This window comes from Nonomuraea sp. KM90, assembly GCF_052246675.1.
Taxonomy (GTDB): Bacteria; Actinomycetota; Actinomycetes; order Streptosporangiales; family Streptosporangiaceae; genus Nonomuraea.
On record NZ_JBQQCB010000038.1, the window covers coordinates 1 to 86,652 of the forward strand.

76 protein-coding genes and 1 pseudogene are annotated in these 86,652 nt (G+C 72.7%); 43 read left to right on the forward strand and 34 right to left on the reverse strand.

Features of this window, described 5'->3' with window-relative positions; translation table 11 throughout:
* The 3 genes from ACTWPW_RS30790 to ACTWPW_RS30800 all read left to right on the forward strand — a co-directional run.
* Nucleotides 1-1,931, forward strand: a 1,931-nt coding sequence (locus ACTWPW_RS30790; RefSeq protein WP_443170680.1) for an NB-ARC domain-containing protein, incomplete at its 5' end; no start/stop codon positions are given.
* Between the two features lie 73 nt (nt 1,932-2,004).
* Nucleotides 2,005-2,604, forward strand: coding sequence for a hypothetical protein (locus ACTWPW_RS30795; protein ID WP_375112867.1), 600 nt, complete (start codon nt 2,005-2,007; stop codon nt 2,602-2,604).
* Nucleotides 2,588-3,130, forward strand: a complete 543-nt coding sequence (locus ACTWPW_RS30800; RefSeq protein ID WP_375112868.1) for an OmpA family protein — start codon at nt 2,588-2,590, stop codon at nt 3,128-3,130. The genes ACTWPW_RS30795 and ACTWPW_RS30800 overlap by 17 nt, the downstream gene beginning before the upstream one ends.
* A gap of 46 nt (nt 3,131-3,176) precedes the next feature.
* On the opposite strand, the gene ACTWPW_RS30805 is transcribed toward ACTWPW_RS30800, so the two are convergent.
* Together ACTWPW_RS30805 and ACTWPW_RS30810 are read right to left on the reverse strand one after the other, a co-directional pair.
* Entirely contained in the window at nt 3,177-4,298 is a 1,122-nt protein-coding gene (locus ACTWPW_RS30805) for a S1C family serine protease (protein WP_375112869.1), read from the reverse strand.
* Nucleotides 4,299-4,316: 18 nt separating this feature from the next.
* Nucleotides 4,317-5,747, reverse strand: coding sequence for an AMP-binding protein (locus tag ACTWPW_RS30810; RefSeq protein WP_443170681.1), 1,431 nt, complete (start codon nt 5,745-5,747; stop codon nt 4,317-4,319).
* 599 nt (nt 5,748-6,346) lie between these two features.
* On the opposite strand from ACTWPW_RS30810, the gene ACTWPW_RS30815 reads away from it, so the two are divergent.
* The 8 genes from ACTWPW_RS30815 to ACTWPW_RS30850 all read left to right on the forward strand — a co-directional run bounded on the left by ACTWPW_RS30815 (nt 6,347) and on the right by ACTWPW_RS30850 (nt 19,526).
* Complete coding sequence (locus ACTWPW_RS30815; RefSeq protein WP_375112872.1) at nt 6,347-7,195, forward strand: hypothetical protein; 849 nt, start codon at nt 6,347-6,349, stop codon at nt 7,193-7,195.
* A gap of 74 nt (nt 7,196-7,269) precedes the next feature.
* Nucleotides 7,270-9,447 carry an acyl-CoA dehydrogenase gene (locus tag ACTWPW_RS30820; RefSeq protein ID WP_443170682.1) on the forward strand — a complete coding sequence of 726 codons (2,178 nt, stop codon included), beginning with the start codon at nt 7,270-7,272 and terminating at the stop codon, nt 9,445-9,447.
* A gap of 65 nt (nt 9,448-9,512) precedes the next feature.
* Nucleotides 9,513-11,006, forward strand: coding sequence for a hypothetical protein (locus ACTWPW_RS30825; RefSeq protein ID WP_443170683.1), 1,494 nt, complete (start codon nt 9,513-9,515; stop codon nt 11,004-11,006).
* A gap of 125 nt (nt 11,007-11,131) precedes the next feature.
* Entirely contained in the window at nt 11,132-11,263 is a 132-nt protein-coding gene (locus ACTWPW_RS30830; protein WP_260477562.1) for a hypothetical protein, read from the forward strand.
* 85 nt (nt 11,264-11,348) lie between these two features.
* On the forward strand, nt 11,349-12,569 hold the full coding sequence (locus ACTWPW_RS30835) for a glycosyltransferase family 4 protein (protein WP_443170684.1): 1,221 nt from the start codon (nt 11,349-11,351) through the stop codon (nt 12,567-12,569).
* Complete coding sequence (locus ACTWPW_RS30840; protein ID WP_443170685.1) at nt 12,566-16,705, forward strand: alpha-(1->3)-arabinofuranosyltransferase domain-containing protein; 4,140 nt, start codon at nt 12,566-12,568, stop codon at nt 16,703-16,705. Before ACTWPW_RS30835 ends, ACTWPW_RS30840 begins: the two co-directional genes overlap by 4 nt.
* Nucleotides 16,702-18,552: a hypothetical protein gene (locus ACTWPW_RS30845; RefSeq protein WP_443170686.1), complete on the forward strand. Its 1,851-nt coding sequence runs from the start codon at nt 16,702-16,704 to the stop codon at nt 18,550-18,552. The genes ACTWPW_RS30840 and ACTWPW_RS30845 overlap by 4 nt, the downstream gene beginning before the upstream one ends.
* Before the next feature lie 5 nt (nt 18,553-18,557).
* Nucleotides 18,558-19,526 (forward strand): DUF3068 domain-containing protein, encoded by a 969-nt coding sequence (locus ACTWPW_RS30850; RefSeq protein WP_443170687.1) that lies wholly within the window; start codon nt 18,558-18,560, stop codon nt 19,524-19,526.
* Here ACTWPW_RS30850 and ACTWPW_RS30855 read toward each other — a convergent pair.
* Nucleotides 19,467-20,207 carry a class I SAM-dependent methyltransferase gene (locus ACTWPW_RS30855; RefSeq protein WP_375112879.1) on the reverse strand — a complete coding sequence of 247 codons (741 nt, stop codon included), beginning with the start codon at nt 20,205-20,207 and terminating at the stop codon, nt 19,467-19,469. The two genes, ACTWPW_RS30850 and ACTWPW_RS30855, sit on opposite strands and share 60 nt — an antisense overlap.
* A 34-nt stretch (nt 20,208-20,241) precedes the next feature.
* Here ACTWPW_RS30855 and ACTWPW_RS30860 point away from each other — a divergent pair, with 34 nt between their 5' ends.
* The gene (locus ACTWPW_RS30860; RefSeq protein ID WP_375112880.1) at nt 20,242-22,071 is read left to right on the forward strand and encodes an ArnT family glycosyltransferase; all 1,830 of its coding nucleotides are present in this window, start codon (nt 20,242-20,244) and stop codon (nt 22,069-22,071) included.
* Here ACTWPW_RS30860 and ACTWPW_RS30865 read toward each other — a convergent pair.
* Complete coding sequence (locus ACTWPW_RS30865) at nt 22,008-23,252, reverse strand: acyltransferase family protein (protein ID WP_364119252.1); 1,245 nt, start codon at nt 23,250-23,252, stop codon at nt 22,008-22,010. The genes ACTWPW_RS30860 and ACTWPW_RS30865 overlap by 64 nt on opposite strands.
* A gap of 95 nt (nt 23,253-23,347) precedes the next feature.
* On the opposite strand from ACTWPW_RS30865, the gene ACTWPW_RS30870 reads away from it, so the two are divergent.
* The 5 genes from ACTWPW_RS30870 to ACTWPW_RS30890 all read left to right on the forward strand — a co-directional run bounded on the left by ACTWPW_RS30870 (nt 23,348) and on the right by ACTWPW_RS30890 (nt 28,387).
* Complete coding sequence (locus tag ACTWPW_RS30870; protein ID WP_443170688.1) at nt 23,348-24,265, forward strand: DUF3068 domain-containing protein; 918 nt, start codon at nt 23,348-23,350, stop codon at nt 24,263-24,265.
* Nucleotides 24,262-25,149 carry a decaprenyl-phosphate phosphoribosyltransferase gene (locus ACTWPW_RS30875; RefSeq protein WP_443170689.1) on the forward strand — a complete coding sequence of 296 codons (888 nt, stop codon included), beginning with the start codon at nt 24,262-24,264 and terminating at the stop codon, nt 25,147-25,149. Before ACTWPW_RS30870 ends, ACTWPW_RS30875 begins: the two co-directional genes overlap by 4 nt.
* Nucleotides 25,146-26,462 carry an FAD-binding protein gene (locus ACTWPW_RS30880; RefSeq protein ID WP_443170690.1) on the forward strand — a complete coding sequence of 439 codons (1,317 nt, stop codon included), beginning with the start codon at nt 25,146-25,148 and terminating at the stop codon, nt 26,460-26,462. Before ACTWPW_RS30875 ends, ACTWPW_RS30880 begins: the two co-directional genes overlap by 4 nt.
* Nucleotides 26,459-27,196, forward strand: coding sequence for an SDR family NAD(P)-dependent oxidoreductase (locus ACTWPW_RS30885; RefSeq protein WP_443170691.1), 738 nt, complete (start codon nt 26,459-26,461; stop codon nt 27,194-27,196). The genes ACTWPW_RS30880 and ACTWPW_RS30885 overlap by 4 nt, the downstream gene beginning before the upstream one ends.
* 84 nt (nt 27,197-27,280) lie before the next feature.
* Entirely contained in the window at nt 27,281-28,387 is a 1,107-nt protein-coding gene (locus ACTWPW_RS30890) for an NAD(P)H-dependent flavin oxidoreductase (protein WP_375112884.1), read from the forward strand.
* Between the two features lie 94 nt (nt 28,388-28,481).
* On the opposite strand, the gene ACTWPW_RS30895 is transcribed toward ACTWPW_RS30890, so the two are convergent.
* On the reverse strand, nt 28,482-29,291 hold the full coding sequence (locus ACTWPW_RS30895; protein ID WP_375112885.1) for a crotonase/enoyl-CoA hydratase family protein: 810 nt from the start codon (nt 29,289-29,291) through the stop codon (nt 28,482-28,484).
* Between the two features lie 153 nt (nt 29,292-29,444).
* On the opposite strand from ACTWPW_RS30895, the pseudogene ACTWPW_RS30900 reads away from it, so the two are divergent.
* From ACTWPW_RS30900 to ACTWPW_RS30920, 5 genes and pseudogenes are all read left to right on the forward strand, one after another.
* Nucleotides 29,445-30,991, forward strand: a pseudogene (locus ACTWPW_RS30900) (acyl-CoA synthetase).
* The gene (locus ACTWPW_RS30905) at nt 30,981-31,877 is read left to right on the forward strand and encodes a Zn-ribbon domain-containing OB-fold protein (RefSeq protein ID WP_375112887.1); all 897 of its coding nucleotides are present in this window, start codon (nt 30,981-30,983) and stop codon (nt 31,875-31,877) included. The pseudogene ACTWPW_RS30900 and the gene ACTWPW_RS30905 overlap by 11 nt, the downstream one beginning before the upstream one ends.
* Complete coding sequence (locus ACTWPW_RS30910; RefSeq protein WP_443170692.1) at nt 31,877-32,896, forward strand: thiolase domain-containing protein; 1,020 nt, start codon at nt 31,877-31,879, stop codon at nt 32,894-32,896. Before ACTWPW_RS30905 ends, ACTWPW_RS30910 begins: the two co-directional genes overlap by 1 nt.
* Nucleotides 32,897-32,899: 3 nt before the next feature.
* Nucleotides 32,900-34,048, forward strand: a complete 1,149-nt coding sequence (locus tag ACTWPW_RS30915) for a thiolase domain-containing protein (protein WP_364119225.1) — start codon at nt 32,900-32,902, stop codon at nt 34,046-34,048.
* Complete coding sequence (locus ACTWPW_RS30920) at nt 34,048-35,637, forward strand: acyl-CoA synthetase (RefSeq protein WP_443170693.1); 1,590 nt, start codon at nt 34,048-34,050, stop codon at nt 35,635-35,637. Before ACTWPW_RS30915 ends, ACTWPW_RS30920 begins: the two co-directional genes overlap by 1 nt.
* 15 nt (nt 35,638-35,652) lie before the next feature.
* Here the strand turns inward: ACTWPW_RS30920 and ACTWPW_RS30925 are convergent, their stop codons facing one another.
* The 3 genes from ACTWPW_RS30925 to ACTWPW_RS30935 all read right to left on the reverse strand — a co-directional run bounded on the left by ACTWPW_RS30925 (nt 35,653) and on the right by ACTWPW_RS30935 (nt 43,463).
* Complete coding sequence (locus ACTWPW_RS30925; RefSeq protein WP_443170694.1) at nt 35,653-41,856, reverse strand: hypothetical protein; 6,204 nt, start codon at nt 41,854-41,856, stop codon at nt 35,653-35,655.
* Between the two features lie 98 nt (nt 41,857-41,954).
* The gene (locus ACTWPW_RS30930; RefSeq protein ID WP_443170695.1) at nt 41,955-42,581 is read right to left on the reverse strand and encodes a LysE family translocator; all 627 of its coding nucleotides are present in this window, start codon (nt 42,579-42,581) and stop codon (nt 41,955-41,957) included.
* A 21-nt stretch (nt 42,582-42,602) separates the two neighbouring features.
* A complete protein-coding gene (locus ACTWPW_RS30935) occupies nt 42,603-43,463 on the reverse strand; it encodes a LysR family transcriptional regulator (protein WP_375112893.1) in 861 nt (286 codons plus the stop codon).
* Nucleotides 43,464-43,573: 110 nt separating this feature from the next.
* Between ACTWPW_RS30935 and ACTWPW_RS30940 the strand changes: the two genes are divergently transcribed.
* Nucleotides 43,574-44,104 carry a cysteine dioxygenase family protein gene (locus ACTWPW_RS30940; RefSeq protein ID WP_375112894.1) on the forward strand — a complete coding sequence of 177 codons (531 nt, stop codon included), beginning with the start codon at nt 43,574-43,576 and terminating at the stop codon, nt 44,102-44,104.
* Here ACTWPW_RS30940 and ACTWPW_RS30945 read toward each other — a convergent pair.
* On the reverse strand, nt 44,083-44,730 hold the full coding sequence (locus ACTWPW_RS30945) for an alpha/beta fold hydrolase (protein WP_375112895.1): 648 nt from the start codon (nt 44,728-44,730) through the stop codon (nt 44,083-44,085). The two genes, ACTWPW_RS30940 and ACTWPW_RS30945, sit on opposite strands and share 22 nt — an antisense overlap.
* A 107-nt stretch (nt 44,731-44,837) precedes the next feature.
* Between ACTWPW_RS30945 and ACTWPW_RS30950 the strand changes: the two genes are divergently transcribed.
* The 3 genes from ACTWPW_RS30950 (at nt 44,838) to ACTWPW_RS30960 (ending at nt 46,633) form a co-directional block, all read left to right on the forward strand.
* On the forward strand, nt 44,838-45,338 hold the full coding sequence (locus tag ACTWPW_RS30950) for a pyridoxamine 5'-phosphate oxidase family protein (protein WP_443170696.1): 501 nt from the start codon (nt 44,838-44,840) through the stop codon (nt 45,336-45,338).
* 486 nt (nt 45,339-45,824) lie between these two features.
* Nucleotides 45,825-46,415 carry an ArsR/SmtB family transcription factor gene (locus tag ACTWPW_RS30955; protein WP_443170697.1) on the forward strand — a complete coding sequence of 197 codons (591 nt, stop codon included), beginning with the start codon at nt 45,825-45,827 and terminating at the stop codon, nt 46,413-46,415.
* Nucleotides 46,416-46,441: 26 nt separating this feature from the next.
* Nucleotides 46,442-46,633: a hypothetical protein gene (locus tag ACTWPW_RS30960; protein ID WP_375112898.1), complete on the forward strand. Its 192-nt coding sequence runs from the start codon at nt 46,442-46,444 to the stop codon at nt 46,631-46,633.
* Here the strand turns inward: ACTWPW_RS30960 and ACTWPW_RS30965 are convergent.
* Complete coding sequence (locus ACTWPW_RS30965; RefSeq protein WP_443170698.1) at nt 46,627-47,028, reverse strand: ester cyclase; 402 nt, start codon at nt 47,026-47,028, stop codon at nt 46,627-46,629. The genes ACTWPW_RS30960 and ACTWPW_RS30965 overlap by 7 nt on opposite strands.
* Nucleotides 47,029-47,117: 89 nt before the next feature.
* Between ACTWPW_RS30965 and ACTWPW_RS30970 the strand changes: the two genes are divergently transcribed.
* On the forward strand, nt 47,118-47,651 hold the full coding sequence (locus tag ACTWPW_RS30970; protein WP_375112899.1) for a TetR/AcrR family transcriptional regulator: 534 nt from the start codon (nt 47,118-47,120) through the stop codon (nt 47,649-47,651).
* Here the strand turns inward: ACTWPW_RS30970 and ACTWPW_RS30975 are convergent, their stop codons facing one another.
* Complete coding sequence (locus tag ACTWPW_RS30975) at nt 47,652-47,858, reverse strand: hypothetical protein (protein ID WP_375112900.1); 207 nt, start codon at nt 47,856-47,858, stop codon at nt 47,652-47,654.
* Nucleotides 47,859-48,215: 357 nt separating this feature from the next.
* Nucleotides 48,216-49,571 carry a dipeptidase gene (locus tag ACTWPW_RS30980; protein WP_375112901.1) on the reverse strand — a complete coding sequence of 452 codons (1,356 nt, stop codon included), beginning with the start codon at nt 49,569-49,571 and terminating at the stop codon, nt 48,216-48,218.
* Nucleotides 49,572-49,842: 271 nt separating this feature from the next.
* Here ACTWPW_RS30980 and ACTWPW_RS30985 point away from each other — a divergent pair, with 271 nt between their 5' ends.
* From ACTWPW_RS30985 to ACTWPW_RS30995, 3 genes are all read left to right on the forward strand, one after another.
* Nucleotides 49,843-51,225, forward strand: a complete 1,383-nt coding sequence (locus ACTWPW_RS30985) for an aspartate aminotransferase family protein (protein ID WP_375112902.1) — start codon at nt 49,843-49,845, stop codon at nt 51,223-51,225.
* 67 nt (nt 51,226-51,292) lie between these two features.
* Nucleotides 51,293-52,402 (forward strand): alanine dehydrogenase, encoded by a 1,110-nt coding sequence (gene ald / locus ACTWPW_RS30990; RefSeq protein ID WP_364119182.1) that lies wholly within the window; start codon nt 51,293-51,295, stop codon nt 52,400-52,402.
* 61 nt (nt 52,403-52,463) lie between these two features.
* The gene (locus ACTWPW_RS30995; protein ID WP_375112903.1) at nt 52,464-52,832 is read left to right on the forward strand and encodes a VOC family protein; all 369 of its coding nucleotides are present in this window, start codon (nt 52,464-52,466) and stop codon (nt 52,830-52,832) included.
* Here ACTWPW_RS30995 and ACTWPW_RS31000 read toward each other — a convergent pair.
* From ACTWPW_RS31000 to ACTWPW_RS31030, 7 genes are all read right to left on the reverse strand, one after another.
* Nucleotides 52,829-54,214, reverse strand: a complete 1,386-nt coding sequence (locus ACTWPW_RS31000; RefSeq protein WP_443170699.1) for a tetratricopeptide repeat protein — start codon at nt 54,212-54,214, stop codon at nt 52,829-52,831. The two genes, ACTWPW_RS30995 and ACTWPW_RS31000, sit on opposite strands and share 4 nt — an antisense overlap.
* A 55-nt stretch (nt 54,215-54,269) precedes the next feature.
* Entirely contained in the window at nt 54,270-55,160 is an 891-nt protein-coding gene (locus tag ACTWPW_RS31005; RefSeq protein WP_443170715.1) for an urease accessory protein UreH domain-containing protein, read from the reverse strand.
* Complete coding sequence (locus tag ACTWPW_RS31010) at nt 55,157-55,282, reverse strand: hypothetical protein (RefSeq protein WP_375112905.1); 126 nt, start codon at nt 55,280-55,282, stop codon at nt 55,157-55,159. The genes ACTWPW_RS31005 and ACTWPW_RS31010 overlap by 4 nt, the downstream gene beginning before the upstream one ends.
* A 90-nt stretch (nt 55,283-55,372) precedes the next feature.
* Entirely contained in the window at nt 55,373-55,663 is a 291-nt protein-coding gene (locus ACTWPW_RS31015; protein ID WP_375112906.1) for a hypothetical protein, read from the reverse strand.
* A 166-nt stretch (nt 55,664-55,829) separates the two neighbouring features.
* Entirely contained in the window at nt 55,830-56,201 is a 372-nt protein-coding gene (locus tag ACTWPW_RS31020) for a VOC family protein (RefSeq protein WP_364119168.1), read from the reverse strand.
* Nucleotides 56,202-56,305: 104 nt separating this feature from the next.
* A complete protein-coding gene (locus tag ACTWPW_RS31025) occupies nt 56,306-56,761 on the reverse strand; it encodes a Clp protease N-terminal domain-containing protein (protein ID WP_375112907.1) in 456 nt (151 codons plus the stop codon).
* 10 nt (nt 56,762-56,771) lie between these two features.
* Nucleotides 56,772-56,975, reverse strand: coding sequence for a hypothetical protein (locus ACTWPW_RS31030; RefSeq protein WP_375112908.1), 204 nt, complete (start codon nt 56,973-56,975; stop codon nt 56,772-56,774).
* A gap of 51 nt (nt 56,976-57,026) precedes the next feature.
* On the opposite strand from ACTWPW_RS31030, the gene ACTWPW_RS31035 reads away from it, so the two are divergent.
* The gene (locus tag ACTWPW_RS31035; RefSeq protein WP_375112909.1) at nt 57,027-58,529 is read left to right on the forward strand and encodes an FAD-dependent monooxygenase; all 1,503 of its coding nucleotides are present in this window, start codon (nt 57,027-57,029) and stop codon (nt 58,527-58,529) included.
* Between the two features lie 20 nt (nt 58,530-58,549).
* Here the strand turns inward: ACTWPW_RS31035 and ACTWPW_RS31040 are convergent, their stop codons facing one another.
* A complete protein-coding gene (locus ACTWPW_RS31040; RefSeq protein WP_185109860.1) occupies nt 58,550-59,197 on the reverse strand; it encodes a response regulator in 648 nt (215 codons plus the stop codon).
* Nucleotides 59,194-60,300, reverse strand: a complete 1,107-nt coding sequence (locus ACTWPW_RS31045; RefSeq protein ID WP_364119158.1) for a sensor histidine kinase — start codon at nt 60,298-60,300, stop codon at nt 59,194-59,196. Before ACTWPW_RS31045 ends, ACTWPW_RS31040 begins: the two co-directional genes overlap by 4 nt.
* A gap of 94 nt (nt 60,301-60,394) precedes the next feature.
* Here ACTWPW_RS31045 and ACTWPW_RS31050 point away from each other — a divergent pair, with 94 nt between their 5' ends.
* Nucleotides 60,395-62,122 carry a gamma-glutamyltransferase family protein gene (locus tag ACTWPW_RS31050; RefSeq protein WP_443170700.1) on the forward strand — a complete coding sequence of 576 codons (1,728 nt, stop codon included), beginning with the start codon at nt 60,395-60,397 and terminating at the stop codon, nt 62,120-62,122.
* Here the strand turns inward: ACTWPW_RS31050 and ACTWPW_RS31055 are convergent.
* Together ACTWPW_RS31055 and ACTWPW_RS31060 are read right to left on the reverse strand one after the other, a co-directional pair.
* Nucleotides 62,112-63,566 carry a flavin-containing monooxygenase gene (locus ACTWPW_RS31055; RefSeq protein WP_375112911.1) on the reverse strand — a complete coding sequence of 485 codons (1,455 nt, stop codon included), beginning with the start codon at nt 63,564-63,566 and terminating at the stop codon, nt 62,112-62,114. The two genes, ACTWPW_RS31050 and ACTWPW_RS31055, sit on opposite strands and share 11 nt — an antisense overlap.
* 153 nt (nt 63,567-63,719) lie before the next feature.
* On the reverse strand, nt 63,720-63,893 hold the full coding sequence (locus ACTWPW_RS31060) for a hypothetical protein (RefSeq protein ID WP_375112912.1): 174 nt from the start codon (nt 63,891-63,893) through the stop codon (nt 63,720-63,722).
* 105 nt (nt 63,894-63,998) lie between these two features.
* Here ACTWPW_RS31060 and ACTWPW_RS31065 point away from each other — a divergent pair, with 105 nt between their 5' ends.
* Nucleotides 63,999-64,784: an SURF1 family protein gene (locus tag ACTWPW_RS31065; RefSeq protein ID WP_443170701.1), complete on the forward strand. Its 786-nt coding sequence runs from the start codon at nt 63,999-64,001 to the stop codon at nt 64,782-64,784.
* A 2-nt stretch (nt 64,785-64,786) separates the two neighbouring features.
* Nucleotides 64,787-65,098, forward strand: coding sequence for a DUF3817 domain-containing protein (locus ACTWPW_RS31070; RefSeq protein WP_364119145.1), 312 nt, complete (start codon nt 64,787-64,789; stop codon nt 65,096-65,098).
* A gap of 25 nt (nt 65,099-65,123) precedes the next feature.
* Here the strand turns inward: ACTWPW_RS31070 and ACTWPW_RS31075 are convergent, their stop codons facing one another.
* The 3 genes from ACTWPW_RS31075 to ACTWPW_RS31085 form a co-directional block, all read right to left on the reverse strand.
* Nucleotides 65,124-65,315: a hypothetical protein gene (locus ACTWPW_RS31075; protein ID WP_364119142.1), complete on the reverse strand. Its 192-nt coding sequence runs from the start codon at nt 65,313-65,315 to the stop codon at nt 65,124-65,126.
* 123 nt (nt 65,316-65,438) lie between these two features.
* Nucleotides 65,439-66,506: a protein kinase domain-containing protein gene (locus tag ACTWPW_RS31080; protein WP_443170702.1), complete on the reverse strand. Its 1,068-nt coding sequence runs from the start codon at nt 66,504-66,506 to the stop codon at nt 65,439-65,441.
* Nucleotides 66,507-66,546: 40 nt separating this feature from the next.
* Nucleotides 66,547-67,401, reverse strand: a complete 855-nt coding sequence (locus ACTWPW_RS31085; protein WP_375112915.1) for an arylamine N-acetyltransferase family protein — start codon at nt 67,399-67,401, stop codon at nt 66,547-66,549.
* A 72-nt stretch (nt 67,402-67,473) separates the two neighbouring features.
* Between ACTWPW_RS31085 and ACTWPW_RS31090 the strand changes: the two genes are divergently transcribed.
* Genes ACTWPW_RS31090 through ACTWPW_RS31115 form a run of 6 tightly spaced genes read left to right on the forward strand, consistent with a single transcriptional unit; the run spans nt 67,474 to nt 75,992 of the window.
* Complete coding sequence (locus ACTWPW_RS31090; RefSeq protein WP_375112916.1) at nt 67,474-68,157, forward strand: response regulator transcription factor; 684 nt, start codon at nt 67,474-67,476, stop codon at nt 68,155-68,157.
* Nucleotides 68,154-71,729: a DUF4153 domain-containing protein gene (locus tag ACTWPW_RS31095; protein ID WP_443170703.1), complete on the forward strand. Its 3,576-nt coding sequence runs from the start codon at nt 68,154-68,156 to the stop codon at nt 71,727-71,729. The genes ACTWPW_RS31090 and ACTWPW_RS31095 overlap by 4 nt, the downstream gene beginning before the upstream one ends.
* A gap of 8 nt (nt 71,730-71,737) precedes the next feature.
* The gene (locus tag ACTWPW_RS31100) at nt 71,738-73,264 is read left to right on the forward strand and encodes an N-acyl-D-amino-acid deacylase family protein (RefSeq protein ID WP_443170704.1); all 1,527 of its coding nucleotides are present in this window, start codon (nt 71,738-71,740) and stop codon (nt 73,262-73,264) included.
* A 55-nt stretch (nt 73,265-73,319) separates the two neighbouring features.
* Nucleotides 73,320-74,396 carry an alanine racemase gene (locus tag ACTWPW_RS31105; RefSeq protein ID WP_443170705.1) on the forward strand — a complete coding sequence of 359 codons (1,077 nt, stop codon included), beginning with the start codon at nt 73,320-73,322 and terminating at the stop codon, nt 74,394-74,396.
* Nucleotides 74,397-74,405: 9 nt separating this feature from the next.
* Nucleotides 74,406-74,786 carry a RidA family protein gene (locus ACTWPW_RS31110; RefSeq protein ID WP_375112920.1) on the forward strand — a complete coding sequence of 127 codons (381 nt, stop codon included), beginning with the start codon at nt 74,406-74,408 and terminating at the stop codon, nt 74,784-74,786.
* Between the two features lie 9 nt (nt 74,787-74,795).
* Complete coding sequence (locus ACTWPW_RS31115) at nt 74,796-75,992, forward strand: hypothetical protein (protein WP_375112921.1); 1,197 nt, start codon at nt 74,796-74,798, stop codon at nt 75,990-75,992.
* On the opposite strand, the gene ACTWPW_RS31120 is transcribed toward ACTWPW_RS31115, so the two are convergent.
* From ACTWPW_RS31120 to ACTWPW_RS31130, 3 genes are all read right to left on the reverse strand, one after another.
* Nucleotides 75,989-76,834, reverse strand: a complete 846-nt coding sequence (locus ACTWPW_RS31120; protein ID WP_443170706.1) for a poly(ethylene terephthalate) hydrolase family protein — start codon at nt 76,832-76,834, stop codon at nt 75,989-75,991. The genes ACTWPW_RS31115 and ACTWPW_RS31120 overlap by 4 nt on opposite strands.
* 124 nt (nt 76,835-76,958) lie before the next feature.
* On the reverse strand, nt 76,959-77,498 hold the full coding sequence (locus tag ACTWPW_RS31125; protein WP_364119115.1) for a TetR/AcrR family transcriptional regulator: 540 nt from the start codon (nt 77,496-77,498) through the stop codon (nt 76,959-76,961).
* 5 nt (nt 77,499-77,503) lie between these two features.
* On the reverse strand, nt 77,504-78,088 hold the full coding sequence (locus ACTWPW_RS31130) for a LysE family translocator (RefSeq protein ID WP_443170707.1): 585 nt from the start codon (nt 78,086-78,088) through the stop codon (nt 77,504-77,506).
* A 132-nt stretch (nt 78,089-78,220) separates the two neighbouring features.
* Here ACTWPW_RS31130 and ACTWPW_RS31135 point away from each other — a divergent pair, with 132 nt between their 5' ends.
* Entirely contained in the window at nt 78,221-81,136 is a 2,916-nt protein-coding gene (locus ACTWPW_RS31135) for a helix-turn-helix transcriptional regulator (protein WP_443170708.1), read from the forward strand.
* A 22-nt stretch (nt 81,137-81,158) separates the two neighbouring features.
* On the opposite strand, the gene ACTWPW_RS31140 is transcribed toward ACTWPW_RS31135, so the two are convergent.
* From ACTWPW_RS31140 to ACTWPW_RS31160, 5 genes are all read right to left on the reverse strand, one after another.
* The gene (locus ACTWPW_RS31140; protein ID WP_443170709.1) at nt 81,159-81,533 is read right to left on the reverse strand and encodes a hypothetical protein; all 375 of its coding nucleotides are present in this window, start codon (nt 81,531-81,533) and stop codon (nt 81,159-81,161) included.
* Between the two features lie 32 nt (nt 81,534-81,565).
* Nucleotides 81,566-82,195 carry a 3-oxo-tetronate 4-phosphate decarboxylase gene (gene otnC / locus ACTWPW_RS31145; protein WP_443170710.1) on the reverse strand — a complete coding sequence of 210 codons (630 nt, stop codon included), beginning with the start codon at nt 82,193-82,195 and terminating at the stop codon, nt 81,566-81,568.
* Nucleotides 82,196-82,259: 64 nt separating this feature from the next.
* Nucleotides 82,260-83,492, reverse strand: coding sequence for a 3-oxo-tetronate kinase (gene otnK / locus ACTWPW_RS31150; RefSeq protein ID WP_443170711.1), 1,233 nt, complete (start codon nt 83,490-83,492; stop codon nt 82,260-82,262).
* Complete coding sequence (locus ACTWPW_RS31155) at nt 83,489-83,686, reverse strand: hypothetical protein (RefSeq protein WP_375112928.1); 198 nt, start codon at nt 83,684-83,686, stop codon at nt 83,489-83,491. Before ACTWPW_RS31155 ends, otnK begins: the two co-directional genes overlap by 4 nt.
* Nucleotides 83,687-83,691: 5 nt before the next feature.
* A complete protein-coding gene (locus tag ACTWPW_RS31160) occupies nt 83,692-84,867 on the reverse strand; it encodes a hypothetical protein (RefSeq protein WP_443170712.1) in 1,176 nt (391 codons plus the stop codon).
* A gap of 148 nt (nt 84,868-85,015) precedes the next feature.
* Here ACTWPW_RS31160 and ACTWPW_RS31165 point away from each other — a divergent pair, with 148 nt between their 5' ends.
* Nucleotides 85,016-86,164: a DUF418 domain-containing protein gene (locus ACTWPW_RS31165; RefSeq protein ID WP_443170713.1), complete on the forward strand. Its 1,149-nt coding sequence runs from the start codon at nt 85,016-85,018 to the stop codon at nt 86,162-86,164.
* An 88-nt stretch (nt 86,165-86,252) separates the two neighbouring features.
* A partial coding sequence (locus tag ACTWPW_RS31170) for a hypothetical protein (RefSeq protein WP_443170714.1) occupies nt 86,253-86,652 on the forward strand: 400 nt, incomplete at its 3' end.

Here is an 86,652-nt window from a genome sequence, read left to right on the forward strand (position 1 = left end):
GTGCGGTGCCGCCCGCGCTGGACGACCGGGTACGCCTCTACCGCAGCACGACGGCCCGCAAGCGGCTGCTCGTCGTGCTGGACGACGCCGCCGACGAGGCCCAGGTGCGCCCCCTGCTGCCCACCGGGCCCGGCAGCCTCACCCTGGTGACGAGCCGGTCGCCGCTGGCCGGGCTGGAGGCGGCGCGGGCGTACGAGCTGGGGCTGCTCGACGAGGACGAGGCCGTGGCCCTGCTCGGCGGGGTGGCCGGGCACGAGCGGGTACGCGCCGAGCCCGAGGCCGCCCTGCGCATCGTCCGGCTCTGCGGTCACCTGCCGCTGGCCCTGCGCATCGCCGGGTCCCGGCTGGCCAGGAAGCCCGGCTGGACGCTCGACCACCTCGCGGGGCGGCTGGGGGACGAGCGGCGCCGGCTCGACGAGCTCAGCGCCGGCGACCTGGCCGTGCGGGGCAGCCTCGCGCTCGGCTACCGGGGCCTGCCGGAGGCGGAGCGGCTGCTGCTGCGCGGGCTCGGCGCGCTGTCCGCGCCCGACTTCGCGCCCTGGGTGTTCGGGGCGGACCTGGAGCCGCTGGCCGAGGCGGGGCTGCTCCAGTCGCGCGGCCTGGACGAGGCGGGTCAGGAACGCTACGGGTGGCACGACCTGACCCGGCTCTACGCCGCCGAACGGCTGGCCGAGGAGGACGGCGGTTCGGCCGGCGTGCTGGCGGCCAGGGCGGGCGAGATCCTCGACCGGGCCCGGCGGGGCTGGGCGTCCCTCCTCCCCGCCGAACCCGGCACGGGCCGCACCGAGGTCCACCCGCCCGAACCCGCCTCCGACCCGGACGGGCTCTGGCGGGAGGCGACGGGGGCGGGTCCCGGGCTGGAGACGGGGTGGCTGCGGCAGGAGGCGCGGTGGCTGGGCGCCGAGCGCCGGTTCCTCGTCGCCACCGTCGCGGACTTCTTCCGGGCCCGGCTGTACGAGGCCGCGTGGCGGCTGGCCTTCTACCTGACCCCGCTCCTCGAACTGGGCGCCCACCACGACGACTGGCACGCCACGACGGCGACCGGGCTGGACGCGGCCAGGGCGGCGGGGCACCGGCACGGGGAGGCGCTCCTGCTGCGCGGCCTGGCCGACCTGCACCGGGCCGAGGGCCGTCTTGAGGCCGCCGCCGCCGCGTTGAGAGCGGCCCAGCCGCTGGTGGAGGGGCTGGAGCTGGCCCGCATCACGCTCCGCCTGGGCCTGGTCCAGGCCGCGACGGCCACCGGCCCGCACGCCCGGGAGACGACCGGCCCTCACCGGGAGTGGGCCACGGGGCCGGGCGCGGGCGATGCACGGGCGGGTACGGGGGGTGTGCGGTCGGGGCGGGTGCGGGAGGCTGAGCGGGCGTTCGTGCGGGCCTTGCGGGTTTTCGAGGAGGCCGGGGACCGGCGCGGGCGGGCGGACGCCCTGCGTGCGCTCGGCGCGTTGCTCGGCGACGAGGGCCCGCTGAGCGAGAGCCTGGCCGCCTACCAGGACCTGGGCGACCCGCGAGGCGAGGCGGAAGCGCTGCTGGAGCTGGCCAGGCTGCACCTCGCCGCCCGCCGCCACACCCAGGCCCGCGAGTGCGCGGAGCGCCGCCTGCGCATCAACCGCCGCCTCGGCGACCGGTTGCCGGAGGCGGTGGCGTTGCTCGTACTGGCCGAGATCGCCGGGCTGGAAGGCGCCCCCGAGGCGGCCGAAGGGGCGGCGCGGGCGGCGCTGGAGACGTTCACCGCGTACGGCGACCGCAGGAGCGCGGCGCGAGCCCGGCTGGCGCTCGCCCGGGCCGCACTCGACCTCGATCACCTAGATCGGGCGGTTGAGACCCTGATGCGAGCTATGGGAGAGTTTGACGGCCTCGGCGACGAACACGGCAAGGCCGAGGCCGAACGGCTCGTGCGGGAAGTCGATAGGCGGCGTGGTCAGCGGATATAGCGGACTATGCACATCCTGAAGGTCGCTTCCGTACGGTGAGGGACACATTCCCGACGACGAAGGTGACCACATAATGCGAAAGACGATCGCGCTGGCTGTCGCGGCCGTCGCGCTGACGGGATGCGGCATGATGCCCGGCCAGCAGGGCGGAGGCGGCGAGGAGCGGCAGTCGCAGGCCGCCGCGGCGACGGAGGGTCAGCCGGCCGACCAGCAGACCACCGCCCCGGCGGAGCAGCAGCAGACCGCGCCCCCGCAGGACACCAAGGTGATCGCCAGCCGCGAGGTCAAGGCCGGCTCGGGCGACACGTACGGCAAGGCGAAGGTGGAGATCACCGCCCTCAAGCGCCAGGGGCGCACGGTCAGCCTCAACTGGACCGTCACCGCGACCGACGGCAAGGTCAACATGCACAACGGCATGGGCAGTGCCGTCCTGGACTTCACCGTCTCGGGCGTCTCCCTGATCGACCCGGTCAACGCCAAGCGCTACCGGGTGGCCCGCAACGGCACCGGACAGGACGCGGAGTGCGTCTGCTCCGGCACGCAGGGGCAGTTCCTGGAGTCGGGGGAGGCGGTCACGCTGTACGCGGTGTTCGCGGCGCCACCGGCGGACGTCACGAAGATCAATGTCGAGATGCCGATGATCGGCGTGCTCACCGATGTTCCGATCTCTTAGCGTCGCGCTGACCCTCGTCCTGTCCCCGACCCCCGTGCCGTCCGCGCCCTCCGACGCGACGGGCGCGGTGGAGAACCTGGTGCTGCCCGTCGAGGACATCATCGGCGAGGTCGAGTCGATGGACGGCACCGAGAGCGAGACCAAGCAGGGGCGGCAGGTGACGGTGGCGGTGACCAGCGACGTGCTGTTCGCGCTGGACAAGTGGCAGCTCACCGCCAAGGCCCGGCAGCGGCTGGCGAAGGTGGCCGCGAAGGTCGAGGCCGAGGCCGCGGGCGGGGTCGTCAAGATCGAGGGGCACACCGACGACCAGGGCACCGACGCCTACAACGTCACGCTGTCGCAGCGGCGCGCGCAGGCCGTGCAGACGGTCATGCGGGGGTTGCTGACGACCGCGGGCGTGACCCTGGAGGCGAGCGGGTACGGCGAGAGCCGGCCCAAGTGGCCCAACACGGTCGAGGGCAAGCCGGTGGAGAAGAACCGGGCCAAGAACCGCCGCGTCGAGATTGTCTTCACCGCCAAGCAGTGAGCCCGCCAGGCGGCGGGCCCCTGAGCGGTGAGCGCCCCGCCGGGCGTCAGTCGCCCTGCAACTGCCCCAGCCGTACGTTGATCGTCTGTGTCGTCCCGTCCGACCGGAGGACCCCCACCCGGGCCCGGTCTCCCGGCCTCAGGGTCGTGATGGTCTCGGCCAGGAGTGCCATCGTCGGCGTCTTCGTGCCGTTGATCGAGACGATCACGTCACCGGGCCGGATCCCGGCCTTCGCGGCGCCGCTGCCCGCCTCGACCGTGACCACCCCGACCCCGCTCGGCTGCCCGTCAGAGCCGATGACCGTGCTGCCGCGGATGCCCAGCGCGGCCCGGTGGCTGTTGGTGACCTTGCCATCCTTGACGATCTGGCGGGCGATGTCGGTGGCGGTGTTGCTCGGGATCGCGAAGCCGATGCCCGGTGCGGCGCCCCCGCCCAGGTCGGGGTCGGTGGCCGCGAGCGTCGGGATGCCGATCACCTGCCCCGACAGGTCCACGAGGGCTCCGCCGCTGTTGCCCGGGTTGATCGCGGCCGAGGTCTGGATCGCTCCGGCGATGGTGGCGCCGGGAGAGCCGGGGTTCTGCGGTTCGGTGACCGTACGGCCGAGGGCCGAGACGATGCCGTTCGTCACGCTGCCCGACAGGCCCAGCGGGTTGCCCATGGCGAGCACGATCTGCCCCACCCGCAGTTTGGACGAGTCGCCGAACCGCGCGGGACGCAGCCCGTCGGGCCGCTCCACTTTGATCACCGCCAGGTCCCCGGCGGCGAAGGACTTGACCAGCCGGGCCGGTCGAGGGGCGCCGCCGGTGGCGATGGTGACGTTCATCTCCTTGGCCTGGCCGACCACGTGCGCGTTGGTGACGATGTGGCCCTTGGAGTCGAACACGATGCCGGAGCCCAGCCCCACCTTCGTGGTGATCTGCACGATGGACGGCAGGACATCCGTGATGACCCGCTCGAACGCCGCCTCCAGCGCCTGAGGGGAGGCCGTCGGTGAGGCCGGCGGCGTCGTGCCCGGGGTGGCGGGCCCCGTGGTGGTGGGCCCCGTGGCAGTCGGACTCGTGGCGGTGGGCACGGGGGACGGCGTGGCGGTGCCGGTGGACGTGGGAGGAGGCCCGCAGCCCGCGACCAGTACGGCTGCGGCGGCCAGTCCCGCGACGATCTCCCTCATGGGAGATGACTGCCCAGCTCAGCTCGAAAGATACGTTTCCCGGACGTTTCGCCTGCTCAGCTTGCCTGTCGGCGTACGGGGCAGGGTCTCCCGGTACTCGATCACCCGCGGATGTTTCAGCCTGGCCAGCCGGGGCGCGCAGTGCCGCAGCAGCTCGGCCGTGAGCTCCTCCCCGCCCGAGATCCCGGCCGCCGGCTGGACGAGGGCCACGACCTTGTGTCCCCACTCGGGATCGGGTACGCCGATCACCGCGACGTCGGCCACGGAGGGATGTTCGAGCAGGGCGGCCTCGATCTCGGCCGGATAGATGTTGACCCCGCCGGAGATGATCAGGTCGGTCCGCCGGTCCAGCAGGTACAGGTAGCCGTCGTCGTCGAGGTAGCCGATGTCGCCGGGCGTGTAGTCGCGGCCGCGCATGGCGGCCGCCGTCTTGCCGGGGTCGCCGTGGTACTCGAAGCGGTTGATCCCGCCGATGTACACGAGCCCGGGCGCGCCGGGCGCGACCTCCTCGCCGTCCTCCCCGACGATCGTGAACGACATCCCGTCCAGCGCCTTGCCGACCGTGCCCGGCCGGTCCAGCCACTCCTGGGACGACACCATGGTGGCCACCGCCGCCTCCGTGGAGCCGTAGTACTCCCACACCACGGGACCCAGCCAGTCGATCATCGCCTGCTTGGTGGCCGGCGGGCAGGGGGCGGCACCGTGGTAGAGGTGGGTGAGGGAGGACAGGTCGTACCTCTCCCGGTCCGGCACCGCCAGCAACCGGTGGAACATCGTGGGCACCATGAACGCGTTCGTCACCCGATACCGCTCGATCAGCTCCAGCGCGGCGGCGGCCTCGAACCGGTCGGGCGCCACGATCGAGTGCCCGAACTGCAGCGCCATCATGGCCTGCCCGTACGGCGCCGAGTGGTAGAGCTGCGAGCACACCAGGTGCACCCCGCCCATCGGCAGCCCGAAGTGCCGCCAGCTCTTGCGCATCAGGATCGGGTAGAGCTCCTCCGGCGTCAGGTCCAGCAGCCGCCGGCGTACCCCCTTGGGGCGGCCGGTGGTGCCGGAGGTGTAGAGCATCATCGACCCGGCCCGCCGGTGGCCGGGCGCGGTGGCGGGCTGGTCCGCGACGAGCTCGCCGACCGTGAGAGCGTCCGGGGAGATCACCACCTTGGCCCCGCAGTCGGCCACGATGTACTCGATCTCCTCGGCGGTGAAGTGCCAGTTGACGGGGACCAGGTAGACCCCGATCTGGTACGTGGCCAGCATCATGGTGAGGGCGTCGAGCCCGTTCTTCAGCACGGTCACCACGCAGTCACCGGGACCGGCTCCGCGCGAGGTCAGGCCGTTGGAGGCCCGGTTCACCCGGTCGAGCAGCGCTCCGTACGTCGTGCCCTCGTCACCGAGGAGGGCGGGGCGTTCAGGGTCGTTGGTCGCGATCTCATAGAAACCCCTCATGTTGGCAGACCTTACAGAATTAGATTCTGCTGGGGGAATAGAGGAATTATCCCGCTCCTTCGTGACGTAACCTCAAGGCCATGGCGGACGACGGCGACCAGAGACGAACGTATGAATCACCCACCACTCCGTTCCGCAAGATCGTCCTGCCCGCGGAGGAGACGGTCAAGATCACCCGTCCGCCCGCGCCGGAGTCGTCCAGCCCGGTAAAGCCGCAGAGCAAGGGCTCGGCTCAGTCGCCGACGCAGCCGCCGGCCCAGTCACCGGCCCAGTCACCGGCCCAGTCACCGGCCCAGCCGTCGGCCCAGTCGCCGACGCAGTCACCGGCCAAGTCGCCCGCTCAGCCGTCGAAGCAGCCTCCGGCCAAGGCTCCGGGGCAGGGTCCCGTCCAGGGCGCGGGTTCGGGTCCGAACTCCGGCCCGCAGTCAGGACCCAAACCGGGGTCGAACCCGGGGCCGAACCCGGGCCCGGGCCCGACGCAGACCGCGGGCCCCGGCGCGGGGCCGGGGCAGGGCGCGAGACCCGGGCAGGGCTCGGGGCCGGGACAAGGTGCGGGGCCTGGGAACGGCGCGGGGCACGGTATGGGGCCTGGGAACGGCTTGGGGCAAGGTGCGGGGCCTGGGCTGCCGCAGCAGCAGTTCGGGCAGCCCCCGTCGCGGACCATGGCGCCGCTGCCGCCCCCGCCGCCGCCGCGCCGCCTCGGCGACATCCCGATCAAGGCCGTCTACCTCCTCGGCGCCATCCTCGCCACGGTGCTGGCCGTGCTGCTGGTCTTCGTGGTGTTCTCCGGCGACGTGCCGACCCGGCAGCAGGCGGACGAGCAGGTGGTCCCGGTCGCGCCGGTGCCCAGCAGCTCGGCGGCCCCCACGCCGTCGGTCAGCCCGACCCCCACCGAGAGCCCGATCGTGCTGCCCCCGGTGCCGGCGAGCAAGAAGTACGCGACGCTGTCCGGCACGGCGTCCCTCGTCACCGGTGTCATCACCGACAAGACCGTCGGCATCACCTATCCGAGGCTGGGCTCGCCGTGGAAGGCCAAGTCGTTCCCGCCGTTCTCGATCGCGCAGCGGATCGGCAAGGTGGCCATCCCGCACACCGTGATCGCCTCGGCGATGTACCCCGGCGAGTCGCCCGAGAAGAAGCCCAGCTCGAACGCCGACTACCGCGACATCGCCACCCAGGCCGCCCGCTGGTCGATCCGCACCCAGTACCCCAAGGGCGCCACCCTCCAGTGGACCGCCTCGCAGAAGATCCCGGTCGGCAAGGGCTGGACGCTCGGCTACAAGGTCACCTACACCTTCGGCGGCAAGGAGCAGGAGGCCCAGGCGATGGTGACGATCATCGAGGTCGGCAAGACCAAGCCGGCGATGCTCATGGCCTCGATCCCCGAGACGAACAAGACCCGCTGGCGCGACCTGAACACCCTCGTGCAACAGGTTCGTCCGCTCTAACCGGCCACTATGCCAGAAGCATCCTCTAGAATATGGTTCTGGGCATGCACCCAGACCTGGCTGGAGGATGAGCAATGGCTATCGGGTTGAGCGAGGAGCACGAGGCGCTCCGCGAGTCGGTGAGCGGCTGGGCCGAGCGGAACATTCCCTCGGAGTCGCTGCGCGCCGGAGTTGAGGGGCGCCCCGCGTTCTGGTCCGGCCTCGCCGAGCAGGGGCTGCTCGGCCTGCACGTGCCCGAGGAGTACGGCGGCTCCGGCTACGGGCTGCTGGAGGCGGCCGTGGCCGTCGAGGCACTGGCCGAGCGCATGGCCCCCGGGCCGTACGTGCCGACCGTGCTGGCCAGCGCCGTGATCAACGCCTCCAAGCGCCCCGAGCACCTGGAGTCGTTCGCCGACGGCACCCTGACCGGCGCCGTCGCGCTGACCGGCGCGCTGACCGGCACCCGCACGGAGGACGGCTCCCTGATCGTCTCCGGCACGGCCGAGCCCGTGCTCGGCGGCTCGCTGGCCGACTCGCTGGTGCTGCCGGTCGCCACGGCCGACGGCGAGGAGTGGGTCCTCGTCGACGCCTCCTCGGCCACCGTCACCGAGGTGAAGTCGCTCGACCTCACCAGGCCGGTGGCGAAGGTGGAGCTGTCGGACGTGGTCGTCCCCGCCGAGGGCATCCTGGGCGGCGTCGAGAGCACCGACGTGCGCAACATCGCCGCGATCCTGCTCGGCGCCGAGGCGGCGGGCCTGGCCTCGTGGTGCGTCACGGCCGCCGCCGACTACGCCAAGGTACGCGTCCAGTTCGGCCGCCCGATCGGCCAGTTCCAGGGCATCAAGCACAAGCTCTCCCGCATGCTCGTGGCCCTTGAGCAGGCCGGGGCCACCGTGTGGGACGCCACCCGCGCCCAGGGCAAGGAGCTGGAGTTCGCCGCCGCCGTGGCCGGGGTCATGGCGCCCGACGCCGCCGTGCAGTGCGCCAAGGACGCCATCCAGACCTTCGGCGGCATCGGCTACACCTTCGAGCACGACGTACACCTCTACTATCGCCGCGCGCTCACCCTGCGCGCCCTGCTCGGCTCCTCCGCCGAGTGGGCCGCCACCGTGACCGCGCTGTCCCTGCAGGGCGTCTCCCGCGAGATGGAGATCGACCTGCCCGAGGACGCCGAGGAGCTGCGCGAGTCGCTCCGCGCCGAGATCGCGGAGATCGCCCAGCTGGAGGGCAAGGAGCAGAAGCGGGCGCTGGCCGGCCGCGGGTTCGTCATGTCCCACCTGCCCAAGCCGTGGGGCCGCGACGCCAAGCCGCTGGAGCAGGTGCTGATCGCGCAGGAGCTCAAGGCCGCCAAGGTGCGCCTGCCGGCCATGATCATCGGTGCCTGGGTGGTGCCGTCCATCGCCATGTACGGCACGCCCGAGCAGCAGGAGCGCTTCCTGCCCAAGACGCTCAGCGGCGAGATGATCTGGTGCCAGCTCTTCTCCGAGCCCGGCGCCGGCTCCGACCTGGCCTCGCTGCAGATGAAGGCGGAGAAGGTCGAGGGCGGCTGGCGGCTCAACGGCCAGAAGATCTGGACCTCCGTCGCCCATGTCGCCGAGTGGGGCATCTGCATCGCCCGCAACTCGAACGAGGGCTCCAAGCACGAGGGCATCACGTACTTCCTGGTCGACATGAAGGCCCCCGGCGTCACCGTCAGGCCGCTGACCGAGATGACCGGCGAGAACCTGTTCAACGAGGTCTTCCTCGACGACGTCTTCGTGCCGGACGACCTGGTCGTGGGCGAGGTCGGCGAGGGCTGGAAGGTCGCCCGCAACACGCTGTCGAACGAGCGCGTCTCGCTGTCGTCCGGCTCGGGCGGCACCGGCGCGTCGGTGCCCGACCTGCTGGGCCTGGTCGGCCGGCTGGGGCGGGAGCTGACGCCGGTGGAGGCGCAGCAGGTGGCCGAGGTGGTCTGCGAGGGCCACTCGATCAACGCGCTGTCGCTGCGGGTGACGCTCAAGCAGCTCGCCGGGGGCGAGCCGGGCGCGGACGCCTCCGTACGCAAGCTGCTGTCCACCTCCCACGCCCAGCACGTCTCCGAGACCGCGGTGGACCTGCTCGGCCCGGCCGCCGTGATCGCCGCGGACATGAAGCTCGGCGACGCCGGCTACTGGAACCGGGCGGTGCTCGCGACCAGGGCGATGACCATCTACGGCGGCACCACGGAGGTGCAGCTCAACATCATCGGCGAGCGCATGCTGGGCCTGCCCAGGGACCCCGAGCCCGGCAAGTAACACATGTGACCCCGCGGCGGCTACTCTCCCCTGTGCCTGGAATGTCCGGGAGCAGGGGAGAGGCGGTGTTCGTGACCCGCGGGAGGGAGTGGCTCGCGCGGCTGGCCCCCGCGCTCCTGGGCGCCGGCCTGGCGGCGCTGGCGCTGGGGCCCGCCCTGGGCTGGGGGCTGGTGCTCCGCTACGACCTGCTCTTCGTGCCCAGTGCCCCGCTGCTGCCGGACCGGGGTGGCTTTCCCCGTGCCGTGCCCAGTGACCTGGTCGTGGCGCTGCTGTCGCGGGTGCTGCCCGTGGAGATCGTGCAGAAGGGGTTCCTGGTCGCGATCTTCATGCTGGCCGCGTCCGGCGCGGCGGCGCTGGTGCCGCCGGAGCGCCGGCTCGCGCGGCTGGTCGCCGCCGCCTGCTATGCCTGGAACCTCTATCTCGCGCAGCGGCTCATGCTCGGCCAGTGGGCGCTGCTGCTCGGCGTGGCCGGCCTGCCGTGGGCGGTGCGGGCCGCCGGCCGGGGCCCGGCCCGGCTGCTCCTCGCGCTGATCCCGGCCGCGATCGGCGGGTTCCAGGCGATGCTGGTCTCGGCGCTCACCCTGCTGCCGGTCGCCGTCGCCCGGCGCAGGACGCTCGTGACGGCCGGGGTCCTGGTCCTGCTCAGCCTGCCCTGGGCGATCCCCGCGCTCGGCTCGGGGGCGGTCACGGACCCGGCCGGGGTGGACGCGTTCGCCGCCCGGGCCGACGGGCCGTTCGGCGCGCTCGGCAGCCTGCTCTCCCTGGGCGGCATCTGGAGCGCCGACGCCGGGCTGCCCGGCCAGGAGACCTGGTGGACGGCCACCGCGCGGCTGCTCCTCGTGGCCGCGGGCCTCTACGGGTACGCGAGGCTCCGGTCAGAGCGGCCGGAGTGGTGGGGCGGGCTCGCCGTGGCCGCCGCGGGCGGGTTCTGCGTGGCCGCGCTGGGGGCGTTCCCGGCGGGGCGAGCGGCGCTCAGGTGGCTCATCACGCTGTGGCCGGGGTTCGGGCCGCTGCGCGACGGCCAGGTCTACCTCGCGCCACTGGCCCTGCTGGTCGCGGTCGGCCTGGCCGGCGTCCTGCGGTCGGGCGCGTCCGCCGTGGTGGGGATCCTGGCGCCGGTGCTGGTGCTGCCCACGCTGGCGTTCGGGGCGTTCGGCCGGCTGGCGGCGGTCACGTACCCGCCGGACTGGGTGGCCGTGCAGCGGATCGTCAACGGCGATCCCGCGCCCGGAGCGCTGCTGTCGCTGCCGTGGGGCGCGCACCGGTCCTTCGCCTGGAACGGCGGGCGGATCGTGCTCGACCCGGCCACCAAGCTCTTCGAGCGACGGGTGCTCTGGGACGACACGCTCTACGTCGGGCTGCCGGACGGCGGGCGGTTGCGGGTGCGCGGCGAGGCCCCGCTCAACCGGCGCGCGGGCGACCTCCTGGCCGCGGGCGACTACGCGCGGCTCCCGGCCCGGTACGTGCTGATGCCGGCAAGTCAGAACGGGTTCCTACTCGTTCAGGCAGGCTGGAAGACCATTTTCCGCGGAAAAGAGCTCCACTTGCTGCGGCGTTGACCGGCTGTTTTGTGATATACCGGAGAGTAACTTGCTTTATCACGGTTTGACCAATGTTATGGATTCGAGCCGGAACACGTTCTAGTCTCGGCACACTGCGCCACTGATCGGAAGGGAGTGCTCTGTTGTTGCGACTTCTCGTGGCCCTGGCCATCGGAGCTCTGCTGGCGGTCGGAGCCTCCGTCGCGGTGGTCAACGTGGCATCGCCCTCTCTGACCCCGCCGAACCAGCCGTTGTACAACTACGGCACCAGGTGATCCTTCCCGCTTAAGGGGCCATCCCAGCTCGACAGCACGGAGGGTGGCTCCGCCATGCCCGCATGCTCGCTGACGAGGAGTGACGGTGGTCTTTACCGGTGAGCACCGGGGGGAGGCGGCCCAGCTGGCCGCGCCGCGCACCCGCGGCGAAGAGGGGGGCGAACGCCCGCTCACGGGCGTCCGCATCGCGATGCTCAACTTCCGCGAGCCCCGGCAGTCCACCGCCGGCGGCGCGGAGGAGTACGCCTGGCAGGTCAGCCGGCACCTGCTGGCCCAGGGGGCCTCGGTCGTCTTCGTGACCGGCCGCCAGCGGGGGCAGCGCCGCGCCGAGGTCCTGGAGGACATCGAGCTGCGCAGGATGGGCAACCCCTATCTGGTCTACCTGCTGGTGCCGCTCTGGCTGCTGTTCCACCGGCGCAGCGTCGACGCCGTGATCGACACGATGAACGGCATCCCGTTCTTCTCCCCCCTGGTCGTACGCCGCCACACTCCCGTGCTCTGCCTCGTGCACCACGTGCACAACCGGCAGTTCCACGCCTTCCTGCCCCGGTGGCTGGCCAGGATCGGCTGTTTCGTCGAGGGGCCGGTCGCCCGGCTGCTCTACCGCCGCTGCCTGACGATCACGGTGTCCGAGTCGTCCGCCCTTGAGCTGCGCCGCAAGCTGCGCTGGCTCGCCCCGATCACGGTCGTGCCCAACGGCTGCGTCGAGCCCGTGCGGTCCGCGCGGGAGTCCGGCCAGGACGGGCCGTCGATCGTGTACGCCGGCCGCCTGGTCGGTCACAAGCGCATCGAGCGCGTCGTCGACCTGGCCGCCGAGCTGGGCGAAGCGTGGCCCGGGCTGCGGGTGCACGTCGTCGGGCGCGGCCCCGAGCACGGCCCGCTGGCCCGGCGGATCGCGGCCATGGAGCTGGGCGGGCGGGTCGAGCTGCACGGGTTCCTGCCGGAGGCGCGCAAGAACGCGCTGCTCGGCGCCGCGCGGCTGAACGTGACGGCCTCGGAGTTCGAGGGGTGGGGGCTCACCGTGATGGAGGCGGCCGCGCTCGGGGTGCCGACCGTGGCCTACGACGTGGCGGGGCTGCGCGACTCCGTACGCGACGGCGTCACCGGCTGGCTGGTGCGCGACGGGGAGAGCCTGGCGGACGTGGTCGAACGTGCGCTGAAGGAACTGGCGGACCCGGACCGCAGGGCCGCGATGGCCGGCGCCTGCCGGGCCTGGGCGGCCGAATTTACGTGGAACCGAACTGGAGCTAGCATAACCGGACTTATCCTGGCGAAACTCCAAGATCGCGGCGGAGCCTATCAGTGACCCAAGCCTCGTCTGGACTCCGGGGGGAGCTCGCGGAGTCCACAGCCGAGAGCTACGAGGCACGGATCAGACACAGGCTGCGACTGCTCGCCTCCTGCCTCCTGCTCGGGGCCATCGCGTTCAACACCTCGACCGAGAAGATCATCCCCGAGACCAAGCTCGACATGGCGGTCAACCCGCTGGGCTTCCTCGGCCGGGCCCTGCACCTCTGGGACGGCGCCTACTTCGGCCACCTGCAGAACCAGGCGTACGGCTACCTGTTCCCGATGGGACCGTTCTACGCGCTGTTCCTCAAGCTCGGCATGGAGTCGTGGGCGGTGCAGCGGCTGTGGATGTCGCTGGTGCTGTGCACCGCGTTCCTCGGCGTGGTCCAGCTCGCCCGCGCGTTCGGCATCGGCGGCCCGTACGGCCGGGTGATCGCCGGCTTCGTGTACGCCCTCGCCCCGCACGCGCAGGCGCTGATCGGCATCAACTCCTCGGAGTTCCTGCCCAGCGCCGTCCTGCCGTGGATCGTTCTCCCCCTGGTCAAAGGGGCCCGGCACGAGCTGCCCGCGTACCGGGCGGCGGCGCTGTCCGCGCTCGCCTTCCTGTTCTGCGGCGGCGTCAACGCGGTGGCCGAGGCCGCCGTGCTCGTCGTCCCGCTGCTCTACCTGCTGACCAGGAGATCAGGGGCCGGCAAACGCCGGCTGATCGCCTGGTGGCTGCCGCTCATCGCGCTCGCCTCGCTGTGGTGGGCCGCGCCGCTGCTGACGCTCGGCGGCTACATCTTCTCCTTCCTGCCCTTCATCGAGACCGCCAGCGCGACGACCGGCGTGACCTCGCTGGTCAACGCCCTGCGCGGCACGTCGAGCTGGCTCAGCTTCCTGACCGTGGACGGGCAGACCTGGCTGCCCGACGCCCACCAGCAGGCCACGGTCCCCTGGCTGGTCGTGGTCACCGCGGCCGTGTCGGCGCTCGGTTTCGCCGGCCTGACCCTGCGCAGGATGCCGGAGCGGCCCTTTCTCCTGATCAGCCTGCTGTGCGGGCTGGCCGTCATCACGACCGGCCATCCGGGCACCCCCCACCACGAGCTCATGGTGGACCTGCTGGACGGGCCGCTGGCGGCCTTCCGCAACCTGCACAAGTTCGACGCCCTGATCAGGCTGCCCGTGGCGCTCGGCGTCGCCGGGCTGCTCTCCCTGGCCCACCTGCGCTGGCGCAGACCGCTGACCGTCGCCGCGGCCGGGCTCATGACCCTGTCGAGCCTGCCGATCCTCTACGCGGGGCTCGCGCCCACCGGTGGCTTCACCGCGATCCCCGACTACTGGAAGCAGGCCATCTCCTGGCTGGGGAACAACGCCGGGAACGGGATGGTGCTGGCCGTGCCCGGGGCCAAACGCGGCGAGTATCTCTGGGGACGCCCCCTGGACGAGCCGCTGCAGGCGCTCTCGCAGACCCGCTGGGCCACGCACACCATCGTGCCGTGGGGGTCGGCCGGCATCTCGCGGGTCATGGCCGCCATCGACGAGCGGCTGTCCACCGGCAAGGGCTCCGCGGGGCTCACCGCCACGCTGCGCCGGATGGGGGTGTCGTACCTGGTCGTGCGCAACGACCTGGACCGCGCCACGATCGGCACCGCCTGGCCGGCCCGCGTGCACCAGGCGCTGGAGGACTCGCCCGGCATCTCGCTCGCGGCCCAGATGGGGCCCGGCGTGGGCATCGGCCGGTACGGCAGGGCCGCCGCCTGGCTGGACCAGCCGTACCACGCGATCGAGATCTACCAGGTGGCCGGCGCCGCGCCGCTGGTGGGCACCGTCGACGCCACCCGCCCGCTGCGCGTGGGCGGCGCCCCCGAGGCCGTGCTCGACCTGGCCGAGCAGGGCCTCGTGGACGACGACCGCCCGGTCCTGCTCAACGACGACTCCGGCCAGGTCGAGGTGCCCGCGCACGACACGGTGCTGACCGACACGCTGCGCCGCCGCGAGCTCTCCTACCCCGACCTGCGCCGCAACGCCAGCGCCACGCTCACGGCCGGCGAGCCGTTCAGAGGCTCCTCGCCGTCGAACGACATTTTCGACCCCTCGTGGACGAAATACCTGGCCACGGCGGGCTTCACCGGGATCGCGAACGTCACCGCGTCCACCTCGGAGGCGGACGTCACGGCGGCGCCCGGGAGCAGGGAGCCCGGCCACCAGCCGTTCGCCGCGCTCGACGGCGACCGGCGGACGAGCTGGCGCTCCACCGGCTGGAACGGCGCGGAGGGCGAATGGCTGGAGGTCACCTTCAGCTCGCCCCTGACGGTCCCCACGATCCACGTGGCCTTCGAGAACTCGCCGATCGGCCCCGCGCCCACCGAGGTGGCGGTGGAGACGGACACCGGCTCGCTGCGCCAGCGCGTACGCGCCACCTCGGACCCCCAGGAGCTGGTCGTGCCGAAGGGCCCGATCAGCCGGCTGCGGCTGGAGGTGCTCGCCACCGCCGGCGAGCAGCCGGGCAGGCTCGGCGGCCGGGTCGGGATCACCGAGCTGACCGTCCCCGGCGTGCAGGCCGGCCGCACGATCACCGTGCCCGACCCCCAAGCGGGCGCGGCCGAGCCGGCCACGATCTCGGTCGGCCGGACCGGCGACGTCCCCGGCTGCGTCAAGGGCTCGGTGGCCTGGAGCTGCGCCCAGGGCCACGAGGTCCTGGGCGACGACGGCAACGGCTTCGACCGCACGTTCACCGTCAGGAAGGATGGCTCCTACGACGTCTCCGGCCGTACGGTGCTCACCGACCGCACCGCCATGGAGCGGCTCAGCGCGCTGCCCGGCGACTCCATGAAGGTGGCGGCGTCCTCGACCTCCGTGCAGCACGGCGCGGCCGGCGGCCGGTGGGCGTTCGACGGCGACCCGAAGACCGCCTGGTTCGCCGACCCGCTCGATCCCCGGCCCACGCTGAGCGTCGACCTCGCCCGCAGGACGCGGCTGTCGCAGATCCGCGTCGTCACGCCCGACTCCTACGTCGGCGCCCCGCCCATCCGGGTGACGATCCGGGCCGAAGGCGGGGTCAGGCAGAGCTGGGTCGGCAAGGACGGCCTCATCCGCTTCCCCGCCATGACCGCCCGGAAGGTCAGGCTGGAGTTCGGGGCGTCGGGCGGCCGGGCCGTCGAGATCAGCGACGTCGCCTTCCCCGGGGTCCGCCCGCTCGGCGCGCTGACCGGCTTCCCGCTCAGGCTGCCCTGCGGGTACGGCCCGACGCTCACCGTGAACGGCCAGGCCGTGCACACCGAGGTCGTCGACGGCACGCTCAACGACGTGGTCACCGGCAAGCCCGTCGCGTTCACGAGCTGCGAGCCGCTGCGGCTGGAGGCCGGCCCGGGCCGGATCACGGTGCGGACGGGAGACGCCTACCGGATCGAGTCCGCGGTCGTCGGCCCGAGCTCCGACGCCCGTCAGGCGGCGCCCGTGGAGATGCGCGAGGTGTCCGTGGACTCGTGGGAGGCCGGCGAGCGGGTGGTCAAGGTCGGCGTCACCGACGACTCCTACCTCGTCGTCAACGAGAACTTCAACACCGGGTGGCGGGCCAGCATCGGGACCACCGAGCTGAAGCCGGTCCGGCTGGACGGGTGGCGGCAGGCATGGTTCCTGCCCTCGTACACGGCCGGCACCGTCACCCTGACCTACGAGCCCGACGAGTCCTACCGCGCCCGCCTGGCGGCGGGTGGCGGGCTCGCGCTGCTGGTCGCCGTGCTCGCCCTGGTCAGGACGGGCCCGCCCGCGCGGCACCTCGCGCCGGTGCGGCCGGCCCGCCTGCGCGCGGGCGCCGTCCTGCCCTTCGCCGTCGCCCTGGGGTTCTGGACCGGCGGGGTGGCGGGCGCGGTGGTCGTCGGCGCGGTCTGCGCCCTGGGATCGTGGCTGCGTCCGCTGCGCGGGGCCGAGCACGCGCGCGTCGGCCCCCGCGTACGGCTGCTGCTCGGCCCCCAGGCCGGAATCGTCCTCTACCTGGTGGCGGCGGCCTGCGTGGCGGCCGGCATGGACGGCCTGTGGCCGCAGCTCCTCTGCCTGCCCCTGCTCGCGCACCTGCTCGCCGAGATCCCCGCCCGGCGGGCCCCGCGCAGGCAGGCCCCGGCTCCCGTCCCCGTCGCCGCCGGCGGCCCGACCATGACGAGTGTCCCGTGACCGAGACGACCAAGCCGCGCACCGGGATGGTCCTGACCGTCCCGGCCCCGATGGCGCGCCTGGCCGGGGCCGTGTCCCGGTGGGCGCGCGGGCGCGGCGTCCTGCTGGCCGCGCTGGTGCTCATCGCCGCGAGCCTGGCGTGGAAGGCGGCCATCGTCTCGTCCTCCTACTTCAAGGAGGACGACTTCGAGTTCGTGGCCAGGGCGATGGAGAGCGAGCTCTCCTTCGACTACCTGACCCGCATCCACTTCGGCCAGTTCATGCCGGGCGGCTTCCTGCTCGCCTGGCTCACGGCCCGGCTGGAGCCCTTCGGCTGGGGATACGCGGCGGGCGGGATCCTGGTGCTGCACGCCTTCGCCGCCCTCGCCGTGCTGCGCATGCTGCGCGTGGTGTTCGGCCGGCGGCCGGCCATCCTCGCACCGCTGCTGATCTTCCTCGTCGCGCCGATCGCCGTGCCCGCGCTCGTGTGGTGGGCGGCGGCGCTCAACACCGTCTTCCTGCAGATCGCCCTGCCGATGGCGATCGCCTCGCACTGGCACCACCTGCGTACCGGGCGGATGCGGCACGCCCTGGCGGCGGCGTTCTGGGTGCTGTTCGGGCTGCTGGGGTTCGTCAAGGGCTTCGCGCTGCCGCTGCTGCTGCTCGCCCTCACCGCGATCTACCACGGCGGCCTGCGTACGGCGCTGCGCAGACACCTGCCGGCCTGGGCCGCGTACGTGACCGTCGTCCTCGCCTTCGGGGCGCTCTACGTGCAGCGCTCGCTCTCCGCGCCCAACACCGGCGGGCTGCCGATCTTCGACCAGGCCACCGGCTTCCTGTGGGAGCTGCTCGGCAAGACGTTCGCCACCACCGTGCTCGGCGGCCCGTGGCGGTGGTTCGCGGGCGGCGACTGGGGGGTGGCCTCGCCACCCCTGGCGGTGGTGATCGCCTCGCTCGTCACGCTCGCGGCCGTGGTGCTGGTCACCTCGCACTACCGCAGGCGGGCCGGGGCGGCCTGGGCGATGCTGCTGGGATACGTCCTCGTCGCCGATGCCCTGCCCGTGTTGTGGGGGCGGGTCCACCTGCTGGGCTCGTTCGTCGGCACCGACACCCGGTACGTCGCCGACGCCGTCCCGCTGATCGCCCTGGTGGCGGGCCTCGTGCTGCTGCCGGTGGAGGGCGAGGCGGAGCCGTACCGCAGGGCACTGCCCGCCAGGGAGCGGGTGAGCGGGGTCCTCGGCGCGGCGCTCGGGCTGTTCGTGGGGGCGTCGCTGGTGTCGGTCACGCTCTTCGCCGGCTATCTGGGCGCGGACCGCCGTCACCGCTACATCGAGACGGCGAGGGCCGAGCTGGCGAGGACGCCGCCCGACGCCGTGATCTACGACCGGCTGGTGCCGTCCGAGGTGCTGCCGAACAGCTACCGTACCTACAGCCTGACCTCCAGGGTGCTGGGCGCGATGGCCTCCCCGCGGCTCAGGGCCAGGATGCAGGCGCCGCCCGCGGCGCTCGACGGCCTGGTCTTCGACGAGCGGGGCCGCCTGCGGCCGGTGGACGTGCAGGGCGTCCCGCTCGCCCCCACCACGAAGGACCGCTGCTGGCCGGTCACCGGCGGGACCGTGCAGGTGCCGCTGGACAACCGGGCCCGCCGCGTCGAGGGCACCCTGGTCCGGCTCGGGTACGCGGCCCGCACGGACGCGGAGGTCACGCTGTGGATGGGCGAGCGCGCCACTGACGTGCGGCTGCGCGCGGGCCTGGGCCAGGTGTTCCTGCTCGCGGTGCCGGGCGCCGACCGCATCGTGGTCCAGGACGTGCCGACGGGCGTGTGCTTCGGCGACGTCACGCCGGGTCAGGCGGTGCCGCGACCATGAACGTCATGAGCCGCAGGAACCTGGCGCTGCTGCTGGCCGGCGTGGGCGCCTTCCTGCTGACGCTCATCCCCCTGACCCGCCTGTACGTGTCCGCCCAGGTGCTCAAGACGCCGCTGGAGCAGCAGAGCATGACCAGGTCCGTGGCGGAGTCGGCGACCTACCTGGACCCGGCCACGATGCGACCGGCGGTGGGGGACCTGGTGCAGACCCGGTGGCTGTTCGGCGACGTGCTGGCCGGTGACGACGACCGCGCGGTGTGGGGCGAGTCGATCTCCGTGTCCACGCGCGAGGACGAGCGGCTGGACTATCACGAGCGGCGGCTGGCCTTCGACCGGCGCACCGGGGCCATCATCAACTGCTGCGGCGAGTACCTCGACGAGGACGCCTCGATCAAGCAGTCGGGGCTGGCGTTCCGCTGGCCGTTCAATGCCCAGCGCCGCGACTACACCCTGTTCGACCTGCGGCTGCGCCAGCCGGTCACGGCCGCCTTCGACGGCGTGGAGCGGGTGCGGGGGGTCGAGACCTACCGCTACGTGCAGCGCACGCCACGCCGGCTGGTGCCGGGGGAGACGCCGCCGCTGCCGCGCGCCCTCGTCGGGCTGCCGGGCAAGGGCGACGTGGGCCTGGCCAGGCACGCCGAGATCCGGCGTACGTACTGGGTCGAGCCGGTCAGCGGCCAGCCGGTCAAGACGGTGGACGAGGTCAAGGAGACGCTGGTCACGGCCGACGGGCGGGGACGGCTGACCGCCCTGGACGCCAGGTTCACCACCACGGAGGCCGACGTCGCCGCGGCGCTGAACACGGCCTCCGCCTACAGCCGCTGGATCCTGCTGCTGGGCACCGTGGCCCCGATCGCCGGCGGGGTGCTCGGAGCGGCCTGCGTGGTGACCGCCCTCGGGCTCATGCGACGGCGCTCACCTGCGGCGCAGGACGAGCAGCAGGTTCCAGGTGACCAGCTCGCGGATGCCAGGTAGGTGGACGACATGGCGGGCCCAGCGCGGCAGGTAGCGGGGGATCGCGTCCAGGACCTCCGCGTCCCGGCACCGCCGGGCCCAGGCCAGCGGCTTGGCCACGCTCGCGGCGTACATGCTCTCGCCGTAGACGTTCTTGGGCTGCCTGCCATGCCTGCGCGCGTAGCGGCGGGCGGCGTAGTGGCCGCCCAGGTAGTGCCAGGGAGAGGTCTCGTGGCCGCCCCAGGGCCCCAGCCAGATCGTGTACGACAGGTAGACGATCCCGCCGGGCCGGGTGACGCGGACCATCTCGTCCGCCATCCTGAGCGGGTCGGGCACGTGTTCCAGCACGTTCGACGAGAAGCACACGTCCACCGAGCCCGTGGCCAGCGGCAGGTCGAGCGCGCTGCCCAATATCGCGTCGCGCGGCGCCACGCCGTCGCGCAGGCGCATCTCCCCGGCGTCGCAGTCCACGCACACCGAGCGCGCCCCGGCGGCGCGCAGCGCGTCGGCGAAATAGCCGGGACCACCCCCCACGTCGGCCACCGTGGCGCCGGCCAGGTCCGTGTAGGTCGCCAGCTGGGCGACCGTGTCCCTGGCCAGGGTGCCGTAGAAGAAGTCCGGATCGCTCTGCTCGACGCGGAAAGCGCGCAGCAGCCGGACGGATCTGCTCAGATCCGCTCGGAACGGTTCGGGGGTGTCCACGGCGCGGAGCTTACTGCAGCGGAAGGAGACCGCGATGGTTGAAGACGTCAAGCGCTCCGAGCCCTTACAGATCACGCTGCCCGCCCTGCGCGGCGGGCCGATCATGGGTGTCGGCCTGCTGCTCATCCTGGTGTCGCTGGTCTTCAGGGCCGGGATCCTCAGCAAGGCGTACTTCGTGGAGGACGACTTCCTCTTCGTGGCCGGCGCCGGTGACAGCGGGCTCACCTGGGAATACCTGACCCGGGTGCACAAGGGGCACCTCATGCCCGGCGCGCTGGCCCTGGTGTGGCTGCTCACGTCGGTGGCGCCGTACAACTGGGCGCTGGTCTCCTTCGTGACCGTCGCCCTCCAGGCGGCGGCCTCGGTGGTTTTCCTCGTGCTGCTGCGGCGGCTGTTCGGCGACCGCGCCGGGGTGCTGGCCGCGCTGGCCGTCTTCGTCTTCTCGCCGCTCACCGTGCCCGCCATGAGCTGGTGGTCGGCCGCGCTCAACGCGGTCCCGCTGCAGCTCGCCCTGGTCGCCGCGCTGGCCGCGCACATCAGGTACGTACGCGAGGGCAAGGGCCGCTGGCACGCCCTGATCTGGACCGCCGTCGGCATGGCCTTCTCCACCAAGGGGGTGTTCATCCCCTTCGTGATCCTCGGGGTCACCAGCGCCTACCTCGGCAAGGGCCCCTGGCTCCGCGCGGTGCTGACCGAGCTGCGCCGGCCCGGCTGGTGGGCGCAGGGCCTGCTGCTGGCCGGGTACGCCGTGCTCTACCTGCTGCGCCGCGACACCGCCGGCTCCGACGCGCTGACCGGGCCGAAGGCGGAGGTGGTCCCCGGGCTCGTCCGCAGGCTGCTGGGCGAGACCTTCCCCACCGGCGCCGTCGGCGGCCCGCTGCGCTGGGGCGGGGTCACCACGACCGGCGGCCTGGCCGACCCGGCCCCGGCCACCGTGATCGCGTCATGGGTGGTGATCGCGCTGCTGGTCGTGGTCACGTGCGCGTACCGCAGGCGGGCCTGGCGGGCGTGGGCGATCCTGGCGGCCTACGTCGTGGTGGCCGACGCGGTGCCCACCGTGATCGCGCGGGCCACGGCCTGGGACCTCGTGGGCGCGGAGACCAGGTACGTGGCCGACGCCGCGGTGCTGTTCGCCCTCTGCCTGGCGCTGGCGTGGCTGCCGGCGCAGGGGGAGGAGGACGTCGTGCGCCGGCCCGTGCCGGGCGGGCTGTCGCTGGCCGCGGGCACGCTGACCGCCGCCTTCGTGGCGGTGTCGCTGGTCTCCATCAACGCCTTCGGCAACACGCTCAGCGGAGACCGGGTCCGGACTTATCTGGACAACGCCCGTGACTCGCTGGCCACGGCGGCGCCGGGCGCCGACATCTACGCCCGGCCGGTGCCGCCGGAGATCGTCCTGCCCTGGAACGGGCCGCGCCGGCTCACCTCGTACGTGCTGGCGCCGCTGGCCGACGCCGAGACCCGGGAGCGCATGCGCAACCCGCGCCCCACGGCCGAACCGTACGTCTTCGACGCCACCGGCAAGCTCGTCCTGGTGGGCCGGGTGACCCCGTTCTTCGACGCGGTCAAGGGCGCCAAGTGCTATCCGGCGGGCAAGTCGTTCCCGGTCGAGTCCTACGGGGGGCCCGGCATGGTGGTGGCCATGGCCTACACCAGCCCCCGGCCCGTACAGGTCGTGCTGGACCTGGGCGAGGTCCAGCGGGCGGCCACCCTGCCCGCGACCGGTGCCATGGGGGCGCTGTACTACGTCCCGCACGACGGGGCCGGCAAGGGGATGCGCATCACCGCGGCGGGCGGCCAGGGTCAGGCGTTCTGCCTCAGGGCGGTGGCGTTCGGCGAGCCGGGACCGGCCCCGCCGGCCCTTTGAGGCACGAACCGGATCAGCCGCCTGGCGGGCTCCTCCACGTAGCGGTGGGTGAGCCCGGCCAGCCCGACCGTCAGCGCGCTGACCGCGACCAGGTTGAGCGGCAGGTTGCCGGTCCACGGCTGCTGGCCGGTGAAGTCGTACCAGAGGTAGAGGACCACGAACTGCCACAGGAAGACGCCGTAGGAGATCTGGCCGAGATAGCTCATGAGCCGCCCGCCGAGCAGCGTGTGCACCCGCTCGCTCCCCAGGGCGGCGGGCGCGACCAGGCAGAAGGCGATGAGCGTGTAGAGGGCCTGCTCGGAGAAGGCGGTCCAGATGCTGCCCAGCCCGACCAGGCGCGGCCCGGTCAGCGGCGTGGAGGCGATCAGGTACGCCAGCCCGGCGATGAGCCACAGCGAGCCCCACGACGACGCCAGGGCGGCGCACAGCCGCCGGACGCGGCCGTCCTCCTCCCTGGCCCAGACGGTCAGGACGGCCAGCGCCATGCCCGGCACGAAGAACGTCCAGGAGCGCGGCAGCCACACGTTCATCCACGGCCGGAACTCGGGGAAGTACTCGACGATCGTGTACGCGTACGACACGGCGCCGAAGGCCGCCAGCCCGATCAGCAGCCGCCTGGCCCTGGCCCGCAGGTCGGGTCCGGCGCGCAGCGCGAACCACCGCAGCACGGCCGCCATCAGCGGGAGCGTGAGGTAGAAGCTCAGCTCGACCGCCAGGCTCCACATCTGGCCGAGCCCCTTCGGCCCGAGCCCGAACCACCACGGGTTCGTGTCGTAGGTGTGCACCAGGAACAACATCTGCGCCCACGTCCACGGGTCAGACGCGTGCGCCTCGCCCCACAGCAGCAGCGCCACCGCCACCACCAGCCAGTACGCCGGGATGATGCGGAAGAAGCGCCGCCACAGGTAGCGGCGCGTGTCCGGGGTCCGCTCGCCGGTCAGCACCTCCGCCGCCCACGGGCGGTACAGCAGCAGCCCCGACAGCGTGAAGAAGATCGGCACGCCGATCTCGCCCCGGGCCAGCACGCCGCCCAGGAACCCGGGCTCCAGCGCCGTCCCGGTCTCCATCGAGACGTGGAACAGCAGCACGGCGAAGGCGGCCACGGCCCGGATCCCGTCGAGGGAGGTCTGGTGGCCCGACACGACCGGCACGGCCGCCGATGTAGAACCTGTTTCGGTCACGTTTCCGCATCCCTGGTGACGTTGGTCACTCACCGCAATAACATTACCGGCGAGTAGAACTAGTTCCAGTCACAGTCACCCAGCATGGAGGGTCCATGAACCGGGTCGTCGTTGGCAGCGTCCTGATCGCCGCCGGGGCATTCCTCATTGTTCTGGCACCCCTGCTGAGATTCCAAGTGGCACCCGCGCTCAGCGCCGCCGCGGGCGACTACTACGGGATCACCAAGCTGCGGGCGGCCGGCGCACAATACTTCAGCGTCCCCGACGGCAGAGTGCTCACCGCCGACCTCGACATCATCGTCACCACCCGTGGTGACGTGAAGGAGGCCGCCGGCGACCGCGTCGTGTGGGACGAGTTCACCGCCGTGAACGACGTCACCAACAGCAAGGCCGGCATCGACTTCACCGAGCGGCGCAGCGCCTTCGACAAGCGCTCCGGCGTCGGGCTCAACTGCTGCGGCGTCAACATCGACAAGGCTCCGGTGCAGCTCCAGGGGCAGATCTACAAGTTCCCGTTCGACGCCGAGAAGAAGACCTACCTGGTCTTCAACTCCAGCACCGGCAAGGCGTACGAGGCCAGGTTCGTCGGCGAGGAGAAGGTGAACGGCCTCGACACCTACAAGTTCGAGCAGGCCGTCCCCGAGACCAAGACGCAGACGCTGAACGCCCCCGCCGCCTGGTTCGGCATGGGCACCTCGGGCGACGTGCAGCTCGACCGCTACTACTCCGGCACCGTCACGTACTGGGTCGAGCCCACCACCGGCGCGCCCGTGCGCCAGGAGCAGCAGCGCAACGAGGTGCTCAAGAGCCAGGACGGCGTCGAGCGCTCCAAGGCGTTCGTGGCCACGGCCAAGATGACCGATGACACCGTGCAGAGGCTCGTGGACAGCGCCAGGGACGGCAAGAGCCAGATCACGCTGATCAGGACCACGGTGCCGATCGTGGTGGGCGTCGTCGGCCTCGTGCTGGTCGTGGTGGGCCTCCTGACCCTGCGCGGGCGCAGGACCGCATGAGCCAGGGGGTGGCCGCGCGGTCCCGTCCGGCCACACCCGTGCTGGCCCTCCTCAAGGCGGCCAGGCCACGCCAGTGGCTGAAGAACCTGCTGGTCCTGGCCGCCCCCATGGCCGCCGGGGTGCTCGGCGAGCCGCGCAGCCTGCTCGCGGCGCTGCTGGTCTTCGCCGCGTTCTGCCTGGCCGCCAGCGGCTCCTACCTGATCAACGACGCCTCCGACGTGGAGGCCGACCGGCTGCACCCGCGCAAGCGGCGGCGCGCGGTCGCGTCGGGGGCGGTGTCCGTGCGGGCGGCCCGGACGACGGGTGTCGTCCTGCTGGTCCTGGCGCCCGCGGTCGCCGGGCTCACCGGGAGCTGGCAGCCGGCCGCCGTGGTGGCCGGGTACGTCGCGCTGACGCTGTCGTACACGCTGTGGCTCAAGCACCAGGAGGTCGTGGACCTCATCGCGGTCGCCGGGTGCCACGTGATCAGGGCCTACGCCGGGGCCGTGGCGGTGGACGTGCCGGTGACCGGCTGGTTCCTGATGGTCGTCTCGCTCGCCGCGCTGCAGCTGGTGGCGGGCAAGCGCGAGGTGGAGCTGCGGGCGCAGGGCGTGAGCGGGACGCGGGCCACGCTGGCCGCCTACCCGCCCGGCTACCTGACCCAGGTCCGGGTCATGTGCTCGGGCGCGATGATCGTGACGTACTGCCTGTGGGCGCTCAACGCGCACGACGACCTGTTCTACGGGCTCAGCATCATCCCGTTCCTGCTGCTCGTGCTCCGGCACAACCTGCTGGTGAACCGGGGTGAGGGCGAGGAGCCGGAGGAGCTGGCCGTACGCGACCGGCCGACGCTGGTCTTCACCGCCGGGCTGGTCGTGCTGCTGGGCCTGGGGATCTACGCATGACGACGTTCCTGACCGGCTGGGGGCGTACGGCGCCCACCCCGGCCACGCTCGCCCGCCCCCGCACCCTCGACGAGCTGCGGGAGGCGGTCGAGGACGCTCCCCGGCGCGGCGTGGTGGCGCGCGGCCTGGGCAGGTCGTACGGCGACGCCGCCCAGAACGCCGGCGGCCTCGTCCTCGACTGCACCGGCCTGGACACCTGGACGTTCGACGAGGCCTCCGGCCTGGTCACCGCCTCGGGCGGCGTGAGCCTGCACGAGCTCATGACCGAGCTCGTCCCCCGCGGGTGGTTCCTCCCCGTCAGCCCCGGCACCCGGTACGTCACCGTCGGCGGCGCCGTCGCGGCCGACGTGCACGGCAAGAACCACCACCGCGACTCCTCCTTCGGCGCCCACGTCCGCTCGCTCACCCTGGTGACCGCCGGCGGGACGGCCCGCGTCCTGCGCCCCGGCGAGCCGCTCTTCCACGCCACCGTCGGCGGCATGGGGCTGACCGGGGTGATCGCCGAGGCGACCTTCGCCTGCGTCCCCGTCGAGAGCGCGCGGATGCGGGTGGACGTGGAGCGCACCGGCGACCTGGACGAGACGCTGGCGGTCATGGCCGCCACCGACGACCGCTACCGCTACACGGTGGCCTGGATCGACCTGCTCGCCCGGGGGCGCCGGATGGGGCGCAGCGTGCTCACCAGGGGCGACCACGCCGGACGTACCGAGAAGAGGGAGCCCGGCTTCGCGCCCGGCCCGATCGTGCGGGCGCCCGCGTGGGTGCCCGGCGGGCTGCTCAACGGGCTGAGCGTGCGCGCCTTCAACGAGGTCTGGTACCGCAGGGCCCCGCGCCGCCGGACCGTCGTGCAGGACCTCGCGCCGTTCTTCCACCCGCTCGACGCCGTCGAGGGCTGGAACCGCGTGTACGGCCCGCGCGGCTTCGTCCAGTACCAGTTCGTGGTGCCCTTCGGCGCGGAGGAGACGCTGCGTGGCATCGTCGGGTCGCTGTCGGCGCACGGCACCGTGTCGTTCCTGACCGTGCTCAAGAGGTTCGGGCCCGGCTCCGGCGGGCTGCTGTCGTTCCCCATGCCCGGCTGGACCCTCGCCCTGGACATCCCGGCCGGGCAGCGCGGGCTGGGCGGCCTGCTGCGCGGTTTCGACCGGCGGGTGGCCGCGGCCGGGGGACGGGTCTACCTCGCCAAGGACTCGCGGCTGCGCGCTGACATGATGGCGGCGATGTATCCCGAGCTGGAGCGGTGGCGGCGGATCAGGGACGAGGCCGATCCCGCCGGCCTGTTCCGCTCCGACCTGGCCAGGAGGCTTCGGCTGTGAAGAACGCGCTCGGCGCCGTCGACACCGTGCTGCTGCTCGGCGGGCGCAGCGAGATCGGCATGGAGATCGTCCGGCTGCTCGTGGGGCTCGGCGCGAGCCGGGTGGTGCTGGCCGCGCGGGAGGACTTCGTCCCGCCCTCGCTCGGCGTGGAGGTCCACGTCGTGCCGTTCGACGCGCTGGACGTGCACGCGCACGGCGCGGTCCTGACCAAGGCGGTGGAGCTGGTCGGCGACCTCGACGTGGTGATCTCGGCGTTCGGGGTGCTGGGGGCCCAGGCGGACTACGACGCCGATCCGGCGGCCGCCGCGCGGGACGTCACCGTCAACTACACCGCCCACGTGTCGGTGGGGCTGCACGCCGCGAGGGTGCTGCGCGCGCAGGGACACGGCACGCTCGTGGTGCTGTCGTCGGTGGCGGGCGCGCGGGTGCGCAGGGCCAACTTCGTGTACGGCTCCGCCAAGGCCGGGCTCGACGGGTTCGCCCAGGGGCTCGGCGACTCCCTGCACGGGACCGGCGCCCGGGTGCTGATCGTCCGGCCCGGCTTCGTGATCGGGCGGATGACGAGGGGCCTCGTCCCCGCCCCGCTGTCCTCGACCCCCCGGCAGGTGGCGCTGGCCACGGTGGGCGCGCTGCGCGACGGCGCCTCCTCGGTCTGGGTGCCGCGCGCGCTCGGGCCCGCCTTCGGCGCGCTGCGGCTGCTGCCCAGGGCCCTCTGGCGCAGGCTGCCGCGATAGAACTCGTTCCATTCAGCTGACCGAGCAAAGGTTCTAGAGTAGAACGCGTTGCAGTTTGGCAGCCGGGCGTCTTATGGTCGGGGCATGCGGACACGTGTCACGGACATGTTCGGAATCGAGCTCCCGATCTTCGCGTTCAGCCACTGCAGGGACGTGGTCGCCGCCGTCAGCAGGGCCGGCGGCATGGGGGTGCTCGGTGCGCTCTACTTCACGCCCGAAGAGCTCGAGATGGAGCTCAAGTGGATCGACGACCACGTGGACGGCCGGCCCTACGGGGTCGACGTGGTCATGCCGGCCTCGTACGAGGGCGCGGAGTTCGCCCCCGAGGAGCTGGTCGGCCGCCTGCAGTCGATGATCCCCGACGGCCACCGGGCCTTCGTCGAGGACCTCCTGGCCAAGCACGGGGTGCCGCCGCTGTCGGCGGACGCGGACGCCGGGCGGGTGCTGCTCGGCTGGACCGACGCCACCGCGCGCCCCCAGGTGGAGGTCGCGCTGCGCCACCCGATCGCGCTCCTGGCCAACGCGCTGGGCCCGCCACCCGCCGACGTCGTGGACCTCGCCCACGCGCACGGCGTCAAGGTCGCCGCCCTCGCCTCGACCCCGCGCCACGCGCTCAAGCAGGTGGAGGTCGGGGTGGACGTCGTCGTCGCCCAGGGCACCGAGGCCGGCGGGCACACCGGTGAGATCTCGACCATGGTGCTCATCCCGCAGGTGGTGGACGCCGTGGACGTGCCCGTGCTGGCCGCCGGCGGGATCGGCAACGGCCGCCAGATGGCCGCCGGCATGGCGCTGGGCGCCGAGGGCGTCTGGACCGGCTCCATCTGGCTCACGGTCGAGGAGGCGGACACGCCGGAGATGGCCAGGCGCCGCATCCTGGAGGCCACCTCCCGGGACACCGTCCGCTCGCGCAGCTGGACCGGCAAGCCCGCGCGGCTGCTCAGGAACGAGTGGACGGAGGCGTGGGAGTCGGAGGAGTCGCCGGGGACGCTGCCGATGCCGATGCAGTTCATGCTGGTGTCGGACGCGCTGCGCCGCATCGGCCGCTCGGACGCCTCGGAGCTGGCGACGTTCCCCGCCGGCCAGATCATCGGGATGATGAACCAGGTCAAGCCGGCCAAGGACGTGGTGTTCGGGCTGGTGGAGGAGTACGCGGAGGCCCTGGAACGCCTGCAGCGCCTCACGGGCGACTGAGACGTCCGCGTCTCGAAGGGCGCACCGGCCTCGCTCGCGCGGGGCCGGTGCGTCAGTGGTTCCCGGTCGGCGGCCCTCGGTCGGCGGTCCTCGGTCAGCGGCCCTCGTACGCCGCGGGGCGCTTCTCGCGGAAGGCGCGGGTGCCCTCCTTGGCGTCCTCCGAGCCGATCACCGGCCAGCCCAGCTCGTCCGACACCTTCAGCGCCGCCACCTCCGGCATGCCCAGCGTGTCCCGGTAGGTCCGCAGGATCGCCTGCACCGCGAGCGGGCCCGAACCGGCCACGTCGTCGGCCAGTTCGCGGGCCGCCGCCAGCGCCTGGCCGTCCGGGACCACGCGGTTGACCAGGCCCATCGACAGGGCCTCCGCCGCCGTGATCGCGCGGCCGGTGAGGAGCAGGTCCATGGCGTGGCAGTACGGGATCTGGCGGGGCAGCCGTACGGCGCTGCCGCCCATGGGGAACAGCGCCCGCTTGGCCTCGAACAGGCCAAGCGTGGCCGACTCCGCCACCACCCGCAGGTCCGTGCCCACCAGCAGCTCCGTGCCGCCGGCGACCGCGTAGCCCTCCACCGCGCAGATGATCGGCTTGGTGGGCAGGTCCTCGCGCAGCAGCCCCTTCCAGTGGAAGTTGGGCATCTGGGCGGCCCTGGCCTGGACCTCCGGGTCCGTCGACGCCTGGCCCATGGCCTTGAGGTCGGCGCCGGAGCAGAACGTGCCCTCCGCGCCCGTCAGGATCGCCACCCGGACGCCGGGCTCCGCCGACGCGTACGCCCATGCCGAGGCCAGGCCGATCAGCATGTCCGAGGACAGCGCGTTGCGGGCCTCCGGGCGGTTCATGGTGACGGTCAGGACGTGGCCGTCGCGTTCGATCCGGCAGTGCGGGGTGCTGATCGGCAGGAGCTCCACGGATGCCTCCGAAGTCGCTGTATCAAGCGCTTGTTAGGCCGCGATCATACCTCGCGGATCAAGCGCTTGCTCAGGGCTTCGCTCCCGGGATACGCTCCCACCAGCAAACGAGAACAGGTTCCTGTTTTGCTCGCCCTGAGCTGAGGAGATCAGATGGGCACGCTCGGTTTCTGGAGGCTCGCGCAGGCGGATCCCGAGTGGATCGCGGCCGTGGACCCGGACGGCACGCAATACCGCGCGGGCGACCTCCTCGCCCGCTCGAACCGCCTCGTGCACGGGCTGCGCGCGCTCGGCCTCCAGCCCGGCGACGGCATCTGCGGCCTGGTCCCGAACGGCGCCGACGGCCTGGTCCTCTACTGGCCGCCCTGCAGGCCGGCTGGTACTACACCCCGATCAACTGGCACCTGACCGGCCCCGAGATCGCCTACATCGTCTCCGACAGCGAGGCCAAGGCCTTCTTCGTGCACCCGCGCTTCCTGGCCGAGGGCACCCGCGGGGCCCAGGCCATCGCGCCCGAGCGCCGCTTCCGCATGGGCGGCACGGCGGAGGAGTTCCGGCCCCTGGCGGAGCTCCTCGACGGGCAGCCCGACACGACCCCCGCCGACCGCACCGCCGGGGCCACCATGCACTACACCTCGGGCACCACCGGCAAGCCCAAAGGCGTCCGGCGGCAGCTCAGCGGCCTGGACCCGGACGACGCCGCCGAGCTGATGACCTTCCTGCTCGGGCTGTTCGGCATCACCCCCGGCCGCCCGAACGCGCACCTCGTGACCTCGCCGAGCTACCACACGGCGGTGACCCAGTTCGGCGGCACGGCGCTGCACATGGGTCACACGCTCGTCTACATGGACAGGTGGGACGCCGAGGAGATGCTCGCGCTCTGCGAGCGCCACCGCGTCACCAACTCGCACCTCGTCCCGACCCACTTCAAGCGGCTGCTCGCCCTGCCGGAGCAGACCCGCTCCAAGTACGACCTCTCCTCCCTGAAATGGATGATCCACGCCGCCGCCCCCTGTCCGATCCCGGTCAAGTGGGCCATGCTCGAGTGGTGGGGCGACTGCGTGTACGAGTACTACGCGGCCACCGAGGGCGGCGGCACCCTCGCCACGCCCGAGGGCTGGAAGGCCCACCCGGGCACGGTCGGCTCGGCGTGGCCGATCAGCGAGCTGCTCATCGCGGACGACCAGGGCGAGCCGGTGCCCACCGGGACCCCCGGGACGATCTACATGAAGATGATGGGCGTCCCGTTCGAGTACAAGGGCGACCCCGCCAAGACCGCCGCGAACCGCCTCAAGGACTACTTCACCGTCGGCGACATCGGATACCTGGACGAGGACGGCTTCCTCTACCTGTGCGACCGCAAGGCCGACATGATCATCTCTGGCGGGACGAACATCTACCCGGCCGAGATCGAGAACGAGCTCATGATTCACCCGAAGGTGGCCGACGTGGCCGTGTTCGGCATCCCGGACGAGGAGTGGGGCGAGCAGATCAAGGCCGTCGTCGAGCCCGCGCCGGGCACCGAGCCGGGGCCCGAGCTGGCCGCCGAGCTGCTGGCCTCGCTGGAGGGGCGGCTGGCCAGGATGAAGTGGCCCAAGAGCATCGACTTCATCGCCGAGATGCCCCGCGAGCCCAACGGCAAGCTGCTCAAACGCAAGCTCCGCGCCCCGTACTGGGAGGGACACGACCGTGCCATCTGATCCGCTGGTCGCTCAGCACGTCCTGGAGTTCCCCGGCGGCTACACGCGTACGACGGGACCGGTGGTCGGCCGGTTCCTGAGCGAGTTACGCGCTCGCCGCATCGTCGGGGTACGGACGGCGGAGGGCCGGGTGCTCGTCCCGCCCCTCGAGTACGACCCCGCGACCGGCGAGCCCGTCACCGGCGAGTACGTCGAGGTCGGCCCGGCGGGCACGGTCACGACGTGGGCATGGGTGGACGAGCCGCTCGAAGGTCACCCGCTCGACCGCCCCTTCGCCTGGGCGCTGATCGAGCTCGACGGCGCGGACACCGCCCTGCTGCACGCGGTGGAGGCCGAGAACCCCAAGGCGATCGGGGCCGGCACGCGCGTCTGGCCCGTCTGGCGCGACCGGCCCACCGGCCACATCACCGACATCTCCCATTTCGCCCCCGAGGTCACGAAGATCGTGTCCAACGTGCGCGCCGAATACCGCCTCCAGGCGGGCGGCGCGCTGCGCGTCTTCCTGGAGGGCGTCGAGCGCGGCGTCCTCCTCGGCGGCCGGTGCGGGAGCTGCGGCAAGGTGTACGTGCCCTACCGGGCGGCCTGTCCCGAATGCGGAAGCGCCATCCCGGAGACGCTCGAACTCCCCGACACCGGCACGATCACCACGTACGCCATCAACAACCTGCCGGATCCCCGGGCTCCGCAGGTGCCGTTCGTGTCGGCGTACATCCTGCTCGACGGCGCCGACGTCCCCATGATCGCCCTGATGGGCGACGTACCCGCACACGAGGTGCGCCAGGGCATGCGCGTCAAGGCCGTCTGGGTCCCGGAGGGCGAGCGGACGGCGTCCATGACGAACATCCGCTGGTTCGCCCCCACCGGCGAGCCGGACGTGGAGCTGTGATGAGAGACGTAGCGATCGTCGCATTCGCCCAGACGCGGCACACCGGCCAGGACACCGGCCTGACCGAGCCCGAGCTGATCCTGCCCGTGATCAACGAGGTCAAGGAGCGGACCGGGCTCAAGCGGTTCGGCTTCACCTGCTCGGGGAGCTGCGACTACCTGGCCGGGGCGCCGTTCTCGTTCGTGTCGGCGCTCGACGCGCTGGCCGCCTGGCCGCCGATCTCCGAGAGCCACGTCGAGATGGACGGCGCCTGGGCGCTGTACGAGGCGTGGGTGCGCCTCCAGCACGGCGACATCGACTCGGCCCTGGTCTACGGCTTCGGCAAGTCGTCGCTCGGCGACCTGCGCACGATCATGACGCTCCAGCTCGACCCGTACTACCTGGCCCCGCTCGGGCTCGACCAGCTCTCCTACGCCGCCCTCCAGGCCAACGCGGTCGGCGCGGACCGGCGGGAGCTCGACGAGATCGTCCGGCGCAGCCGCGCGGACGGCAGGAGCAACCCGTACGCGCTCGATCTGCCCGACCCGGACGGTGAGGACTTCGCCGTGCAACCGCTCAGGAAGACGGACGTGCCGCCCATCACGGACGGCGCGGCGGCGATCGTGCTCGCGACCAGGGACCTGGCCGCCCGGCTGTGCCCGAATCCCGCCTACATCAGGGGAATCGCGCACCGCATCGAGCCGCACTACCTGGGCCTGCGCGACCTGGCCCGGTCGGTCTCCGCGGCCGACGCCGCGCGGGCCGCGGGGGTCGGGAAGGGGCCCGTCGAGGTGGCCGAGCTGCACGCCCAGTTCCCGCACGAGGAGATCGTCCTGCGGGAGGCGCTCGAACTGGGCGGCGACACCGTGATCAACCCGTCGGGCGGCCCGCTGGCCGCCAACCCCGTCATGGCCACGGGCCTCATCCGCATCGGCGAGGCCGCGCGGCGCATCCACGACGGCGACGCGAGCCGCACGGTCGCGCACGCCGCGAGCGGCCCCTGCCTGCAGCAGAACCTCGTCACCGTCCTGGAGGCATGAACAATGGGCAACCGGTGCGCGGTCATCGGCGTCGGGCAGACGCACTACACGACCAAGCGGCGCGACGTCTCGATCGCCGGGCTGGTGCGCGAGGCGGCGCTGCGGGCGCTGGCGGACGCCGGGCTGACGTTCAAGGACATCGACGCCGTGGTCATCGGCAAGGCGCCGGACCTGTTCGAGGGCGTGATGATGCCGGAGGCGTACCTGGCGGACGCGCTCGGCGCGGCGGGCAAGCCCATGATGCGCGTGCACACGGCGGGCAGCGTGGGCGGCTCCACCGCCCTGGTCGGCGCCTCGCTGATCCAGGGCGGGGTGCACGAGCGGGTGCTCGTGGTCGCGTTCGAGAAGCAGTCGGAGTCCAACGCCACCTGGGCGCTGTCCACGCACCTGCCGTTCAACGCGTCGCTGGTGGTGGGCGCGGGCGGGTACTTCGCCCCGCACATCCGCGAGTACATGCGCAGGTCCGGCGCCCCCGGCCACATCGGCACGCTGGTGGCGGTCAAGGACCGGCTGAACGCGCTGAAGAACCCGTACGCGCACCTCAAGATCCCCGGCATCGACCAGAAGATGGTCGAGTCCACGCCCATGCTCTGGGAGCCGATCCGCTACCTGGAGACCTGCCCGTCCAGCGACGGCGCCTGCGCGCTGGTGCTGTCGTCGGAGTCGGCCGTCACCGGCACCCCGGCCTGGGTGCACGGGACGGCCATGCGCTCCGAGCCGATCTTCCGTGCCGCCCGCGACACGGTCAGCCCGCAGGCCGGCAAGGACTGCGCCGCCGACGTCTACCAGCAGGCCGGCATCACCGACCCGCGGCGGCAGATCGACGTGGCCGAGGTGTACGTCCCGTTCTCCTGGTACGAGCCGATGTGGCTGGAGAACCTGGGGTTCGCGGCGGAAGGGGAGGGATGGAAGCTCACCGAGTCGGGCGCCACGGCACTCGACGGTGACACCCCCTGGAACGCCTCGGGCGGGGTGCTGTCGAGCAATCCGATCGGGGCGTCGGGGCTGATCAGGTTCGCCGAGGCCGCGCTGCAGGTGCGCGGGATGGCCGGCGAGCACCAGGTGGACGGCGCCCGTACGGCGCTCGGCCACGCCTATGGCGGGGGAGCCCAGTTCTTCGCGATGTGGATCCTCGGACGGGAGAGACCCTGATGGAGTTCAACCACGCTGACCTGTACGAAGGGCTCGCGGACACGATCGGGGACAGGACGGCCGTCGTCTGCGGCCAGGAAAGGCGCACCTACGCCGAGCTGGAGGCCGAGTCGAACCGGCTCGCCCACTACCTCATGGACCTCGGCGTCCAGCCGGGCCAGCACGTCGGCCTGCACCTCTACAACGGCATCGAGTACGTCGCCGGCCTGCTGGCCGCCCTCAAGATCAGGGCCGTGCCGATCAACGTCAACTACCGGTACGTCGAGGCCGAGCTGCTCTACCTCTACCGGGACGCCGACCTCCGGGCACTGCTCTACGACGTGGAGTTCGAGCCCAGGGTGGCCGCCGTGGCCGGCGACGCGCCGCTGCTGGAGCACCTGATCGCGGTGGGCGGGCAACCGTCGCTCGGCTCGGCGGTGCCGTACGCGACGGCCCTGGAACACGGCAAGCCGGAGCGGGGCTTCCCGCCGCGCTCGGGCCAGGACGTGTACATCATCTACACCGGCGGCACCACCGGCATGCCCAAGGGCGCGATGTGGCACGTCGAGGACCTGTTCATGGGCTTCGGCGGCGGCAACCCGTACGGCGAGCCGCGCGCCACCCCGCAGGAGGTCATCGACGAGGCGATCAAGGCCACCCCCATGGTCATGATGGCCGCGCCGCCGCTCATGCACGGGGCCGCGCAGATGGCCACGTTCATCTGCTGGTGCATGGGCTCGACCATCGTGTACGTGCGCAAGTTCGAGGCCGCGGAGGTCTGGCGGGCGATCGAGCGGGAGCGCGTCGCCACCCTGAACATCACCGGAGACGCCATGGCCAGGCCCCTTGCCGAGGCGCTGGAGAAGGGCTCGTACGACGTCTCCTCGCTGTTCGTGATCAGCTCGACCGGGGCCATCCTGTCCGGCGCGGTCCGCGACCGCCTCCAGGAGCTGCTCCCGAACGTCATGATCCTGGACAGTTTCGGCTCCACCGAGTCCGGCTACACGGCCTCCGGCGTGGCCGGCTCCTCGCCCGAGACGGGCCTGCGCTACCAGCCGAACGCCGTGGTCAAGCTGGCCGTGCTCGACGAGCGGAACCGCCCGGTCGAACCCGGCTCGGGGCAGATGGGGACGGTGGCGCGGTCGGGGCGGGTGGCGTTCGGCTACTACAACGACCCGGACAAGACGGCCCGCACGTTCGTCACCGACGAGGCGGGCACCCGGTGGCTGCTGACCGGTGACCTGGCCACGGTGGACCCCGACGGCACCGTGAACGTGTTCGGCCGGGGCTCGCAGTGCATCAACACCGGCGGGGAGAAGGTGTTCCCCGAGGAGGTCGAGGCGGTGCTCAAGGGGCATCCCTCGGTGTTCGACGCGGTGGTGACCGGGGTGCCGGACGAGCGGTGGGGCAACCGGGTGGCCGCCGTGATCGAGCCGCGGCCCGGCATCGAGGTCACGGCCGACGAGCTGGACGGGCACTGCCGGCGGCTTCTGTCCGGGTACAAGGTGCCTCGTACGTACGCGTTCGTGACGGAGATGGTGCGCTCGCCGGCGGGCAAGGCCGACTACCGGTGGGCCCGCGAGACGGTCGAGAACACCGCCACGGACTGAGGCAGCCGATCGGGGTCAGGTCGGGCGGCGCTGGGAGCTCAGCCGGCGCAGCTCGGCCTCGACCGCCCTCGCCTCCTCACCCCTGCCCCCGGCCGTCTCCAGCAGCTTCAGCCGCCCGATCAGCACGTCCCGGAGCAGCCCCTGCCCGCCCTCGGCCGCGGGCAGCTCGCGCAGCAGGTCCGCGGAGACCCGCAGGGCGGCCTCCGCGGCGTCGTCCCGGCCCAGCTCCCACTGGCAGAAGCCCAGGCGGGCGTGCGCCACGGCCCTGGCCAGCGCGTCCCGCGTCACCTGGGTGCTCCGGTGGAAGACGAGCCCGGCCTCCAGCGCCCGCCCCGCCTCCATCAGCGCGTCCCCCAGCATGAGCATCGCCTGGGACAGCAGCCCCGACTGCATCGGATTGTCCGGCGAGAACCGCTCCAGCGCCGCCACCGCCTCCCGCAGCGGCTGGATCGCCTCGGCCGCCAGCTCCCGCATCCTGAGCGCGGAGGCCAGGGTGAGGCAGGCGCCGGCGCGGCTGGTGTGCAGGGCGTGCGCGTTCATGCCCGCGGCCAGCAGCTCGTCGTAGATCGCGATGGCCTCGCGCGCCCTGGCCTCGGCCTCCGCGCCGCCGTCCAGCCGCAGCAGGGGGAGCAGCTCCGAGCTCTGCGCCAGGGAGTCGGCCAGGATCGCCCGGTAGGTCGGATCGTCCGGTGCCCGCCGGGCCAGCGGGATCAGGCCCTCCACGAGCGCGTTGGCCTCGCCGAGCTCGCCGAGCATCATGTGACACCTGGCCAGCCGCTGGGTGGCCAGGGCGTGCTTCACGGTGCCCGGTTCGTGGCCGGTCGTGGCGATCCGTGCGTACTCGGCGGCCTCCTGCGGGCGCCCGTCGGCCAGGAGATCGTCGGCGATCAGCGCGGCGGTCTCGGCGGCGGCCAGCGGCTCCGCCAGCCCGCCGAACAGCCGCAGGGCCTCCACCAGGTGCGCCATCGCCTCCTGCCCCCGGCCGAACGCCCGCAGCACCCGCCCCCGCACCTGAACCGCCCGCGCCCGCACCCGCGGCAGCTCCCGCCCCGCCTCCTCGGCCCGGTCCAGCTCGGCCAGCGACCAGGCGATCGCCTCCAGCGCGGCCTGCGAGCGGTCCAGCGCGGCCAGGGTGGAGCCGAGCTGGGCGTAGGTGACGGCGGCGACGGCCGGGTCGTCCAGCTCGTCACAGAGGTCGGCGGCCCGCTCGCAGTGGGCCAGCGCCTCGACGGGGCGGCCCTGGGCGAGCAGCTCGGCGGCGTACCGGTTGAGGGCCTCGGCCAGCGTACGGTCCTCGCGCTCGCCGAGCAGCACGATGGCCTGCTCGACGACGGCAAGCCCCCCGCCCGGCCCGCCCTCGGCCTCCCGGGAACCCAGCGCGGACAGCCGGGCCAGGGCGGATCCGAGGTGCTCCCGATAGACCCCTGAAACGGCGGCGAGCCCCCGGTAGACGCGCACGGCCAGCTCCGCACCCGCCACGGCGCTCGCGGTGTCACCCGCCTCCGCCGCCGCGGCACTGAACGCGGCCAGGCACCGGCCGTACCGGTCATACGTCTCGGGCGCGCCCGTCAGCGGCACCTCCCGCTCCAGCTCCTCCGTGAACGCCGTGAGCGGCCCCACCAGCTCGGCCGCCGCTCCCTCCACCGCGCCGGCGAGCTCCTCGACGAGGGCATCGAGCTCATCCGTCCCGGGAAGGGGCCGCAGGTCCAGGATCTGCGCGTACAGATCGGTTCCGGCGGCGGGGCCCTCCTCCTCCACCCGCAACCTGGCCAGCCGGACCAGCGCCAGCAGGTGCACGCCGGCCAGATCGTGGGGGACGGGCTGCCCGAGCCGCGCCATCGCCGAGGTGCCCGCGGCCAGCCGCGTCCGGGCCGCCTCGCTCTCGTGCTGCTCGGCCAGGCAGAGCCCCCCGAGCTCCAGGCAGGTGGCGGCGACCAGCCGGTCCCTGTCGCCGGGCGGCGAGGGGGTGAAGTCGAGCGCGCGGGTGACGGACCGCAGCGCGCCTTCGGGGTCCTGCCGGGTGAACCGGATGCCGCCCTGCAGGCGCAGCGCCCCGGCCAGGGCGACGGGACGTTCGAGACCCTCCGCCACGAGCTTGGCGTACAGCTCGACCAGCCGGTCGGCCGCCGCCTCCGCGTCGGACGGGCAGGCGGCGCGGGACAGGGCGACCGTCTCGAGGATCATCAGCTCCGCCAGCTCGGTACGGAACTCGGCGCTCGTCTGGGCGTGCGGCTCGTAGGACTCGATGGCGGTGAGCAGGTGAGGGATGGCCTCCTTGTGGCGCCCCAGCACCACCAGCGAGCGGCCGAGGGCAGCGGCGACCATGCCGACGGCGATCGCGTGCGGCCCGTCGGGCGCGGCGTGCCGCTCCAGCAGCTCGGCCGCCCGCATCGCCAGCGCGAACCCTTCCCCGGCCCGCCCGGCATCCGCCCAGGCCCGGGCGAGCACGGCCTGCGCCGACAGGTACGCGTGAATCTGCTCGATCCCCGGCGTACCGGCTCCCTCGACGGCCTCCCGGCACTCCGCCAGCCGCCGCTCAGCCCGCCCGACGGCCCCCTCGTGCCCGCCCGCCGCGTCCGAGCGCCTCATGACCAGATCCAGCAGCCACGGCTGCCCGTCGGCGGCTTCCTCCCCGGCGGCCGGGCCGGCTTCCAGCCTCCTGCGCAACCTGGCCCGCACCTCGGACCGATGGGCCTCCTCGGCACCCAGCACGTCGTACAGCTCGGCGGCGATCTCCAGCTGCGCCAGGCCGTCGGCGGTCCGGCCCAGCTCGTCCAGGCAGAGGCCGAGCAGCCGCCTGCCCGTGGCCTGTGCCGCCGTGTCCCGCTCGGCCGCCACGGTCATGGCCTCCTGCAGCGGCCCGAGCGCCTCTTCCGGCCGGTCGTCGATCAGCAGCAGCTCGCCGAGATCGAGCAGTTGCCCGGCCAGGGCGGGGCGGTGCTCGTCGGGTTCGAGCGTGACGAGGGCCCGCAGGCTCCGTACCGCCTCGGCGGCGGACCGTACGGCGGCGTCCAGGTCTTCCAGGCCGGCGTGCAGCCTGGAGAGCACGGCCGCGGCGGAGGCCAGCATGGCCCGCAGGCCGGGCTCCTCCCGCGCCAGCGCCCGCAGCCGGGAGACGGCCTCGGCGGCCGGGGCGAGGGCTTCGGCCGGCCTGCCGTGTGTCTCCAGCCAGCCGGCGAGCAGATGCAGGCGGTGGGCGAGGTCCCTGTCGGTCGGGGCGACGCCCTTGGCGGCGGACGTGGCGGCGACGGCCAGGCAGGCGGCCAGCTCGGGCAGCGCCGCGCCGGCCCCGATCCCCTCGAACGGCGTCAGCGGCTCCGGCACCTGTACGGCGAGCGGCTCCGGCACCTCGCCGAAGACCGCCGCCACACCCCGCTCGGACGCCTGGACGGAACCCGCGGCCGCCGCCCGGCCCGGCGGTGGCCGCCACGGCTCGAACACTGAGCCCGCCCCGCCGGCGAACGCCCGCGCGCCGGTCTCGCCCACGGGCGACCGCGCGCCGGACTCGCCGGCAGGCGCCTGCATGCGGGTCCTGCCGAGGGGCGCCTCCGGCGGCTGCCCGACGGCCATGAGCCGGCTGGCCGGTGGATCGGCCCCGGAACCCGTCGGCGGCAGGCGGTCGCCGGACGTGCCCGGGCGCGGCCGCGGGACCGTGGCCGCCTCACCGTCCGGGTGCCGGTCAGCGGCCGTCCCGGGCAGTACGGACAGGACGCCCGTCACGTTCGCCGCGAAATCGGCGTCACCACCGGCCGCCGAGAACGCCGCCACAGCCTCCTCCAGCCGTCCCGTCCCCAGGAGCGCGCAGGCGACGTTGTAATGCGCCCGCGCGGCCTGCTCCGAATACCGGAGATCGTCCTCGGCCAGGATGCGGAACCGGGCCGCCGCCTCCTGCGCGGGCTTGAGCGCGCCCCCCGCCTCACCGCCCAGCAGCAGGCATGCCCCCAGGCCGAACAGCGCCTCCGCCCGCCCGGCCGCCTCCTCGTACGGAGGAGCGCCGGCGTACGCCTCCACGGCCTCCGCCGCCGCGACCACCGCCTCGCCCACCCTGCCCACGGCGGCCAGGCCGTCCGACAACCGTGCCAGCGCCCCCGCCAGCGCGACCCGCGTACCACCCCGAGCCCGCCGGTGCCGGACAGCCAGCTCGGCGAGCGTCACGGCAAGTGCCCGCGACCCCAGCCCGGCCTCCTCCACCCGCACCGCCGGCAGCGCGGCCACGGCCTCGGCGAGCTGCCGGTCGGTGGCGAACAGCCGCAGCGCGGCGTCGAGCACGTCGCCGAGCCGGCTCGCGGGGTTGGTCACGGCCTCCGCGACCAGCCTCCCGATCCGGCTGATGACCAGCGACCACAGCGCCGCCCTGGCCCGCTCCCTACCCGCCGACAGCCGGAGGACGTCGAGCATGCGCACGAGATGCCCGACCGTGCGGCCCTCCTGGTCGTGGACGGCGAGTACGAGCGCGTCGAGGCTCTCCGTCCCGGCCAGGAACTCCTCGACCAGGAGATCCGGCCCCAGCGGGCTCAGCCGTCCGTCATCGGGAGCGCCTGGTGCGCCCGCGGGGTCACGCCGGCCCGGGAAGACGCGGCCCAGCCAGTCGGCCGCGTTCCGGAGATGAGGTGTGCCGCGAAGTCCGGGGACGGCCATCAGGAGGCCGGGGAGTTCGGCCGGGGAGGGGGCGGTGAGCGTGAGGACCGCCACGGCCTGCCGCGCTGTCACGTCGTCGAGGCGTTCCCCCGTGTCCGGCCAGACGCGGGCCCACTGATCGCGTTCGCGTGCCAGGAACCGGCCGAGCAGGCCGTCGCCGCCTCCCACCCGCCCGATCGCGTCGCCGTCCGCGTCGCACAGCCGCAGCAGGGCGGCCAGGTGGACGCGGAGCGGGAGGCCGTACTCCGGGTCGTCGAGCCGGGGCGGGGAGGGGAGGGCGGCGCGGCTCGGCGCGAACGCCTTCATGGCCGCCGACGCGTGCTCGGTCCGCTCGGTGAGCGTGAGCGGGTGGGCGTTGAGCTGCACCGTCGTGCTGTTGAGCCGTCTGAGCCGGCCGCCCGCCGCCGTGTCCAGCCGCCGCCACCAGTCCGGCTCGCCGGGCTCTCTGGCCGCCAGGAGGAGGCGTACGCGGGGGTTGTGCCCGTGCTCGGCCAGCCTGCGGATCAGCTCGCCGACGAGGGGGAGGGACGGCTCGGGACGGTCGACGACGATCAGGGTGGGTCGCAGCGCGTCGGGCGACACGGCGCTCGGCGGGCCGGGCGGCGTCCCGGCCGGCAGGCCCGCCAAGGCGTCGAGGGGGAGGAAGCCCGTGTCCCAGCCCGCTTCCGCCAGGTCCACGCACAGCTCGCCGGCCAGCCGGGTCTTCCCCGTCCCGCCGCGTCCCGTGAGGACCGCGATCGACAGCGGGGCCGGGTCGGCGGCCCACGCGCGCAGCTCCGCCAGCTCCTCGGTCCGGCCCAGGAACGGCACCACCGCGTGGCGTGCCATCAGCAGCGTCCAGTCCGGGCGGTCCTGGGGCAGCCGCACGCGGGCCGGTTGCAGGAGGGTGGGAAGTGGCGGCGAGGGGTCGCCCGCGACGGTCTCGGGAGGGCCGGGGGCGACGGCCGCCAGCTCGCGGAAGCGTTCGTCGGCCAGCAGGGCGGTCACGGGGATGGCGTCGAGGTGGCGTTGGGCGTGCCCGGAGGGGCTGGTGGCGATCACGCCGATGAGCTGGCCGGCGGGTTCGGCGAGCAGGGCGGCGCCCGACATGCCGTGCCAGAGCGAGTCCGGCATCGACTCGAGTTCGGGGCTCAGCACGCTGACCGCCAGGGTCTTCGACACCGCGCCCATCGGTGCGTCCACCAGGCCGGCCAGCGTCTCCGGGCTCCGCGCCCCTTCTCGCTGCCCCGTCTGCGGGAAGCCCCCGGCCAGCCAGCGCAGGCGATGGGCTCCGCCGGTCGCCGGCCTGGCGAATCGGGTGCGCTCGATGCCGGGCAGGTCCGCCCATACCGGCTCGGTCACCCGGAGCAGCACCGCGTTCGCGCCGCCGCGCCCCCGCCACACCGGCTCGGCCGCCACCCACTGATCCGGCCCCGGCCCGCGCACGTGGCAGGGCGCGCCAGGGCGTATCACGTGACCGGAGGTCAGCACCAGATCGGCACCGACCACATATCCGGAACCGGTCAGGCCGACCAGATCGGCGTGACCGGAGAAGACCTCGACGACCCGTTCGAGCCCGAGACGGTGCGGTGGCGTGTCCATGAGGTCCGCCTCTTAGCTACGTCCTGACGTGCCGTCCCCCTGATCAGCGTCTGATCTCATCTCACTATCGCACTATGGCCCGGAAATTTCCTGGCTTGTCAGGCCTTCTCGGTGGTGAGCCAGGCCGCCAGCCCGAGGTAGACGACCCCGCTGCCCACATCCAGCCGCCGGCGTACGCGGGCCGACCCGCGTACCCGTCCCGCCAGGGCCGAGGCGAGCATCGCGTACGTCCCGTCCGACGCCATGCCCAGGACGATCCACAACAGCCCGAGCAGCAGGATCTGCGGCCCGACCGGCCCCGCCTCCGGGTTGGTGAACTGCGGCAGGAACGCCACGAAGAAGACGGCCGTCTTGGGGTTGAGCACGTTCACCACGAACCCCTCCCAGAACAGCCGCCGCCTCGACTGCGTCTTCACCTCGATCGGCTCGTCGCCGTCGCCCCGGCGCATCAGCTTGCGTACGCCGAGCCAGACCAGGTAGGCCACGCCCACGTACTTGACCACGGTGAACGCCGTGGCCGAGGCCGCCAGCAGCGCGCTGATGCCCAGCGCCGCGGCCGCCACGTGGACGACCGAGCCGGTGTGGACGCCGAGCACGGAGACCAGGCCGGCGCCGCGACCCTGGGAGACGCTCCGGGTGACGATGTAGAGGACCGCGGGTCCGGGAACCACCAGCAACCCGAGCGTGAGCGCGCAGAATATGGCGAGTGTCGAAATGTCCGGCATGGGGCCATGGTAGGCGTGGCGTCAAAGGCTTTCCTGGAGGGCTGCCAGCAGCGCTTCGGTGGCCGGCGGGTGTGGCGGCTCGCCGTAGACGGCGGCGTACACGTGCCTGGTCGACCCCGGCACCTCCGCCACCTCCACCTCCGGGTGGCGATGGGCGGCCAGCGCGAGCCCGGGCAGCATCGTCAGCCCCAGCCCGGCCGCGACCAGCGCCTGCACGGCCACGATGTCGTCGCTGGTGAAGGCGATCCGCGGCTCGAACCCCGCCTTCTCGCAGGTGTCGAGCAGGTGGCTGCGGCACCGGTCGCACCCGGCGATCCAGGCCGACTCGGCGTGCTCGGCCAGCCCGCCCGCGGGGCCGCTCGACACCAGGTAGCTGGGGTCGTCGAGCAGGTGCACCATGTGGATGCCGCTGTCCTCGGGGGCGGTGTCGTCGTAGCGGAACATGACCGCGACGTCCACCCGCCCGGCGCGCAGCAGCCGCAGCGCCTCCGGCGGCTCGGTCTCGGTGAGCTGCAGGCGAAGCCCAGGATGCGCGCCGGCCAGCAACCTGGCCGCCTTGGGGATGAACGTCCCCAGCGCGGACGGGAAGGCCGCCAGCCGCACCCGCCCGGAGCGCAGCCCCACGTGCGCGGCCAGTTCCTCGGCGGTGGCGTCGAGGCGGCCGATGATCTCCGCGGCCCGCTCGGCCAGCAGCCGCCCCGCCTCCGTGAGCCGGATGCCGCGCCCGGCGCGCTGGACGAGCTTGGCCCCGGTCTCCGCCTCCAGCCGGGCCAGGTGGTGGCTGACCGAGGGCTGTGAATAGTGCAGCTCCTTGGCCGCCGCGGTCAGCGAGCCCTTGCGGGCCACCGCGACGAGGACGCGCAGGCGTACAACGTCGAGCATTCATCAATCGTATCTATAGATCGACCAGAAGACTTCTGTTGGACCTATCGGTCGAAATGCAGGACCGTGAAAGGGGAAGGCCGATTGCTGATTTTCCCTAGGGGAATACCATGAATGTCGCCGTAACCACAGCCACCAGACCCGGGCTCGGCATCCTCGTGGCGGGGGTGTCGCGGATCGTCGACCGCCGGCTCGGCCGCCGCGAGACCGCCCTCGCCGTCGCCGCCCTGCTGCGCGACCACCTCCCCGGGCGCGACATCCTGACGCCCGAGGAACGCGCGGGCTCGCCCGACCGGTACGCCAGCCACGTGCTGCACGCCGAGGAGGGCTTCTCCATCGTCGGCGTCGTGTGGCGGCCCGGCCAGGACACGGTGATCCACGACCACGTCTCGTGGTGCACGTTCGGCATCCTCAGCGGGATCGAGCACGAGACGCTCTACCGCGACATGGGCGACCACCTCGTGGAGATCGGGCGGGCCGACAACCGGCCGGGCGAGGTCAGCGGGTTCGCGCCGCCCGGGGACATCCACAAGGTACGCAACACCAGCGCGGAGGTCGGGGTGTCGCTGCACGTGTACGGGGCCGACGTGGCCAGGCTCGGCAGCAGCGTACGCCGGGTCTACGACCTCCCGGTCAGGTAACCCTCCAGCCGGTCGGCCAGCTCCCGGGGCCTCGCCAGCATGGGAGCGTGGCCGCCGCCGATCTCGTCGGGCGTGATGCCGAGCCGGTCGCGCACGACCCGGCGCATGAACTCGGGGGTGAAGAACCGGTCGTCCCGGCACAGCAGGAACCTGGTCGGCACGTCCGGCCACGCGCCCAGCGGCCACGGCTCCAGCACCGCCTTGTCCGCATGGGAGCGCCCCCGGGACAGGCACTCCTCGGCGAGCTCCTTGGGCACGTCGTGCAGGAACAGCTCGACCGTGTCCATCTCCGCCTGCTCGAATCCCGTGTTGCCCCACCACTCGGACGGCGGCTCGCCGGGGACCGGGACCATGGCCGTGACCAGCACCAGGAGCTCGGCAGGCGTCCGCGCGCAGACGAGCGGCCCGACGAACCCGCCCCACGAATGCGCCACGACGACCAGGTCGCGGCGGCCCCCGACGGCTTCGACCACGGTGTCGGCGTGGTCGAGCAGGCCCGCGTTCTCGTCCTCGACCGGCAGGTCCACCGCCACCACGTCATGCCCGCGACCGCGTAGCTCGGGCTCCAGCAGGTGCCAGTCCCAGGCGGAACCCCCGCCACCGTGGATCAGCGCGAACGTGGCCATATTGCGATACCTCCGAAGTCAGGCGACACCCCATCCTGCCCCGGCCGATGAGTTCCCGGCGCCGGCCAGGTCTGTCCATTGACGACCGCCGCACCGAAGGAGTGACCATGGAACCGACCACCCGGCTGGACGCCCGCTTCAGCGCCGAGAACGCCGCCCCGACGTCCTGGGCCGAGGCCCGCGACCAGCTGGAGCGCGCGGAGACGTACTGGCTGAGCACCGTACGCGCCGACGGCCGCCCGCACGTCGCCACGCTGCTGGCCGTCTGGCAGGACGACGCGCTCTACTTCTGCACGGGTGCCGAGGAGCAGAAGGCCAGGAACCTGGAGGCCAACCGCAAATGCGCGCTCACCACCGGAGCCAGCGCCCTGCACGAGGGCCTGGACCTGGTGGTGGAGGGCGTCGCGGAGCGGGTCACGGACCCCGGCAAGCTCAAGCGGCTGGCCGATGCCTGGGAGGCCAAGTACACCAGCGAGTGGCACTTCGAGATCGCCGACGAGGGGTTCGTGAACTCCGCCGGCGGGGTGGCCCTGGTCTTCGAGGTGGCGCCGGCCAAGGTGCTGGGCTTCCGCAAGGGCGACTACGCGCAGACGCGCTGGCGGTTCTGAGCCGCTCAGGCGCCCGTGATGAGGCGCCTTTCCAGGGCGATGACGCGCTCGATGCTCCGCAGGTCGTAGTTGCTCAGGATGACCGCCGTCCAGTCGAGGTCGAGGTAGATCGACCAGCTCGTCGAGATGCCGCCCGCGCCGCCGCCGTGGGTGATGATCCGCTGGTTGTCGTAGATGGGGGCGACGGGCCCGTACGCCTGGAGCCCGCGGGAGGGGTGCTCGCCCGGGCCGCGCCGGAGGACGCGAGCAGGCCGCCGGCGGCCAGCGGAACGGCGCCGGCCAGCCCGAGTGCCGCCCGGCGCGACGGCTGACGGCCGGATGAGGATTGCTGCGGGGCCACAGGACCCCTTTCGCCGGTGACGATCTGACGTGTGAGATGCAATCGCGTTCGCCGTTTCCCCGGCGTTTCCGGATCCTCCGGAGATCCGAAACGTAATTTGCGCAAACTATATTGCGCAAATTTTCTTTTCTATCTACTCTGCTGTCATGGCCCCCACCGAGAAGACCCATCGCGTCAAGGACCTCGACACGCTCAAGGCCCTGGGTCACCCGCTGCGCATCCAGCTCTACCGCGCGCTCCACGTCGCCGGCACGGCGACCGCCTCGCAGCTCGCCGAGCAGGTGGACGAGGCGGTGTCGCTGGTCAGCTACCACCTGCGCAAGCTGGCCGCGCACGGGATCATCGAGGAGGCCGAGGGCCGCGGCGGGGACGCCAGAGAGCGCTGGTGGCGGCCGACCGCCACCGGCATCGCCACCAGGGAAGAGGACTTCAGCGACGGCCCCGAGCGCGCCGCCGTCCACACCGCGGTCTCGCGCGTGTTCGCCCGCCAGCGCGGCGAGCTGTACCAGAGCTATCTCGACACGAAGTCCGCCTGGAGCGACGACTGGCGCCACGCGGCCTTCAGCTCCGAGCACTGGCTGGCGCTCACGGCCGCCGAACTGGACGAGATGGGGGAGGAGCTCAACGCGCTGGTCCGGAGCTGGCGGCGGCGCGGCGAGGCGGCGCGGGAGGCGGGCGACACGGAGGGCCGGGAGAACGTGGCCGTGCACACGTACGGCTTCCCGTTCCGTACCTGACGGCCCTGATCGGGAGGAGAGAGCCGATGAATCCGGACTTATACCTGTACGTCGAGCGGGTCCGGGCCCGCGAGCTGCGAGCCGACGCCGAACGCCACCGCCTCACCCGGACCGCCGCCGCCCCGGGCCCGGCGGTCCGGGCCTGGGAGGCGCGGCTGGGCTGGGCGCTGGTGGCGGTGGGCCTGCGGCTCGTGCAGCGCCGGGCCGTCGACTACTGAGCGAGCCCGAGCTGGTGGCCCATGGCCACCGTGTCCCTGATGGCCCAGTGCTCCACGATCCGGCCGTCCCGTACGCGGATCAGGTCCATCCCGCGCACCTCGTAGCGCCGGCCCGAGGCGGTGTGGGTGCCCCGGCTGAGGTAGACGTTGGCCGACAGGTCGCCGTCGTGCACGTTCTGCTCGACCTCGACCGAGACGTCGTGGAAGCCCGTCTCCCCGGAGGCCGTCCGCTCCCACTTCTCCCGCCACGCCGCCAGTCCGTGGTGGTCGCCGTCGGTGCCGCCCCGATGGTCGATCACGTCGGGGTCGATGAGGGCGAGTGCCTCGTCCATCCGCCCGGCCAGCGCCTCCGGGTAGAGCTCCAGGATCCGCTGATGCACCTCCGCAGCCGTCATGGCGACCTCCTTCCAGCTAAGTGGGGAACTCCCCGTTTATGGTTCTCGGCTACAGTAACCGGGGACTTCCCCACTTAGCAAGGAGTCAGATGGGATCGTCTCGCCCGCTGCGGGCGGATGCGCAGCGCAATCGCGACCTGCTGCTGGCCGCGGCGGCCCGGGTGTTCGCCGAACGCGGCACCGACGCGCCGCTGGACGAGGTCGCCCGCCGCGCCGGAGTCGGGAACGCCACCATGTACCGGCATTTCCCCACCCGCTCCGACCTGCTCGTCGCCGTCTACGCCGACGAGGTGGCCCAGCTCTGCGCCGGCGCGGAGGAGCTGCGGGCGGCCGGCTCGCCGCGGGAGGCGCTGCACGAGTGGCTGCGGCGGTTCATGGACCACCTCACCACCAAGCGCGACCTGGCCCTGGCCGCCTCCCACGAGACGGCCCGGCACGCCGAGTGGCATCGATCGATGCTCGGCGCCGCCTCAGGGCTGCTGGAGGAGGCCCAACGAGCCGGTGACGTACGCGCGGACCTGGACGTACGCGACCTGCTCACACTCGTCAGGGGCATCACCCTGGCCGCCGCGGACCGGGCCCAGGCCGAGCGCCTGCTGTCCCTGGTGAACTGGCGGGCCTGATCACGGCACGTCGCCCGCCCGGTCCACGATGCCCGACCCGAGCACCGACATCCCCACGACCTCGCCGTCGTTCACCACCTTCACTCCCATGTAGTGGTAGTCCTCCGGATCGAGGACGTAGTACGCCTTGACACCGTCCCCGGCGTCGAACGCCACCCCGACGCCCCGGCGCCCGTCCAGGTCGGTGGTGCCCGGCTCGACCGACACGTGCGGGATCCTGGCCAGCGCCCGTCACCGAGGCCGCGGTCGTACGTGTCCAGGCGCTGCAGGGCCACGGCGAACGTCTCGGCGACGATGTCGTCGGCCGGTTCCACGCCCAGCCGCCGCACGACGTAATGCTTGAGCTCGGGAGCGTGGTCGACGAACAAGGTGGCGAACCGCTCGGGCTCGTGCCGGGGCACCGCGTCCACCGCGCCACCGCCGCCCGCCCGGCTCTCGTGTCGCATGTCTTGCCTCTCGGGTGTCTCTGGTCATGACACGAGTAATTGCCACGAACAGGGACGGCGGTTCCAAAAACGATCAGCCCACCCGGTAACCGGGTGGGCTGACGGTGCGGGAGGGGGACTAAACGCCCAGGGCCGAGGGCAGGCTCAGCTCCTGCAGGAACAGCGCCTCGGTGGTCGCCACCCTGCGCAGCTCCTCCAGGTCCACCCGCTCGTTCGGCGCGTGGATGGCCGCCTCCTCGTCCTCCGCCCCGAACAGCAGGATCTCCGCCGCCGGGTACTGCTTCAGCAGCGTGTTGACGAGGGGGATCGAGCCCCCGGCGCCGACGTCGCGCGGCGGGCGGCCGAAGGCGCGCTCCATGGCGCGGTTCAGGGCCGCGCGGGCCTTGCCGCCCGAGTCGGCCTGGAAGCCCGACCCGACCGTGAAGTCCCCGAACGACACCTGCACGTTCCACGGCGTCACCTGGCGCAGGAACTCCACGACCGCGTTCACCGTCGTCTTCGGGTCGCCGGCCGGAGGCACGCGCACCGTCACCCGGGCCCGCGCCGCCGGCTGGACGGCGTTGACCGCGCCCGACACCGTCGGCACGTCCAGCCCCGTGACCGTGATTGCGTACGAGGACCACAGCCGGTCCGCCAGCGAGCCCGAGCCCACCAGAGACACCCCGTCCAGCACCCCGGCCGTCTTCCTGAACTCCTCCTCCGACGGCCCGTGCCCGAGGAACGAACCCCGGGGCAGCCCCGGCACGCGGATGTCGCCGTTGTCGTCGTGCAGCGAGGTCAGCATGCGCATGAGCGCGGCCAGCGCGTCGGGGGCCGCCCCGCCGAACGAGCCGCTGTGCAGGGCCTCCCGCAGCGTACGGACCTCGATCGTGAAGGCGGCCATCCCGCGCAGCGAGGTCGTGACCGCTGGGTCGCCCACGCGCGGGTTGCCGGTGTCGGCCACCACGATGGCGTCGGCCCGCAGCAGGTCGGGGTTGCGCTCGACGAACGCCTCCAGCCGGTCGCCCGCGTATTCCTCCTGGCCCTCGATGATGACCTTGATGCCCACCGGGAACCGGCCCTGGAAGGCGCGCAGGGCGGTGACGTGCGAGATGACGCCCGACTTGTCGTCCGCGCAGCCCCGCCCGTACAGGCGGCCGTCGATCAGGGTCGGCTCGAACGGCGGCGTCCGCCACGTGGCCGGGTCGCCCGCCGGCTGTACGTCGTAGTGCGCGTAGAGCAGGACCGTGGGCATGCCGGGAGGCGCGGGCGCCTCGCCGTAGACGGCGGGGAAGCTGCCCTCGACGGCAACCTGCTGCACGCGCGGCAGTCCGGTGGAGCGCAGGAGCTCCTCCGTCATGGCGGCGGCGGCGAACACGGGCTCTTCCGGGTGCCCGGGGAAGGCCACGGAGGGAATGGCGGCGAGCCGCTTGAGCTCCTCGATGGCCTGTGGCATCGCGGCGGAGACAGCGCTCTCGATCTGTTCAGGAGTCACGGGACGGTCCCCCGGGGGTTGTTCTAACGGTTAACAACAATTCATAGCGGTTGACAGCAGTTTGCTCTCATTGGATCACAACAGCCCCCACGCTGCGGGAACGGGGCGGGCACAGCCTTGACCCGCGCGCTAATCTACTGCGGATTTCGTTGTTGTTACATACCGGTTCTGCGGATCTCGATTTTCTTGCATAGTGCTGCGACCGATTCGCTTGGCAAACCGCAGGTGAGCATGCAGACTGTGGGGAGTTCAGACACGAGGGAAGATAACCATGACGCAGCCGGAACACGACGTCCTGAAGGCCGCGCAGGACAACCTGTGGTTGCACTTCACCAGGCACAGTGCCTACGAACAGTCCGAGATCCCGACCATCGTGCGCGGTGAGGGATCGTACGTCTACGACATCCACGGCAAGCGCTACCTCGACGGCCTGGCCGGGCTGTTCGTGGTCCAGGTGGGCCACGGTCGCCAGGAGCTGGCCGAGGCCGCCGCCAAGCAGGCCCAGGAGCTGGCGTTCTTCCCGCTGTGGTCCTACGCCCACCCCAAGGCGGCCGAGCTGGCCCAGCGACTGGCCTCCCACACTCCCGGCGAGCTGAACCGCGTCTTCTTCACCACGGGCGGCGGCGAGGCGGTCGAGACCGCCTGGAAGCTGGCCAAGCAGTACTACAAGCTCGTCGGCAAGCCGCTCAAGCACAAGGTCATCAGCCGCCAGATCGCCTATCACGGCACCCCGCAGGGCGCGCTGTCGATCACCGGCATCCCGGCGTTCAAGCAGATGTTCGAGCCCCTCGTGCCGGGCTCGGTCCGCGTGCCCAACACCAACCACTACCGCGCCGACGAGATCACCGGTGTCCCGGGCATGACGCCCGAGCAGTACGGCATCTGGGCCGCCGACCGGGTGGCCCGCGCCATCGAGATGGAGGGCCCCGACACGGTGGCCGCCGTCTTCGCCGAGCCCGTCCAGAACGCCGGCGGTTGCTTCCCGCCGCCTCCCGGCTACTTCCAGCGCCTGCGCGAGATCTGCGACGAGTACGACGTGCTGCTCGTCTCCGACGAGGTCATCTGCGCCTTCGGCCGGCTGGGCACCATGTTCGGCGGCCAGAAGTTCGACTACGTGCCTGACATCATCACCTGCGCCAAGGGCATGACCAGCGGCTACTCGCCCATCGGCGCCATGATCGCGCACGAGCGGCTGTTCGAGCCGTTCAAGGACGGCGACACCATGTTCGCCCACGGCTACACCTTCGGCGGGCACCCGGTCTCCGCGGCCGTGGCCCTGGCCAACCTCGACATCTTCGAGCGCGAGGACCTGCTCGGCCACGTGACGAAGAACGAGCCCCTGTTCAAGCAGACCCTCGACGACCTGCGCGACCTGCCGATCGTCGGCGACGTGCGCGGCTCCGGCTACTTCTGGGGCATCGAGCTGGTCAAGGACAAGGCCACGAAGGAGACGTTCGACGCGGCCGAGTCCGAGCGGCTGCTGCGCGGCTTCCTGTCGAAGGCGCTGTTCGACGCCGGCCTCTACTGCCGCGCCGACGACCGCGGCGACCCCGTCATCCAGCTCGCTCCGCCGCTCATCGCCGGCCAGAAGGAGTTCGACGAGATCGGGTCGATCCTCCGCGGCGTGCTCACCGAGGCGTGGGCGCGCCTCTAGGCCCCGCCTGAGAACCACCCCTCAATCCGGTACGACGAAGTGCCGGTTCCCGAAAGGATCCACCGCAATGAAGATCGGCGTCCCAGCCGAGGTCAAAAACCACGAATATCGCGTCGCCGCCACCCCGGCGGGCGTGCACGAGCTGGTGCGCAACGGGCACGACGTCACCGTACAGCGGGGCGCGGGCCTGGGCTCGCAGATCACGGACGAGGAGTACCTCGCGGCGGGCGCGAAGATCATCGATAGCGCCGACGCCGTGTGGGCCGAGGCGGACATGGTGCTCAAGGTGAAGGAGCCGATCGCCGAGGAGTACCACCGGCTGCGCGAGGGGCTGGTGCTGTTCACGTACCTGCACCTGGCCGCCTCCCGCCCCTGCACCGACGCCCTGCTCGGCGCCCGGACCACGGGCATCGCGTACGAGACCGTGCAGGTGGGCAACGCCCTGCCGCTGCTCGCCCCGATGTCGGAGGTCGCGGGCCGGCTGGCGCCGCAGGTGGGCGCGTACAACCTGATGCGCTTCAACGGCGGCCGGGGCGTCCTGCCGGGCGGCGTGCCCGGCGTGGCCCCGGCGAAGGTGGTCGTGATCGGCGGCGGCGTCTCCGGGCTGAACGCCGCCCAGATCGCCGTCGGCATGGGTGCCGAGGTCACCGTCCTCGACACCAACATCGACCGGCTGCGCTTCATCGACGCCATCTACCAGGGCCGGCTCAAGACGCTGGTCTCCACGCGGTACGCGATCGAGCAGGAGGTCCTGCAGGCCGACCTGGTCATCGGCGCGGTGCTGATCCCCGGCGCCAAGGCCCCGACGCTGGTCTCCAACGACCTGGTCGCGCGCATGAAGCCGGGCTCGGTGCTCGTCGACATCGCCATCGACCAGGGTGGCTGCTTCGAGGACTCGCGTCCGACCACGCACGCGGAGCCGACGTACAAGGTGCACGAGTCGGTCTTCTACTGCGTGGCCAACATGCCGGGCTCCGTGGCCAACACCTCCACGTACGCCCTGACCAACGCGACCCTCCCGTACGCGGTCAAGCTGGCCAACCTGGGCTGGCGCGAGGCCCTGAAGGTCGACGCCGGCCTGGCGGCCGGGCTCAACACGCACGACGGCCTGCTCACCAACGAGCCGGTCGCCGAGGCGCTCGGCCTGGCCTACACCCCGGTCGCCGAGCTCGTCTGATTGTCGGCGGTGGAGGGTACGGTGGCGCCACCGTACCCTCCACCATCCTTGAGAGGCAGCGATGGCGCTCAGCATCAGTCAGGTCACCATCTACGTCGCGGACCAGCAGCGGGCGGTCGACTTCTGGTCGGGCAAGGTGGGCTTCGAGGTCACCCGCGACATGCCGTACGGCGATGACCGCTGGATCGAGGTGCAGCCGCCCGGCGGCGGCACCCGCCTGGTGATCAGCAAGGCCGATCCCGACGGGCCGGCGCTGGTCAAGGACATGCCCAACTACGTTCTGTTCCAGGCCGACGACATCGTCAAGACGCACCGGGAGCTGGCGGGGCGCGGCGTGGTGTTCACCCAGGAGCCCACGCGACAGCCGTGGGGCTGGTCGGCCGTGTTCACCGACGACGACGGCAACCTGTTCCATCTGGGCCAGAGCTAGCGCACGCCCAGGCGCCGCCGCAGGTCGCGGGCGGTGGCCAGCACGTGCTCGAGCTCGTTCGGGCTCGGCCACGGCGCGCTGCCGGGGCGCACCAGCGTGCCGCGCACCGACGCCAGGTGCTCGACCGCGCTCATGTGCACCCCGCTCCGCGCCGCCAGCCACGCGAACACGTCGGAGTGGTTGTGCAGCGGCCTGGTCACCAGGTCCCACGTGCCCAGCACCTCGGCCAGGTCGGCCACCGCCAGCGGGACACCGCCCCGGCGCGCGATGGCCGCCGCGGCCAGCTCGGCCCTGGCGGTCAGTTCGGGCTCGGCGTGCCGGCCCCAGGCGGGCGGCGGCGGATCCGCCAGCCACTCCTGCGCCTCCCCGTGCTCCCCGGCCACCGACAGCAGCCCGCCCAGCTCGACCGCGGCCCCGTGGTGCCCGGCCTCGGCCGCCTGCCGGAACCAGTGCTGCCCGCCCGCCAGGTCGCCGAACTCGGCGATGAGCAGCAGGCCGTAGTTGAAGGCCGCCTCGGCGTCCCCGCCGGCCGCCGCCCGGCCGAACCAGTGGCTGGCCGCCGCCGTGTCGCCGAGCTCCACGCAGACGAAGCCGGCCATCCGCTGGTCCTCCGCCCGCCCGGCGGCGGCCGCCTGCTCGTACCAGCCCCGCGCCGTACGCAGGTCGCCCCGGGACAGCGCGACCCCGCCCAGCCGCGAGGCCGCGCCGGGATGCTCGCTGCGCGCGGCCAGCCGGTAGTAGGCCTCGGCGCCCTCGGGGTCGCGGCTGGCGTGCAGGTAGAGGCCCATGCAGTACGCCGACTCGGCGTGGCCGCCCCTGGCCGCGCACTCCCACCAGTGCACGGTCTCCTCCTCCTCGCCCGCCGCGTAGGCCAGGAAGCCCAGGTCGTGGGCGGAGGCCGCGTCACCGTCCGTGGCCGCCCGGCGGTGCCACTCGCGCGCCGTGCCCGGCTCGCCCGCGTCCTCGTACATCAGGGCCAGCCTGCGGGCGGCCGTCCTGGACCCGCCCGTGGCCCCGATCTCGAACCAGGCCCTGGCCGCCTCGGCGTCGCCGCGCTGCTCCAGCAGGAGCGTGGCCAAGTTCGTGGCCGCCTCGGCGTCGCCGGTGCCGGCGGCGGCTTCGTACCAGGTGACGGCCTCCTCCAGGCTGCCGTGTTTCTCGTGCCAGATGCCCAGGTTGTAGGCGCTGTCGACGTTGCCGCCCGCGGCCGCCAGCTCCCACCAGAGCTTGGCCGCCGCGCGGTCGCCGTGCTGGGCGTAGAGCTTGCCGAGCCGGTGCGCGGCCTGCGCGTCGCCCGCGTGCGCCGCGGCCAGCAGCTCGGGCTCGTCTCCCACGCGCGGCGCCGGTACGGCCGGCGCCGCCACCTCTCCTTGCCAGGCCATGGCGACAGACTGGCACGTGATCGCCCGATCGCGAACCGTAATCGCCGACAAGGCTCTACGAGAAGTCGATGAACCCGGTGTACATGCCCATTCCGCACGCGTACCGCAGCAGGCCGGGCGGTTGCGGCGGCAGCCGGACGGTGGCCGGCAGGGCGACGTCGCGCCCGGCGATCGAGACCGTGCCGGCGCAGCCCCGGTCCGCCAGCTTGAAGACCACCTCGACGGGCACCCCGGCCCGCGCCGACACCATGGCCGGCCGGTAGCCCTCCCGCGTCGCCCACACGGTGACCGACCGCGCGGGCGGGCCGGCCGCCTCGGGAGCGGCGGTGGAGACCCAGCCGCCCAGGTTGATCCCGGCCACGGCGGTCCAGAGCCCGGCGGCGATCGCGACGACCCCGGCCACCCGGGCCAGCCTGGTCCGGGAGATGCGCCGCAGGAGGTATCCGAGCAGCGCGAACGCCGGCGCGGTGCCGACGACGAACCCCGCCATGGCCGCCGCCCCCGCCGCCGGGGAGCCGCTGGAGATGGCGAGCATCTCGATGCCGAGCGTCACCCCGCAGGGCACCAGGATCGTGGCCGCGCCCAGCAGGGGGGCCTTGTACCGGGACGGAGCCGCCGGCTCCGCGGGCGCGCAGCCGGCGCGCCCGCGCCGCATGAGCCTGATGGCGAAGACGATGACCGTGAGCCCGGCCGCGACGAGCAGCACCGCCCGCGCCTGCGGCGGCAGGGCGACGGCCGAGCCGAGCAGCCCGAGCAGCGCCCCCACAGCGGTGTACGACACCAGCCGCCCCGCCAGGAACCAGCCCACCAGCGCGGGATCACGCCCGCGGGAGCCGTCGACGAGGCCCATCAGTAGCCCGCCCTGCGCCGCCGTGCAGGTGGCGGTGCCCGCGACCAGGCCCGCGGCGAGCCCGCCGGCCAGCAGGGTGAGGGTCTGCCCGCTCAGCGGACGAGCGCCAGGTCGGCCGGAGACCCGCTCCTGGCGGCCGCCACGATCGGGCCGAAGGGGTCGGGGGCGTCAGTGATGATCACCTGGCACTGGCCGCAGAGCTCGGCGATGGACCGCATGCTTGTCCCCACTCTCGACGAAGCCGTATCCGAAACGTAACGCGACTCCATGGATGCGGCCAGTGACACTTGTTACACCCTTAGTGATGTTTAGGAGGATCCGCCCCTGAGAACGGACATCCTTTCGAAGTATTCGTCGTCGGTCATCTCACCGCGTGCGTACCTCTCGGCCAGGATCTGCTCGGCGGACGCGGTCGGCGAGGCCGCCGGAGCGTTGGCCGCGGTGGCGTGCGCGCGGCGCGGGCCCCACCAGCCCTTCCGCCAGCCCGTGACGGCCACCGCGATGAGCGAGACCCAGAGCAGCCCCCAGATGACCGGGAAGATCGGCGAGAAGCCGCCGGCGCCGCCCCAGTGCGGCGCCCATTGGGCGATGGTGTTCATGTTCTCCTCCTTGGTTCGTACCTCCAGGGTCCGCCGGCGGAGGACATGACGAATCGGATGTGGGGCTCTGTTCGCGCTCCGCCCCGGGGAGTGCTCGGGCGGGCGGGCCGTACGACGGCTGGGGTAGCGCCCCGGCGCGTCTCGTCGTCCTCAGGGCGGGGGCCGGTCAGGCCAGGCAGAACTCGTTGCCCTCGGGGTCGGCCAGCACGACCCAGTCGTCGTGCGTGGTCAGCAGCTTGGCGCCGAGCCCGATCAGCCGGTCGATCTCGCTGTCGAGGTCGTCGGCGCGCAGGTCGAGGTGGAGCCGGTTCTTGACGATCTTGCGCTCGGGCACCCGCTGGAACCACAGCCGCGGCGATCCGCCGTCGACCAGCACGGTCGGATCGTCCTCCGGGTCGAGGACCCCTTCCTCGCGCAGCCGCGCGAGCTCGGTCTCGTCATAGGGCGCCACGGCGTAGCCGTCGAGCACCGCCGCCCAGAAGCGGGCCAGCGAGGCCGGGTGCCGGCAGTCCACCACCACGTCATGCAGCCTGGCCATCGGGCCTCCTCGCCTCGACGTGCCTCTCCCGGATCGGATCCTCGTACGCGCGCGGCATTCTTCGACCTTTTCAGCGGCCGGGCCCGGCATTCAACCAAATTTGGTCATACGATCCGGCTGCGTACGGTCGTACGGTCGATGCCGAGCTGGTCGATGACCTGCGCGGCCGGGTCGGGCCGGGCCTGCGCCAGCAGGCCGAGCGCCAGGTGCCGGGGCGTCTCCGCGTCCCTGGTCCGCATCGTCGTGGCCTTGATGGCCTGGTTGAGCACGGCACGCGCGCTGGAGGTGAGCGCGGTGCCGGGGACGGCCGGGTGCTTGCGCGGCGTCTTGGGCGCGTCGCCGACCTCCAGGCCCAGCATGCGCAGCGCCGCCCGGTCGAGCTCGTCCAGCGCCGCGCGGGCGGAGGCCACGTCGGTGCCCAGCGCCCGCGCGGACTCCTCGTGGTGGAGGAGGCCGAGCAGCAGGTGCTCGGTGCCCATCCGCCGGTCGCCGCGCAGCCGGGCCTCCTCGAACGCGGCCTTGATGATCACCGTGACCGGGCTCTTCTGCCTGCCGAACATCGTCAGCACCTCACTTCCCGTATTTGGCGTGCACCGACTGCCGTGACATGCCGAGCGCGTCGCCGATCTGCTCCCAGGTCCATCCCTGCTCCCTGGCCAGCGCCACGGACACCGCCTCGACCTGCTCGGCCAGCCGGTGCAGGGCGCCGACCGCCCGCAGGCCCGTCGCCGGGTCGTTGGCCCGGATCCGCTCGGACAGCTCTGTAACGTCCACGTTGTCAGGCTAGCTTGACAGGTGCGAATTTGTCAATCTAGCCTGACAGGCATGGAGGATGTGCTGATCGTAGGGGCCGGACCCGTGGGGCTGATGCTCGCGTGCGAGCTGAGCCTGGCCGGAGTCCGCCCGATCGTGCTGGAGAAGAGGGCCGAGCCGAGCGAGCTGCCCAAGGCCAACGGGCTGGGCGGGCAGGTCGTCGAGCTGCTCGACCACAGAGGGCTGCTGGAGCGGTTCAGCGAGGGCAGCCCGTTCGCGGGGCGGGCGCCGGGGTTCCCGTTCGGGTCGGTGCCGCTGCGCTTCGACGGGATCGACGACAGTCCGCTGCGGCTGCTGCTGATCCAGCAGCCGAGGCTGGAGCGGCTGCTGGCCGAGCGGGCACGGGAGCTCGGGGTCGAAGTCAGGCGGGGGTGCGAGGTGCTGTCGCTCTCCCAGGACGAGGAAGGGGTGACGCTCGACGTCGCGGACGGCGGCGGTCGCGCGCCGCTCCGGGCCCGGTACGCGGTCGGCTGCGACGGCGCGCGCAGCCTCGTACGCGAGGGGGCCGGGATCGCCTTCCTCGGCACCACCGACGAGGAGGGGCTGCTGATCGGTCACTTCAAGGCCGACATGAAGGTGTTCGAGTCCCTGGAGGGGGACGGGCTCCAGCCGGGCTGGAACCGCGGGCCGGGCGGTCGCGTGCTGCTCACCTCGCTCCACGACGGCGTGCTCGTCGCCGGCGTGCGGGAGCGGGGCGACCTCGCGGACGGCCCCGTGACGCTGGAGGACTTCCGGGCCGCCGTCCGCCGCGTGCTGGGCATGGACGTGCCGCTCGGCGAGCCGATCTGGCTGTCGAGCACGGTCGCGCAGGCCAGGCTCGCCGAGCGGTACCGGGCCGGGCGGGTGTTCCTCGCGGGCGACGCCGCCCACCTGTTCCCGGCGGGCGGGTCGGCGCTCAACGTGGGCATGACGGACGCGGCCAACCTCGGCTGGAAGCTGGCCGCCAGGCTGCGCGGGCGGGTGCCGGACGCGCTGCTCGACACGTACGAGGCCGAGCGCCGGCCGGTCGCCGAGCGCACGCTCATGCAGACCCGGGCGCAGGCGGCGATCGACCGGGTCGAGGGCGAGGACGGCGTGGCGCTGCGGGCGCTGCTCGCCGAGGTGTTCGCCTTCGACCAGCCGGCCCGCCACCTGGCCGCACTGCTGACCGACTCCGGCCTGCGGTACGGACCCACCGGTGGCGCCGCCCCCGAGCCCGGGGATGCCGGGCACCCGGAGGCCGCTGCTGAAGGCGCCGCGCATCCGCTGGTCGGCCGGTTCCTGCCGGACCTGGCGCTGGCCGGCGGGGGACGGGCGGCCGAGCTGATGCACGCGGCCCGGCCCGTGCTGCTCGACCTGGGCGGCGGGGCCGAGCTGGACGACGACTGGATCGACGTGGTCAGGGCCCGCTGCGACGACCCGCCCGCCGACACGCTGCTGATCCGCCCGGACGGCTACGTGGCCTGGGCGGGCGCCGAGGGGCTGGCGGAGGCGGCCGAGGAGTGGTTCGGCCTCGCCACCGCCCACCAGAGGTGACCCCGCGGCCGGGCGACGGGTCAGAGCCAGCCCGGCTTGACCAGGCCCGACTCGTAGGCGATCACGACGAGCTGGGCGCGGTCGCGGGCGTGCAGCTTCATCATGGCCCGGCTCACGTGCGTCTTCGCCGTCGCCGGTGACATGAACAGCTTGGCCGCGATCTCGTCGTTCGTCATCCCGGTCCCGACCAGGGCGAGCACCTCGCGTTCGCGCTCGGTGAGCTGGTCGAGGCCGTCGGCGGCGACGGGCTCCTTGGCGCGGGAGGCGTACTCGGCGATCAGGCGGCGGGTCACGCTGGGGGACAGCAGCGCCTCGCCGGCCGCCACCACCCGCACCGCCTGGATCAGCTCGGCCGGCTCGGTGTCCTTGACCAGGAAGCCGCTGGCGCCGCCGCGCAGCGCCTCGAAGACGTACTCGTCCAGCTCGAACGTCGTCAGGATGATGATGTGCGGCCCCGGCGGCATCTGGCGGGTGGCGGTCAGGCCGTCGGTGCCCGGCATGCGGATGTCCATGAGCACGACGTCCGGCTGGTGCTCGCCCGCCAGCCGGACGGCCTGCGCGCCGTCGGACGCCTCGGCCACCACGGTCATGTCCGGCTGGGCGTCGAGCAGCGCCTTGAAGCCCGCGCGGACCAGCGCCTGGTCGTCGGCCAGCAGAACCTTGATCATGATGTCTCCTCGGGTAGGGGCAGCCGGGCCTCGACCTGGAAACCGGCGCCCGACGGACCGGCCACCAGCGTGCCGCCAAGCGCGGAGGCCCGCTCGCGCATGCCGGGGATCCCGTTGCCGCTGCCCGACTCGGCCAGCACGGCGGCGGTGGTGGCGCCCGTGTCGGACACCCGGACGACCAGCTCCTTCTCGCCGTACTCCAGGCGCACGTTCACCTCGGCCCCCGGCGCGTACCGGGCGGCGTTCGTGAGCGACTCCTGCACGATCCGGTACGCCGCCCGCTCCACCTGGGACGGCAGCGGCCGCGAGCCGATGCGCTTGAGCGCCACCTTCATCCCCGAGCGCTCGACCAGCTCGTCGAGGCGGTCGAGCCCGGCGGTCGGGGAGCGTGGCGCGCCCTCGCGCAGCACGTTCAGCACCGAGCGCATCTCGCCGAGCACCTCCTTGGAGGCCGTCTTGATCGTGGCCAGGGCGGTCCTGGCCTGCTCGGGGTTGGCGTCGATGAGGTGCAGCGCGGTGGACGCCTGCACGTGGATGAGCGAGATGTTGTGCGCGAGCACGTCGTGCAGCTCCTGCGCCATGGTCAGGCGCTCCTCGCTGGCCTGCCGCCGGGCCTCCTCCTCGGCGATCCGGTCCCGTTCGGCCCGGCGCTCCTTGACGACCTTGACCAGCTCGGCCACGACCATGAGCAGCATGATGGAGGTGAAGATCCATACGCTGTGGAAGAGGTCGCGGTTGCCGACCAGCCAGGCGTAGGTCACGAACGACAGCAGCGTCATCGCGGCCATGAGCCAGGCCATCAGCCTCCTGCCGCGCACCACCAGCAGGAACAGCAGGACACCCGGGCTGAGGAAGCTGGGGCCGTAGGCGTACCCGCCGACCAGGAAGAGATCGCAGGCGGCCAGCCCGGCGGCGGTCGTGAGCAGCGGGAAGCGGCGGTGCGCGAGGATCGCCAGCGGCCCGACCAGCAGCAGCAGGTACGCGTAGGGGTCCATCGGCTCCCTCGCGAACCGCTGCCCCCAGGAGGCGCCCCTGCCGATCACCAGCTGGCCGACCGCCACGATGAGGGCCAGATAGGGGTCGAAGCCGTACTTCCTGCGCACGCCCCCACGCTAGATCACCCCTCTGACCAGCGCATCACCCCAGCGTGTGAGGGGGCCCTACCACGACGGGCGTACGTAGGCCATCGTGGACACCATGCGCCGTGTGATCATTCCCGCAGCAGCAGTCCTCGTCGCGCTCGTGCCGGCCCCGGCCGCGCTGGCGGAGCGCCAGCAGAAAGTCCCCGTGGCCGAGGGGTACGGGGGCGCCGTCGCCACCGTGGACCTCGATGCCAGCAAGGCAGCCATCTCCGTGCTCAGGAAGGGCGGCAACGCCATGGACGCCGCGGTCGCCGCTGGTGCGGTGCTCGGCGTCACGGAGCCGTACTCGTCGGGCCTGGCCGGCGGCGGCTTCATGGTCTATTACGACGCCAGGCAGCGCAAGGTGTTCACGATCGACGGCCGGGAGACCGCGCCGCAGGCCATGACCGCCACCAGCCTCGAAGGCATCCCGTTCGAGGAGGGCGTCACCAGCGGCCTGTCGGCGGGAGTGCCGGGCACGGTCGCGAACTGGGACCTGGCCCTGCGCAGATTCGGCACGATCCCCCTCAAACAGGCCCTCCAACCGGCGATCGAGGTGGCCTCCAAGGGCTTCGTGGTGGACCAGACCTTCCACGACCAGACCGCCGCGAACGCCGCCCGCTTCAAGGACATCGCCTCCACGGCCAAGCTCTACCTCCCGAACGGCGCCCCGCCGCCCGTCGGCTCGGTCTTCAGGAACCCGGAGCTCGCCGACACCTACCGCGAACTGGGCAAGCGCGGCCCCTCCTGGCTGTACGGCGGGCAGCTCGGCAAGGAGATCGTGGCCACGGTCAAGCGGCCCCCGGTCACCCCCGGCAGCACCCGCAACGTCCGGCCGGGCCTGATGGAGCTGTCCGACCTGCGCGCCTACCGCGCGATCATGCGCGAGCCCACCAAGATCTCCTACAAGGGCATCGACGTGTACGGCATGGCCCCGCCCTCCTCCGGCGGCTCGACGGTCGGGGAGGCGCTCAACATCCTGGAGGCCCTGCCGCAGGTGGGCCTGCACGAATACCTGGAGGCGTCCAGGCTGGCCTTCGCCGACCGCGGCAAGTACGTCGGCGACATCCCCGGCGTGCCGCTGGCGGAGCTGCTGTCCGACGGCTTCGCCAAGGAGCGCTCCTGCCTGGTGGGCGACAGGGCCATGGCCCACCCGGCCGCGCCCGGCAGCCCGGACGGCGCGTACGAGCCCTGCGCCCCGCCCACCGGCGGCGCCACCCCGGTCGCGGCCGAGGGACCGGAGACCACGCACCTCGTCGTGGCCGACCGCTGGGGCAACGTGCTCGCCTACAACCTGACCATCGAGTCCACCGGCGGCAACGGCATCGTGGTGCCGGGCCGCGGCGTGCTGCTCAACAACGAGCTGACCGACTTCACCTTCGGCCCGGCCCCCGGCGACCCGAACCTGCCCGGCCCCGGCAAGCGGCCGCGCTCGTCGATGTCGCCGACGCTGGTGTTCGACGACGGCCGGCCGGTGCTGGCGGTGGGCTCGCCCGGCGGCTCCACGATCATCACGACCGTGCTGCAGATCCTGATCAACCGGTACGACTTCGGGATGAGCCTGCCCGACGCGCTCGCCGCGCCGCGCGCCACCCAGCGCAACACGGCGCAGACGCAGGCCGAGCCGGCGTTCCTGGCCCGCTACCAGGCCGAGCTGGAGGCCAAGGGGCACAGCTTCGCGCCCAACCCGGAGATCGGCGCCGCGACGGCGCTGGAGTTCCTCGGCCGGGGCCGGATCCAGGCCGCCGCCGAGCCGGTCCGCCGCGGCGGCGGCAGCGCGCTGGTGGTCTCGCCTAATAGATGAGTTCGTAGGCGCCGGGCTGCACCTTCCTCGTACGCGCCCAGTACTCGAAGGTGAAGCCCGGCCAGATCGTCCGGTTCACTCCGTTCTCGTCCAGATACCAGGACCGGCAGCCGCCCGCGTTCCAGACCAGCGGGTCGAGCCGCTCGCGCAGCCGGTCGTTGAACGCCCGCTGCGCCCCCGGCGTGACGTCCACGGCCCTGGCCTGGGTGCGGGAGAGCAGGCGCAGGCACTCGACGACGTAGCGGACCTGCGACTCGATCATGAAGACGACCGAGTTGTGCCCCAGGCCGGTGTTGGGGCCGAGGAGGAAGAACAGGTTGGGGAAACCGGAGGCGGTGATGCCGTAGTAGGCCTCCACGCCGTTCTTCCAGGCGTCCTGGATGCGCAGGCCGTCCCTGCCGGTGATCCGCTGGTCGGCCAGCGCGTCCACCACCTTGAAGCCGGTGCCGTAGACGATCGCGTCGGCCTCGTGCTCGACCCCGGCGGCGTCCACGAGCGAGCGCCGCCGGATCTCGCTGATCCCGTCGGTGACCAGAGTGACGTTGTCCCTGGTCAGAGCCGGATAGTAGTCGCTGGAGACGAGGATGCGCTTGCAGCCGATCAGGTAGTCGGGAGTGAGGGCGCGGCGCAGCCCGGGGTCGGGGACCTGGGCCCGCAGGTGGCGGAGGGCGAGCCGCTCGTGGACCCTCATCAGCCGGGGGTCCACGGCGAAGCCCAGGGCCCTGCTCTCCAGGGCCCAGTAGATGCCGCCGCGCAGGGTCCTGGCCGCGCCGGGCAGGTGCAGGAACCGGCGGGCGCCGGGGGAGAAGCCGAAGTCCGGCTTGGGGTGGATCCAGGGCGGCGTGCGCTGGAAGACGGTCAGGTGGCGGGCGGCGGGGGCGAGCTGGGGGACGAACTGGACGGCGGACGCGCCGGTGCCGACGACGGCGACGCGCTTGCCGGCCAGGTTCACGGAGTGGTCCCATGCGGCGGAGTGGAAGGCGGGGCCGGTGAAGGTCTCCCGTCCCGGGATATCCGGAAATTTTGGGATGTGGAGGGCGCCGATCGCGGAGACCACCGCCTTCGGGCGCAGGGTGTCGCCGTCCTCCGTGGTGACCGTCCAGTCGCGGGCGGCGTCGTCGTACTCCAGGGAGACGACGCGCCTGCCGTACCGGATGTGGGGGGTGACGCCGTATTTGGCGGCGCAGGCGCGCAGGTAGCCCTGGATCTCCTCCTGCGGCGAGAACATCCGCGACCAGTCCGGGTTCAGCTCGAACGAGTAGGAGTACATGTGCGAGGGCACGTCGCACGCGCAGCCGGGGTAGGTGTTGTCGCGCCAGGTGCCGCCCAGCTCGGCGGCCTTCTCCAGGATGACGAAGTCGTGGTAACCGGCTTGTTTGAGCTTGATGGCCATGCAGATCCCGGCGAACCCGGACCCGACGATCACTATCCCTGGCTCACCCACTGGTCCTCCCCGGGGGGTGTGCGCTTATTGGACGATTAATCTAATGTAGTGTCCGGCTCCCGATCGGGTCCAGAGTGACGCATCTCACGGAGGCGATGCCAGGGAACGACGAGAACCCGCCACGGCCTCCGCGGCGGGTGAACCTGTCGGCTGTTACCGGAGCAGCAGGAAGGCGGCGACGCCGATGATCACGATCACGGCGACGACCGCGATGATGGGGACGAGGGGCGACTTCTTGGGCTTGGCCGTGGCCTCCTGCTCGCGCGCGTTGGCGAACGCGCGGAAGGCCTGGGTGTTGCCCGCCGGGTCTATATGCTGGTCAGACATGGCCAGCAGCCTAGCGTGATCGCCTGCGAAGTTTGCGGCTTTTGGCGGGATCTAAGGCGATGGGCTGATTACGGGACCGCCCCATCGGGCGGATAGCTTTGAGGCATGCTGAGGACCCTGCTCTCTCCCCGCGTCATGGGGCTGCACCTGCTCACGATCGGGGTCCTCGTCGCGTTCATCATGCTCGGGCGCTGGCAGCTCGGCGTCTTCCAAGATTCGGGAAAGCCGCGCGCCTCCACTGATCCCGCGCCCGTCGCGGTCGCCTCGCTCGCCCAGGTGGGGGTCCAGATGAACGGCGAGGCGGTGGGCCGCCGGGTCACGGCGGAGGGGGTCTACGAAGCCGGCCGCCAGCTCCTGGTCGCCGACCGGCGGGCCGACGTCGACGCCCCCGGCGGCAACGTCTCGCGCGACCAGGGTTACTGGGTGCTCACGCCGCTCAAGCTCGACGACGGCACGCTCGTCCCCGTGGTGCGCGGCTGGGTCGCCGAGGCCGACGATCCCGCGGTGGCGGCCGTGCCGCAGGGCAGGGTCGCGCTGGCCGGGCGGCTGCGGCCGCAGCAGGGCACCGACAGCGTGCAGCGGCGCGCGGAGGGCCTGCCCGCCGGGCAGGTGCAGACGGTGTCCACGGGCGAGCTGGTCAACCTGTGGAGCGGGGAGCGGGTGCGCACCGGATATGTCGTGGCGCAGCCGGCCTCGGGCTCGCTGGCGCAGGTCAAGGTGGCGCCGCCGGTCGCCGGTGGCACGCTCACCTGGCGTAACCTGGCTTATGCCGCCAACTGGTGGATCTTCGCTGGATTCGCCGTTTTCATGTGGTTCCACTTCGTACGCGATGCCGTGCGGGCGGATCGGGACCGCGGCAAGTCGTCCCCTGAGATGGTTCTGGAAGGTTAACGGTGGAATCGGCTCTCAAGCCCTTCCGGGTGCTCGCGTACGTCGTCGGCGTCATGCTGCTCGTGCTCTGCGTGGGCATGGTGCTGCGCTACGGCTTCGGCGAGGCGGCCATGTCGAAGGTCATCGCCCCCATCCACGGCGGGCTCTACATGATCTACCTGATCGCGGTCATGAATCTGGGCATGAAGGCACGCTGGACGTGGCCGTACATGCTCGGTGTCATGCTCGGCGGCACGGTGCCCTTCCTCTCCTTCTACGTCGAGCGAAGGGTGACCCAGCGCGTGCAGACCGCGCTGGCCGCGGCGGAGGCCTGAGGCCCCCGCCGCCTGGCGGCCTGCCTCAGTGGCCGATGCCTCGCCTGCGGCTCCTCTTGAGCCGCTCGCGCTGAGACGGGTCGAGCATCAGGTAACCGACCACCGGAGCGGCGACCACGCCGAGGACGACCAGCAAGGTGACCCAACCGGGCAAGAAGATCAGCGAGAGCAGAACCGCGGCGCCTGCGCCGATGGCGTACTTCTGGACTGGCGACATCCTCAACTTCCTCCGAACGCGGAGCGCACGCCCCGCCTCTCCCACATTCTGCGTCCCCTGTCCAACGTGTGAACACACCGTTGTGGTTCCGCTCGCGATGTATCGCAATTGTTGTGCGGACCGTCAAGCCCGCTCGGCGACGATCGCGAGCAGGTCGCGACGGAGCTCGTCCAGTGTGGGACGTTCCACGGGATCGCCCGACAGGAGCCGGAACAGGACAGGAGCCAGCGCTCCCGCCCTGGTCAGCGGCGCGCCCGGCGCGGGCGGGCGGCCCTCGACGGCGGTGAAGAGCGTGGCCCCGAGCGACCACAGGTCGGCGGCCTGGGTCGGGGCGCCCTCGGGCGCGGTGTAGGCCGGGAGCGTTCCCGACCTCAGCAGCGGCGTGAGCCGGGCCCGCCCGGAGAAGTCGATGAGGACGTTGCCCGGTTGGATCCCGCCGTGGAACTCCCCCCACGCCGCGAGCCGGTCGATCACGGCCAGCCCGATCGCGGCCACCTCGGCGGGCGGCAGCGGGCCCGACGCCGCGACGACCGCGTCCAGCGGGCGGTCCACGGCCAGCCGGTCGAGCGTCTCGCGCACCACCTCCATCGGCGGCGGCCCCGCCGGATGCAGCATCGCCCTCAGCAGCGACCGGAACGGGTCGGCCCCTCTGGCCGGGACCTGGCCGGGCGGGCGGCCTTCGACCGCGAAGTGCAGCGTGGCGGCCAGCGACCACAGATCGGCGCTCGGCAACATGCTGAGGCTGGGGAACCCGAACCCGGTGAGCATCGCCCGGCCGGTCGTGGTGAGCAGCACGTTGCCGGGGTCGACCCGCCCGTGCACGATGCCCGCCTCGTGCGCGGCGGTCAGGGCCCCCAGGAGGCAGACGCCGATCCTGGCCGCCTGCGGGACGGGCAGCGGCCGGTGGGCGCGTACGGTCTGCTCCAGGGAGGCCCCGGAGACGAACTCCATGACCAGCCAGGGCACACCGTCCTCGACCAGCACGTCCAGCACCCGCACGACGTACGCGTGCCGCAGCCCGGTGGCCCGGCGCGCCTCGGACAGGGCCGCGTCGCGCAGCTCCGGGGGCACCCGCAGCTCCCTGACCGCGACGTCGCGGTGCTCCCTCTCGTCGAAGGCCAGGCGTACGGACCCCGTGCCCAGGGGGTTCAGCAGCCGGTAGCGACCGTTCAGCTTCCTGGTCTCACCCATTTCGAGGTGCACGATAGCGCCCGGACGGCGGCCGGGGCCATCACGCGGAGCCGCCTGCCGACCAGCTTTCGTGAGCCTCGTACACCTTGCGCCAGAGCTTGTCCTTCTCCGCGTCGCTCACGTCGTCGAGCGGCAGCAGGAAGATGTCCGCCAGCGCCGCGTAGTAGTCCCGCGACGTGCTCAAGGTCACCGACTGCGCGGTGCGCCCCCGGCGGGTCAGGCGGAGCCCTCGCAGGCTGTCCACCCCGTACGCGTCCCGCCGGTGCACCGCGGCCACGCGCACGAAACCCGAGGTCGCGGAGGTGGTCAGGTGGTGGTGCATGTCGGCGAACGCTGACATCTCCACCGGAGTCCGGACGAAGTCCATGCCGACGAACCCGCCGCTCTCCTCGTGGTCGAACCGCCAGCCGCCGGGCGCGGCCTCCGACGGGCGCAGGGCGTACTCGAAGGGGCCCTGCCGGTACGTGCCGGCGACCAGCGGCAGCGGCTCGTGCAGCGCGTCGCCGAGCCCGACGTCGACCAGCCACTCGCCGCCCGGATTGTCGTCGGAGGGCAGGCCGCGCGCGGTGAGCACGAGGTGGTTCCCGGAGACGCCGGCCTCCCCGCCCCGGGTCTGCACGCCGCCGACGTGCCTGGTCACCTCGTAGCCCAGGGACCTGGCCAGCTCCGAGAACGCGCCGTTGAGGTGGTAGCAGTAGCCGCCGCGGCCCCGGATGATCCGCTCGGCGGACTCGACGGGGTCCACGGTCGTGGGCCGGCCGAGCCAGATCTCCAGCGCCTCGTACGCGACCTTCTCGACGTGCGCGGCATGCAGGGCGCGCAGGTTCTCCGCGTTCGCGGGGGCGTTGAGCAGCCTGGGCAGGCCGAGACGGCGGAGGTAGCCGGCGGTGTCCATCAGGCCAGTCTGCACGGTATGTGCACGAATTTAGGGGTGTCGTCTGCACAGGGCGCTTCTAGTCTTTCGTACGTGGCAGAGCAGCGACGCATCCTCGTGGTCGAGGACGATGTGACGATCGCCTTGGCCGTACGGAACCGGCTGGCCGCCGAGGGTTTCGACGTCAGGGTGGCCGGCGACGGGCAGGACGCCCTCATCCAGTACGGCAACGCCGAACCGGATCTGGTGATCCTCGACCGGTTGCTGCCCGGCCTCGACGGATTAGAGGTGTGCCGCAGGATGCAGGCGGCCAGGCCGGTGCCCGTACTGATGCTGACCGCGCTCGGCGAGGAGACCGACGTGCTCGTCGGGCTCGGGGTCGGGGCGGACGACTACCTGGCCAAGCCGTTCAGCATGCGCGAGCTGGTCGCCAGGATCCACGCGTTGCTGCGCCGGGTGGAGCGGGCGGCCCAGCTCGCGGCCGAGGACACGGTGATCAGGGTGGGCGAGGTCGAGATCGACACGGCGGCCCGCCGCGTGTTCGTGCGCGGCGTGGAGGCCCAGCTCACCAGGACCGAGTTCGACCTGCTGCGCCGCCTGGCCGAGCGGCCCGGTCAGGTCTTCGAGCGCGACCGGCTGCTGTCCGACGTGTGGGGCTTCTCCGAGGCGGCGGCGACCAGGACGGTGGACAGCCACGTCCGGGCGCTGCGCCGCAAGCTGGGCTCCGACGTGGTGCGCACGGTCCACGGCGTCGGCTACGCGCTGGTGCGGCGATGAATCCGCTCGACTTCCTCGGCCGGATCAAGGTCAAGCTCGGCATCGTGATCGTGCTGGCCGTGGGGACGGCGTTCGTGGTGAACGAGGTCGGCATCAACTCCGGCTTCTCCCGCGAGGTCCGCATCGCGGTCGCGGTCGTCCTGGCCCTGATCATGGTGCAGGTGCTGGCCATGGGCATGACCAAGCCGCTGCGCCAGATGGCCAGCGCCGCCCAGACGATCGCCAAGGGCAGCTACACCCTGCGCGTCAGCGCCACCTCGCGGGACGAGGTGGGGGAGCTGGCCAGGGCGTTCAACGCGATGGCGGCCGACCTGGGCGAGGTGGACCGGCAGCGGCGCGAGCTCGTCGCGAACGTCAGCCACGAGCTGCGTACCCCGATCACCGGACTGCGGGCCGTGCTGGAGAACGTCGTGGACGGCGTCTCGGCGGCCGACCCCGTCACGATGCGCACCGCCCTCGCCCAGACCGAGCGGCTCGGCCGGCTCGTCGCCCAGCTCCTTGACCTGTCACGGCTGGACTCCGGCGTGCGGCTGATCGAGGCCGAGGCCGTCGAGCTGGCGCCGCTGATCGAGCAGGCCGTCCTGGAGGCGTCGATGGCGCGCGAGGACGTGGCCATCCGGCCGTCCGTGCCGGCCGACCTGGTGGTGCGGGCCGACCCCGACCTGCTGGCGCAGGTGCTGGCGAACCTCCTCGACAACGCCGTCCGGCACAGCCCGCCGTCCGGGGTGGTGACCGTCCTCGGCGAGCCTTCGGGGGCCGGGGTGCGGCTCACGGTCTCCGACCAGGGGCCGGGGATCCCGGCGTCGGCCAGGGGGCGCGTGTTCGAGCGCTTCTCCCGGCTGGACGCGGGGCGGGCGGCCGACTCCGGGGGTGCGGGGCTGGGGCTGGCCATCGTGAAGGAGATCGTCGAGCTGCACGGGGGTTTCGTTCGTATCGATGACTGTGCCGGGTGCCGGATGGTCGTCGATCTACCAGGGAGGACGACGATGGCGGACGTGCCATTAGAGGGTGAGCGCGGTGGTTCGGGGGAGGACGCGCGGGTGGAGCGGGGGGTTGTCGGCGAGGCGGTGGGTGCGGAGGCGCCGGTGGGCGGGGCTGCTGACGGGACTCCGGCGGCCCCCGGGACCCCTGCGGCTTCCGGGACCGCTGCGGCTTCCGGGACCCCCATGGCCTCCGTGGCCTCTGGGGGCGTCCCCGCCGGGGGGCCGGCGGACCATGCGGTCGCTCGTCCGGTGGACCTTCCGGCCGGGCTGACGGCCCTCATGGGGCTCGCGTCCTCGGGGGCCGGCGCGCCGGACCTCGCCTCAGCCGGAAGCGGCGCGCCGGGGCCGGGCCCTGCGGCGAGCGGTGCGGCGGGGAGTGGCGCTGTGGCCAGCGGTGCTGCGGGGAGCGGTGCCGTGGGAACGGGCGCTTCGGTGAGTGGTGCTGCGGGGAGCGGTGCCGTGGCAGGCGATGCTGGGGAGGCGGGTGCTCAGCTGGCGGGTGCTGCGGCGGCGGGTGCTGCGGGAGGCGACGCTGTGGTGAGCGGCGCGCCCGGGCTCGCTGCGGACGGTGGTGGCGCGGCTGGGCCCGGTCCTGCGGCAAGCGGGTGGCCGTTGGTCGACGGTGCGGTCGTCGGGCCGGTGCCTGCTCGGAGTGACGCGGCCGGGGATGGTCAGGGTGCTCCGGCAGGCGTGGCGGCGGCTGCTGCGGCGCTGGGAGCGGAGGCTGTGCACGGTCCTGCGGCTGCGGCGGCGGGGGTCCTGGTGACGGGTGCCGGGGCCGGTGTGGGTGTGGGGCGGCCCAGTGGCGGGCGGGCTGGAGCGCAGGCCGGTGGGGGTGGGTATGGGGCGGCGGAGCCGTCCGATGCCGGGAGGCTGGCCAGGATGGTGGCGGGTGGGGTCATCGGGTTGCTGATCGGGTTCCTGGTGGGCATGTTCGCCGCCGTGTTCGCCAGCGTGACCATCGGCGACGCGGCCGCTCTCGTCACGCTGGTCATGTGCACCGCCGTCCTGGGCGCTGTCGGTGCCGCCATGGGAGCGGGCACGGGCAGGCGGGCGGCGGTCGCGGCGTACCAGGGGACGGAGCCGTACCGGGGACAGGGGGGACCGGTGCCGCCCTACGTGCCGCCGCCGCTCTTCCCCCGGCCCGAGCTGCCCGACCCGCCCCGGTGGCTGCTGCCCGCGGCGGCGGGGGCGGGGGTGTTCGCGGCGGTGGCGCTGCCCGAGGCGCAGATCGGGCTGGGGATCGTGCTGGTCGCGATGGTGCTGGGCGCGGCGGCGCTGCCGGCCGTGCTGCGGCGGATGACGCCGTGGACGGTGGCGTTCGGGGTGACGGCGTACTGGCTGATGTCCATGGCGGCGGTGCGCGACGCCGACTGGCTGGTCGCGATCCTGCTCGTGGCGGGGGCCGGGCTGGGCGCGCTGGCGGTCTCCGGCGCGGGCGCCGGCTGGCTGGGCGTGATCAGGGGCGGCGTGTCCGTTGCGCTCGCGCTCGGGCCGGTGCCGTGGTTCCTGGCCCAGCCGGTGAAGCGGCTGACGGCCCGCCGGCGGGTGCTGCCGATGCTGGCCGCGCTGGGCATCACGGCGGTGCTGCTGCTGGTGTTCGGGCTGCTGTTCGCCTCGGCGGACGCGGTGTTCGCCTCGTACGTGGAGCGGCTGACCACCGCGCCGGACTGGGCGGAGTCGGCGCCGGTGCGGATCTTCCTGTTCGTGCTGTTCGCGGTGCTGCTGGCCGCGGTGGTGCTGGTCGCGCTCAGGCCGGTCGTGGACCCCGTGGGGCCCGATGCGAAGTTCGCGGTGAGCAGGAGCGTCTGGATGGTGCCGCTGACGGCGGTGAACCTGCTGTTCGCCTCGTTCGTCGCGGTGCAGATCACGGCGCTGTTCGGCGGCGACACCCTGGTGCTGAGGACGGCGGGGCTGACCTACGCCGAGTACGCCAGGCAGGGGTTCTTCCAGCTCGTGGTGGTCAGCGTGTTCGTGCTGGGCATCGTGGCGGTGGCCGCCGGGCTGCTCAAGGTGGATCGGCGCGAGCGCTGGATGCTGGCCGCCCTGCTGGGCGTGCTGTGCGGGCTGACCATGGTGGTGCTGGCCTCGGCCCTGCACCGGATGAACCTCTACACCGACGCCTACGGCCTGTCCCGGCTGCGCCTGTCCGTGCAGGCCGCGGTGTGGTGGCTGGGCGCGCTGTTCGCGCTGGTGCTGCTGGCGGGCGCGGCGCGGTTCACGGGGCGCGGCTCCGGCTGGCTGCCCCGTACGATCGTGCTGGTCACCGGGCTGGGGCTGGGCGCGTTCGCGATCGTCAACCCCGATCTGCAGGTGGCGCAGACGCAGGTCGAGGTGCGCGGCCCGGCCAAGATGGACTCCGACTACCTCGGCGACCTCGGCGCGGAGGCGGTGCCGGCCCTGGACCGGCTGCCGGAGCCGCAGCGCAGCTGCGTGCTAGCGGCCGTGGTCGAGGCCAACGGGCTGGACCGCCCCGATTCCTGGAACGGCTGGAACCTGGCTCGCTCCCAGGCCCGTGACCTGCTGGCGAAGCGGCCGGTGGGTGACACCGCGCAGTGTCCTCCGGTGCCCAGTCGCGTCTCTGATTGAATCCAGGGGTGAGGTTCGACGTAGTCATCAGCGGCGGCCGGGTGCTCGACGGGACGGGCGCCCCGCCGTACCGCGCGGACGTGGCGATCTCGGGCGATCGGGTCGCGGCGGTCGGCCGGCTGGACGGCGCGGAGGCGGGCAGCGTGATCGACGCGACCGGGCGGCTCGTCGCGCCCGGCTTCGTGGACTGCCACGCCCATGGCGACGCGGCCGTGTTCGACCCGGACGTGCAGCGGGCGGCGCTGCGGCAGGGGGTGACCACGTTCGTGCTCGGGCAGGACGGGCTGTCCTTCGCGCCCGGCTCGGCCGCGACCGTCGCCTACGCCTCCCGATACTTCGCCGCCGTCAACGGGGCGCTGACCGAGGGGCCGCTGACCGTCGGCGAGCTGCTGACCGGCTACGACCGGGCGGTGGCCGTGAACACCGCCTACCTGCTGCCCCACGGCACCATCCGCTACGACGTCATGGGCCCCTCGCCCGACCCGGCCTCGCCCGGCGACCTGGCGAAGATGCTGCGCCACGTCGAGCGGGGGCTGTCGGAGGGCGCGGTGGGGCTGTCGAGCGGGCTCGAATACCTGCCCGGCCGCTACGCCGACGCCGAGGAGCTGGCCACCCTGTGCGCCCCGCTCGGCGGGCTCCCGTACGTCACCCACATGCGCGCCTACGGCCAGCGGGCCGGGGTGGGGATGGCCGAGGTCGTCGACATCGCCGAGCGCTCGCGCGCCGCCGTGCACGTCTCACACCTGCACGGGCCCGCCGACGTGCTGCTGCCGCTGGTCGACGGGGCACTCGGCAAGGGCGTGGACCTGAGCTTCGACACCTACCCCTACCTGCGCGGCAACACGATCCTGGCGATGGTCGTGCTGCCGCCGTCCGTGCCCGGCGCCGAGCCCGGCCCCGCCCTGGAGATGATCGCCTCGGACGCGCTGGACGAGTGGTGGCCGACGCTGGAGGCCACCTGGCCCCGGCTGACGGTCTCGCACGCGCCGGGCCTGGAGTGGGCCGAGGGGCTGACCATGGTCGCGGCGGCCGAGCGGGCGGGGGTGGCGCCGGCCGAGTTCTGCCGCCGCCTCCTGATGGAGACGCGGCTGGAGGCGGGGGTCGTCTCGGCCCGTCCCGACGAGGGCCCGCAGGGCGAGGAGTCCGTACGCCGGATGCTCCGCCACCCCTCGCAGACCGGCGGCTCCGACGGCATCTATGTGGGCGGCCATCCGCATCCGCGCGGGTTCGGGGCGTTCGCCAGGTTCCTCGGCCGGCACGTCAGGGAGCTGGCGGACTGGACCTGGGAGCAGGCCGTGACGCACCTGTCCACGCACCCGGCCCGGCGGTTCGGGCTGGCGGACCGGGGGCTGCTGCGGGGCGGGTTCGCGGCCGACGTGGTGGTGTTCGACCCGGCCACCGTCGGCGACCTGGCCACCTACCCGGCCCCGCGCGCACTCGCCGAAGGGGTCGACGACGTGGTCGTGTCCGGCGTACGCGTGCTGGCGAACGGCGAGCTCACCGGGGCCACACCCGGGCGGGCGCTGCGGCCGTGAGCCCCTGACGAGCCGGGATGTTGGGATAAGGTCGGACGCGGACGAAGGGGGTGTTGTGCCGGCGATCCTCGGTCAGTCGGTCTTCGACGGCGGGCTGGAATTTCCCGCGATGGTGGTGCACCGGGACGCGCTGGAGCACAACGTCGCCACGATGGCGGCCTTCGTCCGCGATCACGGCATGGAGCTGGCGCCCCACGCCAAGACCCACATGTCCCCCGAGATCGCCGCGCTGCAGCTCGACGCCGGCGCCTGGGGGCTCACCGTCGCGACGCCGCGGCAGGCGGAGACGGTCAGGGGCTTCGGGGCCGGCCGCATCATGGTGGCCAACCAGGTCGTCGATCCGGTGGGGCTGGCCTGGGCCGCCCGCGAGCTGGAGCGGGATCCGGAGTTCGAGTTCCTGAGCTTCGCCGACTCCAGGGCCGGGGTCGACATCCTGGCCGGGCACGCGGGTGCGCGGCCGTTCCGGGTGCTGGTGGAGCTGGGGCACGAGGGCGGGCGGGCCGGGTGCAGGACGCTCGACGAGCTGCTGGAGGTGGCCTCCTACGCGCAGGCGACGCCGGGGGTCGAGCTGGCCGGGGTCGCCGGGTACGAGGGCGCGCTCAAGACCAGCGAAGAAGTCCGGAAATATCTGGCTCTGTTGCAGGAAGCCGTCGAATACGTCCGCGTCCGGAACCCCATCCTGAGCGTGGGCGGCAGCCAGTGGTTCGACGTGATCGGGCGCGAGCTCGCCGCCACGCAGGCCAGGATCCTGCTGCGCAGCGGCGCCTACGTCACCCACGACGACGGCTACTACCGCGAGCGCACCCCGTTCAACCGCATCGACGGGGAGCTGCGCCCGGCGCTGGAGGTGTGGGCGCACGTGCTGTCCACCCCCGAGCCGGAGCTGGCCGTCGTGGGCATGGGCAAGCGGGACGCGCCCTACGACGAGGGGCTGCCGATCCCGCGCCGTGGCGGCGTCACGATCATGAAGATGCAGGATCAGCACACCGTGGTGCACGCAGCCGGGCTCAAGCCGGGTGACCTGCTGGCTTTCGGCATCTCCCATCCGTGTACGGCCTTCGACAAATGGCGGGTACTCCCGGTGGTCGATCGGGACTACCGTGTCGTGGGCACCATAAACACCTATTTCTAGGGAGATTCCGTGAAAAAGGAGCTCAGGACCACGGAAGGCGCCGCTCCGGTCGGCGCCTACTCGCAGGGGCTCGTGGTGGGCGACTTCGTCTACACCTCCGGAATGGGGCCCCTCGACCCGCACACCGGTGAGGTCGTCGGCGACGATGTCGCCGCCCAGACGCACCAGGTCATGCGCAACCTGGGGGCCATCCTCGCGGCCCACGGCCTGGGTTTCGACGACGTGATCAAGTCCACCGTCCACCTGCAGCACCTCAAGCGTGACTTCGCCGCGTACAACGAGGTGTACAAGTCGTATTTCAGCCAGCCGTACCCCGTGCGGACGACGGTGGGCTCGGAGCTGATGGACATCCTGGTGGAGATCGACTTCGTCGCTCACAAGAGCGCTTAAGGTCTGCTTGTGGACAGTTCGGTGTACGTCTTCGTCGAGGACCTGCGCGGCGAGGGCGTCGAGCGGGTGCTCGACAGGATCAGCGGCTACGGCGTGTCGGGCGTCACCGTGGGCGCCGTGCACCACGCCTCCCGCGACGTCACCCCGCACGGGCTGTCCAGGCTGACCCTCCGTCACGACGGGGCCCACTTCGCCCCGCCGCCCGAGCTGTTCGACGGGCTCCGGCTCTCGCCCGTGCCCGGCTATCCGGACGCTCTCGACGGGCTGCGCGAGGCTTGCGCGAAGCGGTCGATGAAGCTGCACGGATGGACGGTTTTCCTGCGCAACGCCACGATCGGCACCGAACATCCGGACGTGACCGTACGCGACTGCTTCGGCGACCGCGGCTCGCTGACCGACCTGTGCCCGGCCCACCCCGACGTGCGCGACTACGCCGTCGCCCTGGCCAGGGCGGTGGCCAGGCTCGGCATGGACAGCGTGGTGGCCGAGTCGCTGCACTTCAGGCCGCTCAAGCCGCAGCGCTCGTTCGTGCCGCTGGGGCCGATGGACGCCTATCTGTTCGGGCTCTGCTTCTGCGACTACTGCATGCGCCGGGCCACCGACCTGGGCGTGAACGCCGAGGTGGCGCGCGACGAGTGCGCCAGGATCGTGGGCGGTGTGTTCGACGGTGACCCGCCGGCGCAGGGCGAGGTGACCAGGGCGGCGCTGACCGCGTACGCGGGGCCCGAGGTCGTGGCCTACGCCCGCGCGCGCTCCGAGACGGTCACCACGCTGGTGTCGGAGGTGTCCTCGGCGGTGGCCGAGGAGGGCTCCAAGCTGGTGTTCATCGACTCGACGGGGGCGGTCAAGGGCTACACCGACGGCCTGCCCACGCCCGGCCTGGCCGCGCACGACGCCTGGCAGCTCGGGGTGGACCTGGTGGCGCTCGGGGACCTCGTGCCCGCGTTCGGGGTGCTGGCCTACGCGCGTGACGCGGCGCGGGTGGCCGACGACGTGGGGGCCTACCTGCGGTCCGTGGGCAAGGACCGCGAGGTGCGGGCCGTGCTGCGGCCCGGCTATCCCGACAGCGACTCCGCCGACCGGCTGGTGGCCAAGGCGCGCGGCGCCAAGGCGGCCGGGGCGCTGGCGGTGGACTTCTACGCGTACGGGCTGGTGCCGCACCCGGTCCTCGACCGCATCCCGGCCGCGCTAGCGGAGGCGCTCTAGCTCAGGTTCTTGCGCATCACCTGCCACGGGCCGGAGCACAGCCCGCAGCCGGTGCCGACGAACATCGCCTTGGCCGCGGCGTCACCCTTGAGCTGCCACTTCAGCCAGGCCGCCCCGACCCGCCCGAACTCGCCGCCGTTGGGCTGGGAGTAGGTGCCGAAATGCCCCACGTCCAGGTTCCCCATGAACGCGGGCAGCCCCGCGGGCAGGCGGTTCCAGTCGTCGATCGCGTTCTCGTAGGCGATGTCGCCGGGCCCGCCGATGAAGTAGCCGATCGGCGCGTGCAGGCGGGAGAGCTGGATCTTGTCCGCCGCGCTCATGAAGCCGCTGTTCCAGATGCCGGTGGTGGTGACGCGCGGGTCGTCCGACACCTCGTACGCCTCCAGCCCGCCGCACGACTGCCCCATCACCGCGATCTTCGTGGTGTCGATGCGGCCACGGAGCCGGCTGGTGAGGCGGCTGTTCTCGGCGATCGCCCAGTCGATGGCATCGAGCAGCATCTCCGCGTCGGTGGTGCCGGTGCCGCCGGGGCGCCCGTTGGCGATCACCAGGAAGCCGTGGGAGGCCAGTTCTTTGAGGAAGTTCTCGAACCAGGTGCCGTCGGCCCGGCAGGCGCCGTTGCCCCAGGCCACGATGGGGAGTCGCACGCCGGTGGGCAGGACCGCGGGCCGGTAGACGGTGTGGCGGGGCAGGCGCAGGGTGGTCTCGTAGTCGGCCGGATAGGGTCCGGAGCCTCCGGGGGCCGCGTGCGCGGGAGCGGCCGGTACGGTCAGGAGCGCGCCGGCCATCACGATCCCGGCGCCCGCCGTGACGAGGCGCCGGATGAGCTGCCCGAGCTTCATGAATCCTCCTGGGGGTCGGTCGACTCGGTGCCGCGACCTTCGCACAGGCGGTAGGGGCCATCAATGGCTCGACGCCAGAACTGGTGATATTACCGATGCCGACCGTCATGGAAACCATCCAGCACTAGACGCCGTCCAGCAGGGCCGAGACCGACTCGACGGGGAAGTCGTCGCTCAGCCGCAGACCCCTGAAGACCGCCCGCATCCACACGGCCCCGGCGAGCAGGTCGACGATCAGCATCGGGTCCACGGACTCGTTGAGCTCGCCCCGGTGAACCGCGCGCTCGAAGATCTCCCGCTCCCTGGCGAACCGGTCGGCGAAGAAGCGCCGCGCGTCCAGCTCGGGATGGCGTACGGCGGCCGCCAGCGCGGCCACGGCGATGTCGCTGGCGGGCGGCTCGGTCAGCAGCCGTTTGACGCCCTCGACCAGCGCGACCAGGTCGCCGCGCAGGCTCCCCGTGTCGGGCGCCTCGAAGCCGAGCACGTCGGACTCGACCAGCGCCGCCCCGAGGAGCGCGGCCTTCGACGGCCACCACCGGTAGATCGTCGTCTTGTTGACGCCCGAGCGCTCGGCGACCCCCTCGACGGTCAGCCCGTCGTAGCCCTTCTCGGCGACCAGCCGCAACGTCGCATCGAAGATCTCCTGCTGTTTCCTCGGGGCCATGGGGCTCATTTTCTCCCGGCGAACGCCGTGGCCACGCCCAGGCCGAGGTAGACGACGCCGCTCACGTACCGGAGGGTCCTGGTCCTGCCGTTGAGGCGGTGGCCGAGGGCGCCGGCGGTGAAGGCGTACAGGAGGTCCGAGAGCAGCCCCAGGAGGAGCAGCGTGAGGCCGAACACCGCCACCTGCGGCGCGGGCGAGCCCGCGGCCGGGTCCACGAACTGCGGCAGGAACGCCAGGAAGAACAGCGCCACCTTGGGGTTGAGCAGGTTGACCAGCACGCCTTCGAGGAACACCCTGCGCAGCGGCTGCGGGTCCGGCCGCCCGGCCTCGGCCTCCTTGCCGGTGAACGCGCGGATGCCCAGGTAGACGAGGTAGGCGACGCCGGCCCACTTGACGATCGCGAACAGCGTCGCCGACTGCGAGATCACGTACGACAGGCCCGCGGCGGCGGCCGCGATGTGCACGAGCGTGCCGAACTCCACGCCGAACGCGCTGGCCAGGCCCGCTGCCCGGCCCTGTGCGAGCGCTCTGGCGGTGATGTAGAGGTGGTTCGGCCCGGGGACGAGCACCAGGGCCAGCGACGCCGTCACGAAGAGGACGAAAGTGGTAGGAGGTATCACGAAAGAGCAGCGTAGGATAGCTTTGGTATGTCGAAGGAGGCCAATCTTGGGCCGATTTGTCGGACCAATCGAATGTCGGCGGGGCGTGGCATAGTTTCTGGCGTGAACGGTCTTCTCGTCGGGCGCTCCTCTGAGCTGGCCAGGCTCGCGCGTGTGCTCCAGTCCGCCGCCGACGGCGTGGCCGGGGTGGCGCTCGTCGGCGGGGATGCCGGGATCGGCAAGACCCGGCTGATCACCGAGCTGGCCGCCGAGGCCCGCGAGCGCGGCTTCAACGTGCTGGTCGGCCAGTGCGCCGAGCTCGGTGACGCGCTGCCCTACCTGCCGCTGGCCGACGCGCTGCGCGGCGCGGAGCCGGGCGTGCGCGAGGCCGCCGCCGCCCATCCCATGCTCGGCCAGCTGCTGCCGGGCACGGAGAGCGCGCCCTCGACCGGGCTCACCCAGCAGCGGCTGTTCGGCTCGCTGCTCGGGCTGCTCGCCGACGTGCAGCCGGTGCTGTTCGTGATCGAGGACCTGCACTGGGCCGACCGCTCCACCCGCGACCTGCTGGTCTTCCTCAGCCGCATGGTGCAGACCGAGCGCGTCTGCGTCGTCGGCACCTACCGCACCGACGACCTGCACCGCCGCCATCCGCTGCGGTCCGTGCTGGCCGAGCTGAAGCGCCTGCCCACGGTGACGAACGTGGAGCTGGGGCCGCTGGGCTCCGGCGAGATGTCCGACTACGTCGCCACCCTGGGCGAGGTGGACGCCCAGGAGCTCGGCCTCATCGTCTCCCGCGCCGACGGCAACCCGTTCTACGCGGAGGAGCTGTTCGCGGCCATGGCCGAGGGCGACAGTCTGCCCGACGGGCTGGCCAGCCTGCTGATGTCCAGGGTCGAGGTGCTGTCGGAGGCCGGGCAGCGGGTGCTGCGGGCCGCCGCCGTAGCGGGCCGGCGGGTGGAGGACGAGCTGCTGCGGGAGGTGTCGGGGCTGCCGCTGGCGGAGTTCGAGGAGGCGGTCAGGGAGATCGTCTCGCGCGGCCTGCTCAGGGTCCACGGCTACGGCTACGCCTTCCGCCACGCGCTGCTGCAGGAGGCCGTCTACACCGACCTGCTGCCCGGCGAGCGCACCAGGCTGCACGCCGCCTTCGCCCGCCTGCTCAGCTCGCCGGCCGAGCTGGCGCACCACTACCTCGCGGGCCACGACTTGGCCGGCGCGCTGGCGGCCTCGGTCGAGGCGGGCCGGGAGGCCGAGCGGGTCGGGGCGCCCGCCGAGGCCCACAGACACTACGACCGGGCGCTCGGCCTGTGGGACCGGGTGGACGACGCGGCCCGGCTGGCCGGGGAGGGCCGGGCCGAGCTGGCCTTCCGCAGCGCGGTCATGGCCGCCGACAGCGGTGACAACCACCGGGCGGTGGTCCAGCTCCGCGCGCTGCCGCAGACGTCCGAGGTGAGTGAGCGGCTCGCCTACTACCTGTCCGAGATGGACGATCGGCCCGGCGCGGTCGCGGCGGCCGAGCGGGCCGTCGAGAGCGCCGGCGACCAGGTCGCGCTCGCCCGCGCCCTGGCCACCTATGCCCGCGCGCTGCTGTGGACGGCGCGGCACCAGGACGTGGAGGCCATGTGCGCGCGGGCCCTGGAGACCGCCCGCGCGGCCGGCGCCAGGGACGCCGAGGTGGGCGCCCTGCTCACGCTGGCCACCTTCGTCGAGCACCGGGGCGACGTGGCCAGGGCCCACGAGCTGGTCGAGACGGCCATGGCCGAGCCCTCCGGAGACCTGGCCATGGATCTGCGGGCCCGCTTCCACCATGCCCGCATCCACCACGAGCAGGGCCTGCTGACCCAGGCCGCCGAGGTGGCCGACGACGGCATCCGCATGGCGCTCGGCAACGGGCTCAAGTGGAGCACCTACGGCACCGACCTGCGATTCCTGCGCTTCCTCATCCACTACGTGGCCGGCGAGTGGGACCAGGCCGAGTCGGTGGCGGCCGGCTTCGGAGCGCGGGTGGGCACGCTGCAGGAGGCGACCCTGTCGTCGTTCGCCCTGTTCATCGAGGTCGCCCGTGACCTGCCGGCGGTCGAGGGGCGGCTGAGCTGGCTGCGCCCCTTCTGGTCCGACGAGCTGGCCGTCTACATGTCCAGGGGTCTGGCGGCCGAGCATTCCCTGTGGCACGGCGATCCGGCGGGGGCGCTCGACCACGTGCGCGCGGCTCTGGCGCCGCTGATCGAGGGCGACGTCGGCGTGCTGCGGCCGACCGCCATCGGGCTGTGGGCGCTGGCCGAGCTGGGCACCACCGAGGGGGCCGACGAGCTGCTCGCCCGCGCCCGGCTCGCGGTCGAGGCCGGGCCCATGGGCCAGGGCGGGCACATGGGTCCCGAGGGGCGGGCCTGGGCGCTGCGGGTGGAGGCCGAGTGGCAGCGCGTGCACGGGCGGCTCGACGTGGAGCTGTGGCGGCGGGTGGTCGAGGCGTTCGACTTCGGGTTCGTCTACGAGACGGCGCGGGCCCGGTGGCGGCTGGCCGAGGCGCTGCTCGTGGCCGGCGACCGGGAGGCGGCGCAGGCGGAGTGGGAGCTGGCCAGGGAGACGGCGGGCAAGCTGCGGGCGGTGCCGCTGGAGAGCGCGCTGCAGGACTTCGGGCGGCGGGCCCGGTTCGCCGGGGTCGGTGGCATGAGTGGTGGCGCCGGTGGTGGCCGGCAGGGCGGCGGGCAGGGCGGCGGGCAGGGCGGTGCACAGAGCGGTGGACGGGGTGGCGGGCAGGGCGGCGGGCAGAGCGGTGGACGGGGTGGCGGGCAGAGCGGCGGGCAGAGCGGTGGACAGGGTGGCGGGCTGAGTGGCGGGCACGGTGACGGCGGGCTGACGGCGCGGGAGGTCGAGGTGCTGCGGCTGGTCGCGGAGGGGCTGACCAACCGGGAGATCGCGGAGCGGCTGTTCATCGCGCAGAAGACGGTGAGCGTGCACGTGTCCAACATCCTGGGCAAGCTGTCGGTCTCCACCCGCACCCAGGCCGCCGCCGCGGCCCGGCAGCGGGGGTTGCTCGGATAGCGGGGCGCCGGGCCTGGCGGGGTCAGGAGGCGGCGCCGCCGGCCAGGAGCGGGGCGACGTCCAGTCGCTGCTTCAGGTAGCCGAACTCGAGCATGAGGTCCGCCACGCGCTGCACCCGTACGGGGTCGACGGAGGTGGAGAAGCCGCCGAGCTTCATCGTGGCGGCCGTGGCGGCGTCGATCTTCGTGTACTCGCCGAGCGCGGCGGCCACCTCGGCCGGGTTCGAGACGGCCGGCTCCGCGGCCTTGCGCAGGGCCCGCTGGAAGGCCGCGACGACCTTCGAGCTCTGCTGGGCGAAGGTCTCGGTGGTGAGGCACCTGGAGGAACGGCTCGGGCAGGAACGAGCCTCCTCCGCAAGGCGGAGGAGGCCGGCCGCGCCGAGGTCTCCAAGATCCAACCGAGACGGCGAATATGGAGCCAGCGTAACGATCAGTTATTGCCTGGGCGAGGGTCGAGTGCCCGGCGTTGCTCGGGGGTGAGCGGGCGCGTGGGCAGCCCTTGCAGGAGGAGGAAGAGCTTGGCCGTCTCCTCCAGCTCCTCGATGGCGTCCAGCGCCGCGCCGAGGCTCGCCCCGGCGACGATGGGGCCGTGGTTGCTGAGCAGCAGGGCCGAGTGCGTGCGTGCCATCTCCTCGGCGGCCGGTTCCAGGCGCTGGTCGCCGGGCGCGAAGTACGGCAGCAGCGGCAGCCGGCCCACGCGCATCGCGAAGTAGGCGGTCAGCGGTGGCAGGGCGTCGTCCGGGTCGAGGCCGTCCATGCAGGACACGGCGGCGGCGTACGTGGAGTGCGTGTGCACGACGGCGTTCGCCGCGGGCCTGGCGCGCAGGAGGGCGGCGTGCAGGAACGCCTCCTTGGACGGCTTGGGGCCGCCCACGTGGGCGCCGCTCCGGTCGATCAGCGACAGCTCGTCGACCTCGACGGTGCCCAGGCTCGACCCGGTCGGCGTGACGAGGATGTGCTCGCCGACGCGTACGGACAGGTTGCCGGTGCTGCCGTGGGTGAGGCCGCGCCCGAACAGCGACCGCGCGGCGGCGATGATCGCGTCGCGTTCCCCGTTCATCGCGAGACCTCCGGCAGTCGAAGTTCGCCGTTCACCGCGAGACCGCCGGCAGTCGGGGTGCCGTTCATCGGGAGGCCTCCAGCAGCAGGTCGGGCTCGCCGAAGTTGCCGGACTTCAGCAGCAGCGCGGGGCCGGACGGGGTGAGGATCCACGGCACGCCGCGCGCCGCCTCCGCCCCGATCTCGCCGCCGGGCACGCCGAGCGCGCTGACGACGGCGCCCGAGGTCTCGCCGCCGGCCGAGATCACGCGGGTGACGCCGCGCTCGACCAGCCCGCGCGCGATCCGGCCGGTGGCCGACTCCAGGATGGCGGCCGACCGCTCGGTGCCCAGGGCCTCCTGTACGCGGCGCAGCGCCCCCGGCTCCAGCGACGAGTAGATCAAGGGGGCTCCCGCCGTCCCGTCCAGGGCGTCGTACCAGGCCAGGGCCTTCCTGGCGAGCGACTCCTCATCCTGGTCGGCCAGCGCGTCGAGCCGGTGGGCCGGCCTGCCCGCCTGGACCATGGCGTCGACCTGCTGGAGCGTACGGGCCGAGCAGCTTCCCGCCAGCACGGCGGCGGACCCGGCCGGCTCGGGGGCGGGCGCGTCGCCGTGGCCCGTCCGCGCGCGGGCCGCGGCCAGCCCGCCGGCCAGCCCGGCCGCCCCGGCCACCAGCGGCGCCTCGGCCAGCGCCCGGCCGGCCTCCGCCAGGTCGGTGTCGTCCAGGGCGTCCACCAGCGCGTACCGGACGCCCTGCGCGCGCAACTCGGCCAGGCGCGGGCCGATCGCCTGCCCGCGTACCTGGGCCAGCGTCACGACCCCCGCCCGGTACGCGCTCTGCCCCTCCAGCACGCGCGGCAGGTACGAGTCGGTCATCGGGGTGAGCGGGTGGTGGCGCATGTGCGACTCGCCGAGCAGCACGTCGCCGACGAAGAGGTAGCCGTTGTACTGCGTACGGCCGTGCTCCGGCGAGCTCGGGGTCATGGCGACGACGGGCGCGTCCATGGCGTCGGCCAGCGCGTCGAGGACCGGGCCGATGTTGCCGTCGGGGGTGGAGTCGAAGGTGGAGCAGTATTTGAAATAGACCTGCCGGGCGGCGCCGTTCGCCCGGAGCCAGTGCAGCGCTTCGAGGGATCGGGCCACGGCGTCGGCCCTGGGGATCGTACGGGTCTTGAGGGCGATGACGACGGCGTCGTGCTCGGGGAGCTCGGTGCCCTGTGGCGGGAGCCCGAAGTACAGCACGGTGCGCAGGCCGCGTCGGCGCAGGGCCACGGCGACGTCGGTCGCGCCGGTGACGTCGTCCGCGATGGCGCCGATCATCGGCCCCCCTCGCGCTCGGCCCGGGTCCGGTAACAGTCGAACATGACGCCGACGCTACCGGTGCCGGGCCACCTCGACGGCGACGGGCCGGCTCGGGGAGCCGGCCCGCCCTCGTTGAGCAGGCTGGTGTTGAACTCGCCGGTGTTCCACTCGACGGTGGCCGCCCCCGTGCTGTCGCCGAAGTCGCCGGCCACGCAGCTCAGCTCGTGATGGTCTGGTCGCGCAGGAGGAAGTAGCTCGCCAGGTCGGTCTGCAGGTACGCGTGGAAGTTCGAGGCCTTGGACTGGGCCGACTTGTCGGCGGTGACGATCGTGACGACCACGTACTTCTTGGACGCTCCCGAGCGGATCTTGCCGTAGACGTAGCTGGCGTGCGCCTTGTCCTGGCGCCACTTGACCGCGTCGGACGACAGCTTCGCCAGGCGGTCGGCCGTCGTCTTGGCGGCCTTGTCGGTCGGGAACGACATCATGACCTGGACCGCCTTGAGATGCCCGCTGTAGGCCGAGTAGGCGACCTGGATGGCGCGCTGGCAGTTGTTCTTGGCCAGCAGGCCCTGGCCGTCCACCGGGTCGCAGGAGTCGTAGGTCCAGCCGCCCACCTTGTTCGCGTTGAACTTGACGCCGCCCAGGGCGAACTTCCAGTCGTCGAACTCGTCGTCCGTGATCGGCGAGCCGGGCTGGGCCCGCTTCGAGGTCGGCAGGGTGTCGGTGGGGGTCGTGGAGGGTTCGGGGGTCGGTGAGTCCGTCGACTCCTCGGGGGCGGGCGAGGACGGGGGCGAGGTGGTGGGGGCGGTGCTGGGCAGGGCGACGTTGGGGGCTGGGCCCGGGGAGCGCAGGTAGAAGTACGCGCCCACCCCGCCGCCGCCCAGGAGCAGCACGGCCAGGCCGACCACCAGGCCGATGATCAGGGCGTTGTTGTTCTTGGGCGGGGGCTGGGGGGCGTAGCCGGGCTGCGGGAACGGGCCGCCCGGGTGGTTCCCGTACGGTGGCGCGCCCTGCCCGGGACCGGGCTGGCCGTATCCGGGCTGACCGTATCCGGGCTGACCGTGTGCGGGCTGGCCGTATGTGGGTTGCCCGTATGCGCCCTGCCCGTACGGCTGGCCGGGGGCCGGCTGTTGCTGCTGCGTGGGGCCCTGGGGGTGGCCGTACCCCGGCTGCTGGGAATTCGGGCCCTGGGGCTGTCCGTAGCCGGGTTGCTGGGGGGTCGGGGCCTGGGGCTGGCCGCCGTAGGGCGGGCCCTGGGGCGGGCCGTAGCCCTGGGGTGCCGCCTGGCCTTGGGGAGGGCCGTACCCTTGCGGCGCTCCCTGGCCTTGCTGGCCGCCCCAGGGTCCAGGCTGGTGGGGCTGGGGTGGCGGAGGCTGCGGAGGGTATGCCATCCCACCATTGTGGTGCAGTCCCCTACCTTCTGCCCCAACTACCCCACCAATTGCCATATGCGGTCAGCGGACACGGTGATGCTTAGGTCGCCCCGGAGGAGACCAAGGTCTGATGCCCGGGGGAGTGCGCGTTCGTAGCTTCGGATCCATGACGGAACTGCGCACACCGGCCGGCAGCCGCGTCCACGAGATCGACGTGGTGCGTGGGTTCGCCCTGGCGGGCATCCTGGTCGCGAACATCGGCTTCTTCGCCGACCCCGGCTACGCCCTGGCCGGCAGCATGCCCATCCAGGAGGGGCCGGTGGCCTCGGCGATCACGGCGTTCGTGCTGACGAAGTTCTACATCATCTTCTCGTTCCTGTTCGGCTACTCGTTCACGCTGCAGATGCGCTCGGCGGAGCGGGCCGGCGCGAGCGTGACGGCCAGGACGGTGCGCAGGTGCCTGGGGCTCTTCGTGATCGGCGTCGTGCACGGGATCCTGCTGTGGGTCGGCGACATCCTCACCCTGTACGCCGTGCTCGGCCTGATCCTGCTCACGCTGCGCAATGTCAGCCCGAAGCGGGCCGTGGCCATCGGGTCGGTCATCGTCGGCGTGCTGACCCTGCTGATGGCCGCGCTGGCCTGGCTGTCCACGCTCGATCCGACGGCCGGGCAGGCCCCCGCGGCCGATCCCGTGGCGGCGGCGCGGGCGCTGGCCCTGGCCACCGGCGGGCCGCTCGACGTCCTGACCCTGCAACTGGAGCTCTATCCGCCGCTGGTGGCGATGATCTGGCTGTTCCAGGGGCCGACGGCGCTGGCGATGTTCCTGTTCGGGCTGGCGGCGGGCAAGTCCAGGCTGCTGGAGGAGCCCGAGCGGTGGTCGCGGCTGCTGCCGCGGATCCAGTGGATCGGTTTCGGGTTCGGCGTGCCCGGCGGGATCCTGCTCGCCGTGACCGCCGGCGACGCCGGTCCGGGCGAGCTGGTGGGCCTGGCCGTGAACAACGTCACCTCGATCCTGCTGGCCGCCGCGTACGTGGCCACCCTGCTCCGGGTGATCCGCCGCCACCCCGCCGTCGGTCGCGCGCTGGCACCGGCCGGGCGGGTGGCGGCCTCCAACTACGTCGGTCAGTCGGTGTTGGCCTGCCTGGTCTTCACCGGGTACGGCCTGGCGCTGGCCGGTGAGCTGCCGCCGATCGCCGTGATGGGGGTGGCCCTGGTGATCTATACCGTCCTGCTCCGGCTCAGCGCCCGCTGGCTGCGTACCCACCGCTACGGCCCCATCGAAGCCGTCCTGCGCCGCGTCACGAACGGGGGATGAGCCGGCACGTATTTGGACCTGTACGCCGCCCCTCTACGAGAGCACGATCCTCAGGTAACGGGACCGAGCCTGGCAGGAGGGAGCAGCCGTGCCGGTGACCTGGGGAGCCGTACGAGGGCGAGTCGTCTTCGACAGCTCCCATCACGATGTGCTGGAGCGGCGGTCGTCCGGGTTCTCCTGGACCGGCACCCGCTCCCTGCTGCTGACCGACCACCCCGCCGTGTACGTGCACGACACCGGCGGGCTCGGCAACCCGGTCGTCACCGCGCTGGATCCGGCGGCCGACCCCGAGGCCACGATCGAGCTGGTCGACGGCAGCACCAGGCTCGTCGCCGACCTCCGCCTGCCGGGCGGCCGGACGGTCGAGCTCGTCACCACCACCGAACTGCCGCCGCCCGTGCTCGCCGCACTGACCGGCCTGCGCGGCCGGCTGATGCCGGGCGCCGAGGCGACGGACTTCATCAGCCCGTGCGCGATCTCGATCACCC

What these genes read in the sequence shown, in the direction of transcription:
- ACTWPW_RS30795 (WP_375112867.1), top strand. Translation starts at nt 2,005, where the DNA reads ATGCGAAAGACGATCGCGCTGGCTGTCGCGGCCGTCGCGCTGACGGGA.
- ACTWPW_RS30800 (WP_375112868.1), top strand. Translation starts at nt 2,588, where the DNA reads ATGTTCCGATCTCTTAGCGTCGCGCTGACCCTCGTCCTGTCCCCGACC.
- ACTWPW_RS30805 (WP_375112869.1), bottom strand. Translation starts at nt 4,298, where the DNA reads ATGAGGGAGATCGTCGCGGGACTGGCCGCCGCAGCCGTACTGGTCGCG.
- ACTWPW_RS30810 (WP_443170681.1), bottom strand. Translation starts at nt 5,747, where the DNA reads ATGAGGGGTTTCTATGAGATCGCGACCAACGACCCTGAACGCCCCGCC.
- ACTWPW_RS30820 (WP_443170682.1), top strand. Translation starts at nt 7,270, where the DNA reads ATGGCTATCGGGTTGAGCGAGGAGCACGAGGCGCTCCGCGAGTCGGTG.
- ACTWPW_RS30850 (WP_443170687.1), top strand. Translation starts at nt 18,558, where the DNA reads ATGAGCCGCAGGAACCTGGCGCTGCTGCTGGCCGGCGTGGGCGCCTTC.
- ACTWPW_RS30860 (WP_375112880.1), top strand. Translation starts at nt 20,242, where the DNA reads ATGGTTGAAGACGTCAAGCGCTCCGAGCCCTTACAGATCACGCTGCCC.
- ACTWPW_RS30870 (WP_443170688.1), top strand. Translation starts at nt 23,348, where the DNA reads ATGAACCGGGTCGTCGTTGGCAGCGTCCTGATCGCCGCCGGGGCATTC.
- ACTWPW_RS30875 (WP_443170689.1), top strand. Translation starts at nt 24,262, where the DNA reads ATGAGCCAGGGGGTGGCCGCGCGGTCCCGTCCGGCCACACCCGTGCTG.
- ACTWPW_RS30880 (WP_443170690.1), top strand. Translation starts at nt 25,146, where the DNA reads ATGACGACGTTCCTGACCGGCTGGGGGCGTACGGCGCCCACCCCGGCC.
- ACTWPW_RS30890 (WP_375112884.1), top strand. Translation starts at nt 27,281, where the DNA reads ATGCGGACACGTGTCACGGACATGTTCGGAATCGAGCTCCCGATCTTC.
- ACTWPW_RS30910 (WP_443170692.1), top strand. Translation starts at nt 31,877, where the DNA reads ATGAGAGACGTAGCGATCGTCGCATTCGCCCAGACGCGGCACACCGGC.
- ACTWPW_RS30915 (WP_364119225.1), top strand. Translation starts at nt 32,900, where the DNA reads ATGGGCAACCGGTGCGCGGTCATCGGCGTCGGGCAGACGCACTACACG.
- ACTWPW_RS30920 (WP_443170693.1), top strand. Translation starts at nt 34,048, where the DNA reads ATGGAGTTCAACCACGCTGACCTGTACGAAGGGCTCGCGGACACGATC.
- ACTWPW_RS30925 (WP_443170694.1), bottom strand. Translation starts at nt 41,856, where the DNA reads ATGGACACGCCACCGCACCGTCTCGGGCTCGAACGGGTCGTCGAGGTC.
- ACTWPW_RS30930 (WP_443170695.1), bottom strand. Translation starts at nt 42,581, where the DNA reads ATGCCGGACATTTCGACACTCGCCATATTCTGCGCGCTCACGCTCGGG.
- ACTWPW_RS30935 (WP_375112893.1), bottom strand. Translation starts at nt 43,463, where the DNA reads ATGCTCGACGTTGTACGCCTGCGCGTCCTCGTCGCGGTGGCCCGCAAG.
- ACTWPW_RS30940 (WP_375112894.1), top strand. Translation starts at nt 43,574, where the DNA reads ATGAATGTCGCCGTAACCACAGCCACCAGACCCGGGCTCGGCATCCTC.
- ACTWPW_RS30945 (WP_375112895.1), bottom strand. Translation starts at nt 44,730, where the DNA reads ATGGCCACGTTCGCGCTGATCCACGGTGGCGGGGGTTCCGCCTGGGAC.
- ACTWPW_RS30950 (WP_443170696.1), top strand. Translation starts at nt 44,838, where the DNA reads ATGGAACCGACCACCCGGCTGGACGCCCGCTTCAGCGCCGAGAACGCC.
- ACTWPW_RS30955 (WP_443170697.1), top strand. Translation starts at nt 45,825, where the DNA reads ATGGCCCCCACCGAGAAGACCCATCGCGTCAAGGACCTCGACACGCTC.
- ACTWPW_RS30960 (WP_375112898.1), top strand. Translation starts at nt 46,442, where the DNA reads ATGAATCCGGACTTATACCTGTACGTCGAGCGGGTCCGGGCCCGCGAG.
- ACTWPW_RS30965 (WP_443170698.1), bottom strand. Translation starts at nt 47,028, where the DNA reads ATGACGGCTGCGGAGGTGCATCAGCGGATCCTGGAGCTCTACCCGGAG.
- ACTWPW_RS30970 (WP_375112899.1), top strand. Translation starts at nt 47,118, where the DNA reads ATGGGATCGTCTCGCCCGCTGCGGGCGGATGCGCAGCGCAATCGCGAC.
- ACTWPW_RS30985 (WP_375112902.1), top strand. Translation starts at nt 49,843, where the DNA reads ATGACGCAGCCGGAACACGACGTCCTGAAGGCCGCGCAGGACAACCTG.
- ald (WP_364119182.1), top strand. Translation starts at nt 51,293, where the DNA reads ATGAAGATCGGCGTCCCAGCCGAGGTCAAAAACCACGAATATCGCGTC.
- ACTWPW_RS30995 (WP_375112903.1), top strand. Translation starts at nt 52,464, where the DNA reads ATGGCGCTCAGCATCAGTCAGGTCACCATCTACGTCGCGGACCAGCAG.
- ACTWPW_RS31000 (WP_443170699.1), bottom strand. Translation starts at nt 54,214, where the DNA reads ATGGCCTGGCAAGGAGAGGTGGCGGCGCCGGCCGTACCGGCGCCGCGC.
- ACTWPW_RS31010 (WP_375112905.1), bottom strand. Translation starts at nt 55,282, where the DNA reads ATGCGGTCCATCGCCGAGCTCTGCGGCCAGTGCCAGGTGATCATCACT.
- ACTWPW_RS31015 (WP_375112906.1), bottom strand. Translation starts at nt 55,663, where the DNA reads ATGAACACCATCGCCCAATGGGCGCCGCACTGGGGCGGCGCCGGCGGC.
- ACTWPW_RS31020 (WP_364119168.1), bottom strand. Translation starts at nt 56,201, where the DNA reads ATGGCCAGGCTGCATGACGTGGTGGTGGACTGCCGGCACCCGGCCTCG.
- ACTWPW_RS31025 (WP_375112907.1), bottom strand. Translation starts at nt 56,761, where the DNA reads ATGTTCGGCAGGCAGAAGAGCCCGGTCACGGTGATCATCAAGGCCGCG.
- ACTWPW_RS31035 (WP_375112909.1), top strand. Translation starts at nt 57,027, where the DNA reads ATGGAGGATGTGCTGATCGTAGGGGCCGGACCCGTGGGGCTGATGCTC.
- ACTWPW_RS31040 (WP_185109860.1), bottom strand. Translation starts at nt 59,197, where the DNA reads ATGATCAAGGTTCTGCTGGCCGACGACCAGGCGCTGGTCCGCGCGGGC.
- ACTWPW_RS31050 (WP_443170700.1), top strand. Translation starts at nt 60,395, where the DNA reads ATGCGCCGTGTGATCATTCCCGCAGCAGCAGTCCTCGTCGCGCTCGTG.
- ACTWPW_RS31060 (WP_375112912.1), bottom strand. Translation starts at nt 63,893, where the DNA reads ATGTCTGACCAGCATATAGACCCGGCGGGCAACACCCAGGCCTTCCGC.
- ACTWPW_RS31065 (WP_443170701.1), top strand. Translation starts at nt 63,999, where the DNA reads ATGCTGAGGACCCTGCTCTCTCCCCGCGTCATGGGGCTGCACCTGCTC.
- ACTWPW_RS31075 (WP_364119142.1), bottom strand. Translation starts at nt 65,315, where the DNA reads ATGTCGCCAGTCCAGAAGTACGCCATCGGCGCAGGCGCCGCGGTTCTG.
- ACTWPW_RS31080 (WP_443170702.1), bottom strand. Translation starts at nt 66,506, where the DNA reads ATGGGTGAGACCAGGAAGCTGAACGGTCGCTACCGGCTGCTGAACCCC.
- ACTWPW_RS31085 (WP_375112915.1), bottom strand. Translation starts at nt 67,401, where the DNA reads ATGGACACCGCCGGCTACCTCCGCCGTCTCGGCCTGCCCAGGCTGCTC.
- ACTWPW_RS31095 (WP_443170703.1), top strand. Translation starts at nt 68,154, where the DNA reads ATGAATCCGCTCGACTTCCTCGGCCGGATCAAGGTCAAGCTCGGCATC.
- ACTWPW_RS31120 (WP_443170706.1), bottom strand. Translation starts at nt 76,834, where the DNA reads ATGAAGCTCGGGCAGCTCATCCGGCGCCTCGTCACGGCGGGCGCCGGG.
- ACTWPW_RS31125 (WP_364119115.1), bottom strand. Translation starts at nt 77,498, where the DNA reads ATGGCCCCGAGGAAACAGCAGGAGATCTTCGATGCGACGTTGCGGCTG.
- otnC (WP_443170710.1), bottom strand. Translation starts at nt 82,195, where the DNA reads ATGAACGGGGAACGCGACGCGATCATCGCCGCCGCGCGGTCGCTGTTC.
- otnK (WP_443170711.1), bottom strand. Translation starts at nt 83,492, where the DNA reads ATGATCGGCGCCATCGCGGACGACGTCACCGGCGCGACCGACGTCGCC.
- ACTWPW_RS31160 (WP_443170712.1), bottom strand. Translation starts at nt 84,867, where the DNA reads ATGGCATACCCTCCGCAGCCTCCGCCACCCCAGCCCCACCAGCCTGGA.
- ACTWPW_RS31165 (WP_443170713.1), top strand. Translation starts at nt 85,016, where the DNA reads ATGACGGAACTGCGCACACCGGCCGGCAGCCGCGTCCACGAGATCGAC.